This window comes from Cellvibrio sp. (assembly GCF_046347455.1).
In the GTDB taxonomy this organism is placed as follows: domain Bacteria; phylum Pseudomonadota; class Gammaproteobacteria; order Pseudomonadales; family Cellvibrionaceae; genus Cellvibrio.
This window is the reverse complement of record NZ_JAXMGC010000003.1, coordinates 173014-288356: the sequence shown is the minus strand read 5'-3', so window position 1 is coordinate 288356 and position 115343 is coordinate 173014. Positions and strand designations below refer to the sequence as shown.

Sequence of the window (115343 nt, the reverse complement as noted above, 5' to 3'; positions counted from 1 at the left end):
AATCATCACCACCTACGTGGCCAACAAAATCTTTATCAAGCTCAACCCGAGCACACAATATCTTACTCAGGCGCAAAATAATTTCATCGCCAAAGCCGTACCCAAAAGCGTCGTTAAAGGGTTTGAAGTGATTAATATCCACATAAGCCACGACAAAACTTTCACCCTTGTGCAACAAGTGATCGATCCATTCATACAATGGCACATTACCTGGCAGCTGCGTTAAAGGGTTACTGTGCTTGGCTGCACGCAGTTTTTCTTCGGTGATGCAACGCAACAGATGTCGAATTTTTCCAACACCAGCATACTTACCCTCATGGCTCACAATAAAATCTACACTCAAATTTTGGTGCGGGTCTTCCGTGATTAACTGACCAACTTTTTTCAATTCACACGTTGAATCGATAATTAAAGACATGGGGCTGATAAATTCAGCTATAGATTTTTTTGCAAATAAATCGTGCGCGAAGGGTTGAGAAAAAATATTTAATAGCTCAGCGCGGCTTACCATTCCAATCGGTTTATCGTCATCCACCACCGGGATACACCACAAGCGGACGTCCGAACGGAACATTTTGACAACCGCCTCGGCATTGAGGCTGGGCGGAATAACCTCAACTTTGACAACAATCTCACTAACTCTGTGCAAGAAAAAATCTTGATAGGGTAAATGATGCTGGCGAGCAGCTAAATTAACGTGCGCAGGGAATTCTATAATCGGCTCGGCCGCAGGCTTGGCCAGAAAATAACCCTGCACGTTTTCAATCCCCATGGAGATTAAGGTATTAAGTTCATCCTCTGTCTCAATACCCTCTGCAATCACTTTGTTGCCCATGCGATTGGCAATATCCAACATGGCGCGCACGAATTCGCGCTTTACGGGGTCCTTGTCGATTCCACTAATAAAGTGGCGATCAATTTTTACGTAATCTGGGCAAAGCTCGCTCCAAACTCGCAACCCAGCATAGCCAGCACCCAAGTCGTCCAGTGCGACTGCAAATCCCTGTCGCTGGAAATGCTCCGACGCAGCTCGCAGCAGATCAAACTGATCAAGCGGTTGGCTCTCCGTTAATTCAAAAACAACACGTTCGGGGCTTAAACCGACACGCTGTAGAATTTCGCGCGTAACTCCATCGCGATATTGGCTGTCTGTAAAGCTCAAGGGAGTCATATTCAAGAACAACTTGCCGCTTAAATTCAAAGCAACAAACTTTTCACAGGAAGCTGCACGACACGCGAACTCAAGAGCAGCCAACTGCTTTGTACGGCGGGCCACGGAAAAAAGCTGGTCTGGCGTGTGCAAAGGGCTGTTTTCCGGCCCCCTGATCAGTGCTTCGTAGCCGAGAATACGGCGGCTATCCAACGCGATAATGGGTTGGAAAACGGGAGTAAGCAAACGATGTTCGATAATCCTTTGCAATTCCGCTTGCATCTGTAACTCCGAATAAACAACTGCCGTTTGCGCGATGTTAAGGGGGAGACTTTTCATGCTGCACATAATCTATTGTCAGTATGACAATGCTATGACGGACCTACGCACCAAATGAATTTTTGAGATTTGTTCCTCCCCTGTGCTACAGGTACAATGCGCAACCATTTTTACGACTGACCAGCCATGTCCAGCCACGACAACCTTTACGCTAACCCCTTGCCTCAGGTTAATGCCTTTGCTTTTGACGAAGGTGTGGTGAATGTATTCCCCGATATGATCAAACGCTCAGTACCGGGTTATGCGACAATCATCAATATGATTGGCAACTTGGCCGAGCGTTATGCGCAAGCCGATAGCTTCTGTTATGACTTGGGTTGTTCATTAGGTGCAGCCACGCTAGCGATGCGACACCGAATCCAGGCGGCGAACTGCAGCATCATCGGTGTGGACAATTCTGCAGCAATGATTCAACGCTGCGGGCAAGTGATAGCAGCCGATAGTGCGGAGATTGAAGTCTCCTTGCACTGCGCTGATCTCTGCGATTTCCCTATTAACAACGCATCGGTTGCCGTACTCAACTTTACGCTGCAGTTCATCGCCTTGGAAAAACGCGCTGACATCCTGCGCAAAATTTACGACGGACTTAAGCCCAATGGCGTTCTAATCCTGTCTGAAAAGCTGGCGTTTGACGATGAACAGCATCAAGCCTTGATGATTGAGCTCCACCACAACTTTAAGCGCGCCAATGGCTACAGCGATTTGGAAATCGCACAAAAGCGCTCAGCCATCGAGAACGTATTAATCCCCGAAACACTCGCTACCCATCGCCAGCGCCTGAAAGAAGCTGGTTTTGCTAGCGTGGACGTTTGGTTCCAATGTTTTAACTTCGCTTCCATAATCGCCATCAAATGATTGAATACAAACAACTGCTCGCCTACCTGCCAGAAAGCCCCCTTGCTAGCTGGTCACACAGCTTACCGCAGCAAATTGCCGACGGACTTTGCGAGAAGCGCTACGGCGATTTACCCGCATGGAAGTCTGCACTCGCGCAGTTACCAAAGATTAAAAGTAGCCACAATAACTTCGCAGATAAGGTTGAAATCGGGGCCGTTGGGGATTGCGAGGCGTCAACACGAGCAGAACTTCAATCTGTTTTGGAATCTCTAATACCTTGGCGAAAAGGCCCTTATTGGTTACACGGTATTCATCTCGATACGGAATGGCGCTCGGATTGGAAATGGGATCGCGTTATTCCCCACCTTGCTCCCTTAAAGAACCGCTTAATCCTGGATGTAGGCTGCGGCAACGGTTACCACTGCTGGCGTATGCTGGGTGAAGGCGCGCAACGTGTGATAGGCATAGATCCTTCACCTCGATTTGTTGTGCAATTCCATATGGTTAAACAATTGGCGGGGGGCGACTACCCTGTAGATGTTTTGCCAGTGGGTATTGAAGATCTCCCACCTAAACTGCAAGCCTTTGATACGGTATTTTCCATGGGTGTTTTCTATCACCGCAAATCACCTATGGATCACTTGCGTGAACTTAAAGAAGCTTTACGTCCCGGTGGACAGCTAGTCTTAGAAACGCTTGTAATCGAAGGCGGCTTGGGTGATGTTTTGGTACCGGAAGGCCGCTACGCGATGATGAACAACGTGTGGTTTTTGCCTAGCTGCGACACCATGCTGAGTTGGTTACGCAAAATGGGATTTAGCAACCCGCGTGTTGTGGATGTTTGTGCTACATCTACCGAAGAACAGCGATCAACGCACTGGATGAAATTTCATTCACTCCCTGAATTCCTTGATCCAAATAACCCGGCACTTACTGCTGAGGGGCATCCCGCTCCCATTCGCGCGGTTTTTGTAGCGGAAGTTTAAAATCTTAACTAACTAATCATCTAACTCTGAGCAGCAAACCTTGGCAGTTGCCTTGGTAGGCAGCATTCTCAAGCTGCTTAAGCTCTTTGTCTGTCAGCTTACCCGGGCTGGAAATAACTGTGTGACTATTGCCTGCTGCTAAGGCTTCCCAGGTAATCCATAAGCGGCTCGCTTCATCGCTACAATGGATAAGGCGGACATAGCGAGTATCCACACCAAAAGACTCTAAAAATTCACGAGATAAGTGTTGTGGAGCAATCCACGTAACCCAGCGATTCACACAACTCTGCGTTAAAAACGCAATCATTGGCATGATCAACGCAGCCTGCTCGGGAGACGTGTTGGCAATCACAAGTTCAGTAATACCGCTACTGGGTGCAACTGTTTGGTCTAAATGGCGAACTCTATTCACGACGAATAACTCCTACGCTTAAACCTTCGATAGTAAATTCCTGATCAGCAAGATCTACATGGATAACGTCAAAATCTGGATTCTCTGGCCATAACTCCACTTGCGAGCGGTTACCCATACGCTTGTAGCGCTTCACAGTCACCTCTTCACCGATCCGAGCAACCACGATTTGGCCACTGCGAACTTGAGTTGTGCGATGAACGGCTAATAAATCGCCGTCCAAAATGCCAGCGTCTTTCATACTCATACCGTTTACACGAAGCAGGTAGTCAGCAGAGGGTGAGAAAAAGTTAGGTGGAATATTGCAGTAATCTTCAATATGCTCTTGAGCAAGGATTGGGTTACCCGCTGCAACGCGCCCTACGATAGGCACACCGTCATTAGCAGGTTCCGGCAACCTAATACCGCGTGAGGCACCAGGAACGATTTCAATCGCGCCTTTTTTAGCCAAGGCCTTGATGTGCTCTTCCGCAGCGTTGGGAGATTTATAACCGAGAATACGAGCGATCTCGGCGCGTGTGGGTGGATAGCCGGTTTCATCGGCATAATTTTTTATAAGCTGTAAAACTTGTTCCTGACGCGCCGTTAGATTGTACATAACCACCCCGTTAATCTGTTTGTTTATACAGTAATTGGGATTATATACAGTATTCTTGTCAGCGCAACAAGTTTTTTAACGACGCGTGGTTAAAACCTGCCAAGCCTATTCATCGAGTAATTTTGGGGATTCATCCAAACCGAACTCAGTACAAATCTGAGTGCACCAGCGATTCAAGCGATCAGCTGTGAGATACTCCTGATGATCCTCATCCAAAGCCAAGCCAACAAACAGGTCTGCACCAGAAATCTCTGCCTTGGATGAGGTAAATTCATAGCCCTTTGTCGGCCAATGACCCACGACACGGGCGCCGTTTTTTAAAACCACATCGTGAAGCATACCCATAGCGTCCAGAAAATAATCGCTATAGCCGTACTGATCACCTAACCCGAATAGCGCGACTGTTTTGCCCGAGAAATCAACCTCGTCGATATCGTTCCAAAAGTCGTCCCAGTCAGATTGAATTTGACCAAAGTCCCATGTGGGTATTCCAAGAATGATTTTGTCGTAAACAACGAAATCCAATTCAGTTGCGTCGGCTATATCATGTACATCGACCAGATGCTCCCCAATACACTGTTGAATCTTGTAAGCGATTCGCTCGCTGTTACCTTCATCACTACCAAAAAAAAGACCTATGCTGGCCACATCTACCTCATGTCTACTGATAAGAAACACAATTTTCCCTAGCGTCGCTTTTATACGCAAGCATTCTTGTGTATACATGCGCCACTGCGGCGAAAGCGCATGGCTATTTATGCAATTTTTATGAATAAATTCGTTTCAGAATTTGTTAAGAAGGGTTAAACAGCTACAATTTCAATGACACCTAATAGTGCCTCCTGCACACTTGCAGCATAACTTTTCTAATAGTGATCTTATCCATGAATAAACTTCTGCTCATTGATGACGATAAAGAACTCAGCCAACTGCTAAGTGAATATCTTACGACCGAAGGATTTGAAGTCGTTGCTGCATATGATGGGGAAGCAGGCATCCAACTCGCAACGCAAGATCAATTTGCGGCGATTGTACTGGATGTAATGCTGCCAATTTATAACGGATTTGAAGTACTGAAAATTTTGCGTAAAACGCATCAAACCCCCGTAGTCATGCTAACCGCTAAAGGCGACACGATTGACCGTGTTATAGGTTTGGAAATAGGCGCAGACGACTACCTACCAAAACCCTGTGACCCTCGCGAACTGGTCGCTCGTATTCGCGCTATATTGCGACGCGCTCACACCAATGAACCTACACCAGCCAAATTAGAAAAGATCTCTTCTGGCCCTCTTGTTTTGCACTTGGGGAGTCGCCATGTAACCTGGAATGGCAGTGAAATTGTGCTGACCGGTACCGAGTTTAGTGTGTTGGAAATTTTAGTGAGACAAGCCGGCCAAGTGATCAGCAAAGATGACATGACCGAACAAGCGCTCAACAGAAAGCTCACACCATACGACCGCAGTATTGACGTGCATGTGAGCAATATCCGTAAAAAATTGACCGCCGCAGGCGCCAATAAAGAACTCATTATTAATGTGCGTGGTGCCGGTTACATGCTGACATTGCATGAAGAAAAATAATCTGACATGACGCGGTTATACCTCAAAATATTTTTAACCTTTTGGTTGATAACCGCTGTCATCATTGTTGGCACCACTGTAGTGGTGCACTGGTTCGATGTAACGCCCGACGGCAATTTACAAAACGCTCATTTAAAGCACGATGAAGAACCCGCTAAACGTTTATTGTTCCAAATGGCTGGCAGTATTATCAACCGCAACATGGGCGATATTCGCAAAGATATACGCGCCCTGCCCGCTTGGTCATCACCGTTCATATTCGCGCTCGATAGCAACAATCAAGATCTATTAAACCGCATGCTCCCACCGGGAGTGCTCATGATTGGTGAGCAACTCAACGCGAAGCATCCCTACGAAAAAATTCAGGATAGGAATCGTAAACTCTTTGGTCGTTATATCACTCTGAACGATGGTGAGGTGGTAAAACTAATCACGATTGCCGATGGATTGGATGAAGGCCCCGACCGCGACATTATTTGGGAACTATTCATCAACAACATTTGGCCCCTATTGTTGGTTTCAACACTCGTTAGCGGAAGCGCCTGCTTTCTTTTGGCTCGCCACTTCACCTCAAGTATTAAACGGTTACAGGAAACGATTCAAAAAGTTGCGCGCGGCGATTTGAGCGCGCGTGTCAGCAAACATTTTTCTGGCAGGAAAGATGAAATCGCTGCGCTTGGTAGAGATTTTGACCAAATGACGGCGCGACTTGAAAAATCTATGTTGGAACAAAAACGCTTAATTAAAGACGTATCCCACGAATTACGCACACCACTTGCGCGCCTACAATTTGCGCTTGCCTTGGCGCAACAGCGCAGCCAAGGTGTGGTGGATAGCGAACTTGAGCGAATCAAGCAAGCCGCAGATTATTTAGGAAATATTATTACTGAAATTCTCTCCTTGCCGGTTCATGATCAACAAAGCTGGCAATTGGACGACACGCTGGATTTGGTTTCGCTGCTGCAAAGCATTATCAATGATTACGAGCAAATGGCCGCAGAGAAATCGATCAATATCCATTTCGCTTGCCAACGCGAAGAGGCATTAGTCGCGACCTACGGAAACATGTTGGTAGGTGTTTTTGAAAATATTTTACGTAACGCCATCCATTACACGCCACAACACGGGACCATAGAAGTCGGGTTATCTTATAAATTTTACGAGAATATTTTTTCTATCGTCATCGCCGATTCCGGCACCGGTGTGCCGGAAGAATTGTTAGGTGATATTTTCCAGCCTTTCTTCCGTACCGACTCAGCGCGAGACAGAGAAAGTGGCGGCCACGGCTTAGGGCTTGCGATTGCGCACCGAAGTGTAACTTTACATTACGGAAAAATTTGGGCGGAGAATAAACCAACGGGTGGACTTAAAATAACAGTAGAGATCCCAGCGCTACCTGAGGATATTTAGCGCTGTATCATTGCGAATCTGCAGTACTTAATAATTCGTAGATTCCCGGCGCATTTCGCCATCCACCTTCGTAATCCATTCCGTAACCAAATACATAGGCGTCTGGCACTTCCAAAGCTATGTAATCAGCTGAAATAGCCGGTGAAAAACCAACAATTTTCTTTTGACATAGCACAGCGATTTTCACTTCTTTAGCACCCAGCTCGTAACATTTATCCGCGATGGCTTTTAACGTAACGCCACGATCCAAAATATCGTCTATCAGCAAAACACATCTATCGGTCAAATCAACGTGAGGCTCGTGCAACCACAAAAGTTCACCTGTATTTAGATTTGATTGGTAACGCGTTGCATGTACGTAGTCGACTTCCAGATAAAATGGAAGCCTCGGAATCACATATCCCATCATAGGTAGCGCACCACGCATAACACCTAATACAACAGGATGCTTCTCTGTAAAATCGCGCGCTAACGCATGAACAACAACATCCAACGCCTGTTCAATTTGCTGAAGATTAAACAAGCATTTAGCGTTGGCGTTAACTTCGTCGAGTGAATTAAAAAACTTCATGAAAGACTTACCGCGCGCTTCGCTAAATACGCATCATAATCAGGAATGGTGCGGAGCGACGGTGAATTAAATAATGGGGACGCGATTAAAAAGTCAGCCGAAATATGGTTACAGGCAATAGGGATATTCCACACAGCAGCAATGCGTAACAAGGCTTTTACATCAGGATCGTGCGGCATAGGTTCAAACGGGTCCCAAAAAAAGATCAGCACATCCACATGACCGTCCGTTATCAATGCGCCCACCTGTTGATCACCACCCAATGGGCCGCTAATTAATTTTTGAATAGGTAGGCCAGTGGCCTCTTCAATAATCATGCCCGTGGTGCCAGTCGCATAAAGACCATGGTTCAATAGTTCAGCTTTATGCTCTTTACACCAAGCGACCATATCTTGCTTTTTATTGTCATGCGCGATGAGCGCAATATTTTTTTTGGCACCAAGGGTTACTTGTTTAAATTCCATTGTTTTCACCAAATATGAAGAAACAAAAAAGGCCTTGGCTAGAGTATAGACAAGGCCTTTATTCATGAACAGATTAAGCTCAGTGGCTCAATTCTAATAACAACTTGTTCAAACGTTGGACATAAGCAGCTGGATCTTGCAATTGAGCACCTTCGGCTAAATTTGCCTGATCGAAGAGGATATGCGCCAAATCGCCAAATCGCTCTTCGTTCGCTTCTTGTTCCAACTTTCTAACTAACGGATGATCGGGATTCAATTCAAAAATAGGTTTTGAATCCGGCAGCTTTTGACCAGCTTGCTCAAGAATACGACGCATTTGTGCGCCCATATCGTGTTCAGCAACGACCACGCATGCTGGCGAATCCGTTAAGCGATCCGTAATGCGAACCTCCGCGACCTGCTCAGTCAAAGCAGTTTTTACACGCTCAAGCAGCGGCTTTAATTGCTCCGCTACTTTTTCTTTAGCTTGCTTCTCTTCTTCCGTATCCAACTTGCCAAGATCAAGCTCGCCTTTGCCCACGTCTTGTAAAGACTTCCCATCGAACTCTGACAAATGGCTCATTAACCATTCATCAACACGATCAGTTAACAACAAGACTTCAATACCCTTCTTACGGAAGACTTCCAAGTGCGGGCTGTTTTTCGCCGTGTTGAAGTTTTCTGCTGCAATATAGTAGATTTTTTCCTGACCTTCTTTCATGCGTGCAACGTAATCTTCAAGCGATTGGCTTTGCTCAGCGTCGCCAGTGTGGGTTGTCGCAAAGCGCAACAACTTGGCGATTTTCTCGCGGTTAGCAAAATCTTCTGCCGGACCTTCTTTCAACACCTGGCCAAATTCTTTCCAGAATTTGCTGTAATTTTCTGGCTCGCCGCTCGCCATTTTGGACAACATATCCAATACGCGCTTCGTTAAAGCACCGCGCATAGTGTCGATATTGGGGTCTTTTTGCAGAATCTCACGGGAGACGTTTAACGACAAATCGTTTGAATCCACCACACCTTTAATAAAGCGCAGATAGAGCGGCAGGAATTGCTCTGCGTCATCCATAATAAAAGTACGTTGAACGTAAAGCTTCACACCACGTGACGCATCACGGTTGTACAAATCAAAAGGTGCACGGCTAGGAACGTAGAGTAAGCTCGTGTAATCCAAGTTGCCTTCAACGCGGTTGTGACTCCACGTAAGAGGCTCTGCGTAATCGTGGCTTACGTGCTTGTAAAACTCTTTATATTCTTCGTCGGTTACATCGCTGCGTGAACGAGTCCAAAGAGCTGTAGCCGTGTTGATAACTTCATCTTCGGCTGCTTTGGCTGAATCGTCGTCAACTGCAACGGGCTTTTGCATGACCACGGGAATAGCAATGTGATCAGAATATTTTTTAATGATGTTGCGCAAACGCCAATTATCCGCAAATTCGAGCGCATCATCTTTCAAATGGAGTTCAACGGTCATGCCGCGCTGGGCTTTTTCGACAGTTTCTACACTAAACTCTGCATCGCCAGAGCACTCCCAACGAACACCTTCTGATGCTGGTAAGCCAGCTCGGCGTGTGGTCACAACCACCTTATCCGCAACGATAAAAGCCGAATAAAAACCTACACCGAATTGGCCGATAAGCTGTGCATCTTTCTTCTGATCACCACTCAACTTTTGCATGAAGCTCGCGGTACCCGACTTAGCAATGGTACCAAGGTTTTCGATAACCTCATCGCGCGACATGCCGATACCATTGTCACTGATGGTGATAGTTTTGGCGTCTTTGTCAAAACTCACGCGAATCTTTAAATCTGCATCACCTTCATACAAATCACCGTTAGAAACAGCCTCAAAACGCAATTTGTCCGCCGCATCTGACGCATTAGATACGAGCTCCCGAAGGAAGATTTCGCGGTTCGAATAGAGCGAATGAATCATCAAATGCAGTAGTTGTTTTGCTTCCGTTTGAAAGCCGCGCGTTTCTTTACGAGCTTCTATAGTCATTATCTAACTCCTAATGTGTGCAAAATAACGATAAAGGGCTTTTGGGGAAGGACAGCCAAAAACCAATGAAAACAAAATGGGGTGAGCTTTTGAAAAATCAAGGGTGGGAAGAAAGATGATGAGCTGGAAGAAGGCAGATTACAGAAACAAAAAAGCCCGCAATTAGCGGGCTTTCAGAATTCTGGTAGGACTAAGCAGACTCGAACTGCTGACCCCCACCATGTCAAGGTGGTGCTCTAACCAACTGAGCTATAGTCCTGTTTTTGAGGTGCGCAATTTACCAGTCAAATTACCTTTCAACAAGTATTTTTTAAACCCCGGCACCAATTACCAGAGCACGACTTCTCATAGAGTTTCGTATCATGCAACTGGGCACCACAATAACGGTAGTTAAGAACAACAAAGCAATCCAAACAAAGATTGTCTCTTTGACATCCAGAAATACTTTTTTAACTAAAATCGTATTTGTAACCGGAATGTAAAGCTGATCGCGAATACCAACAGATTCAATACTTAACTGCTTGTATATGCGCTCGGATACACCAAAGAAATCCTGAATTTTGGAGATAACAGCAGGTAATTGTTCTTTGACTTTATTGAGATATTGCTCATCAGATACCGATAACTTACCTCCAGCGGCCACAGATTTTTGCAACGCATTCAAAACCAAAACCGAGTCCGCCAGCTTACTTTCGGTCTCCGCTACATCCCGAGTTAAAGAAAAGCGCTTCTCATTTAACTCTTGTTTATACTTCTCTCTAACCGCATCACCAGACAAATTTACAAGCTTATCAAGCATGTCAGCGCTAAGCTGAGGAGCAACCGAGTTGCCATTTTGTCCATCCTTACCTGCTTCGCCGGTCTTTCTTTCGTATTGTAGATATGAATTATAAGCATCAGTTACTACATCAAGCTCAGCCTTTTGCGAAGCCAACATAATTTTCAACCGCGACACTCTATCTTCATAAAAATAGGTAGAACTTTTTACATCTTTGCTAAGACCCAGCTGACGCAGCGGTGAAACCAGATCCCCCGCGACAAAATTTCCAAAATCACCTACAGCGAACGACAAATCCATCAATCGCATACCCGTTTTCGGATCAACAACCGACTGCGCTCCTTCATACTCCGATAATGACTTGATATTTTTTTTTAGCAGAGCCAACTTGTCATTAATCAGATCACCTAACTCCACACCGCGGGCCCCAAGAAAAAGCTCAGAATTCAGCGAATTAACAGAAGCAAGCTGAGCGTTTATCGTAAGCACACCTTTTTCCTTCATCGCACGTTCAGCCCAAATTGCAGGAATATCATTCAAAACCTTCTCAGCGACATCCTTTGGCAGCTCTTTCTTTTCAAGTCTAAGAGTAATTACAGCCTCCCCGCTTGTAATCTGCTCAATTTCTTTCTCCATTTGTTTCTGAATGTCGTTTAGGTTTTCAACCGTCAACTTTTTGTCTGCCATCAATTTTTGATATCTTGCAATAACCAATGGATATGTTGGCGCATAAGGCGCTGCACTTAAGCCAGCCTGAAGCTCTGACACGGAAAGCCCATAATCAGATAATTTATTACGTTCGTAGGCAACCTGCACGACAGCCGGTGCCACTATGTCGCTATAAGCAAACTTGGCTCCACTTGGAAAGACCAGCTTATTTGCATTGGGAAAAGTTAATCGAATCGGTTTACTGTATACAGACTCAGTTACGGTAAAAACCAGTTGCGCAGCTTTTATAACCCCAAATGCCACGCTTACCATAAGAAGCGAGATAACTAAAGTCTTCCAGGTAGCAAAAACTTTACGAAACAGATCCAAAAGATCAATTTCATCATTGCTATTTGCGGAACCAGAATAATCAGATTGGGCCAAGTTAAATCTCCTTAAGTACATCAGAACAGTGAGGTGAGCAAGAATATAGAAAACGCATATTAATTTCACTGGATTTGTGGAAAATAAGGGTTACATCAATTAATCACGATGAAATTCTTAACCGCCTAAAGTAAAATAACGCCTGACTAGGGAAGCCGCGCTTTGGGGTAATATATGTTAAATAAACTATTCGAATCATCCCGTACCACGAAACGGATCGTTTCTCTGAGCTACGATGTTATTGCAATTGGGCTAGCCTCTTATCTAGCCATGTGCCTCAGACTGGGGACCTTAACACCACCTTTTCAAATCGAAGAGATATCTGTCGTACTGCTTACCACGGCGGGTAGCATTTTGGTATTTATTCGTATGGGCATGTATCGCGCCATTTTGCGCTACATGTCTACAACAGCAATGATATCCATAGCCATCTCGATCTGCGTGTCTGGACTCATATTCACCTTAATGAGTTTCTTTACTCATTCCGCCATTCCAAGATCAGTACCCTTTATTTACACGCTACTAGCATTCCTACTGATAGGCACCCCCCGCCTATTAGTTAGAAGTATTGTCTTAATGCTCAACAACCAGTTCGAAAACACTCAAGAGAATGTAATTATTTACGGAGCGGGCCACACAGGTCACCAATTGGCTTTGGCTCTGCAATCTGGAATTCACAAAGTTGCTGGATTTGTAGATGATAACGTACTCATCCATGGAACGATTGTTGCCGGTATTAGGGTTCACCCCCCAAAATCAATTGATTTTTTAATTAAGAAAAATAATGTCTCTAAAATTCTGCTCGCCTTAGGCAACACAAGTCATTCGCAAAGAGCAAAAATCATAAAAGAACTGGAAAAGCATGCCATATCAGTACAAACCGTACCCGCTGTAGCAGATATTCTGAACGGTAAAACGCGTATTGAGCAAATTCGTGATATAGACATTGAGGATTTACTCGGGCGAGATTCCGTTAAAGCAAACCCTTTATTACTTCACGCTTGTATATCAAATAAAGTCGTAATGGTAACCGGAGCTGGAGGCTCGATTGGAAGCGAGCTCTGCAGGCAAATCATCCACCAATCGCCTAAAACACTTATCTTGTTCGAGCTAAACGAATTTAGTTTGTATTCAATTGAAAAAGAACTGAAACAAAATATTGCTTCGCTCGGAGCAACAGATATTCAAATAGTCAGCTTATTAGGATCCGTTCAGCGTGAAGATAGAATGGAAACTATCATGAGCACATTTGGTGTGCAAACGGTTTACCATGCCGCAGCATATAAGCATGTACCATTAGTTGAGCACAATATTGTTGAAGGCGTTGTGAATAACGTTTTCGGTACTTGGTATTGCGCTGAAGCTGCAATTAAAGCAGGTGTAGAGTCATTTGTTCTAGTATCTACAGACAAGGCAGTGCGACCAACAAACATCATGGGAGCATCAAAGCGTATGGCTGAACTTGTGCTACAAGCATTAGCCAAAAGACAAAACAAAACTCGTTTTACAATGGTGCGCTTTGGAAACGTTCTGGGCTCGTCAGGATCGGTGGTTCCACTTTTTAGAGAGCAAATTAAACGCGGCGGGCCTGTAACAGTAACTCATCCAGATATTATTCGGTATTTTATGACCATTCCGGAAGCTGCTGAACTCGTCATTCAGGCTGGCTCAATGGGGACAGGGGGAGACGTATTTGTATTAGATATGGGTGAGCCCGTAAAAATCGTTGATCTTGCAAAACGCATGATCCACTTGTCTGGATTTGAAGTTAAAGACGATACACATCCTCTGGGTGATATAGAGATCCAATATACGGGCTTGCGCCCCGGCGAGAAGCTCTACGAGGAGTTACTCATCGGCGACAACGTAACCGGGACAGAACACAGCCGAATTATGCGCGCTGAAGAAGAACATTTAAGCTGGTCAGAAACAGCCCTATTATTGGCAAAACTTGACGATGCATGTCATAGTTACAAATGCGATGCGGTGAAAAAATTATTGCTAGAAGCGCCAACTGGCTTTAACTCTAAAGAGCAAATCAGAGATGAGGTTTGGCTTAAAAAACAAGATTACGGGAAGTTGCGGTTAGTGTAAGTGGGAGCAAAAAGTACTGATACCGCAAAACATTGTAATCAACCAAAACTGCACTCTGCCGTCATAAGATATTTGCGTTTTTTTACAGCTTTTTGTAGCAGCAAGCGTAGGTATTTGTGTTGATGGTTAGGCTAGCCCGAGCTGAACCGGTTTCCAGCACGCACCAGAGGCTTTTCTGAAGTATGTGCCCACTATTGAGCCCCCTGAGCCTAAAATTAACCAAAGCGCGCTCGCAGCAATTCCATTGGTTAAGCTGATGAGACACTACTTTAGCAAGTTGAGTCCCCTAGTTAACAGCTTTTAAATCGTTTACAAGGGTTAACAGTGATTTCCTCTGAATTTTTCCCGATGCCGTACGAGGTATCTTTTCTACAGATATAACCTCTCTAGGAATATGGTCTACGGGGAGGCAACCTCTAAGGTATTTAAGTAAAGCCTGCTTTGTGTGCCCTTCATTGTTCCTAGGTATGACCACGGCAACCACCACAGTCGCCATTCGTGGATCATCGACCGCATAAACTGCGGCGTCATCTACCAATCCAGATTCTAGAATAGCTCTTCGTATTGCTAATCCGGACACCTTTTTTCCTGCAACTTTAAAAACATCGTCAGATCGACCCAACAGGAACAAATCGCCGTATTCATCAATATAGCCAACATCTCCAGTAGAAAACTCAGCTGCCTCGTCAAAAGCTTCAATCTCGCCTGAACCTCTAAGATATCCCTTCAATAAATAACTCCCGGAAAAATAGATGACTCCTATTTCATTACTGCCTAGCTTACTATTGTTTTGGTCCTTAATTGATACATCGAGACCACGAATTGGTTTACCTACCGATCCCCCCAATTTAGCATCAGCATTTGCCTCAAAAATACATCCTCTACCGCCAATTTCCGTAAGACCGTATGCGATGTAAACTTTAGAAAATGGAAACTTAATGCGTATTAGCTCTATCGTGCTCCGTGGTAGATCATCCCCGGAAGCCATAAACCATCTAATTGGCGCGTGCAGCTGCTGTTTCGTATTCGCGAGCCAAAAAAGCTGAATAGGTGCCCCCCCCGAAACACGTCGGTTGCGCCCTATTAATCGCTGTACAAAGCTCAACAGAAAAACCTCTTTGCTCAATCGCAGTAAGTGATGCGCCTGAAATCATTGCAGCCAAGAAATGACAAATTGAACTAGTAAAATGAAACGGAATATTGATAAAAAGATGGTCATGCTTATTAAGTTCGATACGCTCAATCGTCGCTATTGCATTCGAAATGAGAGATTGGTGCGAGTGAAGCACACCTTTGGGGGTTCCAGATGAACCACTGGTAAAAAGTATTGTGTCAATTCCCTCGTCAAATCTTCGTGTGTCATTATTAAAGAAAACACTGATATTCGCGTCAGCCAACACAGTGGGAGCATTGAGCATCGAGAAAACATCTCTCTTGGCAGCTGCGCTCATCGAACCGTCAAGTGGTACGGCAATCGCTCCAACACTCCAGCACGCTATTAATTCGATAAAAAAATCTAATCCGCGTCCCGAAGGAATCACAACTATTGATTCCTTAGAAATGCCAAGTACAGTCCATGCCTCAACTGTTCGTTCTACCGCCACGTAGAAATCAGCAAGATCTATAGCGGTATTACCATCACTCAAAAACGATTTGGATTTCGAAATACGATGAGCGGAAGAAATATTCAACAAATCCATGAAACTAATCTTGTAAGTGGTGAAATGACGTATTCCCAATATGAGAAATACATATTTAACGCTAAATTGATATCAGAAAACTGAGCAAACGAATACCCAGCACAAATGTAAACCAGTGTAACTATTCGGGAAGGGATCGTTTTCACTACGTAAGAGAAACGACTTTTGAAAAGGTTCTTCGGAATTAGATATTTTTCAATCAACCCTGAAGCCAGAATCCCGAGCGAATGATGAACTGCCCACAGAAACCAAGACAGAGAAACAGCATGCCACATACCGATTGTAAGCATTACCATAAAAACAGAGATCTTGGCGCTTTTTGTTTTAACGATTAAAGGGAAGTACACGTTTCGCATACACCAAACCGAAAGCGAAATATGCCAACGCTTCCAAAAATCCCTTGGCGTCAACGCAAGTACTGGCCAGTTAAAATTTTCGATAATTTTGTAACCAAGTAGCCGGCTCAGACCAATTGCAATATTCGAATAAGCTGAGAAGTCCATATAAATAAACAGGAAGGTAAAAATCAATTTCAAACAAATATTATAACCTTCGAGAGTTTGCGGGTCATAACCACTTCCCAATAGCGGAGCAAGAAGGAAGTCAGCCAAGACAAGCTTTTGGAATACACCAAAAAAAAATCGAGCGAAGCCGATCCGGATATCCTGCTGTGATATACGGTCAACACGGCCTTTTATAAAATTATCCAAAGTGTCAATCGGCCCAGCCGGAACTGTCGGGAGAAAACCCACAAACAGAAGATACTCACGTAACAAAACATTTTTTAGCTCACCTCGGTACCACTTTAGCTGTGCATCAATTATCCGCAAGAGGAAATATGAAATACCAACAGGAACAGCAAGTGAGTACGAGCTTTCTTGCAAACTCCAGTACTGAATATGGACGAGCATGAATTTAAAAATTATGAAAAACAAAACGGCCGAGGCAACTATATAAAATGGTTTAAACACCCTTCGAATGGTTTTATTTTCTGCTTTCGGCGCAAAAAAAGAAATTAATAGATAACCAGCCAAAGCAAACGAAAACATCAACTGAATTTTAGCGAGCAAGTAAAACGACAAGGAAATTAGCAGCCATTGAGACAACCAAGTCTTCTTGTAAACCAGAAAATATACTGGATACAAAAGCAACAGGAGGATTGCAGCCTCCTTCAATATACCGTCAGTAATCGCAGATTGGTATTTTTCCTTGGATAATACTATTCCTTCGATGGTGAACTGGCTATCACTGGACGTAGCAACAATATTAACATTCACTTCGCTGCTGGCAGAACTCCAAAATGAAACGGTACATCTGCTTTCCGCACAGTTATATTTCATTTTAGCCCCAGATATAGTTACCTCAGGAGCTTTCGTTGCGCGAATTTGAATGTTGATTTCACGTAATAGTTCGGACTGCGAAACTTCGACTCGTGCGTTAGCTACACTGCGCACCTTAATTTCAGGAAATGGGGACAGAGGATCATTCTCCAGCGATATTGTTACGCCAGAGGATTTAGGGTAAAAGGATACTCCGAGAGCAAAAACAATTATCGTAAAACAAAAGATAATGTAACGATTAATCACGTTCTACCCTGTTTTTTTCAATTACAGAAATAATTAAATCGACGGTGTCGAAATCCTGAAGACCGATATCAAAAGGGCTAAAATTTACATTATATGTTTTCTCTATAAACACAAGAAGACCGACAATATCGATTGAATCTAGCACCCCAGTCGAGAACAACCGCTCTTTGCTAGCCACGTCCTTGCTTAAGCCTAGCCCCTCTAAGTAACTAATGATTTCTGCGCTCATGGTCATTATTTTTTTCCTTTTTTTCTATTAGATTATTCGTGAATACGGCAATCAGTTCTGTCGATTTCTGCTTCCCGCTCTTCAACATGTGCTGTGAGTCATAAAAGTCATTGCTCACAAAAATTTGATTTGAAACCAAATCAAAATGCTCCGCATTCTTGGACAATCGTTCAAAGATTTCTTTATATTCGGGATCGTTTTTGGCAAGGGAATAAAGTTCTTTCTCCCTTTCATCAATGGGGTACTCGATCAAAACGGGCGTTGCACCGCTGCCTAATATCATTCTTATTGTGTTGGACAATATTTTTTCACTGAACTCACGGTTCTTTCGATACTCTTTAAAAGTTAGATTTTTTATATTATTGACATACTCGTCCTTTTTAACACTTGTCATGCGGTTTTCTTCTTTATAATAACTTCGCACAACATCTCGCGATTCATAACAAGTTGACTCCATTGACACAAGTTGCAAATGTGAGCAGCCACGCTTTGCTTCGAAGTAGTGCCAAAAATTCCGGCCCAAGAGTATTTTGGGCGTAAAAATATGCAACACCTTGTCATAATATGAAAGTTCTTGCCGCACTGCCGAGTAATCAAGCAAGGGCATATTCGGCCGAAAGAGCTCTTTGTTATATTCTGCTTCTCCATACCCTAACTTTTTATATGAAAACTGTATGAAAACGATGCTACCCGGTTTTAACTTAAGCGAGCTTATCAGCGCCGCAGACTCGGCCAAAGTTTGATTGGAACTTCCCAAATTTAAGAACTTTTGATTCACACCGAAACGCTCCATGTAAAAAGCACTAAAATCCCCATCGATAATAGTAGCCTCTCGCGTGACAGATCCACCTATAAAAACCACAACGGGATTTGAATCATTACTATGTATTAATGCCTCATGCATAACATATGTAGTGTCATCAACAAAAACATTTGAAACATTAGTATTCATCCATATACCGTTCATATGCCGCCCAAGCATAAATACTAATAGCAATAGAGAGGCCATAGCTAGCAGCAAAGGGAGAAGCTTCGCATGTCGGAAAATGTCATTCATTCAATCTAGAACCCGATATACCTGAAAGACTCAAATGTTACGTCTTCAAAAAGTGCGTACAAAATTGCGCCGAAGATGGCAAGCCAAACCAAATACTGAGCAACGAAATAAAAAAAATTTTTCATTCGTCCCTCTTGGTAGAGCGAAAAATCTGATTGCTTTGAGCGCTTATCACATAGCCGATAGGATTATAAGAAGTTTTTATTGATGAATTTTGAACTTTAGTCGTCGCACATTTAGTTGCATATTCTACAAACGATCGCAACTGGTACTCGGCAGCGGTGAGATCTAGCAATTTGTCCTGATATTTATAGACCAGAACAGGATGATGAATCATCGTATGATGGCGAATTAAGGACGTTACCATTCTTAAGTGCAAGTTCTGATTTGAGTTAATTTCGCTAATTACAAATGGCGCAACAAGAACATCACTCAAAGCATAGTCATCCCTACGTAAATATCTGGTTCGCTCAACGAACTTTTGATAGACAGAATTTATATTGCTTCGATCAATTGGGCTGTATGCCGCAATCAGAACAGCGTCTACATTGATTAGGTGCGGATGCTCTGCAACAAATAGATCGTCTTTTTTTGTAATAACGCAACGGTATTCTTGGGCCTTCCCGGGAGAAATTGGACATATGTCGCAAGCGATGCATCTATGTATTTGGCTTGTTGTAAAATCTCGAATAACAATGTCGGCTTGTTCGAGCCCAGAGGTTTGTTTTATTAAATTGCTTATTGTGCGAAGCCCGAACGACATCTCGTCGTCTTGAACAAGCCAGATTTCTACTCGAGCTTTCTGATTCGGGATCATCGTTTCTACCGACAGCATTTTCGTCATTCGAGCTACTCGTTTTCCAGTATCTATTGCGGTAGCTAGCCCATACGAATCTTTTGCAGCTGTCCCTATATCCCCGGCCACAACTGTACCGCCATATTGAGACGTAGAGCCATAATCATTACCAACACCGACCATATTTAAATTAATGAGATCTATGAGCTGATATATCAAACTGGTCTCTTGCCCGCCGTTACGCTTTGCTCCCACCGAAATTCCGCCAAAAATCTTGTTGCGGACGTGGTCTCTACATTTCTCTGATTTAGACAAAAACTCTATAAACTCTTGAGCAATAGAACTCCTATCCCCAAAGTACACTGGACCAGACAGCAAGAAACCATCAGACTTAAGAATTATTTCTTCTAACTCTTCAAGAAATTTGGTATTTCCAGACTCTGGGAAATATCGGGATAAGTTACAATAAACTATATCTTGTTTTTCTTGTAAGCATCCCCACAATCCTGCAGCGAGAGCTGCTTCACAATTACTGAGCCCATGCTTTACATAAGTGTTTTTATTAAGCTCAATTAGATTCTGGAGCTGGGAGTATCCATCCACTTGCGCTTGTTCGTAAAGAGCCGCTAAAGATTTGGTTTCGGTCTCGAGATAGGTAAATAAGTCTTCCTTAGTGTCTATTCCCATTAGATCCGAGCATAGGTCATCAACACCCTTACCTTGCCTTGCACCTCTTAAGCTTGCTGACAATCCAAGAATAGTTCCCATGATTAAAGACCTGTAAATATAATTAAAAGCGGTTGCGATTTCATATCGGAGGTAGTCTACCCCTTACTATGATATGCCAAATCCTTTATGACCAGCACAAGATGAGCATCCTACAAAAGTCCAGCATAGGATTGTTCGATTTCCGACCAGTCAGCAACTAAAGATATAGCCAAGACGTTTAAACCGAAAACCAAAGCAAGGAAATTGATTTTTTGCATTATAAACCACTCTCTTCCATGCTGTGTTTTTATGTTTCTAATTTTACGTCGCAGCCCATTTCCGCTTTAGATTTATAAGAGTTTACAGCGGAGTAAAACAAAACGAGAAAATATAGGTAGACCATAACGCCACTGCTATGCGCAAAAAAACACTGAGTAAAACCAAACACCATAGTTGATATGACTAAAACGATACCTGCAATGGCAAAATCAATATTTGAAGCATTGAGGTTTCTAATTGATGTAGAAAAATGAATAAAAGGAATTAAATAAAGGGCGATCAAGCCAGAAAGCCCAAAGAGGCCTTTTTTAGCCAAAGTATCAACAACTTCATTATGATAATGGTTAAAATCATCCACGTATTTTAGAATATCCCACCCAGCTGGATGATGTTCTTTAATTTCTTTAACGCTTCCCCACCCAATTATAGGTTTATCGTAAAAAGCCTGCAGTCCATTCTTCCATAATTTAATACGCACACTTAAAGAAGTGTATTCAGTATAACCGCCAACTTTATCGCCATCGAGAACCCCTCTAATTTCTACTGAAGTTCTATAAGCCCTCTCCGCTAGAAAATTATATTTGGCAGGCATTAAGAATGTAATAGCTAGGCAAAAAATTGCGGCGGCAAGAAATATTTTACGTAAGTATTTTCTTTTTTCTGAGTCTGAAAGAATATATATAATAAAAACACTAAGTGGAAAAACAATCCATCCACCTCTTGTCTTGGACAGAAGTGAACCTAAAATCCCACACGCAATAGAAAAAATAAAAAATGCACTAATAAGCGATAAATTCTTCTGGGGTGGTCGAAAGCAAAAATGGCATAAAATTAGACATGCCAAGAGCATTGATATATCACCAAACTGGATTGCGTTTAGAAAACCGTTAGCCCTTTCTTCTCCTCCCTCCTTAGGCATTAGTGAAAACTGCTGATATGCAGCGATAGCACCAGACAATATAGCGCCGACAGATATACCAAGCCACAGGAACCTTTTATTCGGGGGATAATGAAGGAGGAACAGGAATATGGGTATAAATAATATAAACCGAGACGGAAGATCAAAGGATCGAACGGGCAAATCATGTAAATAATTTAGTGCTATGTTTAAACCAAAATATGCTACGAGAAAAATTATAAATACATTAGTATCAAAAGAGGAAACCTTGTTGACCGGATGCCCTAAAAAGCTTAGAAGCAAAAACACAGCGCCACCTAAAAGTAGCAATATAGCTCCAACAGAATGACCGTTAGGCACAGCTAATATCAAAGACGACCCAAGAAGTACCGAAATGGATGAATATAGTTTAAAAAAAGAACCTCGACTGACATTCAGATTTATTTCATTCATTTTTCAATTTCATGGTAGATAGGCAACAATTAATATCTTCGGCAATACTGGTGAAAACATCGGAGAGCGCCGCACAAACTGCCTGAATATCACGCGCAGCTATAGTTGGATGAACTAAAAACATCAAACTCGTCTCGCCTAATAGTTTCGCATTTGGAAGACTCTTAGCCGGCCGCCAATCAGTGTTATCAAAAGCCTTTTCAAGATATACCTCCGAACAACTACCCTGATAACAAGGGATCCCTTTGGAGTTAATTTCATCAATAATTCTGTCTCTATTCCACCCAGCAGGTAATAAATCAGACTCCACAAAGACGTAACATTTATACTGAGCATGCTCCATATGACTAGGCACAAAGGGGATCCGCAAGAAATCGTACTTCCTACAGATACCCAATATTTTCTCTGCATTATCTCGACGAGCTTTTGTCCACTCTGCCATACGTTTAAGCTGTATTCTGCCAATAACAGCCTGCATTTCTAACATACGCCAATTAGTACCAAAGGATTCATGCAACCAACGGAAGCCTGGAGGATGTTCTTTTTCGTAAACAGCATGCCAAGATTTGCCATGATCTTTGTAAGACCACATTTGTGACCACAGCGATTTATCATTAGTGGTAACCATCCCACCCTCGCCACCAGTTGTCATAATTTTGTCTTGGCAGAAAGACCACGCACCTATATGCCCGATGGAGCCTACAGACTTGCCCTTATATTTGGCACCATGAGCCTGGGCACAATCCTCAATAACATATAAATTATGCTTTTCGGCAAGCATCATAATGTCATCCATCTCTGCGGGCATACCGGCCAAATGCACAACAATAATAGCTTTTGTTTTTTCTGTTAATACAGCAGCAATTGTTTCTGCTGTAACGTTTTGACTGTTTAGATCTACATCCGCAAAAACAGGAGTCGCGCCTGCAGTTACAATCGCTGACGCAGAGGCTATAAAAGTACGAGATGTAACAATAACCTCATCACCACACCCAACGCTTAATACTTTCAAAGCGATGTCTAAGGCCAAAGTACCATTCGCTAAAGCAACCGCATATTTCGAATCAGCCCATAAAGCGAATTCTTTTTCAAATTCACGACACTCCTGTCCTGTCCAATAGTTAACTTTGTTAGACAACAAAACTTTTGCAACAGCATCAGCTTCTTCTTGTGTGAATGAAGGCCAAGGAGAAATAGAGGTATTTAACATAAGAAATTATTCACCGAATTGGACGAGCTGGAACACCAGCTACCGTCGAATGATCTGAAACATCCTTTACAACTACAGCCCCAGCCCCAACCGTAACAAATGAGCCAATAGTGATTAACTGTTTGACGCAAGCACCAATACCGATCCATGTGCCATCCCCAATTTTAGCCCCTCCAGCCAAACTCACCCCCGGGCTTATATGCACGTAATCACCTAACCAACAATCGTGATCCACAGATGCATTGGTGTTGATAATACAACCGCGACCAATGCAGGCATAAGGGTTAATCACTGCACCAGCAACAATTACACATCCTGCACAAAGCTGAGCATACCGACTAACCACGGCCGCCGGATGAACGAGAGAGACTAAATTAATATTTTTAGATAGTAGATCTTCACAAATTTTGCGCCTTACCAAGTTGTTGCCAATTGCGACAACAACTCCATCGTATAGTGTTGAAGACAAAATAAAATCATTAATGCTACCAACAACAGACCAACAACCAATACTATGATTTTTCACCGAGGTGTCATCGTCAAAAAACTCCACCGTTTTCCAACCACAACATTCTGCAACATCAGCCACCACCTTTCCGTGACCACTAGCTCCGAGAACTGCCAACCGCCCCACTAATCACCCCCCGAAAACCTTTCCATTGTAGCTTGGCCGTCAGCACTAATACCTTCTCGAAGAAACACCTTTTTAACTGTGAGAATAAGTATTTTTATATCCAACCAAAATGATTGGTTATCGACATACCATATATCTAGTTTGAATTTATCCTCCCATGAAATAGCGTTTCTTCCGTTAACCTGAGCCCAACCAGTAATGCCCGGACAAACAGCGTGACGGCGCATCTGCTCTAGTGAATACAGAGGCAAATACTCCATTAATAGTGGGCGCGGCCCCACCAAGCTCATTTCTCCCCGGAGCACATTCCATAACTCAGGCAATTCATCCAAACTAGTTGCACGTAAAAATCGACCAAATGGAGTTAGTCGGTCACCGTCCGTTAATGGCTGGCCACATGCATCGACAACATCGCGCATGGTCCGAAATTTAATCATCGTAAACGGTTTACCATTTAAGCCAGGCCTTTGTTGACAAAAAAATACCGGGGAACCCATTTTCCTTCGCACGGCAAAAAAAATAACAATTATTAATGGTGATAAAATCACCAAAGCAGTAAATGAAACCAGAATATCAAATAAACGCTTCATCATGTTCAAAAAGAATATCCAAATAATCAGCCGCTAATTTAGGGTAGCTTCTGTTCGTTATTAACCAATCTCTTCCATTATGTCCAAGCTTTTTCTGCTCATCGACAGGCATTTTGTAAACGGCTTCTATTTTTTCTACCAAAGCCCTTACGTCTCCAGCAGGTAAGAAAAAACCGCAATTAGCTTCATTCAGCATGGAAGGAAAACCATCATACGAAGCTATGACAGGCTTACCTGACAGCATATAATCAATCACCTTGTTAAGCGACTGGCCATACTTCCAAATTTTCGAAGGAAAAGTAGAAAGATAAAGTACGTCTGCTTTTGCCAAAATTGACTGCACTTGATTTTTTTTAACCTTAGGGGCGAAAGTAAGATTTTTCAATCCGGCGTATTTATCCATGAATGAACTGCGTAGAGACCCATCACCGACAACTAAAAAATGGATCTTTTCAACACACTGCAAAATCTTAGCGCTTTCAAAAAAAGTCTCTAACGCATTCGTAATGCCGATAGTGCCCGCATACATAACGATAAATTTATCGGCAGGAATAAGTTCTTCTATCTCACTACCCAATTTTTCGAAGGATTTCAAGTCAAAGTAATCGCTCGCCAGCCCCATGGGAACGCAATGTACCTGCCGTTCATACCCAATTACTTCTTTAACATGCTCTTTTAAGTTAGGCATGGTGCCAACAATAACATCAGCATGCTTATACCCCACTTTTTCGACAAAGCTTAAAAACAATATAAACGGATTCCAGCGACCAACTCCCCCCTCCTCAACGAGCGTTAATGGCCAGATGTCTCTAATTTCAAAAACTAGCTTACAATTGAATTTCCTTTTAATTAACAATCCGTTCAATATCGTCAATAGCGACAGGCTTGATATAATGACAACGTCAGGTCTCGGTAAAGACGTTTTATCTAAAAAAAATAGGTTCCACTCGAAATGAAACCAACTCAATACCCGCCTTAGTGACTTAGCCGTTTTATACGACAGTGTTTTCAACCAAACAATATTGAGTTCGTTTACTGATTGCTTAGTTACCTTATTTGTGAGTTCAGGGAACGTATAGAGATTACATGAATTTGAGGTAATTATTACTGTATCAACTCCCTTTTTTGATAAGGCATCCATCAATAAAAAAGAACGGCCACCCGGAGTTCCCTCTGTAGGTGGCTCAAAATATTTTGTAACAAACCAAACTGTTTTTTTCAATTAAGGCACTCGCAGTTAAACAGAATAAAGCCTAGGGATGTTATTAACAACCTTTATCGCTTCACTAAAATCAATACCAACAGCATCCAAATACCAGCGAATATTTGGATATCGGGGTCTGTTTTCGTCTTCAACCAAGCGCAGCGCTTCGTCCCTATTCATTTGCCCCTCTCGAATCTGATTACTTCTGAAAGTATCGTGTTCGGTAAATCCTGCGACCAAATAATAGATATAATTGTAAAATGCAGCAGTGCCATCGCCGATACGCCAAGTTGTATTAGTGTCGACAGCTGTTTCCCAACCATATTGATTGATTAAGGTGTCATCGATAAGTTGTTCCTCCCACCGCCAATAGTCAAAAATGTGGTAGTAGTCCTTTTTATCCGTAAAGCTACGATAGTACTCCCCCGATAAAGTATCCCACAGAGAACTGTTAAAATATCCCGGACTCTTTAGCATAGCCTTAAACCGCAAGCTCTGATATTCGAGCTGTTTTTGCCAACCGTGCATGTAAACACGTTTTTCTTCAAAGTCAGGTGGAATACCTAAAAAGCCAGCCTTAAAGTGGGTTACCTCTAAAGGATTCACGCCCCATAAGTTCAAATTGATCCCAGTCTGCTTTTTAACTGTTTCAACATGCCTAAAAAAATGTTTATCTCCCGAAGTTAAAATACTTATCATCCCGAGATGAGGCGCCTTCATCCAGGCTCTCAGGTTCATCGCAATATTCTGTCTTTTCTTAGCAATGTCCGCGGCCACAATAATGTTTTCTATCCCTAATTCCGCGCACATTCTGCTGATGTTTCTTCTACCTAAATCTGTGACCATTCCCCAATCGTATGTATATGTTATTGGCTTCATCTTCAGCTCATTTACAATCAAATGAAGTCCATAACAACTATCGCGCCCACCTGAAAACGGCACGATACAATCATCTCCATTTGCTCGGCGATAAGGCTCTACAAGTTCGAATAGTTCCTCTTTGGGTTTTGGATTGTTCCTAGGTGTATAAGCACTGCAGTAATTACATACTCCGCTCGCATCAAAGCTAATATACGGCATCGTTTCCGGCAAAATACACCGTGTACATCTTTTTAGCAGAGGTGCGGGATTTATTAGCAACGACTCTTCTACATTTGAAAACATCAAACTAGGCACGAGGTTTTCCCGCTTCTCTATGATGTCGTTTACCGATAAAATTCGGTCGGAAACAGGAATATCCAACACAACTAGATCTCTAATTTGTTGGATGCTGTTACAGTTAATCTTAGTCAAAGGAAACTTTTCTGACGAAAAGAATATGCCCTTATTCGATTTACCTAGATAAAGGCTTCCATTATTTGAAAATAATAAAATTTTCCCTAGCTTAGGTAGTGTTAAAGCGCATGCAACAACACCTTTACAAAGCGAAAGAATAGCTCGATCAAGATTGGTAATATCCCCGCCTTCAGACAGGTGCTTTTCCACTATTGCTCCAATTACTTCTGTGTCTATTTCTAGCTGCTTTTCCATGCCTATCTTTTGCCAAATTTCAGCATCATTGACAACAATTCCATTGTGAATTACGCAAATATCATCGCGAACGACAGGCTGATTATCAGCCATTCCGTTAGTAACCAATCGACTATGCCCAACAACCAACTTGGCATTGTAAGGTCTCACTCGTTTCAACAAGCGCTCTATATCAAAGTCTGCCCGATCCACGTGATAAGCCGAACCATCATAGGAAATGAGACCACTTGAGTCTCGCCCCCTTTGCTGTGAATATCTAACAAGGGTATCAAGCACATTTTTCTCAACACGATTTTCCGATAAATAGCCGAAGATTCCACACATACATATCTCACTTGAACATTTTAGAATACATGTCGTTTAACTTTATTTGTTGCGCTTCCCACGAAAACTCATAAATGTTTGCCCTGTCGAAATTTGACACATCGCACCCATCTTCCAGTTTAAGAATTGCACTTTCAACCGCCTCAACTGATAAATCCGTTGAAACTCCCAACCTTTTTTCCCGAATAACTCTTTCTATTTCCGGTAACTTCGAGCTGAGCACAGGAACTCCAGCAAAAACATACTCGAAAAACTTGTTTGGCAGGCAGTAGAAATCGCTTAGTGAGACATCAGGCAGCAAACATAAACCAAAGTTAGCTGATGATATAATAGGTAGCATTTCGTCATGTCGCACAGCTTCATGATAATGTATCTTCTCACTCAAGACCGATGCTTCCTGTATACTGCTAACAAGGCTTCCATAACCCAGAAAAACAATGTGGGACGATATTTTTTGCGATTGAAACACTTTCAACAACTCATCGATAAATCGCCCCTCGCCCAAAATCCCAACATATATGAAAATATTTGAACTTGCCGGAATAGAATACTTCTCACGAAGATAGGAGGTATTTGAGGGGGCACTTTCGTTTAGAATCGGTGAGTTAAAAATTACTTCACTAAGTAATTTTGAGCACAATTTACTAGAGTACCAATCGCGAATCGCGTGACTAACTGTTATAAATGCGTCAATTTTTGGCCAAATTAAGTACTCTACCAGAAATGTTAAAAAGCCGCCAACTTTGGTCGTTCCGTTTTTGTTAGACTCCAACTCATGAGCATCGTAAACCAATTTGCAATCATTGAAGATCTTGTAAATGTAACCAACTGGCAGCACTAGCGTATCGTGGCAATGAATAATTTTTGGTTTCAAATCTCTTATTGCAGAATACATTTTGAGCGTTATCTCAAGCACAATCATAAAATAAATGAGCAGCCTTGGAACGTAGGATATAGCTCTTAATTTATTCGATTTTACGATGAGTGTTATTAGGTCAATATTCGGGCAAATATATCCCCCGCGCCCACCTTCATCAAACTCAATCCCAGCCGCTGCAACCGAATAGCCACAAGAACTTAAGCAATTGATCTCCTTTAAAATTCTTGAATCAGTGCGAACATCAGTATGGGTAATATGTAATACATCAACGCTCATTTGAAATACCTTTCAGGAGGTGAAGCAATCCTCCTTGTTAATCGTAGAAAAGCTCATAAATATCGTGAAATGGATTGTGCAAGTAAGCAAACCTCAGGGGGCTCGTGAGTTATTAAGGGGCGTCCTAGATAACGCAATAAAAAACACTGACACAAGCAAACCATGGGTTAACAAGGAGGTAAGCAAATCAGTTTGAATCATCGCTACATTTAACGGCACTGCGGTCATGGATATCGGCACCCACACAGGAAATCTATGAAATGATAAGTCATCGATTAGCCTTACAATCAAACCAAGAATGACGGAATATATAAAAACACCAAACCAACCAAAATTAGCAAAGCCGCTTGAAACCAGACCGTTGTTGGCACGGGTGTCATCTCCGAACGCCCATTCGCCAATCAACGATGAGATATCAGTGTGGTATGGATATTCAATGAAATGCTTTAGGATAGACTGGGACCAATAAACGAAGCCATTGTGGTTAAAGAAATCGACGTAGTAGAAATTTAACTGGGATGGTACAAAAAAAGCGCGTCTTATAAACAAACTGGGAAGTAAAACGTCCTCAGTAAACAAATAATAAGTATATAAAAATATTATACCTGACAGATAAAGCAAAACTATATAGTACGATTTAGACGTTCTGGAAAAGACAAACCAAACTCCTAACACCATTATAGGAAGGAAAAGCACAGCCTTATGTGCTGACGCCGCAAAGAAAAAGAATTGCATCACCAGCACACCGGCAATCAGAGCGTAATTTCTTTTTCTAAGAGCAACAATCAACAGATACATACTAACGATCTGATACACCCAATTGTTTAAGTACGCGAAAAACCCAACATCGGCGAGCTCAGCATTTTCATCCCTAAACTGATAAACAGCCTCTGGATTAAAATTTAAAGCTACGCCTGATCGCATTAGGTTTACAATTACGACCACAACGAGCGCTACAGCAACTACTATAGAAAGCTTGTACCCTTCTTTAACTTCTATGACGTGAGGAAAAACCTTCACTGACCTAATCACCAAAATTCTGATAATAAAAACCGCAGCAATTGATAGCGCAACAGCTTCAACGCTTAAAGAGAGATCGAGCCCATATAAGCTAGTCATCGGTGCTATTAGAAAAACAATGCATGTAATCAAAAAATAATCGCTAACCTTTTCAACGTTCGACTTGAGTACTGCGAAAGAAACTAAATAAATTACCCAAGAAAAACAATAACGCACCAGATCGAAGTTTATGTTAAATCCCATGTAATTAAACATGGGTTCAACAAAGTCATGGTAAGACAAATCCAAAAAAAATCTGAACAAAGCCAAATAGACAAAAAGTTTATAGAAACTTGCCATCATTTAAATTCTGCTTTCCTACTTTCATTAGAAAGAAACTTCATCATAAAAAGAAACATTGAGGAGTATGAGACTGTAATAGCAGCAGCAATTAAACCAAACACGACTTCACGCTCAAACCCCAAAATATTACCTAAACAGTAAACAAGAACGTAAAAGCTGGAGTTAACCACCTGAAAGGCAAACTCTATCTTGTTCAACTTGAACCTCTGCAATGTCATTAATAAAGGCGATACAACTAGCTGAACGGAAAATTGGGCAGCAAAAATCTTAATTAGAATTGAAGTATATGACCATGAATAACCAAATATTCCTACAACATAGTTAGTTAGCCCAAAATATATAAATATAAAAAAAAGCGAAGCAAGACACGACATTTTTAAAGATATCAGTTTGTATACCTTTAATATCTCCTCGGGGCTTTTTGTCGAAATCAATGAATAGTATACTTGACCAACTGCATTGCCAACTATCGAGATGGGAGCAGCAAGAATTCGCTCAATCAAGACATAACACCCAAGAATATCTTTGGCATAAAACATTGAAATAGCAACGATGTTAAACTGTGAATTCACCGCACCTAGCAAACTGGCCGGCATGGAAAATTTAGGGTAATTGGAGTACTCTACCGCAACGCTTGCCAGCTCTTTAACACTCCACTCTCTTGTCAAATCAGCGTGAGCTAATAAGCTCCTCGATGAAAAAACCATGTAAAGCAGCATGCATAGTGACGACAAAACCCATGAAGCGATCAGAGAAACTGTTTGCGAAAACAACAAAAACAAGGACAATTGAAAAAAACAGTAAGTAACCGAACGCAGTATTGATCCACAACCTAAAACATTAAACTTACTGAATCGAGTAAGCAAATAAGTTAAACTTGATGATGCACCTGTTACAAATATACCAAGAGGCACTAGAAAATATATTGCTGAATCATTTATAAAATTCGAATAGAAACGTGCAAAGGCAAACAGAAATATCCCGCTAAGTAAAGATACAATTAGGCTTGTTCCAAAATTTAATGCCAGCAAATACTTCACATGTGAGATTTCGGATATAACGACCGCAAGCTCATACCGCATCGTAGCAACAATGCTTGAAATTGCCACAATAGATACCAACAAAGAAAAGCTCCCGAATGACTCAGGAGAATAAATTCTTGTAACTATAGGAGTTATTAAAAATGGCAGTGCCTGAGCAAGCACATTTGAAGAGCTCAACTTTAGGATAGTTTTAACCAAACAAGAAACTCCGTGATAGCCCTTAGCTACTTCATGTATCCATGCATTGGCAAACTAAACACTTGCTTCGCCAGTCGTGAGGCTACTGGAAAATCGGTATCTCGACATCCCAGATCCGCAAATGCGGTCTGCTGATGCATACAGGTGCGATAATAAACCATCGTCGGGACACCCTGTTCTTTAAAGGTTGCCATAGCCGCATCGCGATTATCTGATATCACCGTGTATTGAGCCCAAGAACTAACATAGCCCTCGGGCACATACGGCGTAACAAAACGATCTTTTAATGACGCATTGTACTTTGCAGCCAGCTCATTTCTAGAGTTCAGTTCTTGAGGAAATACAGCCAATTTTTCTAATAATATAGCTGCCTGAATTGTATCGAGCCGACTATTTACACCAATTCGAATATTGTCGTACTTATCAATACCCTTCCCATGCACTCTAAATGAGCGAATCAAATCAGCAATTTCGTCGCTATTCGTAAAGATAGCACCACCATCACCGTAACAGCCCAAGGGTTTGGCAGGAAAGAAACTGGTGGTGGCTATATCACCAAAACCTCCTGCCCTTTTTCCGTTAATCGAGCCCCCGAAACCTTGGGCTGAATCTTCAATCAGCTTCAAATTATACTTTGCTGCTATTGCTTCGATTTCCGGATAATTGGCTGGAAGCCCAAAAAGATCCACTGCAATAATTGCTTTTGGTTTCAATCTTTTTTCTTTAATGATTTTTAGGATCGCAGCTTCGAGTTTTGCTGGATCGATATTAAAGGTCCGCTCATCAGAATCAATAAAAATTGGTGTAGCCTTAGCATAAGCAACCACTTCAGCAGTAGCAAAAAAGGTAAACGTGGGTACAAAGACCGCATCTCCTTCGCCGATATTAAAAGCCATAAGCGCCAACTGAAGCGCATCCGTACCATTGGCACAAGAAATACAATGATTAACGCCTACATAATCAGCGAGTTGCTCCTCCAACTCTTGGACCTCGGGTCCCATGATATAATTGCCATGATCAAGAACCTTTCGAATTCGCGCATCAATTTTATCTTTCAAGTGAGCGTATTGTGCTTTTAAGTCAATAAATTCCATATTTTTCAGCTTATAATGGGATTATAGGGATTTGGATATTTCACCATTTTTAATTTCGTATACAGCTTGTGTGTGCGGGCAAACCACTTTCGCGTCGCCATCAATAGGCAAATCCAGCTGCTCACCAAATTCACTCATCCAGCCAATTTGCTTGGCCGGCACACCTACCATTAACGCATAGGGCTTAACATCTTTATTTACGACTGCACCAGCCCCAACAAAAGCAAATTCACCGATTGTTACGCCACACACAATGGTGCAGTTTGCACCTAGGGTGGCGCCTTTTTTAACCAAAGTATTTCTGTATTCACTTTTTCTTTCTATCAAAGAACGCGGATTATATACGTTTGTGAAGACCATACTTGGACCACAAAAAACTCCTTCTTCTAAAAAAACATTGTCGTATACAGATACATTGTTTTGAATTTTGCAATTATCGCCAATGACAACCTTATTTCCAATAAAAACATTCTGACCAAGAGAAACTTTCTTACCTATTTTTGCGCCACTGCACACATGTACAAAATGCCAAACTCTGGAGTCTTCTCCGATTTCAGCGCCCTCATCAACAATGGCTGTTTCATGCTTAATGTAATTCATTCTATTTTACCAAAGCATCCACAAAAGGATGATGATCGCCAGAAAGAGGGGACAGCTTAGCGTCACGAATATGATAAACGGTTTCAATCGCAACACGGTTTTCTTCCAGACCAAAACCGCGACCAGCTAAAATTTCCCGGTAGCTAACAGTGTGTAAATCGGTAAAGCCATCTGAAAATTCAATCGACTCATTATTCGCTGTAATAGCACGATATGTACGCTGACCTGTTGCGCGAACATCTGCTGGAATATCATTTACATCAACTGATAAGAACCAACGTACACGTGCCTTTTCATATTCAAGATAACCGGCCGCTTTTGTTGGTGCATTATAGTGAACCTTGTTATCTTGCAAAGCGCCGAAAACAAAATGCAACATGTCGTAAAAATGTACTCCGATATTAGTTGCTATACCGCCTGATTTGTTTTCATCACCTTTCCATGATTGCAAATACCAATGACCACGAGACGTGATGTAGGTTAAATCCACTTCAAATTTTTTATCTTTAGGTGACTGAGCCACCTTTTCTTTTAATGCAATTATTGCAGGGTGCAACCTCAACTGGAGGATCGTATTTACTTTATGACCTGTATCTTTTTCAATTTCTTGCAAACCATCAATATTCCAAGGACTAAGCACTAGCGGCTTCTCACAGATAGCATCAGATCCAGATCGCAAAGCAAATCTCATATGAGAATCATGCAAATAGTTTGGCGAGCAGATAGACATTATATCTATCTGCGTACCATTTTTAGCTCTGCGCAACTTATCAACATGGCGATCAAAACGCTCGAACTCAGTGAAGAAACTAGCATCGGGAAAATGACTATCGATGATCCCAACCGAATCGTTAGTGTCCATGGCCGCAACAAGAACATTGCCGGTATCTTTAATAGCCTTCATGTGACGAGGAGCGATATACCCAGCAGCACCAATTAAAGCAAATTTTTTCATTTAATATTCCTATTCAGTATCAATGATATTTTTTTAAAGTCTTGCATCAACTGCAGACTTAGGTAGCACATGTTTAACATCAAAAATTACATTATATTCTTTACCTAACTCACGAATCCCTCTCGCACCCATTTCTACAAATTGATTGTGCGCGACACAGATAATGATTGCGTCATAGGTATTTTTTTGGGGTGCATCAATCAAACTTAACCCATATTCGTGAAACGCCTCTTCGGGATTAGCCCAAGGATCATATACATCAACTTGTGTATTGAATGTTTTCATTTCCTTAATAATATCGATGACCCCCGTGTTACGTAGGTCGGGGCAATTTTCTTTAAAGGTTAGCCCCATGATAAGCACGCGAGCATCTACCACATGCACTTTACGCTTTGTCAATAATTTTACTACCGACTCTGCCACAAATGACCCCATAGCATTGTTAATACGACGACCTGCTAAAATTACCTCTGGATAATAACCTACCTGCTCAGCTTTATGAGTAAGGTAATATGGGTCTACGCTAATGCAGTGCCCACCAACCAGACCAGGACGGAAAGGTAGAAAATTCCATTTGGTTCCCGCTGCCTCTAATACTTCAAGCGTGTCAATGCCGAGGCGTTGGAAAATGAGTGCTAATTCATTGACCAATGCAATATTTAAATCACGTTGCGTATTTTCAATAACCTTTGCCGCTTCAGCAACTTTAATACTACTTGCCTTATGGGTTCCTGCTGTTATGATTTCACGATAAAGACTGTCAACAAAATCTGCTACATCTGGCGTAGAGCCTGAAGTTATTTTTTTTATATTAGTAAGCTTTCGCTCTTTATCACCGGGATTAATTCTTTCTGGACTGTAGCCTGCAAAAAAATCTTCGTTGAATTTAAAACCCGACATTTTTTCGATAACCGGAATGCAAACCTCTTCCGTGCAACCGGGATATACCGTTGACTCATAAATGACGATATCGCCTTTATTAATCGCACGACCTACCGTTTCGCTCGCTTTAATTAACGGTGTTAAGTCAGGTTGGTTATGATTATCAATTGGCGTCGGTACCGTAACTATATACACATTGGCAGCATTCAAATCTTCTACATTGGAAGAAAATTGAACATTTTTTGCAGCCACTAACTCAGCTGAGGATGTTTCCAATGTAAAATCATCACCATTTTTTAATTCATTGATACGCTTTTTATTGATATCAAATCCAATAACATTGTATTTACTACTAAAAGCAACTGCGAGCGGCAGACCAACATATCCCAAGCCAATAATTGCGATTTTTACGTTTTTTAATTCCATCTTTTCACCCATATTTTTAATCTCATTAAGCAATCTTACCTAAACGCTCACGCTGGTAAGAACCATCCTGCACGCGGCGCGCCCATTTTAAATTTTGTAAATACCACCGTACAGTTTTTCTAACACCAGACTCAAAGGTTTCTTGAGGAGCCCAACCAAGCTCTCGTTTGATTTTTGATGCATCAATAGCGTAACGAAGATCATGACCTGGGCGATCTGTAACAAAAGTGATTAGCTCTTTATAGCTGCCGCTAGCCCTAGGTTTGAGCTCATCTAGCAATCTGCAAATAGTATTCACAACTTCGATATTTTGCTTCTCATTGTGCCCGCCAATATTATATGTTTCCCCAATCTCGCCTTCTGTTGCTACTTTGTAAAGCGCGCGCGCATGATCTTCAACATACAACCAATCGCGAATCTGATTTCCTTTTCCGTACACGGGCAAGGGTTTTTCTTCAACTGCGTTAAGAATTACAAGTGGAATCAACTTTTCAGGAAAGTGAAATGGCCCATAATTGTTGGAACAGTTAGTTACAAGAGTGGGCAGACCGTAGGTACGCCGCCAAGCTCTCACCAAATGATCAGAACTGGCTTTGCTCGCAGAATAAGGTGAGCTAGGAGCGTAAGGTGTGGTTTCGGTGAATAAATCCTCTGAACCTTCGAGGTCTCCATAAACCTCATCAGTTGAGATATGGTGAAAACGGAAAGATTTCTTTTTGCTTTCGCTTAGATCCTTCCAATAAGATCGAGCAACCTCAAGCAATACATAGGTGCCAACGATGTTAGTTTCTATAAAAGCGGCGGGACCATCAATGGAACGATCTACATGGCTCTCTGCAGCTAAATGCATAACCGCGTCTGGTTGGTACTGCGCAAAAATTCGTGCAACTTCCGATTGATCACAAATATCAACGCGCTCAAAAAAATACCTGTCGCTAGAGCATACAGATTCTAGCGACTCGAGATTACCGGCGTAGGTCAGCTTATCTACATTAATTACCGTATCATTAGTATTGTTGATAATGTGCCGAACCACTGCTGACCCTATAAAGCCAGCACCACCTGTCACTAAAATTTTCATAAATTTCCTTAATAATCGCCGCACCCATTAAGCCGTAACTCAACTGGTGGGAATATTTTGCGAACGCTTAATTAACTAATGAGACTGAATACTTTCATTTACACGGTCGCGCATTTCCTTGCCAGGTTTAAAGTGAGGAACGTATTTGCCCTCAAGGACAACGGACTCCCCCGTTTTGGGATTGCGCCCCGTACGCGGGGCGCGATAATGAAGGGAAAAGCTTCCAAAGCCGCGAATTTCTATCCGCTCTCCGGACGATAATATATCCGACATGTGATCCAACAATAATTTAACTGCCAACTCCACATCCTTAATGGGTAACTGGTTTTGCTTTTCAGCAATGTATTCAATCAGTTCAGATTTTGTCATGACCAATAATCTCGGGTAGATGGAGGGTCGGCAAAATATCTGCAATCCTTTTATAAATAAAACAGTGAACCAAAGATGCAGTGTTTATTTCGCTAAGAACTTATCAGCACTCAGGGAAATAAAAACTAAAAGAGCAGCCAGCTTTCACTGGCTGCTTTTGGTCTTACTCTTTGCTTTGCATTTGCGCTTTGATCAAGTCGCCCAAAGTAGTTGGCGCAGCTTGCTCAGTTTGCTTGGTGCTGTGTTCTTTCAATGCTGATTTCTCTTCTTCAACATCTTTAGATTTCACAGACAAGCTGATAGCGCGATTTTTGCGGTCTACTGCAATGATCTTAGCTTCAACTTCGTCGCCCACTTTCAACAGGTTGCGCGCATCTTCTACTTTCTCGCGGCTCAATTCAGACGCTTTCAAAGTCGCTTCAACGTCAGCAGCCAAAGTGATGATAGCAGCCTTAGCTTCTACTTCTTTAACAGTACCTTTAACAACAGCGCCTTTGTCATTTACAGAAACATATTCTGAGAATGGGTCAGCTTCAAGTTGTTTGATACCTAAAGAAATACGCTCACGCTCTGGGTCGATGGCCAATACAACTGTTTCCAACTCATCGCCTTTCTTATATTTACGGACGGCTTCTTCGCCAGCTTCGTGCCAAGAAATGTCAGATAAGTGAACCAAACCATCAATACCACCGTCCAGACCAATGAAGATACCGAAGTCAGTGATTGATTTGATTTTACCGCTGATTTTGTCGCCTTTAGCGCAAGTACGAGCAAATGTATCCCATGGATTTTCTCGGCATTGTTTCAAGCCGAGAGAGATACGATTATCGCTCTTCATCGATATCCAATACCATAACTTCACTTCCGTCGCCCAATTGAACAACTTTTGAAGGGTGGATGTTTTTGTTGGTCCAATCCATTTCTGAAACGTGGATCAAACCTTCAACGCCCTCTTCCAGCTCAGCGAAGCAACCATAGTCAGTCAGGTTGGTCACTTTAGCCTTCTTCACGCGAGCGCCTTCTGGGTAACGCTTGGTGATAGCGATCCATGGATCTTCGCCCAATTGCTTCAAGCCCAAAGATACACGGTTGCGATCACGGTCAAACTTCAATACTTTAACGTCGATCTCTTGATCAACTTCTTACGATCTCGCCTGGGTGCTTGATACGCTTCAAGCCATATCAGTAATGTGCAACAAGCCATCTACACCGCCCAAGTCAACGAACGTACCGTAGTCGGTAAGGTTTTTAACGATACCTTTAACAGCTTGACCTTCTTGCAAGGTTGCTAACAACTCATCGCGCTCAGCAGAATTGGTTTGCTCCAACACAGCACGGCGAGAAACAACTACGTTGTTACGCTTTTGGTCCAGCTTGATAACTTTGAACTTAACTCTTTACCTTCCAAGCGGTGTCGCGCACTGGACGAACGTCTACCAATGAACCTGGCAGAACGCGTTGATGCTAGCAACGTCAACAGTGAAACCACCTTTTTAACCTTGCCGTTGATAATACCTTTGATAACTTTCTGCTTGGTGAGCAGCTTCAAGCACTTTCCAAGCTTCTGAACGCTTAGCCTTTTCACGAGACAGCTTGGTTTCACCGAAACCGTCTTCCACGCTTTCCAGCGCTACTTGTACTTCGTCGCCGATTTGGAGATTCAACTCACCCAATTCGTTACGGAATTGTTCTGCAGGGATTACACCCTCTGATTTCAGGCCGGCGTGAACAGTCACCCAGTCCTTATCAATATCAATAACCACACCAGTCACGATAGTGCCTGGGACCATATCAACGGTTTTTAAACTCTCTTCAAATAACTCAGCAAAACTTTCATTCATGCTCATGGTAATACCTTCAAAAGGGACACAGACAAGCTATGTCATCCCGCTGGCCAGTAAGCGGGTCAATTAATGGGAGCGAAGGCTTCCTCTGGCAGGATGCTAGCCTCCTACCGCCTAAAATCAGATAGACTTTTCAGCAGGTGCGGCAGGCTAACAGAATCGGCCTTATAGATCAAGAAGTTAGAGATATTCGGCGTATTTAAATTGAACTGCCGAACCATCTTTCGGTGACAGATTTGGAGCATCGCTCAAAGGCCAACTAATTGCCAAATCAGGGTCATTCCACGAAATGTTCCGCTCGTGCTCCTTTGAGTAATACTCAGTCGTCTTGTAAAGATAATCTGCACTTTCAGATAACACGTAAAATCCGTGGGCAAAGCCTTCTGGAACCCAAAGCTGATAACCATTTCTGCCGGAAAGCAAAACTGAAACCCAAAGACCAAATGTCGGCGAAGACTTTCGCATATCTACAACGACGTCATACACCTCCCCAGCCACAACCCTCACCAACTTAGCTTGCTGTTTGGGAGCTATTTGATAATGCAGTCCTCGCAAAGTCCCTTTTGTCGAATAGGAATGATTATCCTGCACAAATTGAACATTCGAACCAATGAGTTTGTTGAACCCCCGAGCATTATAACTTTCAGAAAAAAAACCTCGGGAGTCTTCAAATCGTGAGGGGACAATAATTTTAACATCTGGCAGTGCTGTTTCTATTACGCGCATTATTAACCTTTTACTTTTGTCGCGAGCTCATTCAACCTCGTCATCCAATCCGATGGAGTTACACCAAAATATCTGCACGCCTTTGAAGAATTCAAACAGGAATAATAAGGCCTTTTTGCTACAGAGCCATATGATACTGTAGATACTCCGTAAATCTCACATTGTGCCCCCAAAGGAAAAAGAGCTTTTTTTATTTCAATTGCAAAATCAAACCAAGACACGTACGGATAGCCTGAGTAATGATACACACCCCAAGCCAATAACTTTTTTTGATTTATTTTTTCCAGAGCTTTAACGATCAAGTTTATCAGATCCAGTACATAAGTTGGCGCACCTACCTGATCATTAACGACTGAAATCTTACTTTGCTTGGCCATCAATTCCGACATAATTAAATAGAAATTTTTACCCAGCCCACTAAAAAGCCAAGATGTTCTCAGGATAATATGCCTTGGATTTATTGAGGCAACTGCTTTTTCCCCCAACAACTTAGTTAAACCATAAGCATTAACGGGATCAGGCAAATCGCTTTCAATATAGGGGACACCAGACTTGCCCGAAAACACATAATCTGTTGATATTTGAATTATCGCAGCATTTATTTTTGCGGAAGCCTCGGCGAGATTGGCAGCTCCTACATGGTTGACGTCCGTTGCTTGCACTGTTGATTCTTCTGCCGCATCTACAGATGTAAATGCTGCCGCGTTAATGACAACATGCGGAGAATGTTTATCAAAATAAATTTTTACCGCTTGGTTATCGGTAATATCCAAATCATATCTTCCAGCAACTAACAAATTTACCCAATCTTTCTTTTGAAGCTCAGCTACCAAATGCATTCCTAACTGACCATTTGCACCTGTTACCAATACTTTCATAGCCGCACCGTAAAATTTAGGAACCCCAAAATAAAAATCCCTGCAGAGCAGGGATAGTTACAATCGAAATAAAATGTTAATCAACTAAATTGAGTAACACTTTTCCCACGACCTACCGCATAGTATTCAAAACCATACTCTGTCATACGCTCAGGCTCATAAAGATTACGGCCATCGAATATTACAGGATTAACCAAGGCTTGCTTGAGCAGCTCAAAATTTGGAGCGCGAAATGTTTTCCATTCGGTACAGATGACCAATGCATCAGCCTTTTCCAAGGCAGCTTCTTTGGTACCAACAAGCTTCAGATCTTCCCGCAACCCATAAATATGCTGGGTTTCATCCATAGCGACTGGATCATAGGCCTGCACTTTCGCACCAGCAGCCCACAATGCTTCCATTAGAACGCGGCTTGGCGCTTCGCGCATATCATCAGTGTTGGGTTTGAAGGCCAATCCCCATAAAGCAAAAGTCTTACCTTTTAGATCACCACTAAAATGTTTTGTGATGTAAGAATAAAGCTTGCTCTTTTGAGCCTGATTAACTTTATCAACCGATTCCATCAAGCTCGCCTGATAGTCCACGTTTTTGGCGATATTGATAAGCGCTTTAACGTCTTTCGGGAAACATGAGCCACCGTAACCGCAACCAGGATAAATAAATTGATAGCCGATACGAGGATCCGCGCCTATACCATTACGAACTTGTTCGATATCAGCACCCAATCTTTCAGCAAGGTTCGCCATCTCATTAATAAAGCTGATTTTAGTTGCCAACATGGCATTGGCGGCATATTTAGTTAACTCAGCCGAACGCACATCCATGAAAATCATGCGGTCATGATTACGATTAAATGGAGCGTAAAGCTCACGCAACAACCTCTCCGCCCGCTCACTGCTCGTGCCGACCACAATTCGATCGGGCTTCATGAAATCATTGATTGCGGCGCCTTCTTTTAAAAACTCCGGATTGGAAACTACATCAAACGGAACATCAACACCACGCAATTTGAGTTCGCCGTTCAAGGCTTCGGAAACTTTTTCCGCAGTTCCTATAGGTACAGTTGATTTGTTGACGACAACTTTGTAGCTATTCATACGCTGACCAATGGTTTTTGCCACGGCAACAACATATTGCAAATCCGCTGAACCATCTTCGCCAGAAGGTGTGCCCACCGCGATAAATTGTAATTCACCGTGATTCACTGCCTCATCCATGTTAGTCGTAAAATTAAGCAATCCATTTTGTACCGCTTGCTTAACAATGGGCTCAAGACCTGGCTCGAAAATAGGAATAATCCCATTTTTCAAATTATCGACTTTCTTTTGGTCCACATCGACGCAAAGAACATCGTGACCTACGTCCGCCAGACAGGTACCTGTCACTAAACCTACATAACCAGTACCAAATACTGTTACCTTCATTAATTACTCCCTAAACAATAAAAAATTAAGAACGACCGTAGCTGTCTTCATAACGAATCACATCATCTTCTTCTAAATATGGACCTGACTGCACCTCAACAATCTCTAGCGGAATTTTGCCGGGATTGCTAAGCCTATGTCGTGTTCCCACCGGGATATAAGTAGATTCGTTTTCTGACAAAAGCATAACCTCATCATCTTTTTGAACTAGAGCAGTGCCTTTTACCACAATCCAATGCTCTGCCCTATGGTGATGAACTTGTAAAGATAGGCTTGCACCAGGTTTAACTCTTATACGATTCACCTGATAACGATCACCATCGTCAATAGCGTCATAGCAACCCCAAGGACGATAAACTTCTCGATGCTGCATGTGTTCCTTTCGCGTCTGATTTTCGATTTGCGAAATAATGGATTTGACTTCTTGTGCTTTGGATTTGTCAGCAACCAATACTGCATCCGGGGTATTGATAATCATTAAATTATCAACACCCAAGGTTGCCACCAATTTATGCTGCGAAAAAACCAGAGTGTTAGTTGAACCCACATCAATACTGTCGCCAATAAAACTATTCCCTGTGGAATCTTTTTGCGACACATCCCAATAGGACTTCCAATCTCCTACATCACTCCAGCCCGCGTTTAAAGGCACGCAAACAACATTATTACTTTTCTCCATCAATGCGTAGTCAATGGAGATATTTGGTGCAGCGGCAAATGCATCTTTATCAACACGAATAAAATCCAAATCGCGGACCGCATTATTTCTTGCTTGATTTGCGGTTGTCACCACTGCTGGGCTATGAGCTTGTAGCTCAAAAATAAACACATCTGTCTTAAACACAAACATGCCACTGTTCCAGAAGTAACAACCAGCATCTAAATAGCTTTGTGCAGTTTCCAGATTCGGCTTTTCAACAAATTGTTCGACGTTAAAAACACTTTTTGAATCGCCAGAGCTTTTGTTGGTTTTGATGTATCCATAACCCGTTTCGGGGTGAGTCGGATGAACACCGAAAGTTACGAGATAATTTTTCGAAGCAGCCTCTGCAGCAATTTTCACGACTCGACGAAACTCTTCGACATCTCGAATCATATGGTCTGCAGATAACACCAACAATGTTGAATCAGGTTGCGTCTCCTTAGCATGCAGGGCCGCCAATGCCAACGCAGGTGCGGTATTACGAGCAAGCGGCTCTAGAATAATGGCAGCATTTGAATAACCAATTTCATTTAATTGCTCAGCCACCATAAATCTATGCTCAACATTGCACACAACTATAGGGCTACCGACATTAGACAAGCCGGACAAACGCAGAATGGTTTGCTGCAGCATGGTTTTATCACCAAACAATTTCAGCAATTGCTTGGGATAATGTTGACGGGATAAAGGCCACAAACGCGAACCAGAACCGCCGGCCAGAATGACTGGAACAATCATCAATTGCCTCCAAAATATATAAGGCCAAGAAACTCCCTTTTCTCGACCAAAATTCAATTTACAAAATTACTTTGCAAATTGATCTTTCAAAAACGCCTCAAAATCGGCACCAACACTCGTGTGACGCACGCCGTAAATCACGTTAGCTTGCAGATAACCCAATTTAGTTCCGCAATCGTGACTGCGGCCAATTAACTGATAAGCCTCAATGGTTTCCAAACCTAAAAGCGCATCCAACGCGTCCGTCAGCTGAATTTCGCCGCCAGCACCGGGCTGAGTTGTCGCCAACAACTCCCAAACTTTTTTCGACAATGCATAACGTCCTACAATCGCCATATTTGACGGCGCCTCATCAATCGGTGGCTTCTCAACCATCGCTTTGATAGGGGCAGTCTTGCCCTCTGGAATCTCTACACCAGAGCAATCAACCACACCGTACTTATCCACTTGATCATGCGGGACTTCTTCAACAAGGATTTGACTATGACCAGTTTCCTGGAAGCGTTTCACCATGCCAGCAAGATTGTCTTGCTTGAGGTTACACTCTACGTTATCAACCAACACATCGGGCAACAACACAACAAAAGGTTCATCACCCACAACAGGTTTTGCAGCGAGAATTGCATGCCCCAAACCTTTTGCTTCTGCTTGACGCACGGAGATAACCGTCAAACCACGTGGAGTGATCGAACGCACTTCTTCCAACAAAGAACGCTTCAAGCGTGATTCCAATTGTGCTTCCAATTCAAAGCTGGTATCGAAATGGTTTTCGATGGCATTTTTACTGGCGTGAGTTACCAAAACGATTTCTTTGATGCCGGCAGCGGCTGCTTCTTCAATCACGTATTGAATTAACGGCTTATCCACCACAGGCAACATTTCTTTTGGAATTGCCTTTGTAGCAGGCAACATACGAGTCCCCAAACCAGCAACAGGAATTACAGCTTTTTTAATTTGCATTTTTGTTTCCTAGAAAAAAATCAAGGTTTTTAAATAATTACATAACTAACAACAAAATAATTATGTAGAGGTTGAGTTACTGCAACAGAGCTAAAATCTCTTCCGTTTTTTCTTTCACTAATTTTTTGTTACCACGACTCTCAACATTTAAGCGAACCACAGGTTCGGTGTTAGACATTCTTAAATTAAAACGCCATTGCTCAAACTCAAGACTAATGCCATCTGTTTTGTCTATCACCAAGGCATTAGGACTATAAATGTCGAACACCTTGTCTATTGCAACTTTTGCATCAGCAACATGGCGGTTAATTTCCCCAGGAGATGGAAACTTCGCAATACGATCTTCTAACATTGACGATAAAGTTTGTTTCTTTTTACATAAAAGCTCAGCAACTAACAACCAAGGAATCATGCCGCTATCGCAATAGGCGAAGTCTCGAAAATAATGATGCGCACTCATTTCACCGCCGTAAATGGCATCCTCGGAACGCATGCGTTCTTTAATAAAGGCATGACCCGTTTTTGATTGAATTGCAACGCCTTTTGTTTGCTGAACAATATCCTGGGTATTCCATGTCAAGCGAGGATCATGAATAACCTTTGAACCTGGGTTTTTCAAGAGAAATGATTCCGCCAAAAGTCCTACAATATAGTAACCTTCAGTAAACTGACCACGCTCATCAAACAAGAAACAACGATCAAAATCTCCGTCCCATGCAATGCCCATATCCGCACCATGAGCTAGCACCGCTTCACTAGTAACAGGTTGGTTTTCATGCAAAAGCGGATTGGGAATTCCATTAGGGAAAGTGCCATCAGGCTCATGATTTATTTTAATAAATTCGAACGGCAGATATTTTTCAATTGCGTCTATTACATGACCAGCCGCACCATTGCCAGCATTGACGACAAGCTTGAGTGGTTTCAAGGAGCTTATATCAACATAAGAAAGCAAATGCTGAATGTAAGGGGCTAAGGTACTTTGTTCGTGATAGGAGCCTCTCTTTGAAAAATCTACGGCAGGAAAATTATTTTCCTCGGCCAAACGTTTGATTTCGTTCAAGCCGGTGTCACCACTGATAGGCTGCGAGCCCGCGCGAACCATTTTCAGGCCGTTGTAATCGATAGGATTGTGACTGGCAGTAACAACACAGCCGCCATCTGTTTTTAAGTGAGTGGTGGCAAAATAAATTTCTTCAGTGCCACACATACCTATATCAATAACATCAACACCTTGGTCACGAAGACCATTCGCGAAGGCCGTTTTTAATTCCTTACTGGTCAGCCGCACATCGCCGCCTACAACAACGGACCTAGGCTTGAGAAAAATCGCATAGGCTCTACCGATGCGATAGACAATATCAGCGTTAAGTTCATCACCTAACTTCCCACGAATATCGTAAGCTTTAAAACAGGTTAAGCTCATTCCAATCATCCCAAATCTTAAACTTTAAACGTAAACACAACGTGTCGCTTCCCAAGGCTTTACTTATATACTATTTGGGTGACAAACATGCGTGCGTTATTTAACGCACATAGCCAGGATTGCATCCAACACCTGCTCAATAGTTAACTCAGTGCTGTCAAGAATTATCGCGTCTTGTGCGGGCTTGAGTGGCGAAGTAGCTCGCTGGGTATCTCTTTCATCGCGCGCCTTAATATCTTCTATGACTTCGGCAAAATCCGCTTTAACACCTTTTTGTTGCAATTGTTTGCAACGTCGTTCTGCCCTCGCCTCTGCACTAGCGGTCAGAAAAATCTTTATTTGGGCGTTTGGAAACACACTGGTTCCCATGTCGCGCCCATCGGCAACAAGACCGGGAAACTGAGCGAAATTTCTCTGCCGCTGAAGGAGCGCAGCACGCACCGATGGATAAGCGGCAACCTGAGATGCATTCATACCAACATTCTCCCGGCGAATGGCATCTGTTACATCCTGGTTCATTAAAAAGGTACGGGTTGAATCGCCAGTAACATCGAATTTTACATCGAGCCCACTGGCTACTTCTGCAACTGCAAGCTCGTTTTGGAAATCCACTCCTTGCATTTCTGCAGATAATGCGACCAATCTATATAAGGCACCGCTATCAAGCAGATGATAACCTAACTTTCGCGCCACAAGCTGACTTAAGGTTCCCTTACCCGCACCGCTTGGGCCATCTATGGTGACGATAACAACAGGTTCTGTATTCAATGGCTCAGCCTTAGGAAATGGATTGAATAATTGCCTTACAGGTCGCAACCGGATCATGCGCCTGGGTAATGGGGCGCCCGATTACAAGATAGCTACTACCGGCAGCAATTGCAGCATGGGGTGTGAGCGTACGCTTTTGGTCGTCAGCCGGGCTAGTATCCAAACGAATACCGGGAGTAACGAGACATAAATCCGGCCCAAACTGAGAGCGCAACATGCTAGCCTCACGAGCGGAGCAAACAACTCCATCCAACCCACAATGCTTGGCAAGTTTCGTTAGGCGAAGCACGTGGGCTTCCGGCTCTTCAGCAATACCAATAGCATGCAGATCGTGCGCTTCAAGGCTCGTCAGCACAGTTACACCGATGAGCAAAGGTTTACGTCCGTTATGATGATGGGCATGTTGCTCCAGAATGTCGCGAGCCGACATCATCATTCGCTGTCCGCCAGACGCATGCACATTCACCATCCAGACCCCCAATTGCGCGGCTGCTTTTACAGCCTTGGCGACGGTATTGGGAATATCATGGAATTTTAAATCGAGAAACACATCGAATCCCAAACGCATCAGGTATTCAACTACGCGGGGGCCACAGGCCGTAAAGAGCTCTTTACCCACTTTGAGGCGACAGTATTGCGGCGACAGGCGCTTGGCCATATAAAAACAATCGTCCGCGTTATCATAATCCATTGCCACGACAATACGTGGACCTTGAATTTCTATCATGGAATGCCTCGCATAAAATGAAAAAGCCCGGATGGTGAATCCAGGCTCCCATTAAAACAAACTTCGCGTTAATTCGCAGCATCTATTGATGTCTGTGGATAAGTTGAGTACACCAAGAATCTTCCCAATGCTTCAAATATCCACAGCACCGCTTGATACACTCACGCCAATGCAATATTTAAATACGGATACTTTTGCGATTAGCGTCGACAGTTTTAGTACCTATGCCTTTAACCTCAGCCAACTGATCTACTGTTTTGAAGGCACCATTAGCTTTACGAAACGCAACTATAGCCTCTGCCTTCTTGGTCCCCACACCTTTTAGCTTGGATAAAGACTGTACATCGGCGGTATTGATGTTAACCACCTCTTGCGGAGCAGGTGCGGTCTTAGCGGCAACAGGGGCTGGAGTAGCAGTCGTTTTGGAAGGCGCATCCGCAGCGAAGGACGCAGAAGAAAAAGCAAAAAGCACAAAAACAAAAACGGAAAAAATATTTTTCATCGGAAAATTCCTTTTAAAAAGTTAGTTAAATAGCTCGCGACTTCCCTCTGCGAGTAGAAGTAGGTTATTAAAAATCACACCGCATCGACTAGTGGGCGATGTCTTATTTTATTGTGAGATATGTCTTACATTAAGAAGATATTGCGGACAAAATGTTGGTTTCTTCAAGAAAAGCAGCACGAATACACAACGACATTCCGGTATTTTACTTCGGCACTAAGCATCAACATCACGGCTCCCGTATTGCCTTTTCAACAACCATGTACGAATAATCATCTTGTACATAATGGCACCCCTCTATGGAGGGGTGCCACCTAGGTGCTACAGAATCGATAAAGCCCTAACTACGCCGTTGACTTGCGTAACGTAGAGCTTTGTCCCAACAACGGCTACGCTTACGGGTTCGTGTAGAACGCCTGGAGCATCACCCGGCATAAACCCGAATTTCTGCCCCTGACCAAGCACCGTGGTAACGACACCAGTCGGTGTAATTTTTCGGATACGATTGTTATAAGAGTCCGCCACATAGAGGTTACCGTTAGCATCGATGGACATGCCCCTTGGACGATTGAATCTAACTGCATTACCAGTGCCATCGGCAAAACCTGAGGCTCCATTACCAGCAAGTGTTGTCACCACACCCGCGGGGGTCACTTTGCGAATAGCATGGTTAAAAGTATCTGCCACATAAAGGTTTCCATTGGCATCAATCGCGATACCAGTAGGTGTTTTAAATTTGGCGGCTATTCCGGTGGCATCAGTCAGACCTGAAGTTCCGCCCCCTACAAAAGTGGTCACTACACCACCCGGTGTAACCTTTCTAATGGAATGGTTACCACTGTCGGCCACATAAAGGTTGGCGTTAGCATCCGCAACAATACCTCTGGGGTAAAAAAAGGAAGCAAATTGTCCGGTTCCGTCCCAATCGCCAGCCTGACCGCCGCCGGCCAAAGTGCTAACCACTCCTGAAGTTGTTACTTTGCGAACTGCCGCACCAAAGAAATCTGTAACGTAGAGATTACCGTTAGCATCAATTGTTATGCCATTTGGATAATTGAAACTAGCTACACTGGGAGCGCCATCAGTTAGCGCGCCATTGCCCGTTCCTGCTAAAGTAGTCACCACCCCCTCAGGTGAGATCTTGCGGATTTTATTGTTAGCGGTATCTGCCACATATAAAGTGCCGGTGCTGTCTGCGCAAATCCCTTCAGGTTGATAAAAGCCTGCCGCAGTACCGGTGCCATCACCGCTACCAATGAGGACACCTTCAGTGCCCGCAACCGTAGTTACCCGCCCTGCTGATGTCACTTTACGGACATTATGGTTATTCCAGTCTACAACGAATAAGTTCCCCGCATTATCGGTCGCCATACCTGCTGGCGAACTAAAGCGTGCATTTGCTCCAGTTCCGTCCACGAGACCGTCAATGCTACCTGCCAAGTCAGTTACCGAACCCATTGGGCTGATTTTGCGAATCACATGACCGTAGGCGTAAGACGCATAAACGTTATTAGCTGAATCCAGAACAATACCCGCAAATTGTCCCTCGCTTGATGGCGAACCACTTCCGTTCTTACTACCTGCCAGTGTACTCACAATTCCCTGGGGTGTGATTTTACGAATTGAGTCATTGTAAGAATCTGAAACATAAAGATTTCCATTCGAATCAACTGCAATCCCGGAAGGATAATATTTACCTGATGGGGTTTCATTCCCGCTCAATGTCAAAGTGCTCACCATTCCCGCCGGTGTGATTTTACGAATGGAAAAATTCCAGGTATCAGCCACATAAAGATCACCGTTTGCATCAATAGCGATGCCTCTGGGAGAACCGAAACTCGCGGCCGCACCCATACCGTCACTGGAACCTGAGGTTCCTCCCGCCAACGTTGTTACTACGCCCGCAGGGGTAATTTTGCGAACAGCATTGTTACCTGAATCCGTCACATAAAGGTTGCCGTTTGTGTCAATGGTGATACCGGTGGGTAAGTAAAAGCTAGCCAGGACTCCCACACCGTCGTCAGCCCCCTCTGCTCCGCTTCCTGCAAAGGTACTAACCACACCCGTGGGAGTGATTTTACGGATAGTGTTGTTGCGATCCGCCACAAAAAGGTTGCCGCCGCTATCCACGGCAATACCCGTAGGTCTCTGGAAAGATGCGAAGGCAACGGATCCGTCAACATTACCTCGATCAAATGGGTTGCCCACAAACAAAGAAAGTGCAGCATTCACACAGGTTACCTGTACCCCCGTAACCGCTCCTGTCACGATACCAATTCCGTTGGTAACAGAACAGGTTTGCCCCACAGGAAACGCCTTTACTGTTACAGCGTAATTGGCACCGCTGGCAACTAGCTCAGTAAAAACAAACGAGCCATTTGTACTGAGCGCCAAAGTCTCACTGCGATTATTCTGTAATACCAAACCAGAGCCGCTCAGGCCCGCAAGGTTGCCACCAATGCTATAGCTCGCTACTGAAGAGCTTGATAGAGAGGAGCTTGATAGAGAAGAAGAACTGGACACCGAAGAACTTGCTAACGAAGAACTGGACACCGAAGAACTTGTTAACGAAGAACTGGATACTGAAGAGCTTGTTAACGAGGAACTAGCTACCGAACTAATTGCAGACGAACTAGCTAAGGAAGAACTGGTTACAGTAGTAGAAGTAGAGGACGCACTGATGCTAACCGATGAAGAAACTTGCGTGCTGGACGAGCTTGAAATTACCTGCAAAGAGGAAACGACGCTACTGTCGGACGAGAAGCCTGAAGATAATGAAGAAGAAACTGATTGTGCACTACTTAAGGAGCTGAGTGCCGAGCTTGTGCTGGAAACAGATGAGGTAGATGAGGGTGGTACTTGCGGAGACGTTGAGCTTTGACCGCCTCCACCACCTCCGCATGCACTGAGCAACAAACCCAAACAAAAAAATGCTGGCGCAATTCTCGCTGAAAATCCAAACATAACAACTCCTAATTGTTTTACGCGAATACTCAAAGGATTCACGCCATGGAAATTTAAAGACCAAATCCTAGTAGAGAAAATTTCGCCGCGAATATTACAGTTTAGGTGTAGGGTGCGGTAAACAAGATGACATAAAGGCAAACAACATCACAGGGATACTGCCTAACCTTTCACATAGCAGCGCGTAGAATAATCACACGAATGACGGGCTTTGTACTGACAGCATTAAAACATCAAAACGGATCACCCAAAAAACTATAAGCTCTTATTCCGTGAAAACTAATGAAATGAACACGTCCTTCTAAAAGTAAAAATCCACCTGCATAGCAGGTGGCTTTGATTAGCACCCTATAAGGGTGCTTGTCTTAAACCGTTACCTCTAACCGCAGCTGGCGCTCATCTTCCTCTCTCGCCTGCTTATCTTGATAACGTACGTATCTCCGAATCACCTCTTCATTCGCGCCAACTGAATCTACAAAATAGCCACGCTGCCAGAAATGATTTCCCCACATTTTATTCTTTCTTAAATACGGAAATTTATTGAACAGTCTTATCGCTGTTCTTCCTTTCAATGTCCCCATTAGCTCCGAAACACTTATGCTGGGCGGCGTCCTTACCACCAAATGCACATGATCTATCTGCACATTTAGCTCAACTACTTTGCAATTCTTCATCCCACAAAACACATAAATACTTCGATACAACTCTTTTCCTATATTTCCCGTCAATATCTTGAACCTATACTTCGGCGTCCAAACAATGTAATACTGACATCGATAGAATACGTGTGAAGCGGATTCATATCTGCTCATGCTTTTTACTCCTGATCATTTGCTGGTAACAAACGATTGAGTATCTAGCATGGGCACTTTTCAGGCATAGCCCCGAGTAGCTGATCACCACCTCCATAGGAGGTGGTTTTAGAATGGCAATAAAAAAAGCGTCTACCCGAAGGATAGACGCTTTTTTAAAACCGACTCAATCTATTATTTCTTTAAAAGCTGAGCGAGATCAACCGCACCCCAATGAGGGAAATGCTTACGTATCAACGCATTCAACTCAACTTCAAACTCGCTGAAATTAGTTTGGGCTGAAAACACTTTTTCATCGAGACGTTGATTAACCATGCCCGCGCCCACTGTGATATTGGTTAAACGATCAATCACAATAAAAGCACCGGTAGCACGATTGGCTTTATAAGTATCAGCCACCACAGGTTGAGTCAATACAACATCAACAACGGCAATATCATTAAGTTGCAACTGCCCAACTTGCGTGTGCTCTTGGGTGTTAACATCAATACGATAATCAATGGCTTCAATTTGGCCGCTTACTGTTTTACTCGCAAATTTAAATAGATATTCTGAATTGGGCTGCAGCGCTTTTTCAGTCATCCATACGACGTGAGCTTTAAGGTGGTTCGATAAAGGTACTTCATCTTTTGCTAAAACAATAACATCGCCGCGGCTAATATCTATTTCTGTATCCAGCGTTAAGGTTACCGCCTGCCCCGCAAAGGCTTCCTCCAAATCACCATCAAAGGTGACTATAGATTTCACTGTACTGGTTTTACCGGAAGGCAAGGCTTTAATTGCATCACCCACTTTTACAACACCAGACGCAATGTTGCCGCAGAAACCACGGAAATTTAAATTAGGGCGATTTACATATTGAACAGGCAACCGGAAATCAGAAAAGTTTTTATCACCAGCGATAGCTACGTTTTCCAAAATTTCCATCAAAGTCTCTCCCTTATACCAAGGAGAGCTTTCTGAACGATTTACAACGTTATCGCCATTCAAGGCAGAAATAGGAACAAAGAAAACATTCTCCATACCTAACTTCTTAGAGAATTCGATGTAATCCGTTTTGATTTTTTCAAACACAGATTCGCTGAAACTCAACAAATCCATTTTGTTTACTGCCACAACGATATGTTTAATACCGAGCAATGATGCAATGTAACTATGTCGACGCGTCTGCGTTACTACGCCGTAGCGAGCATCAATCAAAATAATCGCGAGATCACAGGTTGAAGCACCTGTTGCCATGTTGCGGGTGTACTGCTCATGACCGGGAGTATCCGCAATAATGAACTTACGCTTGGTAGTTGAAAAATAACGGTAAGCAACATCAATCGTAATGCCCTGCTCGCGCTCTGCTTGCAAACCATCAACCAGCAATGCCAAATCAACTGCCTCCCCCGTAGTACCGTGTTTTGTACTATCGGCTTGTACAGCGGCTAACTGATCTTCGTAAATCATTTTTGAATCGTAAAGTAAACGACCAATCAAGGTACTCTTGCCATCGTCCACACTACCGCAGGTTAAAAAACGCAGCAGTTCTTTTTGTTCATGTTGCGCGAGATACGCGTTGATATCCTGTGCAATTAAATCTGATTGATGGCTCATTAGAAGTAACCCTCTTGCTTTTTCTTCTCCATCGACCCCGAACTATCGTGGTCAATAACACGACCTTGACGCTCTGAAGTCGTGGTCAGCAACATTTCTTGAATAATATCTGGCAAGGTTGTCGCTTGTGATTCAACAGCACCTGTTAACGGATAACAACCGAGCGTACGGAAGCGAACCATTTTTTCTTCAACCTTATCCTCTGGGCCGATAGGCATACGGTCGTCATCAACCATAATCAAAGTGCCATCGCGCTCAACCACAGGACGCTTAGCCGCAAAATAAAGTGGAACGATTGGGATATTTTCCAAATGGATGTATTGCCAAATATCTAACTCAGTCCAGTTTGATAATGGGAACACACGGATGCTTTCACCCTTATCAACGCGGCCGTTATAAATATTCCACAGCTCAGGACGTTGATTTTTAGGATCCCAACGGTGGTTTTTATCACGGAAGGAATACACACGTTCTTTCGCACGCGATTTTTCTTCGTCGCGACGCGCACCACCAAAGGCTGCATCAAAACCATATTTATTCAGCGCTTGTTTGAGCGCTTGCGTTTTCATGATATCGGTATGTTTCGCACTACCGTGAACAAACGGACTAATGCCCATATCAACACCTTCTTGGTTGATATGTACAATCAAATCCCAACCCAAATCTTTGATGCGTTGATCACGGAACTCGATCATCTCGCGGAATTTCCATGTGGTATCCACATGCAACAAAGGGAATGGTGGCTTGCCAGGATAAAAAGCTTTCATGGTGAGATGCATCATCACCGCTGAGTCTTTACCCACTGAATAAAGCATGACGGGATTATCAAACTCAGCAGCAACTTCACGAATAATGTGAATACTTTCTGCTTCGAGTTGTTTCAGGTGCGTGAGTTTATAGTCGGACATTACAAAAGTTACCGATAAGAAAGAAAAGGTTAATCTTTTTTAGCCGCGCCGCTTTTGGCCACGGAAGGTTTGGCTAAATTTGCGGTGAATTCATCGCGCACGAGTTTGGCGCGAGTAAAAACATCCAGCATATATTGCGAATCTTCAGTTTCGATACTGGTACGTAAACGCGTTAAGTTGGCAATAAACAAATCCAACGCGTGCAATACGCCAGTTTTATTAGCACGCATGATGTCGTGCCACATAATAGGGTCGCTGGAAGCGATGCGCGTAAAATCGCGGAAGCCACCAGCGGCGTATTTAAAGATATTGGGGTTATCAATATCGTGTGCAAGGGTATCAACCAGCGAATAGGCGATTACATGCGGCAAATGACTGGTTGCCCCTAAGACTTCATCGTGGTCTTCAACGGACATGCTGAGCACTTCCGCACCCACGCTTTGCCACATGCGGGTCACCAACTCTAAATGGCGCACACCAGTTGTTGCCAGCGGCGTCAAAATGCAACGATGGTTTTCATACAAATCTGGATTCGCAGCCGTTACACCGCTTTTCTCGGAGCCCGCGATAGGATGCCCCAACACAAACTGCGCAGGCACCTCGCCATAAACTTCTTGAGCTGCCGTTTGCACATTACCTTTTACGCTCGCGCCGTCGGTAATGGTCACATCGGGTGATACATAACTTTTGACTCCGGCAAGCACTGCTTTTACGGAAAGCGTAGGTACAGAAATAAAAATCACATCTCCAGCGCTCAATTCAGAAGCGATGGATTGCAAAGATGTATAAGCACGGTCAACCACCTTAAGGCTTACCGCATCGCGACACGTTTGTTCACTGCGCGCAATACCAATCACTTCGCCACACATACCGCGTTTTTTCAAACCTGTTGCGAGGCTTCCGCCGATTAAGCCGATACCTATAACAACAAATTTATTGATCAATGGAGATGACATTGGTTTAGAGCACAGCCTTGGGGTATGAACCGAGCAATTTTAAATCGGCACAACGGTTGGCAACTTCTTTCAGCACTTCGCTGATTAAAGGATCGTCAGCATGCCCTGCGAAATCAATGAAGAAAACATAAGTCCACACGCCAGTGCGTGATGGACGCGTTTCAACACGCGTCAAATCAATATTGTGGCGATGAAATGGCTCCAGCAAATTATGCAAGGCACCCGGCTCGTTGCGCATGGCAACAACGATGGAGGTTTTATCAACCCCACTGGGTGGAACTTCCTGGGAACCGATAATTAAAAAACGCGTTGAATTATCCGGTTGATCTTCAATTTTTTCCGCCAGAATTTTTAAGCCGTACAACTCAGCTGCCATGCTGCCGGCAATCGCTGCTGCGTTCCACTCACCTTTCAAACGCTTAGCCGCTGTCGCGTTATCGCTTACGGGTACGCGCTCAGCTTTCGGGTAATGCGAGGTTAGCCATTTGCGGCACTGCGCCAAAGCCTGCGGATGCGCATAGATACGTGAAATATTGTTAGTGCTGGTTACATCAGAAACCAATAGGTTGTGATGTACGCGCAACTCCACTTCACCACAGATTTTTAAATTGGAATCCATGAAGTTATCAAGAGTGAAGCTCACCACACCTTCGGTGGAGTTTTCGACGGGAACCACACCGTAATTCACCGCTCCCGCTTCCACTTCGCGGAACACTTCATCAATCGCTGAAAAAGAAACGGTTTCTGCAGAGCCACCAAAATGTTTCAACGCTGCTTGATGAGTGAACGACCCTTCCAAGCCAAAAAACGCGACCTTGACCGGATTCTCCAACGCCAAACAAGCGGACATAATTTCACGAAACAGACGCGCCATTTCCTCATCGCTGAGCGGGCCTTTATTTTTTTCCATGGCTTTGCGCAGCACCTGAGCCTCACGCTCAGGTCGATAAAATAAAATCTTTGCGTCTTCCGGCAAATTTGCCTTTTTAACTTCAGCAACTTCTTGCGCGCAAGTTGCGCGCGCAGAAATCAAGCGACCAATTTCTTCATCAATCGCGTCGATTTTGTTGCGCAAGGCAAGCAGCTTTTCCGCTTCTGTTTGTTCAATCGTCATTTAATTACTCGTCGCTTGAGTCATCTGCAGCGCTATCGTCTGCTGCATCATCAATAACTTCGTCGTCCAGCGCACCTTCTTCCAACGATTCTTCACCTTCAGGTGCCTCAGCGTGGGCTAGCTCGCGCTTGGCATTAGCGTCTGCACTTTCTTCGATGCGCTCAAGACCTTGCATGCGCTCGCCTTCTTTCAACTTAATCAAGCGTACACCTTGGGTGTTACGGCTCAATACGGATACTTCATCAACGCGTGTACGAACCATAGTGCCTTGGTCAGAAATCAACATGATTTCTTCACCATCAAATACCTGTACCGCGCCAACCAACTGACCATTACGTTCAGTGGTTTGCATGCCGATTACGCCTTGCGAGCCGCGGCCCTTGGCAGGGAAATCACCTACCTCGGTACGTTTACCGTAGCCATTTTCACTCACAGTCAGTACTTGACCGTTTTCCATTGGGATAACCATGCCTACAACACGCTGACCTTCAGCCAAACGAATGCCGCGCACACCGCGCGAGGTACGGCCCATCGCACGCACTTGTGATTCCCGGAAGCGAGCAGCTTTGCCTGAGCTGGAGAACAAAATGACATCGCATGAGCCGTTGGTGATTGCAGTTCCTACCAAGGTGTCGCCTTCATCCAATTCAATCGCGCGCAAACCAACGCTACGTTGACGAGCAAATTGGGTCAGCGCAGTTTTCTTCACGGTGCCGTTTGCGGTAGCCATGAAAATAAATTTATCTTCGTCGTAAGATTTCACAGGCAGAATCGAGGTGATTTGTTCGCCCTCTTCAAGCGGCAGTAAATTCACCACTGGACGACCACGCGATTGGCGACCTGCCACCGGGATCATGTAGACCTTCAACCAGTAAACTTTACCTGCGTTGGTGAAAAGCAAAATCGTATCGTGTGTGCTGGCGATCAAAAGATGCTGTACATAATCTTCATCCTTAACCGCAGTCGCTGATTTACCCATACCACCGCGACGTTGCGCTTGGTAATCATCCAAGGGCTGGCTCTTCGCATAACCGCCGTGGGAAATAGTCACCACGCGATCTTCAACGTTAATTAAATCTTCTGTGGTGAGATCCAAAGAAGAAGCAACAATTTCAGTGCGACGCTTATCACCGTAGTCGGCAATAACTTGCTCCATCTCTTCGCGGATAACTTCCATCAAGCGAACAGCGTTGCCGAGAATTTCAAGGAACTCAGCGATTTGCTCTAACTTCTCGTTGTACTCGGCGAGCAACTTGTCGTGCTCCATACCGGTTAAGCGGTGCAAGCGTAATTCAAGAATGGCTTGTGCTTGTGCGGCTGATAAATAGTAACGACCTTCACGCAAACCAAACTCAGCGCCTAAATCTTCTGGGCGGCAAGCATCTTCGCCAGCACGCTCAAGGTACGGCGCCATATCGGCAGCATCCCAACCACGCGCCATTAAGCTGTCTTTTGCATCAGCGGGCGATGCAGAATTTTTAATGAGAGTAATGACTTCATCAATATTGGAAATGGCGACCGCCAAACCTTCCAAAATATGACCACGCTCGCGCGCTTTGCGAAGCAAATAAACGGTGCGGCGCGTAACCACTTCGCGACGGAATTTTACGAAAGCTTCCAACAATTCTTTTAAGTTAAGAATTTTTGGTTGGCCATCATCCAATGCAACGATGTTCACACCGAAAGTGGTTTGCAATTGAGTTTGTGCGAACAAGTTGTTCAACAAAACTTCTGCAGACTCACTCTTTTTAACTTCAATAACGATGCGCATACCGTCTTTGTCAGATTCGTCGCGCAGCTCGCTAATGCCTTCAATTTTCTTTTCTTTTACCAACTCAGCGATGCGTTCGATCAAACGCGCTTTGTTCAGTTGGTAAGGAATTTCGTGAACAATAATGGTTTCACGGCCGGTTTTTTCGTCTCGCTCAATTTCAGTTTTTGCGCGAACGACAATACTGCCGCGACCGGTGCGATAAGCCTGAACAATACCTGCACGACCATTGATAATGGCGCCGGTCGGGAAATCCGGGCCCGGAATAAATTCCATCAATTCATCGACAGTGATATCAGCATTGTCGATTACTGCCAAACAACCACGAACAACTTCCGCCAAATTGTGCGGTGGAATGTTGGTCGCCATACCTACGGCGATACCGGAAGAGCCATTCACCAAAAGGTTAGGAATTCGAGTGGGCATTACCGCCGGGATTTGCTCGGTGCCATCATAGTTGGGCACGAAATCGACGGTTTCTTTATCCAAATCGGCCAACAAATCGTGGGCGATTTTTGCCATGCGGATTTCGGTATAACGCATTGCCGCTGCGCGGTCACCGTCTACCGAACCAAAGTTACCCTGGCCATCCACCAACATATAACGCAGCGAAAATGGCTGCGCCATACGCACGATGGTGTCGTACACAGCGGTATCACCGTGCGGGTGATATTTACCGATTACGTCACCCACCACACGGGCAGATTTTTTGTAAGGCTTATTCCAATCATTATTCAATTCGCTCATGGCGAATAACACGCGGCGATGCACGGGCTTTAAGCCGTCACGCACATCGGGTAACGCACGCCCTACGATTACGCTCATGGCGTAGTCGAGGTAGGACTGCTTCATTTCGTCTTCGATACTTACCGGTGAAATTTCTTTTGCGAATTCGACCATGGGAATACAGCTTTCCTTTTAAATAAGGCTTTGGTTATTAAGTTCTTTGACTGGTGATGCTGGGTAATGCAAGTGGCTGAAAATGCGAAGTTTTAGGTTTCCGCGTTCGCCAAAATAAAGCCCGCAATACTACCACAAGAGCATGCAGATAGGCACTTTTTAGTAAAAGCCAAAGCGAGACTTAGACTCCGAAAATATCTGCCCAAAAACCTGTTTTGGGTGCCCCGCGAATCTGCCCAGTTTTTAGCCAGCGCCGCGGGTGATTTCACACCCAATTACGCACTTAACCCTCTCTGCCAATATTTTGGCTGGCGGCAATGGCTTGCCGGTCCACATCTTCACGAGTTGCCGTAAATTTGGCTAATTCCTAAACTGAGACGACAACATGTATTCGTAACCTATTGAAAATAAACAACAATATTCCCATGGGACGATGTGGCACATATTTCGCTAAACAGCCTTCAGAGATGCACATTTAGCCAGGATTGAGCGGCAAACACGCAGTAGTGCATTACCACACACAAAGGTAAACGATATGCGGGACATGACTATGTTAACGGGCACCCAAGCAACGCCTCTCGGCTACAGCGCACCGCTCACCCCTGAACAAGAAATTGAAGCCAGAGCGAAGCTCATCCAAGCGCTGCAAATGTCGCTCGATCCAAATGACATTCTGGCTATTTTCTTCAAACACCTGCAAGCCATCATTCCCATGGGCGGAATTCAATTCCGTTTCGCCAACAACAAAGACATTACCAAGTTGGGACGCGACGCGTTACACCACTGCGATTACCGCCTCACGACGGATGAGGGCTATCTCGGCGAAATTATCTTTAACCGCAGCAAGCGCTTTATTGAAAGCGAACTGTCTACGCTGGAAATTTTATTGGGCGCGCTTGTCTACCCCTTACGCAACGCCCTTCGCTATCAATCAGCTTTACAGCTAGCCTTGATTGACCCCCTAACCCGCTTGGGCAACCGTGCCGCTTTGGACAGTGCCCTTCGCCGCGAGTTACAACTGGCGGAGCGACATCACTACGAGCTTTCCATGCTGATGATCGACGTTGACCATTTTAAGAAAATCAACGATCAGTACGGCCACAGCATGGGCGACCAGGTTTTGCAGGAAATCGCCCGTACGATTGAAACTGTGTGCCGTGAAAGTGACATCACCTTCCGTTACGGCGGCGAGGAATTTGTGGTTCTGTTACGCAAAACCAACGATAGAGGTGCGCGCACTATTGGCGAACGATTGCGTCGAGAAGTAAACAATCTACTTATTGAGAAAAGTGGGCATTCGATAAATCCGAGCGTAAGCATCGGTATCAGCACACGTGCCCATGGGCAAAAAGAACATATCAGTGATTTATTTGAACGCGCAGACGAAGCTCTCTACCGAGCCAAACAAGCTGGTAGAAATTGCGTGAGGGACTTAAGCGATTTGACTCCCGCGTAACGCGAAAGATTGAAAGTAAAATAAAACAAAAAAGCCGCACTTGGATGCGGCTCTTTGCAGTTAACATCAGATATTTTTAATGAGCATCATTTTGAACCAAGTACACCTTCAAAAAATTTTTTAATCGTTGATGGGTTCTCATTATCAAAATCACCAAGTCCTTTTTCTCTGCGAATTTGTTGATACGCATCGTAAAGATCTTGACCACGCTTTTCCACAAACTGCTGTTCTGCATCCGTTAGCTGGAGATCAGTATTGTAGTTTCTTTTATAAGAGCTGGCAGTATCACGCATTGATACATTTGCTAGAGTTCTATCTCCGCGCAAATTCATAACCTGAGCAAGCGCTAAGGTTTCTAGTGTTGCAGATCTTATTTTTGCCTCATTTTCCTCATATACTGAAGGCACCGTAAAAAGTGTTAGGGTATCTAGCGCGGTCGTTGAGCCTAGTACCACATTCATGTTTGCATAGCGAATCGCAGCCTCTATATTGCCGCTTTGGACCATCCGACTTGTCAATACAGTTAAGGCTTTGATATCTCCTTGCTTACCTAGATCCTCTAAAATTTGGTCAGAATAAGCTTTGTAAGTCGTCTCATCCTCTTTGCTAAAATAACCACGCTCAGCTACCCAATTTTTAAGCTCGCTAGTCTCCGCAGGACTTAAAGCAACATAACTATCTCTTAGAGGTTTTTTCTCAACTTTCGCTGCTACGGAATTTGGTACGGAGGGTGCAAAAGCAGGAGCCACTGTTTTTGTGTTGGAGTTCAATTTCTCTGTGATAACTGGCGAAAAGTCTGCGGGAACTGACATCTTATATAAAGCCAGTGCCAATATTGAGGCAACGACAACTATCAGCAACGCTAATCTATTACTTAAAATGCTCATAATGAACCCCTGCCTGTTAATAAGTTGCACAATCAAGCTTGGTAGCTTGTGTTTTGGTATCACAGGCCGCAATGTCGGAATCTCGTGTTTTCAACTTATCGGCATCACAGGAGCCTGCTAACGCAGACCCACCACCTAACCCTGCAAAACCACCTGTAGCGCCTGCTTCCAAATAAGTAATAAGCGTTGCACCGCCAGTAAAATAGGCACCAACTACCGCTAGCCCCAAACCAACAGCACCCGTGCCATAAGTCCAATTAGAGCAGCTAGATGATGCATTCCTATATTTTGTCTGCGCGTCCTCCTTACACTTAGCATTATCGAGATCAATTGTATTACAATATGCCGGCTTCGGTCTCTTCGGAGGTTCGGGACGGTCACCTCCGCCTCCGCCGGAACTAGGTCCCGAGCCCGTCCCCGCACCTGCGCCACCAGGAATAGGCCCTGCACCTTCGTCAGGCACTTCGTAGCAAACCTTTTGAGTCTCTTCTTTACCCGAAGAGCACATATTTACACTGCCACAACCACCTGTCGTATAGACTTTTATATCTTGGCATTGTTGGCGAGCGTGAGCACTTACCCCAAAGAATAACATTATTAGAAAGGCGAGGGATTTAGACGAACACAACTTAGCTTTATAATATTTCATACCTGAAAAATCCTTATTAATTTATTGGATAGTCGAAAATTGCTGCCCTTAATTTTTATTGAGTGCAAGCCCGTTCTATGCTACCCCCCCCCTTAACTTTAAAGTCAATTTGTAAATGGGCTTGGAACTGTTGAAATTTGTGAAATGATAAGTAGTTTTATTTGACATGCAAAAATGCATTAGCAAGTAATGCATTTGCGGCAATACTATTTAATAAAATTACTCGGGCTTAGGTTTGCGTGGTGCCGGCTTAACGCGGCGTGGTGGAGCCGAAGCAGCACGCAATTTGTTGTCGTGACGCGCGCGTTGATTTTTCTCGTCACGCGACGGTGCCATAATTTTGGTATGGGCATTGTTTTCAAAACCTGCCGTCAAACACAAATCCGCAATTTCACGCTCTGTTAATTCTGTCCACTGACCGACACGCACGTGTGATGGAATGAAAATATTCGCGTAACGCACGCGCTTCAAGCGACTTACTTTCACGCCTTGAGATTCCCACAAGCGGCGTACTTCGCGGTTACGACCTTCCATCACCACGCAGTAGAACCAACGGTTACGCGATTCGCCCGCACCGTCCACGATATCCGTAAAACGCGCAACACCGTCTTCCAGTAACACGCCTTCTAGCAAAGCGCGTTTCATTTCATCGTCAACTGTACCTTGAATACGCACCAAGTATTCACGGTCGATAACCGACGACGGGTGCATCAACTTATTCGCTAACTCACCATCGTTCGTAAACAGCAACAAACCACTGGTATTGAAATCCAGGCGACCAATGGAAATCCAACGCTCGCCTTTCAACGCTGGCAAACTATCGTACACGGTACGGCGACCTTCCGGGTCTGAGCGCGAGCAGATTTCACCTTCGGGTTTGTTGTACAAAATTACACGGCGACGAGTAGCTTCTGTGCGAACAGCGACGCGCTTACCGTCTACAAAAATTTTATCGTCCGGCGTTACGCGATCGCCAAGTTTGGCAATGCGGTCGTTAACTTTTACTTGGCCAGCTTCAATCGCCCGCTCCATTTCGCGGCGCGAACCAACGCCGGCACGCGCTAGGACTTTTTGCAGTTTTTCATCACCTAGATCAACCGACTCATCTTCTGCAACAGCGTGGTTTAATTTGGCAGTTTTCTTATCGCCAAATTTTTCTGCACGCGGGTCACGTTCTTTGAGTTCCGGTTTGCGTTTGGATGAATGCTTAGCTTTGAATTCAGCCGAGAGATTATCAGCCGCTTTTTTACGCGCGGCTTTTTCACTTGCCGCAGAGAAATATTCAGCAATCGCTGGCTTCACAGCCTTGGCGGATGTTTTAGGATTCGAGGGTGCTTTGCCGTTACCAGCTTTTTTGCCCTTGTTATCCTCAGGGTGGTCAGTTTTCTTCACCATAAAGTGTTACAACGCGAGCCTTGCGCTTAAGCGTTGTTATTTTCCTCATCTGAGTGTTCATCTAGATCGTCTGCACTACTTTCACTTTCTAAGTTGGCTGCATCCGATTCGGTATTGAGCGATGGCGATTCTTCGTCAGCATCAACGAAAGCTTCTTCACCATCCACAAATTCTTCTGGCTCTGTCGCCAAATTTTCCGGGCTTGCTGATGATTCTGTAATCACATCTTCATCTTTTTCACCCAATCCTTCTTCACCTAAATCCAACACATTATTCAGTTCATCCAGATCGCGGATTTCGCTGAGCGAAGGCAAATCTTCCAAATTTTTTAAATTAAAATAATCGAGGAATTGGCGAGTCGTTGCGTACAAAGATGGACGCCCCGGAACATCGCGGTGGCCAACCACTTTTACCCAATCGCGTTCCATCAGTGTTTTCATGATGTGCGAACTCACGGCAACACCGCGAATTTCTTCAATATCACCACGAGTAATTGGCTGACGGTACGCAATCAACGCGAGCGTTTCCAACAATGCGCGTGAATATTTTTGGGGCTTTTCATCCCACAGGCGATTTACCCAGGGTGCTGTTTCACCGCGAACTTGAAAACGCCAGCCGGACGCAACTTCTTTTAATTCAAAACCGCGTTCGGCATTGTCTGCTTGTATATCTTGCAAGGCAGCAAGCACTTCATCTTTTGCTGGCGCAACTTCTTCGTCAAACAATTCTAAAATGCGCGCAATCGTCAAAGGTTGCGCTGCCGCTAAAATTGCACCTTCCACAATTTTGCGCAGCATGTCTTTATCAACGGGTTGCTGAGTAATCGCAACGGTTGCAGATTCTTCGTTGGTATCATCGTGCTCAGAAACAGCTGCGCTTTCCGCGCCAACTTCTTCGCTATCCAAATCATTTTCTAAATTATTTTCGTCTGTCATTGCATTCTTGCTTTTACGTGAATAGGGCCAAAGGATTCGCTTTGCACAATTTCAACCAGCGATTCTTTAATCAATTCCATCACCGCCAAAAAGGTAACCACCACACCTAAACGACCTTCTTCAACTTTAAACAAGCTTACAAAAGGAACGAAGTGGTGATGCGCGAGCCTATCCAGCACTTGCGCCATACGCTCGCGGGTAGACAATTTTTCTTTGGATACGTGGTGACTTTCAAACATATCGGCACGACGTAAAACTTCCGACAATGCCAACAACAATTCTTGCAATTCCACATCGGGATCGAGCCGCGTTAAGCTGCGATCCGGCGCTTGCGCGGACGCTTGGAAAACATCGCGCCCAACCCGTGGAATACCGTTCAAATCTTCTGCCGCTTGCTTGAAGCGTTCGTACTCCTGCAAACGACGAATCAAGGATGCACGCGGATCTTCCTCTTCCTCGGCTTCTTCGCTGGAACGAGGTAAAAGCATGCGCGATTTAATCTCTGCCAACATGGCAGCCATTACCAAATACTCCGCCGCCAATTCAAATTGGTTGGCGTCCATCAGCTCTACATAAGCCATGTATTGCGAGGTGATTTCAGAGACGTTGATATCCAAAATATCGATATTCTGGCGGCGAATCAGGTACAACAAAAGATCTAGCGGGCCTTCAAAAGCCTCCAAAAATACTTCTAGCGCATCGGGCGGAATGTACAAATCTTGCGGCAGTTGCGTATAGGCTTTGCCGTGAACTATGGCGAAAGGCATTTCGCCTTGCGTTGGGCGTGAAGGAGTCTCCGAAGCTGACACGGCAGCGTCATCCACAGCTACCGGCCCATCTTCGGATACAGCGACGCTGGCTTGCTCCGGCAATTCCGCAACCTCGGCTGGCGCATCGTAATTGTTATTGTCTTCACTGGTTGAATTCACTGGCCGACCTGATTTAACCCCAAACTAAATACGCACACGGGCTGCGCCCGCAAATGAGCTGGGCATTATAGCCATATGCGGTGACTAGAGCCATGCACAATTAGGATGGCACACAAACCTGCAAAATTGCGGGCAAGGAAGCTAGGCTTCGGGTAGAATGCCCACACTTTTTATCCGGTCTCTCCCTTTATCCGGGAAGCCATGTATACGGAACTCAATCATGACTGCTTTACCACCCTGCCCCAAATGCCAATCTGAATACACCTACGAAGACGGTAGCCTGCTTATTTGCCCGGAATGCGCCCACGAATGGTCCGCAACCGAAGCCTCCAGCACCGAAACCGCTAAGGTATTCAAGGATGCAAACGGCAACATTCTGCAAGACGGCGACACAGTGACTGTGATTAAGGACCTTAAAGTGAAAGGCACCTCGTCATCGGTAAAAGTAGGAACCAAGGTAAAAAACATCCGCTTGGTGGATGGCGATCATGACATCGACTGCAAGATTGAAGGCTTTGGCGCTATGAAGCTGAAGTCGGAGTTTGTGAAGAAGGTGTAAATCGCGCGAACAGAAGTTGTTCTCAAACCCATAACAAAACCAGCTCTAGGCTGGTTTTGTTGTTTTAACCACAAGACAATTATTCGAAGGGTGCGAAGTCACCTTTACCTTGGCGGATTAGCTGCGGGGAATCGCCCGTCAGGTCAATCACGGTTGTTGGGTCAAGACCGCAATAACCACCATCAATCACCAAATCAACATGATGCTCTAAGGAATCGCGGATATCGTAAGGGTCCGTCATGGGGTACTCCTCGCCGGGCATGAGCAAACTGCTGGTCATGATAGGCTCGCCCAGCTCAGCTAGAAGTGCGAGCGCAATGGCGTTATCTGGAACTCGCAAGCCGATGGTTTTACGCTTGGGATGCAAGAGGCGGCGCGGTACTTCGGCAGTCGCCTCCAGAATAAAGGTGTAGGCACCGGGCGTATGGTGCTTGATTTGGCGGTAAACGGCATTATCGACACGCGCGTAGGTCGCAAGCTCTGATAAATCCCGGCACATGAGCGTGAAGTTGTGATCCTTATCCAGCTTACGCAATGCGCGAATGCGATCTAACGCGTCCTTATCTCCAATATGGCAGCCCAAGGCGTAGGCGCTGTCCGTTGGATAAACCACTATGCCGCCTTTGCGAATAATATCCGCCGCCTGAACAACCAAGCGATGCTGGGGATTTTCGGGGTGGATTTGAAAAAATTGAGCCATGAAATTATTCCATCAAATAAAAAATAAGTAAGCCGCTAGGCGGCAAAACCCAGCAGCTCCCACACGGGGCGACTTTGACTTGGTAACGAGGGAAAACATCCTAATTCTTGCCAGGCTTGGCCGGGAAAATGGAAATCACTGCCGCAGGAAGCCGCAAGATTGTTGACGTTGGCGATCTTTGCCAAATCTTCGGTGACTGGATGTGCTTGCATGCCGCTCACGACTTCCAGAGCGTCGCCACCCGCTGCTGCGAAATCTTTAATAAGCGCGCACATTTTGGTTCGAGTCAAATCGTATTTACAGGGATGAGCCAAAACGGCGACGCCGCCTGCTGAATGAATCCATCCAATAACATCAATCATTGCGGGCCACTGGTATTTCACGTCTGCCGATTTGCCGGTGCCTAAATACTTTTTGAAAGCCGCGTTGATATTGGGAACCACACCTTTATCGACTAAATATTGCGCAAAATGGGGCCTCGCGACATAGGCGTTTCCCGCCAAGGCTTGCGCGCCTTCCAATGCTCCGGCAATACCAGCCTTAGCCAAACGCAGCGCGATCTGTTCAGCGCGATTTGCGCGTGCCTGGTTTTGGGAATCAATCACTGAATTTAATTCGGATGAATCGGTCTGAATACCTAATCCGACAATATGCACACCGCCCTTGCCCCAGTGGCTAGAGAATTCAATGCCATTAATCAGCTGCAGCCCATGTTCTTCAGCTGCTTTTTGTGCCAAATGAAGCCCCGCTATGGTATCGTGGTCGGTTAAAGCTAATACGTCCACCTCGCGCTCTTTTGCTCGCGAAACCAGCATTTCAGGGCTTAAAATGCCATCCGAAAAATGGCTGTGGCTATGTAAATCAAATTTCACTGGGTCACCAAGATGGCCTAAACAATAACAATCGAATTGGGCGTTCAAGCCCATTATGACCGAGACTGACGATGACCGATAATTTTTCTGCTGATTCTGCAGCTAAAGAACCAGCAAAGGCACAGGAAAACGCCCCATCGCTAACACCAAAACCAGCTCCAAAAAAGGAAAATATGCTGGTTAATATTTTGATGAATATCGTAATCCCTACGTTGATTTTGACCAAATTAAGCGGTCCGCATTATTTGGGCGCCGTGTGGGGCTTAGTGACCGCGCTCGCGTTCCCGGTTGTATATGGCCTTAAAGATTTTATCGCCAACAAAAAATTTAACTTTTTCTCAGCATTAGGCATTGTGAGCGTATTGCTCACGGGTGGCATTGGCATTTTGAAATTGCCCACCGAATATTACGCTATTAAAGAAGCGGCCATTCCCGGGTTAATTGGTTTGGTGGTGCTTATCTCCACACGCACTCGCTTTCCTCTTGTAAAAACCTTTATCTACAACGATACGATTCTTAACGTTGAAAAAATTTCTGCTGCCTTAAAAGAACATGGCAAAGAGGAGGCCTTCGAAAAAACGCTGCGTTTGGGCTCTTATTTGTTGGCTGGCTCTTTTTTCCTGTCGTCAACGTTGAATTACATTCTTGCGGAAATGATTGTGAAAAGCCCTGCTGGCACAGAAGCGTTTAATATTGAAGTTGGCAAAATGAATGCCCTTAGTTTTCCCGTTATTGCCTTGCCATCCATGATTTTTATGGTGGCAACTCTAATGTATATATTCCGTAGCATTCGCTTGTTAACCGGGCTTACCTTTGAAGAAGTCCTGCACGACACAAGCAAATAAAAAGAGAAGATTTTATGCTTTACGCCATTATCAGCGAAGACGTTTCCGATAGTTTAGAAAAACGAAAAATGGCGCGCCCAGATCATTTGGCGCGTTTGCAATTATTGAAAGATGAAGGCCGCTTGGTGTTGGCGGGCCCGCATCCAAAAATTGATAACGAAAATCCTGGCGACGCAGGTTTTAGCGGTAGTTTAGTTGTAGCCGAATTTGTCTCATTAGCTGAAGCCGAAGCATGGGCAGCAATAGATCCCTATGTTGCCGCTGGCGTTTACGCAAACGTCACGGTAAAACCTTTCAAAAAAGTGTTGCCTTAATTACAAGGATATCGCATGAAAAAATTAGCTTTCGCCAGCTTGGTTAGCCTGGCAACTCTTAGCGCAGGGTTTTCATCTGCAACTTATGCTGAAGATCGTTACGTTACTGACGTAATTTATATTCCATTGCGTTCAGACAAAGACAACCAAGCCACCATTATTAAAAATGGTTTGGCAACCGGTACACGCTTAAAATTAATCAGTGAAGCGGAAGATGCCAATAAGAACAAATGGTCGCAAGTGATTACCAGCGAAGGAATTGAGGGTTGGGTGCGCAGCCAAAACCTCATCGCCGAACCCACCGCAGCCATGAAATTGGCGGCGCTAACCTCCGGACCAACCGATATGGTTGAGTTGCAAAAGCAAAATATCTCACTCAAAAATGAGTTAGACAGTGTTAAAGCGACTTACCAAAGCCTTGCCAAAGAATTGGAGGAAATTCGTAAATCGCCGACCTCCGATATTAATTTGGAACAAGAAAATCAAAATATGAATCGCATTAACCAATCGCTACAAGTAGAGCGCGATTTGTTAAAAGCAGAAAACGACAGACTCCATAAAAGCGATACTTACCAGCAACGTATTTACGGTGGTGGACTTATTCTAGCTGGCGTAATTTTATCTTTTGTGTTGCAGATGTTTGGTAAACGCAGACGTCGTTCAGAGTGGAATTAATTACGCATGAAAACCGCGCTTAGCGTTAACCTAAACAAAATTGCCCTTATTCGCAATTCTCGTGAAGGCAATTATCCCGATGTGGTTGAACACGGCAAAGTATGCTTGGCGGCGGGCGCTGATGGCCTGACAGTTCATCCGCGCCCAGACCAGCGCCACATTCGCCCGCACGATGTGTATGATTTGGCAGAATTGCTGAAAGATAATCAGGAAGCTGAATTTAATATCGAAGGAAATCCCTTCGCTGAAAAAATTGGCGACTTTCCCGGCTTTATTCAGTTGGTGTTAGACACCAAACCAGAACAATGCACCTTGGTACCAGATAGCAATGATCAGTTAACGTCCGACCATGGATTTGATTTAAAAAAGTCAGGCGAGTCTTTAAAACCTGTTCTCGATCAACTCAAATCTACCGGTGTTCGTGTCAGTTTATTTATGGATCCCGATCTGGAACAAATTGAACTTGCAAAAAAACTCGGCGCGGATCGTATAGAACTTTATACCGGTCCTTACGCCGAAGCGTTTAAGCGTAAAGACGCAAGTTTCGATCAACTATTCCAACGCTACTACGCAGCTGCCGAATATGCCGCAAAAATCGGTATAGGTTTAAATGCCGGGCACGATTTGAATTTGGAAAACCTTGCTCACTTTAGAAAAGTACCTGCATTGCTGGAAGTATCCATCGGCCACGCGTTGACCGTTGATGCAATTGCTATGGGTTTAGATAAAGCGGTTCGCGCGTATAAGCAGCTTTGCTCTGCTTAACTCAAGACTTCACAAATGACGAAAAAAATTGACACTCCAAAAGAGCGTAGCGACAGCCAAGCCTATTTGGAAAAAAAGAAATTCTTTGATGGCCTGCTCACCGTTTACGGACGTAAACCCGTGCTTGAGGCCCTGCAAGATAAATCAACTAATATTCACCGCTTACACTTAGCGGACAGTAACAAATCAGCTGGCATTTTGGATGAGATTATCGAACTCGCAAAATCTAAAGGCGCAGAAATTGTTTATCACAACCGCACGGCACTTTCGCGTATTTCAAAAAATGCAAGCCAAGACCAAGGTGTGGCAGCCGATTTAATCTGCCGCGGCTTTCAAACCTACGATGCTTTTTTGGCGAAACAAGCAGCGCAACAAACCAAGCAAACATTTACGCTGCTCGCGCTGGATGGCATCAGTAATCCGCAAAACCTCGGTATGATTATTCGTTCTGCCTGCGCAGGCAATATTGATGGGATTTTGTTGCCACAACATGGCTCTGCCCAAATTGATCCGCTTGTCATAAAGGCAAGTGCAGGTACTGTTTTTCGCGCACCAATTCTCCGCTGTAAAAACCTTGCTGAAGCCTTAAAAGAGTTTAAGGCTGAAGGTGCACTCGTTTGCTCGCTGTCTTCCCATGCAAAATCGACCCTCAAAGAATTTAACCCTGAGCAATCCTGTATTTATGTATTAGGAAATGAAACTGAAGGGGTTTCCAAAGAGGTATCCCAACTCTGTAACGAGAGCGTGAGAATTCCCATGAACAACGGTGTAGAAAGTTTAAATGTTGCGGTAACCGCAGCCCTGATTGCATTTCGTTAATAAGCAAACACAACATTAAATCAGAAATAAAAAGGGACGCAGACGCGTCCCTTTTTATTTCATTTGCTATTACAACTTGTAACCATCTTCTTCGTGCAGGCTTAAGTCTAAACCGAGAGACTCTTCGTCTTTGGTGACTCGCAAGCCTTTGGTCAACACACTGGTCAGTTTTAGCAGTAAATAAGTCACTGCAACGCTAAACACCAAGGTTGAAATGATACCAATCAACTGTACTTGCAGTTGTTGGCCCATGGATTCGATGCCAGTAGCAAAACCCAAGCCGCTAAAGGCGCCGAGCTGTGTAGAGGCAAAAATACCCGCCATGAAAGTACCGATAATGCCGCCCACTCCGTGCACAGGGAAAACGTCGAGCGAATCATCGATCTTCCATACACGTTTAACCAACTGCGTCATAAAGAAACATACAACACCGGCAACCAAGCCAATTACGATCGCGCCACCGGGACCAACATAACCGGAAGCTGGAGTGATAGTGCCGAGACCTGCAACCATACCAGTCACAATACCTAACACGCTTGGCTTTCTGAATTTCACCCATTCGATGGTCATCCACGCTAATGCGCCAGCAGCAGCGGACAAGTGTGTTACAAGCATCGCCATAGCGGCATTGCCGTTCGCGGCCAAGGCACTGCCCGCGTTAAAACCGAACCAACCCACCCAAAGGATACCGGCACCGGTTACCACCATGGTCATGTTGTGCGGTGGCATCGCAATATTCGGGAAGCCGTTACGCTTGCCAATCACCAAAGCGGCAACCAAGGAGCCAACACCAGCGGTGATGTGTACTACGGTACCGCCTGCGAAATCCAGCAAGCCCATTTTGTACAACCAGCCAGAACTGCTCCATACCCAGTGACAAACCGGTACGTAACAAAGCAGAAGCCAGAGAGATGAAAAAATCAGCATGGCAGAGAACTTAAGACGCTCCGCGTAAGCACCTACAATCAACGCAGGTGTAATTACCGCAAAAGTCATTTGATACATAGCAAAGAGGGTTTCAGGAATATCACCCCACAAATCATCTTTTTTGATGGAGGCAAGGAACACCTTGCTCAAATCACCGATGTATTCATTACCGGGCCCAAAGGCCAAGCTGTAACCGATGATTACCCACAATAAGGAGGCTACTGCAGCGATGGCGAAACATTGCATCAACACAGAGAGCACGTTTTTAACGCGCACTAAACCCGCGTAAAACAATGCCAACCCAGGCAAAGTCATAAATAAAACCAAAGCACTGGCGGTAAGCATCCAGGCTGTATTTGCGTTGTTCATAACAGCAGGTGCCGTGTCTGCTACGGCCGCATGGCTTAATGCCGTGGCAGCAATTGCCGTCAAAGTTAAGTTAATGATCTTCTTCATAATCACACCTTATGATTTTTGCTCACAATACTGCGCGAGCTTTATAGAGTGATGAACTGCCCCAATTTGATTCATCGACATAAAACCACAAGCCGATTGAGCGAAAATTAGGATTAAATTTGCTTATATTTAGTCTTAATTAACCCATTTTTGGGCAAAAAAAGTAAATTTTTTAGCAGGCATGAGGCGACAGCACAAACCATACCACTATTTTATTTATATATTTATCAATAACTTAAAGCAATACAACAATCGTTAACATATCTTTTTTGCACCAACTTGAATCATCAAAGCCTGTCTCGGCACATAATTGAAACATTTTTGGTTTTCTATGCCCGAAATTGCTTTAACTGCTTGGCAAACAACGCTTTCGCAGCGTCATCTTCACCATAAACCCACCGTTCATAATTGTCGATTAAGCGAGAGAGGGGCTTGGCCAAGTCTGGTTTTTGAGATACGACACGATTTATAAACGCACGTGGTGTTTCCATCACATCGGGTTGAAAACCTGCCCGCTTTAGCTTTTTACACAGCGCCAAATACATTCGCGAGGTTTCTGGGATATCTCGTTTTGATGACCTTAGAACGAGCGCTAGGAAGAGCACAACTCCGGAGCAGCTAAGGCTCAACACAACCATAGAGGCTATTCGCAGTGGCGTAACTTCCCCCAGCAGTCGTTCGAGTACCGAAGCTTGGGATGCGGAATCGTAGTTCATTACCCATTGCGTCCAAGTCAGGTTAATTGCATCCCACTGCTCGCGTATTTGCAAAAGCAACTTGAACGAGGAGCCAAATGGTTTAGCCAGTAATTGGCGGTCTGTCGCTGACAAAGATTGTTCTATTCCCCGCTGCACACGCTCAGGCGCTACAGCGCCCGTTGGATCGAACATAACCCAGCCGCGACTCTCTAACCAGACCTCTGCCCAGGCATGGGCATCGCGCTGCCTTACGGAAATAGAGTTATCAATAGAATTTATATCTCCGCCTTGATAGCCCACCACTACCCGCGCCGGGATTCCGGCCGCTCGCAAAAAGAAAACGAAACTACTCGAGAAGTGCTCACAGAAACCCTGCCGGGTATTCCATAAAAAGTCGTCAACGGTATCATCACCAAGCGGAGGGGGTTTGAGCGTATAAAAAAAGCTTTGACGATAATAATTAAAAAGCTTTGCAATTAGCTTTTCCGTATCACCTGCTTCTGCTAACCATTCCTTTGCACGCTCACGGGTTTTCAAATTTCCACTTTTCGGTAATTGAAGATTCTGCGTAAGCTCTTCAGCGTTCACAGTATTTAATTGATAGTTAAGCGATGAAACAACGTGATAACTTATTCGCTCCGTAACCGGCTCATATGCATGCAACCGGAGATCGCGAGCGAAAGCAATTTTATCTGGCCACACTTTCGGTGCCGCTAACACGTAAAGCCAGGGCTGCATGCTTGCTTCCGCTATTACGTCGTACTCGACATTCTCGCCTTTGTATTCCACATGCGAACGTAAATTACCGCTACCTTGGTTAAAATAATTCTCAGATTTTTGCTCGCGGCTCTGCGACCATTTCCTTCCATCAAAAAGAGAGAACACCAAGCTGCGCCAATAAAGCTTATCGCGCGAAGGGAGTTCAGATGTAAAACTGACACGAAATGCTAATTCATTGGACTCCATGAGCTCAGTAAAATCGCCAGGCGACATAGAATCGCTCATACCCGTTTTTGCTTGCATGGGCGAAGGCACAGCCCAAAAAGAACCGAGGCGTGGCACCACAATAAATAGCAACACCATAAAAGGAATTGCCTGTAATAAAATTCCCGCGCTTGGACGAAGATTTTTCCATACGCTAGCATTTTCAGATTCGCGATACAGCTGCATTAAGGTTGAACATAAGAGTATCAAACAACCAAAACCGTAAAACGCAGCTAAAAAATGATTAAATTCGATAAACTGCGCCGCCAAAATAAAAAATGCGATGAAGACCAGCAGCACAAAATCTTTTTGATTTTTTAGCTCCAAGAGCTTCAGTGTGAATCCAACAACTAACAAGCTCACCATGGATTCAAATTTAAAACCCGAACCCAAACTAAAAAATAAACCTGCGCAGCAGGCCAATACCAGCACCGTCTTTTGCAATTTCCCGGGATAATTCCAAGCGCCTTGAAAAATTCGCCAACGCCACACAGCCACCGCTACCCACACCAAACCAATCCAAAATGGAACGCTAACGAAATGGGGAGCCAAAATAAAAATTTGCACACTCAACAACCAAGCGAGACTAGTGCGAGAAATCGGTCGTTCGGAGATAAATTTTTTGTTGAACACTCTTAAGACCCCTGCACCCAACCGAAAAGCGCTAATGCAGTTAAGGCATTCAATCGATGTACGTCCCCACTTCCGACTTCAACTGTTATTTGCGGTAAGCGCAAACCAAACTCAAGATTATTCTCTGAAAAATAATTTACCCAGTGGCTCAAATGCGACAATGCTAATTCTGTGTCAGATGTATTAGTTGCTTGCCAATCCAACCAGAATTGTTCACTTTGTAGAGCACGGTAATCTTTAAGGTACAAACCTGCACCGCGCGCGTATTGCTTCCAGGCTATTTGGGATAAAGGTGCGCCCGGTTGATAATTATGAAATCCTTGAAATTCATCACTAGATTGTTGTGAAACGAAACGCCCCTCGTTGCCTTGTCCCGCACCCAGCGGAGGTGAATCGCACGCTATAGGTTTAGGGAAAATTAACGCACGGTGATCAAGATCTATATAAGCCCAAGCACGAATTAGTCCAAGCGGATAATAGCTCCTTAATATAATTCGTGGCATCTTCAGCCATCCACGATGGCGCGCGTTAGCGTTGATACGAACTATTGTGAGGCTTCCTGAACTCACGTCGGCTCTAATAGGATCAAAATCATCATCAGCCTGTAGTAAAAGCCCATGATGATCTGTTAGATATGATGAGGATATTTCAATGTCGAAGATGGCCGCATCGCCAACTACACTATTTTGCACAGCAGCTGGAGAAAAACTTAAACCCAAAAGATTTCGAAACGCATGAATAACGGACACCAGCATAACACTGGCCAAAAAAAAGGATAAACCAAGAATTAAATTGTTTTGATAATTTGTCCCTAATACCCATACCAGCAAAATTAACACCAAAAAAGCCAGACCTTGCTTACTAGGGAAAACATAGATCGTGCGATGCTGCAGAACAACTCGGTCGGCACGAGGAGATCGCTTGCTCATCCAGCGCTGAAAATATTGCTGTATCTTGGACAAGAGAAAATTACCTGTGCAAATTTGCCGAATAAGTATTCGAAAATTAAGGAAACCTAACTCAAAACAACAGGCACTGCGGCCAATATTTTTTTAACCACCACGTCCGGCACAGCGCTTTGCGATGAATTGCTTTTTGCAACAATACGGTGTGCAACCACGGCTAGAAATAAATACTGTACATCTTCAGGCACAACGTAGGCACGCTCATGCATAAAGGCCCAGGTTTTGGCGGCTTTAATTAATGCCATAGCACCGCGAGGTGAGAGCCCGACTAAGACATCTTCACTTGTACGAGTGTAATGAACTAAACGTTGTACGTAGTCCACTAAACTATCTGAAACTTTTACCGCACCAATTGCACGCTTTATATCGGGAATTTTATCGGGCGTTAAACAAACGCGCAGTTGAGTGAGTTGATCACGCGGGTCTCCCCCTTTAAACAAGAGCTTTTCCGTTTCCGCGTCCGGGTATCCCAAACTGATGCGCATTAAGAATCGATCTAATTGCGATTCCGGCAACGGATAGGTTCCCATTTGCGACATGGGATTTTGCGTTGCAATCACAAAAAACGGCTGAGGTAATTCGTAGGTTTTACCCTCATTGGTGACTTGGCGCTCTTCCATGGATTCAAGTAACGCACTTTGGGTTTTGGGTGTAGTGCGATTGATTTCGTCTGCCAATAAAACTTGGGTAAAGATTGCGCCTTTATGAAAGGTAAATTTTTTCTGCTGCGGATCAAAAATGGATAGACCTAAAATATCCGCGGGCAACATATCACTGGTAAATTGAACGCGGTTATAGGTTAAGCCTAAAACTTTAGCGAGCGCGTGAGAAAGTGTGGTTTTACCCATCCCGGGTAAATCTTCTATAAGAAGATGCCCATCCGCCAGTAAACAAGCTAATGCAAGTTTAATCTTTTCTTCTTTACCCAGCAGAACACGGCCAATTTCGCCCACCAAGGTTTCAATGAATTTTCTCACAGCGAATCCTTTTATATTTATGTAAGGAAAATCGAGAAAAGATCGTCACCCTAGCAAGCACCGGGTGACCTTATATCAAAGTGAGTTTAGTCCACGTTCGAGATCTGCAATTAAATCTTTTACCGACTCTAAACCAACCGAAATCCTAATTAAATTTTCAGTAATGCCTGCCTCGGCTTTTTGCTCCGGGGTTAAACGACCATGAGTGGTTGTTGCAGGATGAACGATGGTGGTTTTTGTATCACCCAAATTAGCCGTTAACGACATAATGCGAGTTGCATCAATAACCTTCCACGCGGCTTCACGCTCACCTTTCACACGGAAAGATAAAACTCCACCAAACGCAGATTGTTGTTTTGCTGCGAGCTCATGACCAACATGTGACGCTAACCCCGCATAAAATACCTCTTCTACTTTTGGATGCGCATGCAACCACTGCGCGAGCTCAAGTGCGTTGCGCGAATGTGCCTCCATGCGCAAACGCAAAGTCTCCAAACCTTTTAAAAACACCCATGCATTAAAAGGGCTTAAACTTGGGCCGGCACTACGAATAAAGCCGAGCACTTCATCCACCAATACTTTGGGGCCTGCAACAACTCCACCGAGGCAACGGCCCTGCCCATCTATATATTTTGTCGCAGAATGCACAATCAAATCAGCCCCGAATGCTAATGGGCGCTGTAAGGCTGGCGTGCAAAAGCAATTATCAACAACGAGCAATGCATTTCGCGCATGAGTAATATCGGCGAGGCGCTTGATATCAATAACATCGCAAAGCGGATTTGAAGGCGTTTCAACAAAAACCATTTTCGTCGCAGGAGTAAATGCTGCTTCCCATGCGGTGTAATCTGTCGGTGCGACAAATGTTGTAGTGACACCAAACTTCTGCAAAAACTTGGTAAAGAGTACGGTGGTTGTGCCGAACACACTGCGCGAACAAACAATGTGGTCACCTGTTTTTAAAAGCGCAATACAGGTACTGAGGATAGCTGCCATGCCGGAGGAAGTACCTACAGCAGATTCTGCGCCTTCAAGCGCAGCGATGCGTTCTTCAAACGCGCGCACTGTAGGGTTGGTGTAGCGAGAATAAACATTCCCAGCTTGCGCACCGGAAAAACGGTCAGCTGCTTCTTGCGCACTACCGAATACGTAGCTTGAAGTTAGAAACAAGGCTTCACTATGTTCGCCTTCATGAGTGCGAACTTGGCCGGCACGTATAGCCAGCGTATCTAGTTCATACTCTAAAAATTCTTGCTCAAAATGTTCCATTAGTTACAACCTGTATCGAATAGGGTCACGATTAATTTCTATTTAAGCGCCGACTTAGCCGTGCCCCATTCAGTTTGTGTGGAGCTTACTTGTTATGCGGAGCTTACTTACGATGTTTATCAGCTTCGGCACGCGCTTCACGCATTTTTTTCATCGCCAACTGAGTGCTGTTACGCATACGGTGTAGCGCCAATGTTAATTGATGAACCTCGTTGTTTGTATTGAGATCAATGTTTGCAATATCAATCGGGGTATCTTTACCCGTTGAAACATCGTGAGCTGTTTCAGTCAACTTCTTGATAGGCGAAATCACCGCAGAACGTACAAACCAAAGCGCGATTAAGAAAGGCACCAGGATCAAGGCCAATTCTTTTACACCTACAAAATTCAACGCTCTCATGTATAAGGGTTTGGCAGGAATGCTAACACTGATTACACCGGCAACATCACCTTCTTTAAACCCAAAGCCACGCTCAGATCCGTAGCGTTTGATAACATCTTCGGGGGCTTTAGCTGGATCGCCATGACAACTAATGCACGATGCCTTGTGATAAATCGTTTGTGCAAATCGATATTGACCATCTGCAAACTCAGAATATTCTGACGCACCTGTTTTAGTCACTATAGCCAAGGCCATGGATTCAAATCCATCAGGTGCATTTACGGGGTTCATAACATTTTGCGATGTCATGTGGAACTTGGCTGGCGACGAAGATTTGGCAACAACTTCAGAAAATTCGCGCTGAGCCAATGCTGGGTTCTTGGAATAAAAATGTACAAAACCAGCGTCGTCAACATTCTCACAGGAAGCACGGTACAGCTCCTGCGTTAGAAAACTTTCTTTGCTCCCTTCTTTAACCCAAACCCTGCCGTTCTGAGCAACCCAAGCGCCGAATGACTCCACGTTCGACACCACCGTTTTCGCCTGAGATTTGAGTTCCTGCAAATAAATATTCTGAAGCATAAAATAATATGCTGCAGCGTTCATGCCTACTATTAACAGAAATAAAGCCGCAAATTTTGTTGAAAGCGAGATTTTATTTTTCATTATTATCATCCTGTTTCGTTGAGATCATTGATTATTACTGGAGCAGTAATTTTTCCGCCTTTTGCAAAAAACTGTGTCGTTCAGATTCAGCAGTCAATTGCTGACTTAACGCGAGCGCATAATGGCGCATAGCTGCGGGACCAAATTTTCCGGCAGAGGCCCATTGGGAAAAAACATCACCTGAAATTTCAAGACCTATGGGTCCTACATATTCAATAAATAATTCAGTTAATTGTATAACCCTTTTTGCCGCCGCCGGCGGCAGTTTTTTCAAATCGACGTGGTCTAGCATACTGACTCCTTGATAAATCAACCTGTTTAAAACAGGTTTTAGCTCATGGCGCCGCCGTTGTGCAAACCCATAGGAGATTCTGTTTTACCCGCTTTTTTATTTTCTTTCGCTGAATCATTGCGTGCAGCAGCCAGCTTATCCAAATACTCTTTGGTCACATCGCCACCAATATACTCACCGGTAAACACGGCACAATCGAACTCAGTCACCTTACTGTTACCTTCGGTAGACGCTGCAATCAAGTCGGCTAGGTCTTGATAAATCAACCAATCAGCGCCGATCTCTTTACAAACTTCTTCATCAGTACGGCCATGCGCAATTAATTCTGAAGTGGTAGGCATATCAATGCCGTATACGTTTGGATATTTCACCGCAGGTGCCGCGGAAGCAAAATACACTTTGCGTGCACCCGCATCGCGCGCCATTTGAATAATTTGTTGACAGGTTGTGCCGCGCACAATGGAGTCGTCTACCAACAATACATTCTTGCCTTTAAATTCCAACTCGATGGGATTTAATTTTTGGCGAACAGATTTTTTACGTTGCTGCTGCCCAGGCATAATAAAGGTACGGCCAATGTAACGATTTTTTACCAAACCTTCGCGAAATTTCACGCCCAGTTTTTGCGCTAGCGCTTGACCAGCAACACGACTTGAATCTGGAATTGGAATGACAACATCAATATCGTGATCAGGCCTCTCACGCAAAATTTTATCGGCCAGTTTTTCGCCTTGACGCAAACGCGCTTTATAAACGGAAATGCCATCCATAATCGAATCGGGGCGAGCGAAATAAACGTGCTCAAAAATACACGGCGCCAAGCGCGAATGTTTCGCACACTGGCGACGATGTAATTGGCCATCTTCAGTAATGTAAATCGCTTCGCCCGGTGCAACGTCGTCGATTAAGTGGAAACCCAACACATCGAGCGCAACACTTTCGGATGCCACCATATATTCAATGCCTGCTTCACCTTCACGCGAACCATAAACCAACGGACGAATCCCGTTGGGGTCGCGGAAAGCAATCAAACCATAACCCGCAATTAAGGATACAACCGAATAACCGCCAGTAATGCGGTTATGCACACCTTCGATCGCCTTAAAAATATCGTCTGGTGTTGGTTTTAACTTGCCTTGCATTTGAAGCTCATGCGCAAACACGTTGAGCAACACTTCTGAATCTGAATCTGTATTGACGTGACGTAAATCGGTTTTGAATAAATCTTCACTGAGCTTTTCAGTGTTAGTGAGGTTCCCGTTGTGAGCCAGCGCAATACCGTAAGGAGAGTTCACATAAAAAGGCTGTGCCATCGCCGGGCCAGAACTGCCCGCTGTTGGGTAACGCACGTGGCCGATCCCCATATTGCCAACCAAACGTTGCATGTGGCGAGTTCTGAACACATCCTGCACTAAGCCATTCGCTTTTTGCTGCGCCATGCGACCGTCCTGGCAGGTCACAATACCGGCAGCATCCTGACCACGGTGTTGGAGTATGGTTAGCGCATCATACAATTGAACGTTGACATCGCGTTTGCCCACAATACCTACAATGCCGCACATACTTACTCACCTATTTAAAAACTGAATTAAAAAACGGGGTTAAAAATTAAATCTTTGAAACAATCAATCCGCTGCACATTAAACGGAAGTCGCCTCTGGCTTTCGCAACAAACTCACCACCCACGACGTGATGCCGTTAATCCCATTTTGAACCGCCGCTTGATAAGGCGAAAAATAAGGAATGAGTTGAGATTGTTGAAACCAGGAATCTTTGGTTACGGGCACATAATTCGGCACGTAAATTAAAAACATCATCACCAGCAGCACGCCGCGTGCAAAGCCAAACACCATACCTATCAGACGATCTGTGCCCGATAACCCGGTGGCTTTGACGATGAGGCCAATTAAAAAATTGATCAACGCGCCCAAAAATAGCACCCCGACAAAAACCAGTAAAAAGGCTGTCATAGCACGCAATGAGGGTGTTGATATTGTGTTAACGAGGAATTCTTCAAGACGATGGCTGAATACATTGGCGCAAACCAAAGCAACAACCCAGATGACAAGGGACAAGGCTTCTTTAATAAACCCGCGAACAAGGCTGATAACACTGGATAGCGTCAAAACAATCACAATGGCCCAATCTGCCCCATTCATGCGCCCAAGTTCCCCACTTCATTAAGGACGCGCATTTTAACAGAGCCGCCCACTATCAAACAGCTCTTTAACCACAAGTTTAATGTTCGTAATTCGTGAATTCGCTTTATCAAGGCTGGAATCGCATCACCATGGATTTCACTTTCAGGCGCTTGTCCATTTGTTCCTTTAATGCCAAAGTCTGATTTTTGTCCAGCTTGGGACCGATATAAACACGGCTGATAGTACCGTTTCCGCTGGGTGTGGTTCGCACATAGGCTTTTTGACCATCTGCCTGTAAATCATCCCGCAGCTTATTTGCCGCTTCCTTCGTCGTAAAACTACCCACTTGAACCACCCAAGCGTCAGGCAGGCCTTGCTGATTTAAAGGCATAGCCGAAACAGAAGATGTGTGACTCGCAATAGATTTTGCAGACGAAGCCGACGCGCTCGTAACGACAGCCGCAACGGAAGATGCTGTTGCAGAAGAAGCAGAAGCCACACTTTGCTCAGGTGCAGCCTCGGTGGGCGCAAACATGGTTTCCGGCGCTGGCGCTGGCTCGATATTAGGAACTGGCTGTGGCGATTTGAATTCCTCGGCAACCAAATTAGGGCGCGCAGGAATCTGCGATTTTGTGCTGACTTGATAATCCTTCTTTTCTTTAAAGAAACTCGGCAATAGCAACACGGCTACCGCAGCCAAAACGGCCGCACCAATTAATCGATGCTTTAATGTGTATCTCACTGAGAACCTCGAGAAGCTTAGGAATTCGTCTGCAAATACGCCAATGCGGCGGCGACAGTAAAGAAAGAACCAAATACCAATACGCGATCTTGCGGTGTTGCCTTGGCCAACACCGCTGGCATCAATTGGCTTATAGCACCGGATTGCTGAACCTGAGCTTTAAGGGACAACAAGTTATCACCCAAGGCTTGTATGCTTGCCGCGCGCGGAATTTCTGACAAGTCCAGCAAAAACCATTCATCAACCAAACCTACAAGGTTTTCCAGGCTCGCAATGCGGTCTTTGTCGCTCATCATGGCGACTATAGCAAAGGTTTTTCCAGCGATTGGCTGTGCGGTTAAGCGTTTGGCCAAATATTCCGTCGCCGCGGGATTATGCGCGACATCTAAAATAAACTGACGATCTTGATAAGAAATTTGTTGGAATCGACCCAGCAACTCCAAACCCAATAAGGATTGCTCAATTTGCTGCTGAGTTAATTCGATACCAAGCAAGTTAACAACCTGCAAGGCTGCGGCCATGCTGGGTAATGGTAAATGCGGAGCGCGCATGGAAACCAATTCAACATTTAATCCGTTTACAGCTTTACCTTCCCACGACCAAGTAGATTCATTTTCGACAAACGAAAATTCGCGACCAACAAAATAAGCCTTGGTTTTTAGTTGCGCTGAAATATCTAAAATGGTTTGCGGTGGGTTTGGATCTGCACACACGAATAACTGCTGCTCGCGGAGGATACCTGCTTTCTCACGCCCGATTGCATCGCGAGTATCGCCCAACCAATCTTGGTGATCTATAGCGATAGACGTAATAACCGCGACGTCTGCATCAATAATATTTACGGCGTCAAGCCTGCCACCCAACCCTACTTCCAATACGTAGTAATCCACTTGCTGCTGTTTGAGAATTTCCAGCGCAGCTAAGGTTCCGTACTCAAAGTAGGTAAGGCTAATGGAAGATTCGTCGGACGCAGAACACGCCGTTGCAATTTTTTCAAACGCGGCACAGATAAGTTCATCCGCAACAGGCTTACCATTTATTTGGATGCGCTCCGCGTAATGCAACAAATGCGGAGAGGTGTAAACACCGACATTAAAATTTGCAGCGCGCAATAATCCTGCCGTTGCTGTAACACAAGAACCTTTTCCGTTTGTGCCCGCAACGGTAATAACTTTTGCGTTTGGTTTTAATAAATCCATTCGCGCTGCAACTTGGCGAATACGATCTAATCCGAGATCAATTTCTTTGGGATGGCTTTGCTCAAGCCACCCCAACCACTCTGCTAATGAAGTAAATCTCATGTGAGCGGGAAATTAATTCAGCACAGGCTTGTGGGTAAATTTAGCGAGGAGTGATGCAAGTTTGTCGCGCATATCACGACGATGAATAATTAAATCAATAGAACCGTGATCCAACAAAAATTCCGCACGCTGGAATCCTTTTGGCAACTTTTGGCGAATTGTTTGTTCAATAATACCTGGGCCAGCAAAACCAGCGCGAGCACCCGGCTCCGCCACGTTTAAATCGCCCAGCAATGCCAAACTCGCCGACACACCACCGTATACAGGGTCAGTCATAACAGAAATGTAGGGTGTGCCTTGCATTTTCAAGCGCTCAATTACTGCAGAGGTTTTTGCCATCTGCATCAATGAAATGAGCGCCTCTTGCATACGCGCACCCCCCGTTGCCGAGAAGCAAACGAGCGGAATATTTTCCTGCAGCGCGATAGTGGCGGCGCGAGTAAACTTCTCACCCACCACATAGCCCATCGAACCGCCGTGAAACGCGAATTCAAACGCTACCGCAACAACCGGCATACCTTTCAATTCACCGCACATAGCAACCAAAGCATCTTTTTCGCCGGTTTCTTTTTGCGCCGTCGTCAAACGGTCTTTGTATTTTTTAATATCTTTAAATTTCAAACGGTCGATAGGTTCAACCTCAACGGCCAACTCTTTACGATTTTGTGGATCGAGAAACATATCCAAACGCGCACGGGCGCGAACACGCATGTGATGATCGCACTTTGGACAAACATCAAAATTCTTTTCGAGTTCTGGTTTGTATAAAACGGCATCGCATTTCACGCACTTTTCCCACAAACCTTCGGGAACTTTATTTGAGCGCTTGGCTTCAGATCGTGTCGCAACACCAGGGATAATTTTTTCTAACCAACTCATCGTAAAATCTCTTTGGTTTGTCAGTAACCTGTGAAAATCGCTGTTGATGCGATCCTGCGCTGCGCTTCTTCCACGGTTTCTCAGTTGTTCTATTAACAGTGATTTCCGTTAGACCACTGCCAACTTTTTGTTTGTTTAGAGCGAATCAATCGCAGTGCGAATACCGCCAATAATTTCACCTACTGCACCGGCAATCACAGCTGGAGATTGACCTTCAAGTGATCCCATTTTATCAACCAGCACGCTGCCGATCACAACACCGTCGGCCAATTGCGCAACTGATTTTGCCGTTGCAGGGTCTTTAATACCAAAACCAACACAAACCGGCAGATCCGTTAATTCACCAAAAGCGGCGAGTTTGGATTTAACATCGTCAACATCCAAATGGCCTGCACCGGTCACACCTTTCAATGAAACGTAATACAAAAAGCCGCTTGCGTGCTCTGCAATTTTGCGTGCTCGTTCAACTGTGGTGGTTGGCGCAAGCAGGAAAATATTATCCAAACCTACCGCATCCAACGCATCTTTTAAAATCACAACTTCTTCTGGCGGTAGATCAACGGTTAACAATCCATCAACACCCGCTTCTGCGGCAGCCGTTGCAAAAGCTTGATAACCAAAACGCTCAACCGGGTTTGCATAGCCCATCAAAATGACTGGCGTACTGCTGTTGGTTTTGCGGAATTCTTTTACCAATTCCAACGAACCTCTAAGGCTGGTGTGGTGAACCAAAGCACGCTCGTGGCCTTTTTGAATCACTGGGCCTTCCGCCATTGGATCAGAAAAAGGTACGCCCAACTCAATCACATCTACACCTTTGGCAACCATTTCATGCATGGTTGGCAAGGTCACTTCGGGTTGTGGATCACCATTGACAATGTAGGCGACCAAAAGTTTTTTACCGGCCGATTTTGCTTCAGCTACGCGTTGTTGAATACGACTCATCACTTATGTTCCTGTTCTGTTTTCTGCGTATGAGTTAAACGGTAATACCGTCGAGGGCAGCAACAGTATGAATATCTTTATCGCCACGACCAGAAAGGTTGACGATGATGATTTGGTCTTTGCTCATGGTTGGCGCGAGCTTCTCCGCATAGGCGATTGCATGGCTGGATTCCAGCGCAGGCATGATGCCTTCGGTAAGCGTTAATTTGCGGAAAGCAGCCAGCGCTTCGTCATCATTAGTCGCCACGTAATTCACACGACCAATATCTTTCAACCACGAATGCTCTGGGCCGACACCGGGGTAATCCAAACCAGCGGATACAGAATGGGTTTCAATAATTTGGCCGTTTTCATCTTCCATCAAATAGGTACGATTTCCGTGCAGGACACCTGGAATACCTTTGCTGAGAGGCGCAGCGTGCTTACCTGTTTCAATACCCAAACCGCCCGCTTCAACACCGTACATAGCCACTGATTTATCAGCAAGGAACGGGTGGAACAGGCCGATCGCATTAGAGCCCCCGCCCACGCAGGCCACCAAAGCATCTGGCAACTTACCTGCTTGCGCCAAGCATTGACGACGCGCTTCGCGGCCGATAATAGATTGGAAATCACGCACAAGTTGTGGATAGGGATGTGGGCCTGCAGCTGTACCGATAATGTAGAAAGTATCATCCACGTTAGTTGCCCAATCGCGCATGGCTTCGTTCATCGCATCTTTCAAAGTGCGAGAGCCAGAGGTCACAGGGAACACCTCTGCGCCGAGCAACTTCATGCGGTAGACGTTAAGCGTTTGACGTTTAATATCGTCCAAGCCCATATAAACACGGCATTTCAAACCCAAACGCGCAGCAACCGTTGCTGTAGCAACGCCATGCTGACCAGCGCCGGTTTCGGCGATCACACGAGTTTTGCCGGTAAACTTTGCCAAAAGCGCTTGGCCGATGGTGTTGTTTACCTTGTGCGCGCCTGTGTGGTTAAGGTCTTCACGCTTAAGGAAAATTTGCGCACCGCCCAATTCGCGGGTCCAGCGCTCTGCCAAATACAAAGGTGACGGACGGCCAACGTAATGGGCCATATCCTTATCAAACTCAGCTTGGAAGGAAGGATCATCTTTCAAGCTGAAGTAAATAGATTCGAGTTCATCAAGAGCATGAACCAGGGTTTCAGACACAAATCGGCCACCATAGGGACCAAAGTGACCTGCCGCATTGGGGAAACTACCGTAATCAATATCGCTCACTGCTTTATCACCTTCTCTAGTAGCAAATTCAGCATAGGGTTAAGGGCGTTTTCTCGTCCGCCAATAGCAGACAAACCTTAGTATCTACGCATGCCTAGCGTTAAAAATAAATTGTTCAACTTTTTGAGAATCTTTTTTACCGGGTGCTGATTCCACCCCGCCACTCACGTCCACACCATAGACATGCGTAGCTTGAATTGCCGAAGCCACGTTTTCAGGTGTTAGTCCGCCGGCCAATACAATTGGTCGGAGCGATTGTTTGGGAACGCGCTGCCAATCAAAGGTTTCGCCGGTTCCGCCCGGAACACCGGGGCGATAAGCATCGAGCAGTATTGCGGTTGCGCTCGCGTATTTATCAAATGCACCGACCAAATCCAGCTCTGGGCGCATCCGAATGGCTTTCATGTACGGGCGATGAAAGCTTTCACAGAACTCAGGTGACTCATCGCCATGAAACTGCAACAGATGTAATCCAACATTCGCCAACACCTCGCACACGTAGGATTCATCTGCATTTACAAACAATCCCACCACCGTGACAAAAGGCCCGACAGAGGCTGCAATTTCGCGCGCCTGCTCAATAGTTACCGCGCGCGGACTCGGTGCGTAAAACACCAAACCAATGGCGTCGGCTCCGGCGTTGACAGCAGTTTGTGCGTCAGCAACCGAGGTTATGCCACAAATTTTCACGCGAGTAGAATTCACAAGCTGCTCAACTTTGCCTTAGCCGACCTGAAATAAGGCGGCGATAGTACCAGAATTGCCAGCGAAAAACCGCAAATTGCAGCTTTCACGGGCAAATTGATCTGGGAATTAAAGGAAATTTAGCCGCCAAGTTCTACCGCAAAACCGCCTACAGGTTCAGGCAAAAACAAGGGGCCGGGTAGCAACTTGGGTAAATCAAACTCAGACGGAAAATCTACCGAAACCAGATACAATCCAAAAGGCCGCGAGGTAACTCCGCCCGCACTGCGATTTTTTGCAGCTAGCACTTCGCCCACCCAACTCGTAGGCTTATCCCCCACTCCCACCGCCATTAGCACCCCCACCATATTGCGAACCATATGATGCAAGAAGGCGTTGGCCTGAACCTCTATTACGATCAAATCACCACGGCGGATGATGTGCAGGTAATGGATCTGGCGAATCGGACTTTTGGCCTGACATTGTGTCGCTCTGAAGGATGTAAAGTCGTGCTTACCAACCAAATGCGCAGCACCTTCACGCATTTTTTCAACATCCAGCGGCCGGGATGACCAAGTGATTTGGTCATGCAAAAGCGCAGAAGACGTTTTTGCATCTGAAATTAAATAACGATAGGTGCGATTTAACGCGCTGAAACGCGCGTGAAAATTGGGGGCAACATCTTTCGCCCATTTGACGCTTACCGAATCAGGTAAATGAGGCCGCGTTCCCATAACCCAAGCTTTGGGTAAACGCTTGGCGAGAGTATCAAAATGAATGACCTGATTGGTGGCGTGAACTCCCGCGTCAGTGCGGCCAGCACAAACTAGAGTGATGGCTTCATCAGCAACTTTCGATAAAGCTTTTTCCAGCGCTTGCTGTACTGTCTTTACGCCGTTAGGTTGGGTTTGAAAGCCGTGGAAGTCCGTACCCTTGTATTCAATCGCTAAGGCAACGCGCTGCATACCTTCTGGCCAAACCGCATCACCAACCACCTCGCCGTTGCGGGTATAGACTTTACTTTTGGGAATGTAATTCTCACTCATAAAAAAACCTGTACGCCAGAAACAACAAAGCCTTGCATAGCTCCTCTTATTTCAAGGGCCCATGCAAGGCTTTGTTGGCTAGCCTATCTTAAGCGTCGATACGACTCAACAAATCTACAGCTTCTTGACGTTGTTGCTCGTTACCTTCATGCGCTACTTCTGAAAGAATATCGCGAGCACCTTCGTTATCACCCATGTCCATATAAGCACGAGCCAAATCTAATTTGGTTGCTGCTTCATCGGCGTCAGCCATGAAATCCAACTCGGAATCCATGTCGTCATCAGACATATCAGAAGCATCGTCCATCGCCAAACTTTCAGCCGAGAAATCGGACAAGGCTTGCTCAAAAACGTCGTCATCAGACAAGTCTTCAACCGCGTTCGCTTGCACGACTTCTTCAATTGCTTCTTCATCGATGTTATCTAATTGCGCAAAATTTTCTTGGGCAACGGGAGTTTCATCTTCGAGAGAAAAATCTTCTTCAACGGACGAGTCTTCTGAGAATCCGTTACCGGCGCTGAAATCATTAGAAGGATTAGCGTCGAACTCACCTAACTCGTTATCAAGTTCAGCAAATGAATTCTCATCGAACTCTATGCTCTCTTCATCTACTTCAGATTCAGATAACGCAAGATCCAAGTCGCTCAAGCTAGATTCATCGGCAAGCTCAACAGGGCCATCCAAATCAAAGCTATCGTCGTCCTCTACAGTTAAATCGTCTTCAGCAAATTCTTGAACAACGGGCGCTTTAGCTTCAGGTTCTTCCAGTTCCAGCTCGTCGTCTTCCCATGAAAAATCGTTATCATCTAACGCAGAGTCCAATGGGGCGGATGTTGGCTCTTCAAAACTGGAATCCAAATCAACTAAATCGCTGTCGATATCATCGAGCTTAAATTCATCTTCATCTACGCTCGCAAATTCTTCCTCAACAATTTGGCTTGAAGGGGCAGAGGCTGGAATTTCATCATCCAACATATCGAGTTCAGCATCGAGACTTGCCATTTCGCTATCAAGCGCAGCCAAATCAACCTTATCAACATCCATTTCCAAGTTGAAATCATCAGCAAGAACATCGCCCTCATTAAATTCGGGAGATTTGATGCTGTTAGCTTCTTGCGCAAGTGAGCTTGGCTCGTTGTCCAAATCGCTAAAATCAAAACTGAAATCCTCTTCACTACGCTTGGACACTTCAACGTCTTCTGGCAAAGCGTTGTTGTCCATATCATCCAAGGCTAAAGAAATGTCTGAAAGATCTTCTGCTTCGCCCTGAACTTCCGGAGCATCGTCCAAATCAAAATCTAACGCAAAATCGTCGTCCATATCGGCAAGATGATTGGTTTGACTCGCGGGAGTCGCTTCTGCTTGTGGTGCATCAAGATCATCTAAATCAAGGTCAAACGCGAAGTCATCTTGGTTAGCTTGGTCTGCTACGGCTCGTTCAGTTTGGACGGATTCTGTATCGAGATCCAAATCATCCAAATTAAAGTCGCCACCCCCGCCAAGCTGCTCGCCCGCCTCAGCAACCGTTGAATCAAATTCACCAATACCTGGAATATTTGCACGCAACTCTTTAGCACGGCTCAGTGCAAGGCCACCAGCAAGTGGTAGAAGTACTGCATAGTGTTTATCAAAAGCAGGCGCATTTTGAGTTTGGGAATACACCTCTAAAAGCTTCAAGCGGATATCTGTATTATTCGGGTCTTTGGCAAGACCATTAAGCAACATCTCTTCCGCTTGATCAAACTTGCCGTAGGCGATGTAGATATCAGCCTCACCGACAACATCTCCAGTTTCAGCTACAGCGGTCGTATCCTCTTCGTCAAACAGAGCCATCTCGTCAGTCGCGTCTGTGGCATCTGGCTGCTCTTCAGCGGCTTGGTTGAAGGCATCGAAGTTAGGCTCGTCTTCTGGGAAGTCGTTGTTAAATGAGTTGCGTTGCTCTGCTTCTGCTTGCTCTTTGCGACGGCGCGCCAAGGCTACACCGCCAGCACCCAATAAGGCTGCCGCGCCCAAGCCAACCCACAGGATATTGTCGAACACCTGATCTACGAGCGTTTTCTCAGGTGCTGGCGCAGGAGCCGGTTTGACAGCAGGTTGTTTTTTGGGGGCAGGAGCGGGCGCTGCCGCACTTGAAACAGACTGAGCAAGAGAGCTGGTTGTGGCAGCTGGAACCGAAGAGGTTTGCGCCTTTGCAGTAGCTTCTGCAGGCTTCGCATCAGAAGCAAGCTTGGTATCAGCCGGTGCTTTTTCACCTGAGGATTGTTTGCCGGAGTTCAGCTGTAATGCACGCAGTTTTTCATTGCTGACATCAACCAAACGCTGCATGGTTTTAACTTGTTCTTCCAAGTCATGTACACGTGAGGATAATTCAGTTTTTTCAGACTTGGCGCGCTCTAACTCTTCCAAGGTTGTCGCCAACTCAGATTCCAAGGCTTTTCCAGTCCCCTTGTTCGCACCACTACCCTGCCCATCGGTAGATTTTTGTTTGGAGGTGGGCGCCTCTAACCTGACGCGACCCGCAACAGCTTCCGACTTGACCCGCTCAGTGTTGGTACGGCGCGATGCATCTAACTGTGCACCCATTGCGGAATCCGTTGGTGCCGCAGAATTACCCGACCAGCTGGCAGATTGTGCGTTGAATTGCCTTACTGCTTCAGATTGGGAAACGCTGGAGATTTCAGCAGCGTCCGGTACGCGAAGTACTTGGCCTTTTTTCAACAAATTAATATTGCCGCGAATAAAAGCATCAGGATTCAATCGTTGCAACGCAAGCATCGTCTGATGAACGCTGGAACTGGAGTCTGGGCGTACCGCGAGTGCAATTTCCCATAAAGTGTCCTTATCACCTACTGGCCCGTAGGTGCCGGAGGACACTTTAGACTTTTTTGCGGGCTGATCTTGCTCGGCAATAATTTCAGGCTTTTCTTCTGCTGCGCCAGAATCCAAATGAGCTTTAATCTCTGCCTCTAAGGCGGGATCGGATTTTTTATTTGCGGTAACAGCAGATGTAGTGGTTGACGAGGTGATCCGCGCAGCTTGTACCGCTTGCGGTGCCGCATCATCGTAAGTCGGCAAATCCATCAACAATGTGTATTCACGTAACAAGCGACCAGAGGTCCACTTAGCTTCAACCAGGAAGTTCAGGTAGGGTTCACGGACGGGATTGCGTGAGGTAATGCGTACTATGGGACCACTGGGGTTATCCAGAGCAACTTCGAACTTGAATTCAGTGTAGAAGTGAACAAAATCGAGCCCGTTGCGCTCAAATTCGGAGGACGAGGCCAAGCCGACGATAATCTGCTCTGGCGATAAGCCTTTGGTGTCCAATAATTGGACTTCGGCGCTGAGCGGTTGGTTGAGCGTGGACTTTAGCTTAACCTCACCCAGTCCCAATGCGCTGGCATAATTCGACAGTGCAAAAGAAGCGAATCCACAGGCTAATACCAATTTACGAAGATGCATAGGGTGATCCTTTATTATCTTCCAGCAGCGCGACTTAACAGAAATTCTGGCTTTGGTTGCCAGATTGAGGGGTTAAGCCCTAAACCGGATGTTGTATGCGGGTACTGCAAAACCTCGAATAAATATTCACTATCTGTCGTAAGTATTCATTATAAATAGGTTTTTATCAACACTTCGTCCCTTCTGGAAGCTCGCCAGAACGGACTTTTTGCACATTTTTCAGCGCTTTGGGGTAAAAAAGTACACTTTGGATGGGCAATTCCAGCCAAACAGAGCCGGAAACAAGCCTGCCAAATAAAAAACCCCCAATAATCGGTAGATTATTGGGGGTACTTAAAGCGATTCTTTAAGTTGAGGATTAAGCCTCTTTGAGCACTTTTAGCATACGACGCAAAGGCTCAGCGGCTCCCCACAATAATTGATCACCTACAGTGAAGGCTGACAGGTATTGTGGGCCCATGTTCATCTTACGCAGACGTCCAACTGGGATACTCAAAGTACCTGTAACCTTTGTAGGGGTCAGATCGCGCAAGCTGCTTTCGCGATCATTTGGTACAACTTTAGCCCATGGATTCGCATTCGCAATCAAAGCTTCAATATCTGTGATGGGCACATCTTTATTGAGCTTGATGGTCAACGCCTGCGAGTGACAACGCATGGCACCGATTCTCACACACAAGCCATCAACCGGAATTGGATTGCCATCGCGGCCGAGGATTTTGTTGGTTTCAGCCTGACCTTTCCATTCTTCTTTGGATTGACCGGTTTCCCATTGTTTGTCGATATATGGCAACAAGCTACCTGCCAAAGGATGGCCGAAGTTCGCTTTTGGCAACTCATCGCCACGCATGGTTTCAGCAATGATGCGGTCGATTTCAAGGATGGCAGATTTTGGATCAGCCAATTTGTCAGCCACAGACGAGTGCAAAGCACCCATTTGCGAAATCAGTTCACGCATATTTTGCGCGCCTGCACCCGATGCAGCTTGGTAAGTCATAGAAGATACCCACTCAACCAAACCAGCATGGAACAAACCGCCCAAGCCCATCAGCATCAAACTAACGGTGCAGTTACCGCCAATGTAGTTTTTAACGCCTTTGGCGATTCCGTCCTTAATCACGTCAAGGTTTACGGGATCAAGCACGATAATCGCATCTTTCGCCATACGTAGACTTGATGCCGCATCAATCCAGTAGCCGTTCCAGCCAGCAGCGCGCAATTTTGGGAAAATCTCGTTGGTGTAGTCACCGCCTTGGCAGGTAACAATCGCATCCAGTTGTTTCAAATCGTCAACTGAATAGGCATCTTTCAATGCAGGCAAACCACTTGCAACGGCTGGGGCTGCGCCGCCAACGTTGGAGGTAGTAAAAAATACGGGTTCGATGTTCGCAAAATCATTCTCTGCTTGCATACGCTCCATCAGAACGGAGCCCACCATACCGCGCCAACCAACAAAACCTACTTTCATTTCAATTCTCTCTTAAAAAATCTGCTTACTAATATACGTTACGTCCACCGGGTTTACTGGGAAATCATAATGGTTTCTGGCGAAGATTGCTTAGATCTTCGCGCAAAAATTAAACATTATTGCAATGCAGCGACGACTGCATCGCCCATTTCTGCCGTTGAAACCTTTTTAGTGCCTTCGGTGTAAATATCGCCGGTACGATAGCCTTGATCCAATACCTTGCCGACAGCCTCTTCAATCGCGTCCGCTACCTCGGCATAACCAAGCGAATAACGCATCATCATAGATACCGACAAAATGGTCGCTAATGGGTTAGCAATGCCAAGGCCAGCGATATCAGGCGCAGAACCATGGCATGGCTCATACATACCGCGACCATCTTTATCTAGGGAAGCTGACGGCAACATACCAATTGAACCAGTCAGCATAGCTGCCGCGTCAGACAAAATGTCACCAAACATGTTGCCGGTAACAAGAACATCGAACTGCTTGGGCGCGCGCACCAACTGCATTGCTGCGTTATCTACATACATATGCGACAGCTCAACATCAGGATATTCTTTATGAAGGTTATCCATCACTTCACGCCACAACATCGTAGCCTCTAACACGTTCGCTTTATCAACGGAGCACACTTTGCGGTTACGCTTACGCGCCATTTCAAACGCCGTGCGGCCGATGCGAATAATCTCACTCTCAGAGTATTTGTAGGTGTTGTAGCCTTCGCGCTCACCGTTCTCCAATACACGAATACCGCGCGGCTCACCAAAATAAATTCCGCCAGCCAATTCGCGCACAATCAAAATATCCAACCCAGAAACCACTTCAGGCTTCAAGGAAGATGCATCAACCAATTGCGGGTACAGGAGAGCTGGGCGCAAGTTAGCGTACAAACCCAACTGCGAGCGAATTTTCAGCAAGCCTTTTTCTGGGCGAATCGCGCGATCCAATTTATCCCACTTGGGACCGCCCACCGCACCTAACAAAATGGCATCAGCTTGACGCGCGTGCTCTAGGGTTGAATCTGCCAGAGGAACGCCGTGAACGTCGATTGCACAGCCGCCCATTAATTCGTTTTCGAAGGTCAAATCCAAATTAAATTTTTTATTAACCACATCTAACACTTTGCGCGCTTCGCGCACGATTTCTGGACCAATACCATCGCCTTCCAGAATTAAAATATGCTTACCCACAAGTCTCTCCTGTTTCTACAAATTTAGACGCATGCATTCTTCACAAATAATGCATGACAATTCTCACTTCACCGAAAGCCAACGCAAAACTACTCTGAGAACACAATAAAACGACAGACCTTTTCACTAGCGCTACCAAAGACGTAGCAAGTTTGGAATATGTTTTATGCGTCAGATTGTTTTTGCGTTCGTTTGCTTTATCTCTTTTAGTTCTAGCTTTACCTATGCCATTGATCGAATCGATATTTCCGTTGGCAGTCTTTCTCGCCCGTCTTACCACGTCGATACTATTAGTAGCTACCGCGCTGGTTTATCGTGGGATACCGATTTACTCAAAGATTACATCAACTCTCAAAGCAGCATTCGTTTGGAATCGAGCATTGGCCTTAACCAAACCAGTTTAGGCGATATCTACGACCTAACCGCTGCACCCACTTTTCATTACCAGTTTAAAAAAATCGATCAAAAAGTATTTTTTGAATTCAGTGCTGGCGTCGCTTACATTTCAGACACTGATTGGGCGGCCTATCACAACATGGGTTCAAACTTGCAGTTTGCCGACCGAGTGGGTTTTGGTTACGCCTTTGAGAAAACTGAAGTAAGCCTTAACTTTTTTCACTTTTCCAACGGCGGAACCAACACTCATAACCCAGGTTGCGACATGCTGCTCCTTCGCACGAGCTTTAAGATTTAATTTTTCACCACATCAAACAACCAAGGACTCTCGACGCGCTTTTTAGCTTCGTACGCACGAATTGCATCGGCGTGTTCGAGAGTTAGACCTATATCGTCCAATCCATTCAACAAACAATGCTTACGGAATTCATCGATTTCAAACGCAAAGCTTTCGCCACTCGGCGTTTTGACAACTTGCGACTGCAAATCGATTGTTAATTGATAGCCTTCTGTTGCGTACATTTCTTTAAAAAGCTGATCGACGATTGCTTCGCTTAAAATAATCGGCAACAAGCCATTTTTAAAACAGTTGTTGTAAAAAATATCCGCAAAACTTGGAGCAATTACGCTGCGGAAACCGTAATCGTCCAACGCCCAAGGCGCATGTTCGCGGCTAGAACCACAACCGAAATTTTCACGCGACAACAAAATAGTCGCACCTTGGTAACGAGGGAAGTTTAACGGAAACTCTGTGTTAACCGGACGGCCTTCGCAACTTTGGTCTGGTTTACCTTCATCTAAATAGCGCAACTCATCAAACAAGTTTTTACCAAAGCCTGTGCGCTTAATGGATTTTAAAAACTGTTTCGGAATGATCATATCGGTATCGACATTTGCACGATCCATAGGAGCGGCAATGCCTTGCAAAACGGTAAAACTTTTCATGGCAATTTCTCCTATTAGTTAAAGGTACGAACATCAACAAAGTGACCTGCAATCGCGGCAGCAGCAGCCATAGCAGGACTCACCAAATGAGTGCGACCGCCGTAGCCTTGGCGACCTTCAAAATTGCGGTTTGAGGTTGAAGCACAATGCTCGCCATTACCCAATTTATCCGCATTCATTGCCAAGCACATTGAACAACCTGGCTCACGCCATTCCAAACCGGCGGCGATAAAAATCTTATCCAAGCCCTCTGCTTCTGCTTGTGCTTTCACGGCGCCAGAACCGGGAACAACGATCGCTTCTTTAACAGAAGCAGATTTTTGTTTGCCTTTTACAACCTCCGCCGCCGCGCGAATATCTTCGATGCGTGAGTTGGTGCATGAACCAATAAATACGCGATCAACTTTGATAGATGTGATGGGTTGATTCGCTTCCAAGCCCATATACTTCAAAGCGCGGATCATGTCATTACGTTTGACAGGGTCAGCTTCGTTCGCTGGATCTGGAACCTTATCTTCAACGGAAACCACCATCTCGGGTGATGTTCCCCAGCTGACTTGTGGCTTGATGTCCGCGCCATTCATTTCAACAACCAAATCGAAATGGGCACCTTCATCGCTCACATAGTTGCGCCAATCCGCAACAGCGCGCTCCCACAAATCGCCTTTAGGCGCATAAGTTCTGCCTTTCACGTAATCAATTGTGGTTTGATCAACAGCAACCATACCAGCGCGAGCGCCCGCTTCAATCGCCATATTACAAACAGTCATGCGCCCTTCCATGCTCATATCGCGGAAAACCTGACCGCCAAATTCCATCGCGTAACCCGTACCGCCAGCGGTACCGATTTTGGCAATAATCGCCAAGACCACATCTTTGGGCGTTACGCCCAAGCCTAATTTGCCTTCTACTTTGATCAGCATGTTCTTCATTTTTTTAGCGACCAAACATTGGGTAGCCATTACATGCTCAACTTCACTGGTACCAATTCCATGCGCCAAGGAACCTAAAGCACCGTTGGTGGCAGTATGCGAATCACCGCAAACAACCGTCATGCCGGGCAAGCAAGCGCCAGTTTCCGGGCCAATCACGTGCACGATGCCTTGGCGATTGTCATTGATTTTGTATTCAACGATACCGAATTCGTCGCAGTTGTCGTCCAGCGTTTTCACTTGAATCAATGACACAGGATCCTCGATTCCGCTAATACCGTGGGCGCGCTCCTTCTGAGTGGTTGGAACATTGTGATCTGGTGTTGCCAAAATGGAATCCACTCGCCAAGGCTTGCGACCAGCCAAGCGCAAACCATCAAAAGCTTGGGGTGAGGTCACTTCGTGAATGATGTGGCGGTCGATATAAATCAACGCCGAGCCATCATTGTTTTGATTCACCAAATGGGCATCCCAAAGCTTGTCATACAAGGTTTTTTTCGTTGCAGGGGTATTCATTTTTCAATCCTCGCAGGGCTTTTTACAGTGGGGGCAGTGTATGACTGGTCAATTCATAACACAAATTTATCTTTTTTATAGTTTGCATTCCCAATAGGAATAGTTTAAAAATAAAACTATTACTATGTTTCGCTCAACTTACGTTCAGCCAACAGGCTGTAACTTAGCTCGCGCCGCCCACAAGGCTGACGCTTTATCGGTTAAGAATGGATACACAACATCTTCAAGCGTTTGTGGCAATTGCGGAGTGCGGCTCGTTTTCGGGTGCAGGTGAACGCTTACATCTCACCCAACCGGCGATCAGTAAACGAATTGCGCTTTTGGAAGACCAGATCAAAGCCAAGCTGTTTGATCGAGTGGGGCGGCAAGTGGTTCTCACCCAAGCGGGGAACTTATTGCTGAATAAGGCGACAAATATATTGAATGAGGTGACAGCCGCCCAACGCGAGATTGCAGATTTGCGGGGCGACATCACAGGAAAACTCAGCGTGGCAACGAGCCATCATCTAGGCTTGCATTACCTGCCACCTTATTTACGGGAATTTTCTACGCGTTACCCAGACGTAAAACTCGACTTACATTTTTTGGATTCTGAACATGCGTACCACGAAGTACTCCTCGGCCGATTCGATATCGCCATTATTACGCTTGCGCTCGAACAAGACCCGCGCATCAACAGCAACGAACTCTGGCAAGACCAGCTCCAATTCGTTGCGGCACCCACCCATGCACTTGCAACGCTGGCGAATCTTCGCCTGGCCGATTTAAGTCCGCATCAGGCCATAATGCCTGACATCAACACCTACACCACTCGCCTTATTAAGGATTTGTTTGACCGCGAGAACCAGCCGCTGGATATCACTATGGTGACCAACCATTTGGACACCATCAAAATGATGCTGAGCATTGGGCTGGGATGGGGCGTGCTGCCCAGCAGCATTATCGATGACCAATTAAAGGTTCTGGATGTAAGCCACCCACCGCTTACCCGTTCACTCGGTTGCATCTATCACAACCAACGCAGCCTATCCAACGCTGCCCGCGCATTTCTTGAGCAACTTAAAGCGCCAACACCAACTTTTACCTCTGCCTGAGTCGCAATTTCCTTTAAAAACAACTATTAACACCCATTTACCAGCTAGAATTACCAAGCGCTGATTAATTGGCGATTCGAAATATCCAAAGGAGATACCTTCATGAAAAAATTCGCACTTTTTGCTGCAATGTCTATGGCAGCGGCAACAACAGCTCAGGCCGACACCGTGTTCGGTATTTATGCCGGTCTAGGCTCTTGGGACACCAGTTACAGCGGTAACGCCGGTGAACCTAGCATTACCTTGAAGGATTTGGGGGTTAAAGATCATGCCAATAACTTCTATTACGTAGCGCTTGAGCACCCGGTTCCGCTACTCCCCAACATTAAGCTTGAACACACCGGAATCTCCTCCAAACAAACCGCTGTGGTATCGCAGTCGTTCGTTATCGACGGCACAACCTTCACCGCAAACGATACAGTTGCTTCAGAGTTCGACCTAACGCACACCGACGCGACCTTCTACTACGAAGTTCTCGATAACTGGATTAACTTCGACCTAGGTATCACTGCTCGTAAATTTGACGGTTTCGTATACGCTAAATCGTCAACTCAAACCGAAAAAGTAGATGTTGATCAAACATTGCCGTTGTTCTACGGGAAGCTTCAATTTGATTTGCCGTTTACTGGACTCTCAGCAGGGGTAGAGGGGAAATATATTAGCTATAGTGGTGATCGCTTGACCGATTACACCGCCCGCATTAGCTACCTTTTCGATTCTGCATTGGACATAGGTGTAGAAGCTGGCTACCGGAAAATGTCATTGAAGGTCGATGAAGATGATCTTCAGGCAAGCGTTGACTTGGATGGTCCCTACGCGGCATTGATCGCTCACTTCTAAACCAGATGTATCAGAAAGCTCTGCTCGTTATGCGAGCAGAGCTTTTTTGCTTTTAGGAGTTTGTATCTGCGATATACTGCGCGCCTTTAGTCCTCTTAAGCCCTCAGTTATGACGCCAATTGATTTGCTTATTAACGCCCGCTGGATTGTTCCTGTGGTGCCTGAAAATCGCATTCTCAAAGATTGCGCGATTGCCGTCCACCAAGGAAAAATTCTAGCCTTGCTTCCGCAAGAGGAAGCAGCCAAGCGGTACGCACCCACGCATACCGAAAACTTGCAGGATCACATAATCACTCCCGGATTAATTAACGCCCACGGCCATGCTGCTATGACGCTATTGCGCGGCTATGCAGACGACCAAGCACTCGATGAATGGTTAACCAAACACATTTGGCCCGCCGAAAAACAATGGGTTGACGAACACTTTGTTCGCGACGGTACCGAACTCGCTATTGCAGAAATGATTAAAAGCGGCACCACCTGTTTTGCCGATATGTATTTTTTTCCAGAGCAAGCTGCCCAAGCCGCACTTGACGCGCACATTCGTTGCCAAATTTATTTCACGATTTTCGATTTCCCCTGTGCGTGGGGCTCAGGGCCGGAAGAATATTTTTCCAAAGGACTCGCACTGCACGATACCTTTCGCAATAACGATTTAATTACCATCGGCTTCGGTCCACACGCCCCTTACACAGTGGGCGATGAAACTTTGAAAAAAGTCGCCGTGCTTGCGCAGGAAATGGATACACCAATTCATATTCACCTACACGAAACTGCGCAGGAAATTGAAGAATCGATTGCAAAATATGGGATGCGCCCTTCACAACGGCTAATGGATTTGGGGCTGTTATCACCGCTCACGCAATGCGCGCATATGACGCAGGTGGATGAAATAGACATTGCGATTTTGCAGCAAAGCGGCGCCCATATTATTCATTGCCCTGAATCCAATTTAAAATTGGCGAGTGGTTTTTGCCCGGTCGATAAATTGTTGAAAGCCGGCGTCAACGTTGCACTCGGCACCGATGGGGCTGCAAGCAATAACGATTTGGATTTGTTTAGTGAATTAAAAACCGCTGCGCTGCTTGCCAAAGCAGTGAGTGGAAACGCTTCTGCGTTGGATGCTCACAGCGCACTGCGCATGGCAACACTGAACGGCGCGAAAGCCTTGGGAATAGACGACAAAGTTGGCAGCCTGGAAGTGGGCAAACAAGCAGACCTTATTGCGGTGCACCTTGGCGAGCCAGATCTTCAACCTATACATAACCCCATATCACAACTCGTTTACACAAACGTTGGGCATCGCGTATCCCATGTTTGGGTGAATGGAAAATGTTTGATGCAAAACCGTGAGCTGTTAACGCTTAATGAGCGCGAACTCAAAAGCAAGGCTCGTCACTGGCAAGAAAAAATTCAAGCGAGAAATTAATTATGGCAAATGTCGATACCGCTGAAATTGCAAAATTTGAAGCTCTCGCCAGCCGTTGGTGGGACAAAAACAGCGAATTCAAACCGCTCCATGACATCAACCCTCTGCGCGCAAATTACATTGATCAGCGCTCACCTGTTGCACAACGTAAATTAATTGATGTGGGTTGCGGCGGAGGCATTCTCGCCGAATCGCTTGCGCAGCGCGGCGCAGATGTAACGGGCATCGATATGGGTGAAGCGCCTTTAAACGTCGCCCGCCTGCACGCATTAGAAGTTGGCGTGACCATGACTTACGAGCGCATCACCGCTGAAGAAAAAGCACAACAATGTTCGGGACAATTCGACATAGTGACTTGCATGGAAATGCTGGAACACGTTCCAGATCCATCCTCAGTCGTAAAAGCCTGTGCTGATTTAGTAAAACCTAATGGTGATGTTTACTTCTCCACAATCAACCGCAACCCCAAAGCTTATGCTTTTGCGATTTTGGGCGCTGAGTACATCTTAAAGATGCTGCCAAAAGGCACTCACGATTACGACAAATTTATTCGTCCATCCGAATTAGCTCAATGGTTACGCGCAGCGGGCTTGGAATTGCAAAACATTACAGGCATGACCTACAACCCTATTACAAAAAAATACAAATTTGATGCGAGTGATGTAAGCGTAAATTACTTGCTACACGCCAAAAAAGTGGTTCAGTAACTTATGATTAGTGGAAGAAAAATCCGTGCAGTTATGTTTGATCTGGACGGCACATTACTGGATACGGCACCTGATTTTGTCGCAGTAGTGAATCAATTATTGATCGAAAATGAATACGAAGAACTGGCAGAAGACGTTATTCGTGCATGTGTATCAAACGGTTCAAAGGCATTAGTAAAACTCGCCTTTCAAATTGAAGAGTCACACGAGCAATTCAATCAACTGCGCGAACGATTGTTAGAACTCTATACCCAACATATTGCGGTCTTTACAAAACCTTTTCCGGGCATAGAGCAGCTTTTGCAAAAACTGGCGTCACACAATATTGTGTGGGGCATTGCCACCAACAAACCAGCGGCCTACACAATTCCGTTAATGGAAGCCTTGGATATGCAACCGCCACCGGCAATTGTGATTTGCCCGGACCATGTGCAAGACAGCAAGCCACATCCTGAATCGCTATTCATGGCCGCTAAAGAGTTCGGTTGCGCTCCAGAAGAAATTATTTACGTTGGCGACCACCTTCGTGACATTCAGTGCGGCCAGCGCGCAGGAAGCATTACCATCGCCGCTGCCTATGGATACGTAGGCAACGAAGATATTGACGCGTGGCAAGCGGATTATCGCGTAGAACACGCAAATGAAATTTGGCCAATAGTACAAAAACATTTGTAATTGACTTAAATAAACAAAACTTATTTGCAGAACATTATTAGATGAAGATTCCAGAAAGTTTTACACCAGCAGCAAATTGCCTAGACGATAAAATCATTCTAGTTACTGGCGCAGGTGATGGCATAGGCCGCGTTGCAGCAAAAACCTTTGCTGCGCATGGCGCAACCGTCATTCTTGTTGGCCGCACTCTTCAAAAATTGGAAATGGTTTACGACGAAATAGAAGCTGCGGGTCACCCGCAAGCAGCGATTTACCCTATCGACTTTCAGGTTGCCAAGGAGCAATCTTTCATTGATATGTGCAATGCCATTGGTGAAGAGTTTGATCACCTCAATGGCATTCTTCATAACGCAGCCGATTTGGGACAGCGCACTCCAATAGCTAATTACGCTCCCGATGTTTGGATGCGTTTAATGCAAGTCAACGTGAACGCACCTTTCATGCTGACTCAAGCGGTGATGCCACTCTTAGAAAAAGCAAAAAATGCATCCATTGTTTTTACAGGATCAAGCGTAGGTTACAAAGGTCGTGCTTATTGGGGAGCTTACGCGGCATCAAAAGCTGCAGCCGAAAACCTAATGCAAACGCTGGCAGATGAGCTAGAAGAAACAACGCGCATACGAGCAAACAGTATTAACCCCGGCGCAACACGCACAAAAATGCGGGCGGGCGCTTATCCGGGTGAAGATCCAACTACCATTAAATCCCCGCAAGATTTAATGCGTGATTATTTGTACTTAATGAGTGAAGAATCTGTGGGCGTTAACGGCCAGCAATTTGAAAGCTCAGTGAAATAAAACGTAGACTGCGAGGCTTGGTAGCCTCGCAATTGAAGCATCAGTGAATATTATTCATTGCATAACCAATTATTAAAATTTGCGGCAAAGTAATTAGCGGCAAAAACAAAGAAATTTTCCACGATTTAGTAACCTCTTTTAACACTAAAATTTCTGTGTAGTCGGTAGATACGCCCGCCATCATAAAAGTAAACGCATTGCCCGGTGCATGCGCTCGAGTCAAAAGATCTGCAGCGATCGGAGTTGAGCCCTCCGAACACACCTCAATCACGGTCGCCGCAATCAGTGTAAACACAATTCCAATCAAGCTAGGGCCAAACCACTGCTGGAAAAACTCTGCACTGATAAATGTGCGAATTAGCGCCGCCAACACCACACCAAACAACAACCAACGCAGCACCATACGCGAGCCACTCATTCCTTCTTTCACAATGCTTTTTATAACTGCTGGAGACCATTCAATAGCCGCCCATTGCTTGCGCACCTCTGGCCAAAATTTGAAGTCTTCGCTTAAATCAAAACTGTTTGGATTTTCGGGTAATATTTTTTTTGTAACACACACATCAAAAATCCAGCCACTCACTAGAGCAATCAACATCGAAAAAATAATAAATGCCATAGTCCACTTAAACCCAATTAGCGCAAACATAATTAACGTAAGCGAAAACGAGTTCCACGGACTTGCAATAAGGAAAGCCATCACCTGCCCTAGGCTGGCGCCTTTTTGGTACAACTTTGTACCGACCATTAATATTCCATGACTGCATAAATCCAACAATACGCCCGCAGCGGTTGCTCGCCATAGACCATTCAACGTGCCTCCCTTACCCAACACAGACAATACAAACGTCTGCGGGATTTTTGCCAGCAGCCCCACAAAAATTAAACCGAGCAATACTCCCCACCACATAGTGTTCAACATTTCAAAAATGCTGTGCGAAAAATGTTGTAACAACTGCGGCAATAAATTTGGTACCAACAAGTGGGCCATGTAAAAAACAAAACATATCCCCAGCGATCCCCACAACAAATAATCCGTTTTTCGGCCATGCTCATGATCGGCATCGCAACAACTTGAGGCATGATGCGCCTGTGGCTTTTCGGTAGGCGTACAGCAAGACACTGAGTCACTGTTTGCGCTTGGAGCACCTGACGCGGCACTTGAGCGCGGACTCGTGTCGCAATGCGCATGGGTATTTTGAGATTCGTGCGCGCAACACGATTTCTGGCTTTCCGCTTTTTTGGATGATGCACCTGAACAACATTCGCTCATGATTATGACTCCACCAGCATGAAGGGCATTAAAGATGGTTTAGGTTGCGCCAAGGTTTCAATGATGCTGCACTCGGCAGATTCATCGCCCGCACATCCGTTAGCCATATCGGTTAGAACAGATTTAAGCGCCTGCAATTCCTGAAGCTGTGCCTCAATCTGATCGATTTTTTCCAACACCAGCTTTTTAACTTGCGAACAGCGGCGGTTCTCGTCGCGGTAAAGATCCAACAACTCCCGACACACATCCAAACTAAAGCCAACCGCTCTGGCCCGCTGCAAAAAACGCAGGTGTTCTACATCAACCGCTGAGTAATCTCGGTAATCGTTGCCTTGGATACGCCCTGGCTTTACCAGACCTATTTCCTCGTAATACCGCAGTGTCTTAACGGGTAAACCGCTTTGCGAGGCTGCTTGACCAATATTCATCGAAAACTCCAATCGAGTAAGTTAACAAATACATCATAAACCTTTCTGTAGCTGTAAGGTCAATGACATATTTTCTATGTTTTTTGCTTTGGATCATGGCTTCATAATGCTAACCAAGCTCATAATTGTGCTATTAGGCGACAAATAAACCTCACTATTTTGTTTGAATCAATGAAAATCCAAAAAATAAAATCCTTTAAAATCATAAACATAATAGATTTACTTGACAAAATAATTTAATAAACCACAATAAGTTAACACGACCAAGCAGCCAGAGCCGTATTATGGAATATCTTGATATTAATAACCCCGAGTGGTCGAAAATGTGGGACGAGGTCGCCGCATACAGAATGAACGCTGGTGACCACCTTTGCGTAAACCAAGGGCAATGTTGGGAATACATGGGCTCAACCATAGATCATCATCACTTCCGCCACGCTTGCCATCCAGCCACACAACGGGTTGAATATCTTTACATTGAACGAGCAAGGGCAGCCGTCGGCTGGGCGTAAATGATTAGATTTATAAAATTTGCATTTATTGGAGGAGCGGCAACGCTCCTTCAGTTTTTTTTGTTGGGGATTTTTGTCGAATTCTTTGGCATGGTGCCTACTTTGGCATCAGCTACTTCTTATTGCAGTTCTGCAATTTTTAATTATTTAGCTAACTATTATCTCACCTTCGGCAGCAACAGCAGTCACCAAAAGACTCTTCCGAAATTTATTGTGACCGTTGCGCTGGGCATGGCACTTAGCACTGCTCTGTTTTCGATATTTCACTATTTACTGGTAAATTATGTACTAGTGAACACATTCTTATTTAGCCGCGCTTATCTAATCGCGCAGCTCTTCGCCACCTTGCTCACACTTATCGTCAATTTTATGATGCATAAACTCTGGATATACCGGAAATAAACCAAAGAGACACCGTAAAAGCAATTCCATTTATTGTCGATTCGCTATCAACCAGCTTAGCAAGGATCTGGGTTTTGATGAAAAAAGTAGGTCTCGCAAAAGACAGCAACCAGCTATCAATTTATCTTTCAGCAACGATACTGGTTAATTTATTTTGTCTTTTTATTAACGGATACCCTGCTGATTTGGGCTACTGGGAAAACTGGTCGCACCAGCTGGAAAAAAATGGCTATTATCTTTTTAATGGCAACTACCCTCCGCTGTACATACACTGGCTTTATTTAGTTACCAAAATTCTTAACTACTTTAGCCTCCCTATCGAACCCAATGACCTTTGCAAATTCTTGTGGGAGTTACCAGTTTTAATTAGCCATTGCTTATTGGTTGCGATTGTTTATAAAAACTTGGAAAAGTTTAAAGCTACTCGCAGTGAAAGCTTGGGTCTTATGTTAATGACCGTATTCAATCCAGCCATTCTGATTGACGGTCCAATATGGGGGCAGGTAGATTTAATTCCGGTGGTAATTGCCATTTCAGCAGTACTACTGAATTTTTCACAAGGCTATGCAGTGCTAATGCTTCCCACTTTTACATTGGCGCTGCTTACTAAATTTCAAATGGTGTGCTTCCTACCCGTGATAGGTGTACTTTTCTTTCACAGAATTAAAACGCACCTTGTAGGAATAGTTATATCTGCATTGATTTTCTTGATCGTATTTTCACCTTTCATATACGTGCATTACTTTAAGGAAGCCTTTCAGGCTGCGTATATCGAAACCTTGGGACAATACCCCGTTATCACCATGAATGCCGCTAATTTATGGATTCTTTTAGTAGGCAACAATGCACCCGACAATATCGAGTTTCTTTCACACCTTAGCAAGTTTCTACCACAACAACTTACTTACCCCAAATACTTGGGTATGTTTTTTTATGCATCGATTTGCTTGGCGATTTTTATCCTAGGCATATCGGATCTTGTAAAAGCGAGAGGCAGTGCTACAGAAAATTTACTTTCAAAAAGCCTGTTACTTTCGCTGGTCAGCGCCATCTCGTTTTTTACACTCCTACCGGCAATGCATGAAAGATATCTTTTTCCTGCTGTTATTTGCGCACTTGTATATTCATCTATTACAAAAAAGCACTGGGTGTATGTTGTAGCGCTGAGCACCGTTTCTGCGTTGAACATGCTTATTATTTTGGGGATTAACGGCTCTGATATTTGGACCGGCTTGTCGCTACTGGTGACTATTTTATTTGCACTCAGCCTGCTTCATCTTTTTGCTGAGGACCAGGGCTATAACGCCGTAGTAGACCTAACAAAATCATTATTTAATAGCCCGCTTTCACCATTGATCGTTTTTGTTGCTGGCATTGGTTTAACATTTTCGTACCTTGTTGATCGTCATACTATTCGTAAGCCTACCGTTGCGAATAATCAAATGCTACTAACGAATCAACATCTTTTATCTGCAAGCCAAGGTTATGGCACCATACAATTTAATCGTAGTCTTGATGGAAAAACTCTTTCGGTAGGCAAAAGACGTTTTGCAGTGGGTATAGGCACTCACGCTTACTCCAGCATCGTTTTTCAATTACCAGCTAAGACTATTGGCTTTGAAGTCATTCCAGGAGTAGATGATGAAGTAAGCAGCACGGAACTTGGTTTTGAAATTTGGGAAGACGATAAGTTACGTTGGGCCTCTAAACCCTATTACGGATTTGAAAAAGCAGAAAAGGTTTACGTTAAACTTAATAAAGGCCACGAATTAAAGCTGATTGTGAAACCCAATGGAGAAAACGCTTGGGATCATGCTGACTGGATTAATCCCATAGTCACTTTAGAAAAATAACAATAGATAAATTAAGATGAGTGAGCTTGACCCTTAACTCCCACCCCATATTTCTGCCACTTACGCGCTTTCCATCGATAGTATTTGATAATTGCGCGTACGCCTTCATCTAAAACAGCCGCAATAAGCAAACCGAAAATTCCGAGCTGTAAAGGAATTGCTAGAACGTAAGCTAAGGGAACTGAAAATAGCCAAATTACCGCGATACTTGATACTGATGTAAACGCAGCATCTCCTGTGCAACGCAAGGCGCTACCGATAATAATATTGGTTGTGCGCATAGGCTCTGCTAAAAAACCTAGCAAAAACACCCAGAACCCAATCGCAATAACATCTGGGTCACTTGTAAACATTTTTAATATTGGCTGATTGAATAGCAACCAGAGCGATGCAAGTATCGTTGTACCAATTAACGACATAGTTAAACTTTGCTTGAGTTGTAGGTGCGCTAAATCAAACTCCTTTCGGCCAACTCTTTGTGCAATAATGGCTTCAGTTGCCATACTTAGTGCGATGGAAATCATCAAGCAAAACAAAAAAGTATTGTAAGTATAAATTTTCACTTTTAACGCAAGGTCGCTAACGCCTGCAGCGATCCAATTCAACACCATCATATATCCTTGAAACGACATGGGTTCCAGAATTGCAGGAGCTGCAATCATTAACACGGGGGCAATCAGTATCCCAAATTGAGCGAATGATGCCTTTATTGGAACGTGAATACGCAATTTGAAATGCACGGCACTCGCAACGAACAACAAGCTACAAAACGCTGCAGAAACACTAGCTAGTGCAACACCAGTCACACCAGTGGGAGGAAAGGAATGAAAACCATAAACAGCAATTACATTGCCGAACAGATTAACCGTGAAAAAAATAATGTTGCTAAAGGTATTCCACTTAGGGGCACCGTAAATATTTAGAATAGTTTGATAAATTAAGCGAAAACCCCAAAAACCAACCATCCAACCTATCAATGAAAGATATTCGACGGCGTACCCTTCAACCGCATTGCTTAAATTCATTGCACCTGCAACCACAGGCCCGCCGTAGTTCACACCCAAAATAGCAATTAGAGACAGCACAACTACAAATAAACTGTAAGCACCAATCGTTGCATTGCCACGTAGATAATCATTAGCACCTATACGTTGACCCGCGATGCTCGCGCCCGCGAACGCACTCACCTGCAAAAACGCATTAGCAACAAAAACCAAAGGAGTAACCGCTCCGACTGCCGCTGCGGCAGAGTCAGACACACGGCTTAAGAAATACATATCAACGAGAGGAATTGTGTAGGTGACCGCTTGATCAACAAACATGGGGGCACTCATGCCCCACAAGCCTTTATCTAATACGCGACTTTTCGGCGCAGATTTCATTGAAACTCCAAACCATCAAGCGGCCTCCCGCAATACAATGGCTGGAGGTGTTGTTAATACAGGTCGGCAACCTATCAACCCCAGAACGGCGACTAAGGCACAACCCAACACAGGGGATAAGAACCAAAACATAAAATGGGGCTGTAACGGAATTTTGAAAATAAACTTTTGTAAACTCAGCAGCAAAAATTCAGCGCCCAAGACTGCAACGGCACCCGCAAGAAAACCCATAATCGCAAATTCAATAAAAACACCGCCTAGAATTAACCGGCGTGATGCTCCCAAGGCACGAAGCAATCCAGCTTCTTGTTTACGACTTTCCAAGCTCCCCATTACAGCTGCCCATAATACTAAACATCCGCCCACTAGCGTTAATACGAGTACTAATTGCACACCGTCGGCCACTTGATCCATCACTTTGCGAATGCTTTCTAAAATACGATCAAACTCAATAAGCAAGACGCTGGGATGCTCACGCAATACCTTGTACAAAAAAGATTTATGATTAGCATCTAAATAAATGCTGCTCATGTAAGTGGGCGAAAATTGCTCCAGCGAACCCGGCTCAAAAATAAAAAAGAAATTAAGCCGCATAGATTTCCATTCAAGACTGCGAATGCTAGCGACTTCAACATCAAGCGTGAGCCCTCCGATGGAAAACTGGAGTTTATCGCCCAATTTTAAACCGAGATCCTTGGCGGTACCTTCTTCTACAGATACACCGGGTAGCTGATTTTCAGACCGTTTCCAAGTGTCCCACCACTTTCCTTCAACGATTTTATTTGATACTGGAACATCGGCGGTCCAAGTTAAATTCAACTCACGCTGAAGTGAATTATTTTTATTTCGCAACTCTTCGCTCGGCTTTTGTCCATTAATCGCTACTAGACGCCCTCTTACATTTGGCATCATCAAAACAGATTGGTTGATATTTTCTTCCAACAACTGCTGTAATGACTGTACATCCGACGCAGGTATGTTAGTTAAATAATGGTTTGGAGCATTTTCAGGAATTTGAATTTTCCATTCATTGATTAGCGATGTCCGCAAAATGGTGACGGTAAGCAACATCATCATGGCTATGGCAAAAACCAGAATTTTAACAATGCTTTGGCCAGAGTTTTTCTGAATAGAAGCAAACGCTAAACGCCAAGCACCACCGGCATTTACCAACCAACGTTTAGTGAGCTTCAACAAAATATAAGCAACCAACATGGTGATTAGGAATACCGCAAAGAGCGCAAGCGTAACCGTTAAGGCCAACTTTATATTCCGACTGTAGAGAGCGACTAAGACTATGATGGCAATTGTTGCAAAAGACGCTTGTAACCATAGCTGTGGACGGCTCACACTCATTTCTCTACGAAGAATTTTTAAGGGTGGAATTTTCGGCAAAAACCACAAGGCAGGAAGTGCGAAACAAATCAAACAAATAATGCCGCTGACAAAGCTCAGCAAAAATGGATATGAACCGGGTAACGCAAAGGTGGTGTCATAGAGCTTTTGTGCCCCAACCACAAGCAACATCTGAATACCGGAACCGATCAACAAACCAAAACAGGACGCGATTGCAGCTAATAAAAACAATTGTGTTAAGTACAAGCTCCGTACTCGATTTGCGCTAACACCAAGACTTTTCATCAAAGCTACTTGGTTTGTATGCCTATCAGAGAATTGCTTGGAAGCGATCGCGATGGCTACACCAGCTAGCAATACGGCAATAATAGCCGTTAAAAGCAAAAAGTTGTTGGCGACATCCAAGGTATTGGATAAGCGATCTTGCGTTGTTTGCAGAGTGACCACGCGTTGATGAGCGTTTAACTTTGGCTTTAATTCGTCCACAAACGTGTTGAGTGCGGCTTCATTATCTGACGCTAGGAGCCAGCGATATTTGACGTCGCTCCCCGGTTGAATCACATTAGCTTTAGGCAAATCTTTTATATTCATTACCAAACGAGCGCCAAAAGCGCTCAATGGATTTGTGCCGTCTGGCTCACGAATTAAAATGTGCGTAACCTTTAACTCATAGTCACCGACGGCAACCTTATCACCCAAGGTTAAATTTAACGCGCTAAATAAACGGGAGTCTACCCAAGCCTCGCCTTCTGGAGGAATTGAAGTCGCTACCCGAATCTCTGTAGATTTTAAGGTAAACGGAATCTCACTTATTTCAAATTGCCCACGTAAAGGGTATGCATCAGCAACCGCTTTTATGGACGACAACAGCATTTGATCGCCCGCATAAACTACCGACATAAATTCCACAGCTTGGGTATATTTAATACCCGCTTTATTAGCAGCTGTTTCCCAATCAGGTGAATGCGGTTGACTACCCGCAATAACTCTATCAGCTCCTAGAACACTGTTGCTTTGCACAATCAGTGTTGCGTTAAGACGATCGGTAAAAATCGCAATTGCGCCAAGCACGGCAACTGCAAGCACCAGCGAAACACCAAGAAGTTTTAATTCCCCGCTTCGCCAATTACGCAGCAAGAGTTTAAAGGCCAGCATAATCAAATATCCTTCGCAGAGATAATTTCGCCTGCAGACAGTTCTATGCGGCGTTGGCATAGAGACGCCAAGCGTTCTTCATGCGTAATCAAAATCAGTGTTGTACCTTGCTCGCGATTTAGCTCAAACAGTAAATCAATAATTTTTTCGCCTGTGTGACTATCCAAGTTACCGGTAGGCTCATCGGCAAATAAGGTTTTAGGTTGGCTAGCAAATGCGCGCGCAATTGCAACACGTTGCTGCTCACCACCAGACAATTGTTGGGGATAGTGTTGCATACGCTTTTCCAAGCCTACGTGCCGTAAAAATTTCATTGCTAGCGTTTTAGCTTGCTTATCACCGCGCAATTCGAGCGGTAACATGACATTCTCCAGCGCAGTTAAACCTGGTAGTAATTGAAACGACTGAAAAATAAAACCCACATTTTCAGCACGCACTTGCGCGCGCCCTTCTTCGTCAAGATCTGTTAAGCAATGTCCATTGAGATAAACTTCTCCGGACGAGGGTATATCTAATCCCGCTAAAATTCCCAACAAAGTCGATTTACCTGAGCCAGATGCTCCTGTTATAGCTAATGATTCTCCAGCCATCACCTGCAGCGATATGGGCCGAAGAATATCTAAGGCTCCTTCTTGTGTGGCAACCGATTTAGTAATAGTGCGCACATCGAGCATTAATGCAGAAGACATAAAAGAATCTCAGGATGGTAATCTTTAAAAAAAACACATGGAACACAATAACTAAGTTTGAACTAAACCTGCGTTAAGATATGGAGATAGTGAGACTAAAAAACAATATCTCCTTACAGAACAATCTAAGACGATGACGAGCCCTACTTGGTTGCAGCTGGGGATAAATTTTTATTTATCGCCCCCATGTATCAATCTAGGCATAATCGTCGTATCGAGATGTTACGTATGATTCAAAATGCCAGATTAAGAGGATGTTTTCCCATGACTTTTGTCAGAATTTTATTCTTCGCATTACTCAGCCTTACCGCCCAAGTCACGCTTGCAGCACAACAGACATTGTTGGTAATGGGCGACAGTCTGAGTGCGGGTTATGGCATCAAATTAGAAGAAAGCTGGGTAAGCCTGATGCAAAAAGAGCTGGTGAAAAAGCAAGTAAAGATTATTAACGCAAGCGTTAGCGGCGAAACCACCAGTGGCGGTTTAACGCGGTTACCGAGTTTACTTAACCAACATAAACCAGACATTGTGATCATTGAATTGGGTGGCAATGACGGCTTGCGTGGGCAACCCATCAAACTTATGAAAGATAATTTGCAAACAATGATTAAACTCAGCCAAGAAAGTGGAGCAACGGTTGTACTTGCAGGAATGCAAATCCCCAAAAATTATGGTGCACGCTATACCACTCAATTTAAAGAATCCTACAAGCAACTTGCTGAGGACAACAAGATAACGCTCATTCCTTTTTTACTGGAAGGCGTAGCGACACACAGTGAACTCATACAAAACGATGGCATACATCCTACCGCTGCAGCACAACCTTTAATTGTGAAAAATGTGTTGCCTGTAATATTACCGCTGCTTCGTTAGGTGTTGCGCAAAGAAGCGGTTAGGCAACCGCTTCCATGTATTCAACCATCAGTTGAATATTTTTATTGCCGCGAAATTCATTAATATCCAAACGGTAGGCCATTTTAATTTTTTTAGCTTGCTGGTTTGGCCAGAGTGTTGAATCAATGTTAAAAGCAATTGCATCAACCAATTGCTGACCTTGCGCATCCAAAGCTAGCGTCATTTTTAAATGTTTTTCGCCGAGCAATTTTTGTTGCACCAGAAAGAACTCACCATCAAACGCAGGCTCAGGGAAATGCTGGCCCCAAGGACCAGCTTCCCGTAATTGTTGCGCAATGCTTAAGTTAAAATCCTGAGCACTCAGCTCACCATCACTCAACACCAACGCAGATAAATCATCTTGCGTTAATTGCCGACGAACTTCTTCATCAAACGCCTTAGCAAACGCTGGGAAATTTTCACGTATTAAGCTCATTCCCGCCGCCATGGCATGGCCGCCAAACTTCTGTAAAAGATGAGGATGACGCGCCGCAATCGCATCTAAGGCATCTCGAATATGGAAGCCCTGAATAGAGCGAGCAGAACCTTTTATCTGGCCGTCTCCAACATCAGCAAACACAATTGTCGGCCGATGGTATTTGTCTTTAATTCGTGACGCCAATATGCCAATCACACCTTGATGCCATGTTTCATCAAATAAACATACACCCCATGGCAGGGCATTTTCATCAGCGGCTAAAACCTTCTGCAGCATTGTCATTGCTTCTTGCTGCATACCTGTTTCGATGGCTTTTCTATCTTTATTCAAATCGTCCATTTGCATAGCCATTTCGCGAGCGAGCGATTCGCTTTCGCAAATAAGACACTGAATGCCGAGCGACATGTCATCCAAACGTCCTGCTGCATTCAAACGAGGGCCAAGAGCAAAACCAAAATCGCTGGCAACAACTTTATGCATTTGCTTTCCCGCGACTTCTAGCAAGGCATTTATGCCCGGCCTGCCCACGCCCGCACGAATGCGTTGCAACCCTTGAGAAACAAGAATACGGTTGTTGTGATCAAGCGGTACTACGTCTGCAACAGTACCCAACGCCACTAAATCTAAAAAGCTCGCCATGTTTGGCTCATCGATTCCACTTTCAGCGAACCAACCCATTTGGCGTAGCTCCGCGCGCAAAGCGTTCATTACATAGAAAATCACACCAACACCCGCGAGGTTTTTGCTCGGGAATTCACAACCTGGTTGATTGGGATTCACAATCGCATCAGCCTCAGGCAGTTCACTACCGGGTAAATGGTGATCTGTAACAATCACTGCAATTCCCAACTCTCGCGCAGCACGCACACCTTCAATACTGGAAATACCGTTGTCTACCGTGATGATGACATCGGGTTCTTGCGCAGCAGCAACGGCAACAATTTCTGGCGTAAGACCGTAGCCGTATTCGAAACGATTAGGCACTAAAAAATCGACGTTACTCAAACCCATTGCACGTAAAGCTAAAACAGCAAGCGCGCTGCTTGTTGCGCCATCTGCATCGAAATCGCCAACGATAATAATTTTTGCGCCGGCAACAACGGCATCAGCCAAAATACTTACAGCTTCTTGCAGACCTTTGAAATTAGGTTTGTGCAATTGCGCGAGCTGATATTGCAATTCTTGCGAATTTTGAATACCACGTGCGCTATAGATTCGTTGCAGCAACGGATGAAGTGATTGATCGAGTTGGGCAAATTGTTCGATTGAACGGCGTTTTATGATTTTTTGCATGACTTTTTACCCCTCTCCCCTGCCCTCTCCCGCAAGGGAAGAGGGGAAGAGTGTATCGCTGAAATTAGAAAATAATTAATAAAACATTGTATGCGCAATAGAACAGAAAAGTCGAAATCTCGCGGGATTTAGTCCCCTCTCCCATTGCGGGAGAGGGTTAGGGAGAGGGGGAATTCAATTCACGAAAAATAGCTTCCAACACATCATCAAAACAATTATCGACTTCAGAGTTCCAGAACCTAATTACACGAAAGTCTTGAGACTTCAACCATGCATCACGACCTAAATCATAGATTTGCTGATCACTGTGTTGACCACCATCCAGCTCAACAATCAAACGACGCTCAAAGCAAACAAAATCTACAATAAATTTACCGATAGGAACCTGACGACGAAATTTGAAAGCAAAAAACCTTTTAGCTCTTAGCTGAGCCCAGAGTTTAATCTCATGCCTCGTTTGAGTTTTGCGCAAATCTTTAGCGCGCAGAGCAATCCATGCTCGCGGTTCATCCATGACAAACACCTCACATTATTTTCTTACGTTAGCCGTAATAAATTCCTGAACCTTTTTAAGCTCTTGTGGCAACACGGTGTAACGCTCTTCGCGCTCAAACAAATCTTTCATGTGATGTGGCAGAGCTGGATCTTCGTCTTGCCCCGCTTTACGCACAGCTTCCGGGAATTTAGCCGGATGCGCTGTAGCCAAGCACACCATAGGAATATCCTGACGGCGTCGAGTTTTGCGCGCTGCTTCAACACCAATTGCGGTATGCGGATCAAGCAAGTACTCGGTGTTTTCAAATACATCGCGAATTACGTCGATAGTCACATCATCGCTTACGCCGTAACTGGTAAACAATTCACGGGCACGAGAGAGTGCAGATTCTTTAAGAACCATCGCTCCGGATTTGAAATCTTCCATCAATTGACGGATTGCACTGCCGTCGCGATCGTACAAATCAAACAACATACGTTCAAAGTTGCTCGATACCATAATGTCCATACTGGGTGACAAGGTGTGTTGCAATTGATTCTTGCTGTGATCGTTACTGCTAATGCAGCGATGCAAAATGTCGTTGCTGTTTGTAGCAATGACTAATTGGTCAACAGGTAAACCCATTTTCTTGGCCAGATAACCCGCAAAAATATCACCAAAATTACCAGTTGGAACCGAGAAAGCGATTGGACGATGTGGCGCACCCAGCGCCAAACCTGCGTAAAAGTAGTAAACGATTTGCGCCATGATGCGCGCCCAGTTAATCGAGTTTACTGCAACCAGTTGGCGCCCCTCTGGCAAGAAAGATTGATCACCGAAACTCGCTTTCACCATGTTTTGGCAATCATCGAAGTTACCTTCGAGCGCGATATTAAATACATTTGGTGCAAGCACAGTGGTCATTTGGCGACGCTGAACTTCTGACACGCGATTGTTCGGGTGCATGATAAAAATATCGATGTTGTCGCAACGGCGGCAACCTTCAATCGCAGCAGAACCTGTATCGCCAGAAGTTGCGCCCATCACAACCACTTTTTGATTGCGCTTCTTCAACAAGTGATCAAGCAAGTGCCCCAAGAATTGCAGCGCAAAATCTTTAAACGCCAAAGTGGGGCCCTGAAACAATTCCAAAATCCACTCGTTGTGTGCCGTTTGCACGAGCGGTGCAATTGCATCGTGACGGAAGCTTGCATAAGCGTCGGCAATAATTTTTTTGAAATCAGCATCGCTAATTGCGCCAGCAACAAATGGCTTCATAACATTGAAAGCCAAATCCTGATACGACAGACCAGCCCAGGATGCAATTT

At 44.7% G+C, this 115343-nt stretch carries 103 protein-coding genes, 1 tRNA gene and 1 pseudogene (2 of these 105 only partly in view); 22 read left to right on the top strand and 83 right to left on the bottom strand.

All coding sequences use genetic code 11. The features are described from left to right. On the bottom strand, positions 1–1489 hold the 5' portion of the coding sequence (locus U1F02_RS07810; RefSeq protein WP_409989806.1) for a GGDEF domain-containing protein. 329 nt of this gene lie to the left of the window's left edge; the window shows 1489 of its 1818 coding nt (coding positions 1–1489); its start codon is at positions 1487–1489; its stop codon lies beyond the left edge, outside the window. Between the two features lie 126 nt (positions 1490–1615). Here U1F02_RS07810 and cmoA point away from each other — a divergent pair, with 126 nt between their 5' ends. Further along, positions 1616–2344, top strand: coding sequence for a carboxy-S-adenosyl-L-methionine synthase CmoA (gene cmoA / locus U1F02_RS07805; RefSeq protein WP_409989805.1), 729 nt, complete (start codon positions 1616–1618; stop codon positions 2342–2344). After that, entirely contained in the window at positions 2341–3312 is a 972-nt protein-coding gene (cmoB, locus tag U1F02_RS07800; protein WP_409989804.1) for a tRNA 5-methoxyuridine(34)/uridine 5-oxyacetic acid(34) synthase CmoB, read from the top strand. Before cmoA ends, cmoB begins: the two co-directional genes overlap by 4 nt. 16 nt (positions 3313–3328) lie before the next feature. Here cmoB and U1F02_RS07795 read toward each other — a convergent pair whose 3' ends face one another. The 3 genes from U1F02_RS07795 to U1F02_RS07785 form a co-directional block, all read right to left on the bottom strand. Beyond that, a complete protein-coding gene (locus U1F02_RS07795; RefSeq protein WP_409989803.1) occupies positions 3329–3724 on the bottom strand; it encodes a cell division inhibitor SulA in 396 nt (131 codons plus the stop codon). Then, entirely contained in the window at positions 3717–4322 is a 606-nt protein-coding gene (gene lexA / locus U1F02_RS07790) for a transcriptional repressor LexA (protein WP_409989802.1), read from the bottom strand. Before lexA ends, U1F02_RS07795 begins: the two co-directional genes overlap by 8 nt. 105 nt (positions 4323–4427) lie before the next feature. Next, the gene (locus U1F02_RS07785) at positions 4428–4970 is read right to left on the bottom strand and encodes a flavodoxin (protein WP_409989942.1); all 543 of its coding nucleotides are present in this window, start codon (positions 4968–4970) and stop codon (positions 4428–4430) included. A 236-nt stretch (positions 4971–5206) separates the two neighbouring features. On the opposite strand from U1F02_RS07785, the gene U1F02_RS07780 reads away from it, so the two are divergent. Together U1F02_RS07780 and U1F02_RS07775 are read left to right on the top strand one after the other, a co-directional pair. Continuing rightward, positions 5207–5905 (top strand): response regulator, encoded by a 699-nt coding sequence (locus U1F02_RS07780; protein WP_409989801.1) that lies wholly within the window; start codon positions 5207–5209, stop codon positions 5903–5905. Between the two features lie 6 nt (positions 5906–5911). Next, positions 5912–7315 (top strand): ATP-binding protein, encoded by a 1404-nt coding sequence (locus U1F02_RS07775; protein ID WP_409989800.1) that lies wholly within the window; start codon positions 5912–5914, stop codon positions 7313–7315. A gap of 7 nt (positions 7316–7322) precedes the next feature. Here the strand turns inward: U1F02_RS07775 and U1F02_RS07770 are convergent, their stop codons facing one another. The 5 genes from U1F02_RS07770 to U1F02_RS07750 form a co-directional block, all read right to left on the bottom strand. After that, positions 7323–7886 (bottom strand): hypoxanthine-guanine phosphoribosyltransferase, encoded by a 564-nt coding sequence (locus U1F02_RS07770; protein ID WP_409989799.1) that lies wholly within the window; start codon positions 7884–7886, stop codon positions 7323–7325. Then, a complete protein-coding gene (locus U1F02_RS07765) occupies positions 7883–8350 on the bottom strand; it encodes a methylglyoxal synthase (RefSeq protein WP_409989798.1) in 468 nt (155 codons plus the stop codon). The genes U1F02_RS07770 and U1F02_RS07765 overlap by 4 nt, the downstream gene beginning before the upstream one ends. Before the next feature lie 79 nt (positions 8351–8429). Next, entirely contained in the window at positions 8430–10331 is a 1902-nt protein-coding gene (gene htpG / locus U1F02_RS07760; protein WP_409989797.1) for a molecular chaperone HtpG, read from the bottom strand. A gap of 182 nt (positions 10332–10513) precedes the next feature. Continuing rightward, positions 10514–10590: transfer RNA gene (locus U1F02_RS07755), tRNA-Val, on the bottom strand. A gap of 51 nt (positions 10591–10641) precedes the next feature. Further along, positions 10642–12201 carry a hypothetical protein gene (locus U1F02_RS07750; protein ID WP_409989796.1) on the bottom strand — a complete coding sequence of 520 codons (1560 nt, stop codon included), beginning with the start codon at positions 12199–12201 and terminating at the stop codon, positions 10642–10644. Between the two features lie 174 nt (positions 12202–12375). Between U1F02_RS07750 and U1F02_RS07745 the strand changes: the two genes are divergently transcribed. After that, on the top strand, positions 12376–14295 hold the full coding sequence (locus U1F02_RS07745; protein WP_409989795.1) for a polysaccharide biosynthesis protein: 1920 nt from the start codon (positions 12376–12378) through the stop codon (positions 14293–14295). 286 nt (positions 14296–14581) lie between these two features. Here the strand turns inward: U1F02_RS07745 and U1F02_RS07740 are convergent, their stop codons facing one another. The 38 genes and pseudogenes from U1F02_RS07740 to gyrA form a co-directional block, all read right to left on the bottom strand. Beyond that, positions 14582–15283: an ANL family adenylate-forming protein gene (locus U1F02_RS07740; protein WP_409989794.1), complete on the bottom strand. Its 702-nt coding sequence runs from the start codon at positions 15281–15283 to the stop codon at positions 14582–14584. Positions 15284–15290: 7 nt separating this feature from the next. Beyond that, positions 15291–15995: an AMP-binding protein gene (locus tag U1F02_RS07735; protein ID WP_409989793.1), complete on the bottom strand. Its 705-nt coding sequence runs from the start codon at positions 15993–15995 to the stop codon at positions 15291–15293. Continuing rightward, the gene (locus U1F02_RS07730) at positions 15983–17581 is read right to left on the bottom strand and encodes an MBOAT family O-acyltransferase (protein WP_409989792.1); all 1599 of its coding nucleotides are present in this window, start codon (positions 17579–17581) and stop codon (positions 15983–15985) included. Before U1F02_RS07730 ends, U1F02_RS07735 begins: the two co-directional genes overlap by 13 nt. Then, a complete protein-coding gene (locus tag U1F02_RS07725; RefSeq protein WP_409989791.1) occupies positions 17574–17816 on the bottom strand; it encodes a hypothetical protein in 243 nt (80 codons plus the stop codon). The genes U1F02_RS07730 and U1F02_RS07725 overlap by 8 nt, the downstream gene beginning before the upstream one ends. Next, complete coding sequence (locus U1F02_RS07720) at positions 17791–18867, bottom strand: hypothetical protein (protein ID WP_409989790.1); 1077 nt, start codon at positions 18865–18867, stop codon at positions 17791–17793. Before U1F02_RS07720 ends, U1F02_RS07725 begins: the two co-directional genes overlap by 26 nt. Positions 18868–18988: 121 nt before the next feature. Next, on the bottom strand, positions 18989–20431 hold the full coding sequence (locus tag U1F02_RS07715; RefSeq protein WP_409989789.1) for a flavodoxin family protein: 1443 nt from the start codon (positions 20429–20431) through the stop codon (positions 18989–18991). Positions 20432–20678: 247 nt separating this feature from the next. Next, positions 20679–22001, bottom strand: a complete 1323-nt coding sequence (locus tag U1F02_RS07710; RefSeq protein ID WP_409989788.1) for an O-antigen ligase family protein — start codon at positions 21999–22001, stop codon at positions 20679–20681. Then, positions 21994–23211, bottom strand: a complete 1218-nt coding sequence (locus tag U1F02_RS07705) for a DegT/DnrJ/EryC1/StrS family aminotransferase (protein ID WP_409989787.1) — start codon at positions 23209–23211, stop codon at positions 21994–21996. Before U1F02_RS07705 ends, U1F02_RS07710 begins: the two co-directional genes overlap by 8 nt. Positions 23212–23221: 10 nt before the next feature. Then, entirely contained in the window at positions 23222–23845 is a 624-nt protein-coding gene (locus tag U1F02_RS07700) for an acetyltransferase (RefSeq protein ID WP_409989786.1), read from the bottom strand. Continuing rightward, the gene (locus U1F02_RS07695) at positions 23845–24438 is read right to left on the bottom strand and encodes a sugar transferase (protein WP_409989941.1); all 594 of its coding nucleotides are present in this window, start codon (positions 24436–24438) and stop codon (positions 23845–23847) included. The genes U1F02_RS07700 and U1F02_RS07695 overlap by 1 nt, the downstream gene beginning before the upstream one ends. After that, positions 24419–25657 carry a glycosyltransferase family 4 protein gene (locus tag U1F02_RS07690; RefSeq protein ID WP_409989785.1) on the bottom strand — a complete coding sequence of 413 codons (1239 nt, stop codon included), beginning with the start codon at positions 25655–25657 and terminating at the stop codon, positions 24419–24421. The genes U1F02_RS07695 and U1F02_RS07690 overlap by 20 nt, the downstream gene beginning before the upstream one ends. Positions 25658–25672: 15 nt before the next feature. Next, positions 25673–27493, bottom strand: coding sequence for a hypothetical protein (locus U1F02_RS07685; RefSeq protein ID WP_409989784.1), 1821 nt, complete (start codon positions 27491–27493; stop codon positions 25673–25675). 7 nt (positions 27494–27500) lie between these two features. After that, positions 27501–28649, bottom strand: coding sequence for a glycosyltransferase (locus U1F02_RS07680; protein WP_409989783.1), 1149 nt, complete (start codon positions 28647–28649; stop codon positions 27501–27503). Positions 28650–28742: 93 nt separating this feature from the next. After that, a complete protein-coding gene (locus U1F02_RS07675; protein WP_409989782.1) occupies positions 28743–30011 on the bottom strand; it encodes a hypothetical protein in 1269 nt (422 codons plus the stop codon). Next, positions 30008–31252 (bottom strand): oligosaccharide flippase family protein, encoded by a 1245-nt coding sequence (locus U1F02_RS07670; RefSeq protein ID WP_409989781.1) that lies wholly within the window; start codon positions 31250–31252, stop codon positions 30008–30010. Before U1F02_RS07670 ends, U1F02_RS07675 begins: the two co-directional genes overlap by 4 nt. Positions 31253–31278: 26 nt before the next feature. After that, entirely contained in the window at positions 31279–32346 is a 1068-nt protein-coding gene (locus U1F02_RS07665) for a DegT/DnrJ/EryC1/StrS family aminotransferase (RefSeq protein ID WP_409989780.1), read from the bottom strand. Positions 32347–32367: 21 nt separating this feature from the next. Further along, entirely contained in the window at positions 32368–32946 is a 579-nt protein-coding gene (locus U1F02_RS07660) for an acyltransferase (RefSeq protein ID WP_409989779.1), read from the bottom strand. Between the two features lies 1 nt (position 32947). Continuing rightward, positions 32948–33901, bottom strand: a complete 954-nt coding sequence (locus tag U1F02_RS07655; protein WP_409989778.1) for a Gfo/Idh/MocA family protein — start codon at positions 33899–33901, stop codon at positions 32948–32950. A gap of 33 nt (positions 33902–33934) precedes the next feature. Next, positions 33935–35209 carry a Vi polysaccharide biosynthesis UDP-N-acetylglucosamine C-6 dehydrogenase TviB gene (gene tviB, locus U1F02_RS07650; protein WP_409989777.1) on the bottom strand — a complete coding sequence of 425 codons (1275 nt, stop codon included), beginning with the start codon at positions 35207–35209 and terminating at the stop codon, positions 33935–33937. Between the two features lie 25 nt (positions 35210–35234). Next, complete coding sequence (gene rfbB / locus U1F02_RS07645; protein ID WP_409989776.1) at positions 35235–36290, bottom strand: dTDP-glucose 4,6-dehydratase; 1056 nt, start codon at positions 36288–36290, stop codon at positions 35235–35237. A gap of 75 nt (positions 36291–36365) precedes the next feature. After that, on the bottom strand, positions 36366–36659 hold the full coding sequence (ihfB, locus tag U1F02_RS07640) for an integration host factor subunit beta (protein ID WP_409989775.1): 294 nt from the start codon (positions 36657–36659) through the stop codon (positions 36366–36368). 163 nt (positions 36660–36822) lie between these two features. Then, a pseudogene (gene rpsA, locus U1F02_RS07635) lies at positions 36823–38500 on the bottom strand (30S ribosomal protein S1). A gap of 183 nt (positions 38501–38683) precedes the next feature. After that, entirely contained in the window at positions 38684–39229 is a 546-nt protein-coding gene (rfbC, locus tag U1F02_RS07630; RefSeq protein ID WP_409989774.1) for a dTDP-4-dehydrorhamnose 3,5-epimerase, read from the bottom strand. A gap of 2 nt (positions 39230–39231) precedes the next feature. Beyond that, positions 39232–40107 carry a dTDP-4-dehydrorhamnose reductase gene (gene rfbD, locus U1F02_RS07625; protein ID WP_409989773.1) on the bottom strand — a complete coding sequence of 292 codons (876 nt, stop codon included), beginning with the start codon at positions 40105–40107 and terminating at the stop codon, positions 39232–39234. A gap of 80 nt (positions 40108–40187) precedes the next feature. Next, a complete protein-coding gene (locus U1F02_RS07620; protein WP_409989772.1) occupies positions 40188–41531 on the bottom strand; it encodes a UDP-glucose dehydrogenase family protein in 1344 nt (447 codons plus the stop codon). 25 nt (positions 41532–41556) lie between these two features. Then, positions 41557–42972, bottom strand: coding sequence for a mannose-1-phosphate guanylyltransferase/mannose-6-phosphate isomerase (locus U1F02_RS07615; protein WP_409989771.1), 1416 nt, complete (start codon positions 42970–42972; stop codon positions 41557–41559). A 66-nt stretch (positions 42973–43038) separates the two neighbouring features. Continuing rightward, the gene (gene galU, locus U1F02_RS07610; RefSeq protein ID WP_409989770.1) at positions 43039–43932 is read right to left on the bottom strand and encodes a UTP--glucose-1-phosphate uridylyltransferase GalU; all 894 of its coding nucleotides are present in this window, start codon (positions 43930–43932) and stop codon (positions 43039–43041) included. Positions 43933–44008: 76 nt separating this feature from the next. Continuing rightward, entirely contained in the window at positions 44009–45358 is a 1350-nt protein-coding gene (locus U1F02_RS07605; protein WP_409989940.1) for a phosphomannomutase CpsG, read from the bottom strand. Positions 45359–45454: 96 nt separating this feature from the next. Further along, positions 45455–46126 carry a (d)CMP kinase gene (gene cmk / locus U1F02_RS07600; RefSeq protein WP_409989769.1) on the bottom strand — a complete coding sequence of 224 codons (672 nt, stop codon included), beginning with the start codon at positions 46124–46126 and terminating at the stop codon, positions 45455–45457. Positions 46127–46136: 10 nt separating this feature from the next. Next, positions 46137–46850, bottom strand: a complete 714-nt coding sequence (pyrF, locus tag U1F02_RS07595) for an orotidine-5'-phosphate decarboxylase (RefSeq protein ID WP_409989939.1) — start codon at positions 46848–46850, stop codon at positions 46137–46139. Positions 46851–47031: 181 nt separating this feature from the next. Then, positions 47032–47355, bottom strand: coding sequence for a ComEA family DNA-binding protein (locus tag U1F02_RS07590; RefSeq protein WP_409989768.1), 324 nt, complete (start codon positions 47353–47355; stop codon positions 47032–47034). A gap of 321 nt (positions 47356–47676) precedes the next feature. Beyond that, positions 47677–50319 carry an NHL repeat-containing protein gene (locus tag U1F02_RS07585; RefSeq protein WP_409989767.1) on the bottom strand — a complete coding sequence of 881 codons (2643 nt, stop codon included), beginning with the start codon at positions 50317–50319 and terminating at the stop codon, positions 47677–47679. 365 nt (positions 50320–50684) lie between these two features. Then, a complete protein-coding gene (tnpA, locus tag U1F02_RS07580; RefSeq protein ID WP_409989766.1) occupies positions 50685–51131 on the bottom strand; it encodes an IS200/IS605 family transposase in 447 nt (148 codons plus the stop codon). Between the two features lie 174 nt (positions 51132–51305). Further along, positions 51306–52730 (bottom strand): sulfate adenylyltransferase subunit CysN, encoded by a 1425-nt coding sequence (cysN, locus tag U1F02_RS07575; protein ID WP_409989765.1) that lies wholly within the window; start codon positions 52728–52730, stop codon positions 51306–51308. Continuing rightward, the gene (gene cysD, locus U1F02_RS07570; protein WP_409989764.1) at positions 52730–53638 is read right to left on the bottom strand and encodes a sulfate adenylyltransferase subunit CysD; all 909 of its coding nucleotides are present in this window, start codon (positions 53636–53638) and stop codon (positions 52730–52732) included. The genes cysN and cysD overlap by 1 nt, the downstream gene beginning before the upstream one ends. Positions 53639–53667: 29 nt before the next feature. Continuing rightward, a complete protein-coding gene (locus U1F02_RS07565) occupies positions 53668–54594 on the bottom strand; it encodes a prephenate dehydrogenase/arogenate dehydrogenase family protein (protein ID WP_409989763.1) in 927 nt (308 codons plus the stop codon). 4 nt (positions 54595–54598) lie between these two features. Next, complete coding sequence (pheA, locus tag U1F02_RS07560) at positions 54599–55708, bottom strand: prephenate dehydratase (protein WP_409989762.1); 1110 nt, start codon at positions 55706–55708, stop codon at positions 54599–54601. A 4-nt stretch (positions 55709–55712) separates the two neighbouring features. After that, complete coding sequence (gene gyrA, locus U1F02_RS07555; RefSeq protein WP_409989761.1) at positions 55713–58379, bottom strand: DNA gyrase subunit A; 2667 nt, start codon at positions 58377–58379, stop codon at positions 55713–55715. 544 nt (positions 58380–58923) lie between these two features. On the opposite strand from gyrA, the gene U1F02_RS07550 reads away from it, so the two are divergent. Then, positions 58924–59835, top strand: a complete 912-nt coding sequence (locus U1F02_RS07550) for a GGDEF domain-containing protein (RefSeq protein WP_409989760.1) — start codon at positions 58924–58926, stop codon at positions 59833–59835. An 86-nt stretch (positions 59836–59921) separates the two neighbouring features. Here the strand turns inward: U1F02_RS07550 and U1F02_RS07545 are convergent, their stop codons facing one another. The 5 genes from U1F02_RS07545 to U1F02_RS07525 form a co-directional block, all read right to left on the bottom strand. Beyond that, a complete protein-coding gene (locus tag U1F02_RS07545) occupies positions 59922–60722 on the bottom strand; it encodes a hypothetical protein (protein ID WP_409989759.1) in 801 nt (266 codons plus the stop codon). A 16-nt stretch (positions 60723–60738) separates the two neighbouring features. Then, entirely contained in the window at positions 60739–61371 is a 633-nt protein-coding gene (locus U1F02_RS07540; RefSeq protein WP_409989758.1) for a hypothetical protein, read from the bottom strand. Between the two features lie 219 nt (positions 61372–61590). Next, entirely contained in the window at positions 61591–62448 is an 858-nt protein-coding gene (rluB, locus tag U1F02_RS07535) for a 23S rRNA pseudouridine(2605) synthase RluB (RefSeq protein WP_409989938.1), read from the bottom strand. 344 nt (positions 62449–62792) lie between these two features. Continuing rightward, a complete protein-coding gene (gene scpB, locus U1F02_RS07530) occupies positions 62793–63701 on the bottom strand; it encodes an SMC-Scp complex subunit ScpB (RefSeq protein ID WP_409989757.1) in 909 nt (302 codons plus the stop codon). Further along, positions 63698–64525 (bottom strand): segregation and condensation protein A, encoded by an 828-nt coding sequence (locus U1F02_RS07525; protein ID WP_409989937.1) that lies wholly within the window; start codon positions 64523–64525, stop codon positions 63698–63700. Before U1F02_RS07525 ends, scpB begins: the two co-directional genes overlap by 4 nt. Before the next feature lie 325 nt (positions 64526–64850). Between U1F02_RS07525 and U1F02_RS07520 the strand changes: the two genes are divergently transcribed. Then, the gene (locus tag U1F02_RS07520) at positions 64851–65189 is read left to right on the top strand and encodes a zinc ribbon domain-containing protein YjdM (protein ID WP_409989756.1); all 339 of its coding nucleotides are present in this window, start codon (positions 64851–64853) and stop codon (positions 65187–65189) included. Positions 65190–65268: 79 nt separating this feature from the next. Here U1F02_RS07520 and U1F02_RS07515 read toward each other — a convergent pair whose 3' ends face one another. Both U1F02_RS07515 and U1F02_RS07510 read right to left on the bottom strand, forming a co-directional pair. Beyond that, positions 65269–65889 (bottom strand): L-threonylcarbamoyladenylate synthase, encoded by a 621-nt coding sequence (locus U1F02_RS07515; protein WP_409989755.1) that lies wholly within the window; start codon positions 65887–65889, stop codon positions 65269–65271. Positions 65890–65924: 35 nt separating this feature from the next. Beyond that, positions 65925–66761 (bottom strand): PHP domain-containing protein, encoded by an 837-nt coding sequence (locus U1F02_RS07510; protein ID WP_409989754.1) that lies wholly within the window; start codon positions 66759–66761, stop codon positions 65925–65927. Positions 66762–66832: 71 nt separating this feature from the next. Here U1F02_RS07510 and U1F02_RS07505 point away from each other — a divergent pair, with 71 nt between their 5' ends. Genes U1F02_RS07505 through rlmB form a run of 5 tightly spaced genes read left to right on the top strand, consistent with a single transcriptional unit; the run spans position 66833 to position 70179 of the window. Continuing rightward, positions 66833–67606 (top strand): VC0807 family protein, encoded by a 774-nt coding sequence (locus tag U1F02_RS07505; RefSeq protein ID WP_409989753.1) that lies wholly within the window; start codon positions 66833–66835, stop codon positions 67604–67606. Between the two features lie 14 nt (positions 67607–67620). Next, positions 67621–67920 carry a YciI family protein gene (locus tag U1F02_RS07500; protein ID WP_409989752.1) on the top strand — a complete coding sequence of 100 codons (300 nt, stop codon included), beginning with the start codon at positions 67621–67623 and terminating at the stop codon, positions 67918–67920. Between the two features lie 15 nt (positions 67921–67935). After that, the gene (locus U1F02_RS07495) at positions 67936–68595 is read left to right on the top strand and encodes a TIGR04211 family SH3 domain-containing protein (RefSeq protein WP_409989751.1); all 660 of its coding nucleotides are present in this window, start codon (positions 67936–67938) and stop codon (positions 68593–68595) included. A gap of 6 nt (positions 68596–68601) precedes the next feature. Beyond that, positions 68602–69360, top strand: a complete 759-nt coding sequence (locus tag U1F02_RS07490) for a pyridoxine 5'-phosphate synthase (RefSeq protein WP_409989750.1) — start codon at positions 68602–68604, stop codon at positions 69358–69360. A 15-nt stretch (positions 69361–69375) separates the two neighbouring features. Further along, positions 69376–70179: a 23S rRNA (guanosine(2251)-2'-O)-methyltransferase RlmB gene (rlmB, locus tag U1F02_RS07485; protein WP_409989749.1), complete on the top strand. Its 804-nt coding sequence runs from the start codon at positions 69376–69378 to the stop codon at positions 70177–70179. 69 nt (positions 70180–70248) lie between these two features. Here the strand turns inward: rlmB and U1F02_RS07480 are convergent, their stop codons facing one another. From U1F02_RS07480 to leuB, 19 genes are all read right to left on the bottom strand, one after another. Continuing rightward, positions 70249–71550 carry an ammonium transporter gene (locus U1F02_RS07480; protein ID WP_409989936.1) on the bottom strand — a complete coding sequence of 434 codons (1302 nt, stop codon included), beginning with the start codon at positions 71548–71550 and terminating at the stop codon, positions 70249–70251. Between the two features lie 341 nt (positions 71551–71891). Then, a complete protein-coding gene (locus tag U1F02_RS07475) occupies positions 71892–73877 on the bottom strand; it encodes a DUF3488 and DUF4129 domain-containing transglutaminase family protein (RefSeq protein WP_409989748.1) in 1986 nt (661 codons plus the stop codon). Between the two features lie 2 nt (positions 73878–73879). Next, a complete protein-coding gene (locus U1F02_RS07470; RefSeq protein WP_409989747.1) occupies positions 73880–74839 on the bottom strand; it encodes a DUF58 domain-containing protein in 960 nt (319 codons plus the stop codon). A 53-nt stretch (positions 74840–74892) separates the two neighbouring features. Then, entirely contained in the window at positions 74893–75819 is a 927-nt protein-coding gene (locus U1F02_RS07465; protein WP_409989746.1) for an AAA family ATPase, read from the bottom strand. A gap of 75 nt (positions 75820–75894) precedes the next feature. Then, positions 75895–77088, bottom strand: coding sequence for an O-succinylhomoserine sulfhydrylase (locus tag U1F02_RS07460; RefSeq protein ID WP_409989745.1), 1194 nt, complete (start codon positions 77086–77088; stop codon positions 75895–75897). Positions 77089–77191: 103 nt separating this feature from the next. Further along, positions 77192–78136 carry a DUF3365 domain-containing protein gene (locus tag U1F02_RS07455; RefSeq protein WP_409989744.1) on the bottom strand — a complete coding sequence of 315 codons (945 nt, stop codon included), beginning with the start codon at positions 78134–78136 and terminating at the stop codon, positions 77192–77194. A gap of 34 nt (positions 78137–78170) precedes the next feature. Continuing rightward, positions 78171–78428: a hypothetical protein gene (locus U1F02_RS07450; protein WP_409989743.1), complete on the bottom strand. Its 258-nt coding sequence runs from the start codon at positions 78426–78428 to the stop codon at positions 78171–78173. A 38-nt stretch (positions 78429–78466) separates the two neighbouring features. Continuing rightward, positions 78467–79990 (bottom strand): amidophosphoribosyltransferase, encoded by a 1524-nt coding sequence (gene purF, locus U1F02_RS07445; protein ID WP_409989742.1) that lies wholly within the window; start codon positions 79988–79990, stop codon positions 78467–78469. Positions 79991–80068: 78 nt separating this feature from the next. Then, positions 80069–80587 (bottom strand): CvpA family protein, encoded by a 519-nt coding sequence (locus tag U1F02_RS07440; RefSeq protein ID WP_409989741.1) that lies wholly within the window; start codon positions 80585–80587, stop codon positions 80069–80071. 109 nt (positions 80588–80696) lie between these two features. Next, positions 80697–81311 (bottom strand): SPOR domain-containing protein, encoded by a 615-nt coding sequence (locus U1F02_RS07435; protein ID WP_409989740.1) that lies wholly within the window; start codon positions 81309–81311, stop codon positions 80697–80699. Between the two features lie 17 nt (positions 81312–81328). Then, positions 81329–82612 (bottom strand): bifunctional tetrahydrofolate synthase/dihydrofolate synthase, encoded by a 1284-nt coding sequence (gene folC, locus U1F02_RS07430; protein ID WP_409989739.1) that lies wholly within the window; start codon positions 82610–82612, stop codon positions 81329–81331. Positions 82613–82624: 12 nt separating this feature from the next. Then, positions 82625–83491, bottom strand: coding sequence for an acetyl-CoA carboxylase, carboxyltransferase subunit beta (gene accD, locus U1F02_RS07425; protein ID WP_409989738.1), 867 nt, complete (start codon positions 83489–83491; stop codon positions 82625–82627). 135 nt (positions 83492–83626) lie between these two features. Then, positions 83627–84436, bottom strand: a complete 810-nt coding sequence (trpA, locus tag U1F02_RS07420; protein WP_409989737.1) for a tryptophan synthase subunit alpha — start codon at positions 84434–84436, stop codon at positions 83627–83629. Between the two features lie 34 nt (positions 84437–84470). Continuing rightward, entirely contained in the window at positions 84471–85679 is a 1209-nt protein-coding gene (gene trpB, locus U1F02_RS07415; RefSeq protein ID WP_409989736.1) for a tryptophan synthase subunit beta, read from the bottom strand. A gap of 84 nt (positions 85680–85763) precedes the next feature. Further along, positions 85764–86384, bottom strand: a complete 621-nt coding sequence (locus U1F02_RS07410) for a phosphoribosylanthranilate isomerase (protein ID WP_409989735.1) — start codon at positions 86382–86384, stop codon at positions 85764–85766. Between the two features lie 119 nt (positions 86385–86503). Continuing rightward, on the bottom strand, positions 86504–87409 hold the full coding sequence (gene truA, locus U1F02_RS07405) for a tRNA pseudouridine(38-40) synthase TruA (RefSeq protein WP_409989734.1): 906 nt from the start codon (positions 87407–87409) through the stop codon (positions 86504–86506). An 88-nt stretch (positions 87410–87497) separates the two neighbouring features. Further along, entirely contained in the window at positions 87498–90872 is a 3375-nt protein-coding gene (locus U1F02_RS07400) for a FimV/HubP family polar landmark protein (protein WP_409989733.1), read from the bottom strand. Between the two features lie 358 nt (positions 90873–91230). After that, positions 91231–92340 (bottom strand): aspartate-semialdehyde dehydrogenase, encoded by a 1110-nt coding sequence (gene asd / locus U1F02_RS07395; protein WP_409989732.1) that lies wholly within the window; start codon positions 92338–92340, stop codon positions 91231–91233. A gap of 116 nt (positions 92341–92456) precedes the next feature. After that, positions 92457–93533 carry a 3-isopropylmalate dehydrogenase gene (gene leuB, locus U1F02_RS07390; RefSeq protein ID WP_409989731.1) on the bottom strand — a complete coding sequence of 359 codons (1077 nt, stop codon included), beginning with the start codon at positions 93531–93533 and terminating at the stop codon, positions 92457–92459. Positions 93534–93699: 166 nt separating this feature from the next. Between leuB and U1F02_RS07385 the strand changes: the two genes are divergently transcribed. After that, entirely contained in the window at positions 93700–94227 is a 528-nt protein-coding gene (locus U1F02_RS07385; RefSeq protein WP_409989730.1) for an acyloxyacyl hydrolase, read from the top strand. Here U1F02_RS07385 and leuD read toward each other — a convergent pair. Together leuD and leuC are read right to left on the bottom strand one after the other, a co-directional pair. After that, positions 94224–94874 (bottom strand): 3-isopropylmalate dehydratase small subunit, encoded by a 651-nt coding sequence (leuD, locus tag U1F02_RS07380; RefSeq protein WP_409989729.1) that lies wholly within the window; start codon positions 94872–94874, stop codon positions 94224–94226. The genes U1F02_RS07385 and leuD overlap by 4 nt on opposite strands. A 14-nt stretch (positions 94875–94888) precedes the next feature. Beyond that, positions 94889–96322 carry a 3-isopropylmalate dehydratase large subunit gene (gene leuC / locus U1F02_RS07375; RefSeq protein ID WP_409989728.1) on the bottom strand — a complete coding sequence of 478 codons (1434 nt, stop codon included), beginning with the start codon at positions 96320–96322 and terminating at the stop codon, positions 94889–94891. A gap of 206 nt (positions 96323–96528) precedes the next feature. Here leuC and U1F02_RS07370 point away from each other — a divergent pair, with 206 nt between their 5' ends. From U1F02_RS07370 to U1F02_RS07345, 6 genes are all read left to right on the top strand, one after another. Further along, positions 96529–97416: a LysR family transcriptional regulator gene (locus tag U1F02_RS07370; RefSeq protein WP_409989727.1), complete on the top strand. Its 888-nt coding sequence runs from the start codon at positions 96529–96531 to the stop codon at positions 97414–97416. Between the two features lie 102 nt (positions 97417–97518). Then, the gene (locus U1F02_RS07365; RefSeq protein WP_409989726.1) at positions 97519–98256 is read left to right on the top strand and encodes a TIGR04219 family outer membrane beta-barrel protein; all 738 of its coding nucleotides are present in this window, start codon (positions 97519–97521) and stop codon (positions 98254–98256) included. A 109-nt stretch (positions 98257–98365) separates the two neighbouring features. Then, the gene (locus tag U1F02_RS07360; RefSeq protein ID WP_409989725.1) at positions 98366–99685 is read left to right on the top strand and encodes a TRZ/ATZ family hydrolase; all 1320 of its coding nucleotides are present in this window, start codon (positions 98366–98368) and stop codon (positions 99683–99685) included. A 2-nt stretch (positions 99686–99687) separates the two neighbouring features. Then, the gene (ubiG, locus tag U1F02_RS07355) at positions 99688–100392 is read left to right on the top strand and encodes a bifunctional 2-polyprenyl-6-hydroxyphenol methylase/3-demethylubiquinol 3-O-methyltransferase UbiG (RefSeq protein WP_409989724.1); all 705 of its coding nucleotides are present in this window, start codon (positions 99688–99690) and stop codon (positions 100390–100392) included. A 3-nt stretch (positions 100393–100395) separates the two neighbouring features. Continuing rightward, positions 100396–101067, top strand: a complete 672-nt coding sequence (locus tag U1F02_RS07350) for an HAD family hydrolase (protein WP_409989723.1) — start codon at positions 100396–100398, stop codon at positions 101065–101067. A 41-nt stretch (positions 101068–101108) separates the two neighbouring features. Then, positions 101109–101864: a YciK family oxidoreductase gene (locus tag U1F02_RS07345; protein WP_409989722.1), complete on the top strand. Its 756-nt coding sequence runs from the start codon at positions 101109–101111 to the stop codon at positions 101862–101864. Positions 101865–101904: 40 nt separating this feature from the next. On the opposite strand, the gene U1F02_RS07340 is transcribed toward U1F02_RS07345, so the two are convergent. Both U1F02_RS07340 and U1F02_RS07335 read right to left on the bottom strand, forming a co-directional pair. After that, positions 101905–103137, bottom strand: coding sequence for a permease (locus U1F02_RS07340; RefSeq protein ID WP_409989721.1), 1233 nt, complete (start codon positions 103135–103137; stop codon positions 101905–101907). Positions 103138–103139: 2 nt separating this feature from the next. Then, a complete protein-coding gene (locus U1F02_RS07335) occupies positions 103140–103565 on the bottom strand; it encodes a MerR family DNA-binding protein (RefSeq protein WP_409989720.1) in 426 nt (141 codons plus the stop codon). A 512-nt stretch (positions 103566–104077) separates the two neighbouring features. Here U1F02_RS07335 and U1F02_RS07330 point away from each other — a divergent pair. Beyond that, positions 104078–104479, top strand: coding sequence for a GtrA family protein (locus U1F02_RS07330; protein ID WP_409989719.1), 402 nt, complete (start codon positions 104078–104080; stop codon positions 104477–104479). A 77-nt stretch (positions 104480–104556) separates the two neighbouring features. Then, a complete protein-coding gene (locus tag U1F02_RS07325; RefSeq protein ID WP_409989935.1) occupies positions 104557–106332 on the top strand; it encodes an NPCBM/NEW2 domain-containing protein in 1776 nt (591 codons plus the stop codon). Between the two features lie 11 nt (positions 106333–106343). Here the strand turns inward: U1F02_RS07325 and U1F02_RS07320 are convergent, their stop codons facing one another. From U1F02_RS07320 to U1F02_RS07310, 3 genes are read right to left on the bottom strand one after another with little or no spacing between them, the layout of a single operon-like run. Further along, a complete protein-coding gene (locus tag U1F02_RS07320; RefSeq protein WP_409989718.1) occupies positions 106344–107714 on the bottom strand; it encodes an MATE family efflux transporter in 1371 nt (456 codons plus the stop codon). Positions 107715–107729: 15 nt separating this feature from the next. Beyond that, positions 107730–110225 (bottom strand): ABC transporter permease, encoded by a 2496-nt coding sequence (locus U1F02_RS07315; protein ID WP_409989717.1) that lies wholly within the window; start codon positions 110223–110225, stop codon positions 107730–107732. Positions 110226–110227: 2 nt separating this feature from the next. Beyond that, on the bottom strand, positions 110228–110914 hold the full coding sequence (locus U1F02_RS07310) for an ABC transporter ATP-binding protein (RefSeq protein ID WP_409989716.1): 687 nt from the start codon (positions 110912–110914) through the stop codon (positions 110228–110230). A gap of 264 nt (positions 110915–111178) precedes the next feature. On the opposite strand from U1F02_RS07310, the gene U1F02_RS07305 reads away from it, so the two are divergent. After that, a complete protein-coding gene (locus tag U1F02_RS07305) occupies positions 111179–111787 on the top strand; it encodes an arylesterase (RefSeq protein WP_409989715.1) in 609 nt (202 codons plus the stop codon). Positions 111788–111806: 19 nt separating this feature from the next. Here U1F02_RS07305 and recJ read toward each other — a convergent pair whose 3' ends face one another. The 3 genes from recJ to thrC form a co-directional block, all read right to left on the bottom strand. After that, positions 111807–113540, bottom strand: coding sequence for a single-stranded-DNA-specific exonuclease RecJ (gene recJ, locus U1F02_RS07300; protein WP_409989714.1), 1734 nt, complete (start codon positions 113538–113540; stop codon positions 111807–111809). Positions 113541–113697: 157 nt separating this feature from the next. Beyond that, on the bottom strand, positions 113698–114054 hold the full coding sequence (locus tag U1F02_RS07295) for an endonuclease domain-containing protein (protein WP_409989713.1): 357 nt from the start codon (positions 114052–114054) through the stop codon (positions 113698–113700). A gap of 15 nt (positions 114055–114069) precedes the next feature. Further along, positions 114070–115343: the 3' portion of a threonine synthase gene (thrC, locus tag U1F02_RS07290; protein ID WP_409989712.1), read on the bottom strand. The gene runs 124 nt beyond the window's last position; 1274 of the gene's 1398 nt are visible here — the last part of the coding sequence; the start codon falls outside the window, past its right edge; it ends in the stop codon at positions 114070–114072.

Excerpts from the sequence above, each read along its gene's own strand:
- cmoA (WP_409989805.1), top strand. The coding sequence starts at position 1,616 with ATGTCCAGCCACGACAACCTTTACGCTAACCCCTTGCCTCAGGTTAAT.
- cmoB (WP_409989804.1), top strand. The coding sequence starts at position 2,341 with ATGATTGAATACAAACAACTGCTCGCCTACCTGCCAGAAAGCCCCCTT.
- lexA (WP_409989802.1), bottom strand. The coding sequence starts at position 4,322 with ATGTACAATCTAACGGCGCGTCAGGAACAAGTTTTACAGCTTATAAAA.
- U1F02_RS07780 (WP_409989801.1), top strand. The coding sequence starts at position 5,207 with ATGAATAAACTTCTGCTCATTGATGACGATAAAGAACTCAGCCAACTG.
- U1F02_RS07775 (WP_409989800.1), top strand. The coding sequence starts at position 5,912 with ATGACGCGGTTATACCTCAAAATATTTTTAACCTTTTGGTTGATAACC.
- U1F02_RS07770 (WP_409989799.1), bottom strand. The coding sequence starts at position 7,886 with ATGAAGTTTTTTAATTCACTCGACGAAGTTAACGCCAACGCTAAATGC.
- U1F02_RS07765 (WP_409989798.1), bottom strand. The coding sequence starts at position 8,350 with ATGGAATTTAAACAAGTAACCCTTGGTGCCAAAAAAAATATTGCGCTC.
- htpG (WP_409989797.1), bottom strand. The coding sequence starts at position 10,331 with ATGACTATAGAAGCTCGTAAAGAAACGCGCGGCTTTCAAACGGAAGCA.
- U1F02_RS07745 (WP_409989795.1), top strand. The coding sequence starts at position 12,376 with ATGTTAAATAAACTATTCGAATCATCCCGTACCACGAAACGGATCGTT.
- U1F02_RS07740 (WP_409989794.1), bottom strand. The coding sequence starts at position 15,283 with ATGGCTTCCGGGGATGATCTACCACGGAGCACGATAGAGCTAATACGC.
- U1F02_RS07735 (WP_409989793.1), bottom strand. The coding sequence starts at position 15,995 with ATGGATTTGTTGAATATTTCTTCCGCTCATCGTATTTCGAAATCCAAA.
- U1F02_RS07725 (WP_409989791.1), bottom strand. The coding sequence starts at position 17,816 with ATGACCATGAGCGCAGAAATCATTAGTTACTTAGAGGGGCTAGGCTTA.
- U1F02_RS07720 (WP_409989790.1), bottom strand. The coding sequence starts at position 18,867 with ATGAATGACATTTTCCGACATGCGAAGCTTCTCCCTTTGCTGCTAGCT.
- U1F02_RS07715 (WP_409989789.1), bottom strand. The coding sequence starts at position 20,431 with ATGGGAACTATTCTTGGATTGTCAGCAAGCTTAAGAGGTGCAAGGCAA.
- U1F02_RS07710 (WP_409989788.1), bottom strand. The coding sequence starts at position 22,001 with ATGAATGAAATAAATCTGAATGTCAGTCGAGGTTCTTTTTTTAAACTA.
- U1F02_RS07705 (WP_409989787.1), bottom strand. The coding sequence starts at position 23,211 with ATGTTAAATACCTCTATTTCTCCTTGGCCTTCATTCACACAAGAAGAA.
- U1F02_RS07695 (WP_409989941.1), bottom strand. The coding sequence starts at position 24,438 with ATGATGAAGCGTTTATTTGATATTCTGGTTTCATTTACTGCTTTGGTG.
- U1F02_RS07685 (WP_409989784.1), bottom strand. The coding sequence starts at position 27,493 with ATGTGTGGAATCTTCGGCTATTTATCGGAAAATCGTGTTGAGAAAAAT.
- U1F02_RS07680 (WP_409989783.1), bottom strand. The coding sequence starts at position 28,649 with ATGAGCGTTGATGTATTACATATTACCCATACTGATGTTCGCACTGAT.
- U1F02_RS07675 (WP_409989782.1), bottom strand. The coding sequence starts at position 30,011 with ATGATGGCAAGTTTCTATAAACTTTTTGTCTATTTGGCTTTGTTCAGA.
- U1F02_RS07665 (WP_409989780.1), bottom strand. The coding sequence starts at position 32,346 with ATGGAATTTATTGACTTAAAAGCACAATACGCTCACTTGAAAGATAAA.
- U1F02_RS07660 (WP_409989779.1), bottom strand. The coding sequence starts at position 32,946 with ATGAATTACATTAAGCATGAAACAGCCATTGTTGATGAGGGCGCTGAA.
- U1F02_RS07655 (WP_409989778.1), bottom strand. The coding sequence starts at position 33,901 with ATGAAAAAATTTGCTTTAATTGGTGCTGCTGGGTATATCGCTCCTCGT.
- tviB (WP_409989777.1), bottom strand. The coding sequence starts at position 35,209 with ATGGAATTAAAAAACGTAAAAATCGCAATTATTGGCTTGGGATATGTT.
- rfbB (WP_409989776.1), bottom strand. The coding sequence starts at position 36,290 with ATGAAAATTTTAGTGACAGGTGGTGCTGGCTTTATAGGGTCAGCAGTG.
- ihfB (WP_409989775.1), bottom strand. The coding sequence starts at position 36,659 with ATGACAAAATCTGAACTGATTGAATACATTGCTGAAAAGCAAAACCAG.
- rfbC (WP_409989774.1), bottom strand. The coding sequence starts at position 39,229 with ATGCGCGTAATAGAAACAGCACTGCCAGATGTTAAAATTATTGTCCCC.
- rfbD (WP_409989773.1), bottom strand. The coding sequence starts at position 40,107 with ATGAAAGTATTGGTAACAGGTGCAAATGGTCAGTTAGGAATGCATTTG.
- U1F02_RS07620 (WP_409989772.1), bottom strand. The coding sequence starts at position 41,531 with ATGAAGGTAACAGTATTTGGTACTGGTTATGTAGGTTTAGTGACAGGT.
- U1F02_RS07615 (WP_409989771.1), bottom strand. The coding sequence starts at position 42,972 with ATGATTGTTCCAGTCATTCTGGCCGGCGGTTCTGGTTCGCGTTTGTGG.
- galU (WP_409989770.1), bottom strand. The coding sequence starts at position 43,932 with ATGCAAATTAAAAAAGCTGTAATTCCTGTTGCTGGTTTGGGGACTCGT.
- U1F02_RS07605 (WP_409989940.1), bottom strand. The coding sequence starts at position 45,358 with ATGAGCTTAACCTGTTTTAAAGCTTACGATATTCGTGGGAAGTTAGGT.
- U1F02_RS07590 (WP_409989768.1), bottom strand. The coding sequence starts at position 47,355 with ATGAAAAATATTTTTTCCGTTTTTGTTTTTGTGCTTTTTGCTTTTTCT.
- U1F02_RS07585 (WP_409989767.1), bottom strand. The coding sequence starts at position 50,319 with ATGTTTGGATTTTCAGCGAGAATTGCGCCAGCATTTTTTTGTTTGGGT.
- tnpA (WP_409989766.1), bottom strand. The coding sequence starts at position 51,131 with ATGAGCAGATATGAATCCGCTTCACACGTATTCTATCGATGTCAGTAT.
- cysN (WP_409989765.1), bottom strand. The coding sequence starts at position 52,730 with ATGAGCCATCAATCAGATTTAATTGCACAGGATATCAACGCGTATCTC.
- cysD (WP_409989764.1), bottom strand. The coding sequence starts at position 53,638 with ATGTCCGACTATAAACTCACGCACCTGAAACAACTCGAAGCAGAAAGT.
- U1F02_RS07565 (WP_409989763.1), bottom strand. The coding sequence starts at position 54,594 with ATGTCATCTCCATTGATCAATAAATTTGTTGTTATAGGTATCGGCTTA.
- pheA (WP_409989762.1), bottom strand. The coding sequence starts at position 55,708 with ATGACGATTGAACAAACAGAAGCGGAAAAGCTGCTTGCCTTGCGCAAC.
- gyrA (WP_409989761.1), bottom strand. The coding sequence starts at position 58,379 with ATGGTCGAATTCGCAAAAGAAATTTCACCGGTAAGTATCGAAGACGAA.
- U1F02_RS07550 (WP_409989760.1), top strand. The coding sequence starts at position 58,924 with ATGACTATGTTAACGGGCACCCAAGCAACGCCTCTCGGCTACAGCGCA.
- U1F02_RS07545 (WP_409989759.1), bottom strand. The coding sequence starts at position 60,722 with ATGAGCATTTTAAGTAATAGATTAGCGTTGCTGATAGTTGTCGTTGCC.
- U1F02_RS07540 (WP_409989758.1), bottom strand. The coding sequence starts at position 61,371 with ATGAAATATTATAAAGCTAAGTTGTGTTCGTCTAAATCCCTCGCCTTT.
- scpB (WP_409989757.1), bottom strand. The coding sequence starts at position 63,701 with ATGACAGACGAAAATAATTTAGAAAATGATTTGGATAGCGAAGAAGTT.
- U1F02_RS07520 (WP_409989756.1), top strand. The coding sequence starts at position 64,851 with ATGACTGCTTTACCACCCTGCCCCAAATGCCAATCTGAATACACCTAC.
- U1F02_RS07515 (WP_409989755.1), bottom strand. The coding sequence starts at position 65,889 with ATGGCTCAATTTTTTCAAATCCACCCCGAAAATCCCCAGCATCGCTTG.
- U1F02_RS07505 (WP_409989753.1), top strand. The coding sequence starts at position 66,833 with ATGACCGATAATTTTTCTGCTGATTCTGCAGCTAAAGAACCAGCAAAG.
- U1F02_RS07500 (WP_409989752.1), top strand. The coding sequence starts at position 67,621 with ATGCTTTACGCCATTATCAGCGAAGACGTTTCCGATAGTTTAGAAAAA.
- U1F02_RS07495 (WP_409989751.1), top strand. The coding sequence starts at position 67,936 with ATGAAAAAATTAGCTTTCGCCAGCTTGGTTAGCCTGGCAACTCTTAGC.
- U1F02_RS07490 (WP_409989750.1), top strand. The coding sequence starts at position 68,602 with ATGAAAACCGCGCTTAGCGTTAACCTAAACAAAATTGCCCTTATTCGC.
- rlmB (WP_409989749.1), top strand. The coding sequence starts at position 69,376 with ATGACGAAAAAAATTGACACTCCAAAAGAGCGTAGCGACAGCCAAGCC.
- U1F02_RS07460 (WP_409989745.1), bottom strand. The coding sequence starts at position 77,088 with ATGGAACATTTTGAGCAAGAATTTTTAGAGTATGAACTAGATACGCTG.
- U1F02_RS07455 (WP_409989744.1), bottom strand. The coding sequence starts at position 78,136 with ATGAAAAATAAAATCTCGCTTTCAACAAAATTTGCGGCTTTATTTCTG.
- U1F02_RS07450 (WP_409989743.1), bottom strand. The coding sequence starts at position 78,428 with ATGCTAGACCACGTCGATTTGAAAAAACTGCCGCCGGCGGCGGCAAAA.
- purF (WP_409989742.1), bottom strand. The coding sequence starts at position 79,990 with ATGTGCGGCATTGTAGGTATTGTGGGCAAACGCGATGTCAACGTTCAA.
- U1F02_RS07440 (WP_409989741.1), bottom strand. The coding sequence starts at position 80,587 with ATGAATGGGGCAGATTGGGCCATTGTGATTGTTTTGACGCTATCCAGT.
- folC (WP_409989739.1), bottom strand. The coding sequence starts at position 82,612 with ATGAGATTTACTTCATTAGCAGAGTGGTTGGGGTGGCTTGAGCAAAGC.
- accD (WP_409989738.1), bottom strand. The coding sequence starts at position 83,491 with ATGAGTTGGTTAGAAAAAATTATCCCTGGTGTTGCGACACGATCTGAA.
- trpA (WP_409989737.1), bottom strand. The coding sequence starts at position 84,436 with ATGAGTCGTATTCAACAACGCGTAGCTGAAGCAAAATCGGCCGGTAAA.
- truA (WP_409989734.1), bottom strand. The coding sequence starts at position 87,409 with ATGAGTGAGAATTACATTCCCAAAAGTAAAGTCTATACCCGCAACGGC.
- U1F02_RS07400 (WP_409989733.1), bottom strand. The coding sequence starts at position 90,872 with ATGCATCTTCGTAAATTGGTATTAGCCTGTGGATTCGCTTCTTTTGCA.
- asd (WP_409989732.1), bottom strand. The coding sequence starts at position 92,340 with ATGAAAGTAGGTTTTGTTGGTTGGCGCGGTATGGTGGGCTCCGTTCTG.
- U1F02_RS07385 (WP_409989730.1), top strand. The coding sequence starts at position 93,700 with ATGCGTCAGATTGTTTTTGCGTTCGTTTGCTTTATCTCTTTTAGTTCT.
- leuD (WP_409989729.1), bottom strand. The coding sequence starts at position 94,874 with ATGAAAAGTTTTACCGTTTTGCAAGGCATTGCCGCTCCTATGGATCGT.
- leuC (WP_409989728.1), bottom strand. The coding sequence starts at position 96,322 with ATGAATACCCCTGCAACGAAAAAAACCTTGTATGACAAGCTTTGGGAT.
- U1F02_RS07370 (WP_409989727.1), top strand. The coding sequence starts at position 96,529 with ATGGATACACAACATCTTCAAGCGTTTGTGGCAATTGCGGAGTGCGGC.
- U1F02_RS07365 (WP_409989726.1), top strand. The coding sequence starts at position 97,519 with ATGAAAAAATTCGCACTTTTTGCTGCAATGTCTATGGCAGCGGCAACA.
- U1F02_RS07360 (WP_409989725.1), top strand. The coding sequence starts at position 98,366 with ATGACGCCAATTGATTTGCTTATTAACGCCCGCTGGATTGTTCCTGTG.
- ubiG (WP_409989724.1), top strand. The coding sequence starts at position 99,688 with ATGGCAAATGTCGATACCGCTGAAATTGCAAAATTTGAAGCTCTCGCC.
- U1F02_RS07350 (WP_409989723.1), top strand. The coding sequence starts at position 100,396 with ATGATTAGTGGAAGAAAAATCCGTGCAGTTATGTTTGATCTGGACGGC.
- U1F02_RS07345 (WP_409989722.1), top strand. The coding sequence starts at position 101,109 with ATGAAGATTCCAGAAAGTTTTACACCAGCAGCAAATTGCCTAGACGAT.
- U1F02_RS07340 (WP_409989721.1), bottom strand. The coding sequence starts at position 103,137 with ATGAGCGAATGTTGTTCAGGTGCATCATCCAAAAAAGCGGAAAGCCAG.
- U1F02_RS07335 (WP_409989720.1), bottom strand. The coding sequence starts at position 103,565 with ATGAATATTGGTCAAGCAGCCTCGCAAAGCGGTTTACCCGTTAAGACA.
- U1F02_RS07330 (WP_409989719.1), top strand. The coding sequence starts at position 104,078 with ATGATTAGATTTATAAAATTTGCATTTATTGGAGGAGCGGCAACGCTC.
- U1F02_RS07325 (WP_409989935.1), top strand. The coding sequence starts at position 104,557 with ATGAAAAAAGTAGGTCTCGCAAAAGACAGCAACCAGCTATCAATTTAT.
- U1F02_RS07320 (WP_409989718.1), bottom strand. The coding sequence starts at position 107,714 with ATGAAATCTGCGCCGAAAAGTCGCGTATTAGATAAAGGCTTGTGGGGC.
- U1F02_RS07315 (WP_409989717.1), bottom strand. The coding sequence starts at position 110,225 with ATGCTGGCCTTTAAACTCTTGCTGCGTAATTGGCGAAGCGGGGAATTA.
- U1F02_RS07310 (WP_409989716.1), bottom strand. The coding sequence starts at position 110,914 with ATGTCTTCTGCATTAATGCTCGATGTGCGCACTATTACTAAATCGGTT.
- U1F02_RS07305 (WP_409989715.1), top strand. The coding sequence starts at position 111,179 with ATGACTTTTGTCAGAATTTTATTCTTCGCATTACTCAGCCTTACCGCC.
- recJ (WP_409989714.1), bottom strand. The coding sequence starts at position 113,540 with ATGCAAAAAATCATAAAACGCCGTTCAATCGAACAATTTGCCCAACTC.
- U1F02_RS07295 (WP_409989713.1), bottom strand. The coding sequence starts at position 114,054 with ATGGATGAACCGCGAGCATGGATTGCTCTGCGCGCTAAAGATTTGCGC.